Raw genomic sequence first — 86,788 nt, forward strand, 5'->3', positions numbered from 1 at the left:
CGCGAGAGATGCATCGCCTGGTCGAGGTCGGTGGAGGTGGGCGGGTCGATGGTGAAGAGAGGGATGTCCGTGGCGTCGTACGACGGAAGGCGCGGGGACTTCGCGGCGTGCTCCGCCTCGACGAGGACCTGGAGGGGGAAGGCGCCCGGCACGTCGAGTTCCGTGCGCAGCGCGCGCAGGGCCGCCCGCAGGGGAGCCTCGGCGGCGCCCGTGACATGGAGGTGGCGGCGGGGCATGGGTCGAGCGTAGGGCGGGGCGGGCGGCGTGGCATGTCGGGCGGCGCCCCGGCGTCACCCGGCGTCATCCCGGCCTCGCCCCGGCGTTTCGGAAGCCCGCCTTCCCACCCGTACGCTGTCGCGGAGCCCCGAACCCCCGATTCCCCCCGAGAGCAAGGAGTGACCGTGCTCGTCCTGTTGCCGCCGTCCGAAGGCAAGGCCCCCTCCTCGGGCGGGGCTCCGCTGAAGCTGGAGGGGTTGTCGCTGCCGGCGCTCACGGGGGCGCGGGAGGCGGTGATCGGGGAGTTGGTGGAGCTGTGCGCCGGGGACGAGGACAAGGCGCGTGAGGTGCTCGGGCTGAGCGAGGGGCTGCGCGGCGAGGTCGCCAAGAACGCCGAGCTGCTGGCGGCGGGCACCCGTCCGGCCGGGCAGGTCTACACGGGCGTGCTGTACGACGCGCTCGACCTCGCCGGGCTGGAGACCGCCGCCAAGCAGCGCGCGGCGCGTCAGCTGCTGGTCTTCTCGGGGCTGTGGGGCGCGGTCCGGGTGACGGACCGTATCCCCTCCTACCGTTGCTCGATGGGCGTCAGGCTGCCCGGCATCGGCGCGCTCGGCACGCACTGGCGTACGCCGATGGCGTCGGCGCTTCCCGAGGCCGCCGGGGACGGGCTGGTCCTCGACCTGCGGTCCTCCGCGTACACGGCCGCGTGGAAGCCGAAGGGCGAGGTGGCCGGGCGGACCGCGACCGTACGGGTGCTGCACGCGCCCACCCGGAAGGTCGTCAGCCACTTCAACAAGGCGACCAAGGGCCGCATCGTACGGAGCCTGCTGTCGGCCGGGATCGCGCCCACGGGCCCGGCGGAGCTGGTGGAGGCGCTGCGGGACCTCGGGTATGTGGTGGAGGTGGAGCCTCCGGCCGGGACCGGGGTCGGCGCCCGGACCGGGGCCGGGAAGGCGTGGGCGCTGGATGTGCTGGTGGACGAGGTGCACTGAGCCTCGCCCTCTTCACCTTCCGTCGCGTTGCAGCATGCGCAACGCTCGTTGTGCATGCTGTTTCGCCCGGGCAGGATGACGCCATGCCCTCATCCCTGCCCGCGTCCTCACGCGACTCCGTCCTCGACCTCGCGCCCGTCCTGCCCGTGGTCGTCGTCGACGACCCCGCCGACGCCGTCCCGCTCGCGCGGGCGCTGGTCGCGGGTGGGCTGCCGGCGATCGAGGTGACGCTGCGGACGCCGGGCGCGCTGGACGCCGTACGGGCGATCGCGGCGGAGGTACCGGACGCGGTGGTCGGGGTGGGGACCGTCATCACCCCGGCGCAGGTCGCGGAGGCCGTCGCGGCGGGTGGGCGTTTCCTGGTCAGTCCGGGCTGGACGGACGTACTGCTGGAGGCGATGCGGGCGTCCGGGGTGCCGTTCCTGCCGGGGGTGTCGACGGCCTCGGAGGTCGTGGCGCTGCTCGAACGCGGGGTGCGGGAGATGAAGTTCTTCCCGGCGGAGGCGGCGGGCGGGACGGCGTATCTGAAGTCGCTCGCCGGGCCGTTGCCGCAGGCGCGCTTCTGCCCGACCGGCGGGGTCGGGCCGGGCAACGCGCCGGAGTATCTGGCCCTGCCCAACGTCGGCTGTGTGGGCGGTACTTGGATGCTGCCGGCCGATGCGCTCGCAGCGCGGGACTGGGGGCGGATCGAGGGGCTGGCACGGGCGGCGGCGGGGCTGCGGGAGCCCCGTTCAGCGCAGGTGTGAGGTGTCGTTGAGGAGGCGGAGGGTCGCGTTGCCGTCCGCGTAGTAGGCCAGGGCCGACAGGGAGGCCGCCGAGACTTCCATGCGGAACAGGGATTCCGCGGGTGCGCCGAGGGCCAGGCGTACGAGGGTCTTGATCGGTGTGACGTGGGTGACGAGCAGGACCGTGCGGCCCCGGTGTGCGGCGACCAGTTCGTCCCGGGTGGCGGCGACGCGGTGGGCCACGGCCTCGAAGCTCTCGCCGCCGCCGGTGGGTTCGGCGTCCGGGGAGGACAGCCAGGCGTTCATGTCGTCCGGGTGGCGCTCCCGCACCTCGCCGAAGCTCAGCCCCTCCCACGCGCCGAAGTCCGTCTCCCGCAGCCCGTCCTCGACGGCCACCTTCAGGCCCAGCCGGGCCGCGACGATCCCGGCCGTCTCCCGGCAGCGGGCCAGCGGCGACGACACGACCTCCTGGATCGTGCCGCGGGCCGCGAGCGCGGCGGCGACCCGTTCCGCCTGGTACCGGCCGACGTCGGAGAGGGACGGATCCGAGCCCCCGCTCCCCGAGAACCGCTTCTGGGGGGTGAGGGGGGTCTCGCCGTGGCGCAGCAGTACGAAGGTGGCGGGGGTGCCGAGGTCGGGGGCGGCGGAGGCGACGTTCGCCGCGGCACGGAGGTCGGCGGCGGCCTTGGCACCGGGGATCGGGGCGCGGCGGCCAGGGGACGAGGGGGCTGCGGTGTCCGCCGGAGGCGGTGCCTCCGCTCCCGAACCGCTATCGATCCCGGTCCCGTTCCCCCTGCGGGCTCCGGCTGCGGACAGCGCCGCGCGGGCCTTGGCCGCGCCTGCCGTCGCGTCGCCCGGGGGGCCCGACGGCTCGGGCGCGGCGGCGGACCGGGCCGCGCGGGTGTCCAGGTCCGCCGTGGACGCGGCGGGTGACCACCGCTCGCCCCGCTTGCCCGCGTCCATCGCCTCGTTGGCGAGGCGGTCGGCGTGCTTGTTCTGGTCGCGCGGCATCCACTCGTACGTCACACGGCCGGGCGGGAAGACCCGCGCGGCCTCGGCGGCCAGCGGCTTCATGTCGGGATGCTTGATCTTCCAGCGGCCCGACATCTGCTCGACGACGAGCTTGGAGTCCATCCGGACCCGGACGGAGGCCGCGGGGTCCAGCTCGTACGCCGCCTTCAGACCCGCGATGAGGCCGCGGTACTCGGCGACGTTGTTCGTGGCGACCCCGAGGTACTCGGCGGCCTCCACCAGCGTCTCGCCCGTCACCGCGTCGAGGACGACCGAGCCGTAGCCCGCGGGCCCCGGGTTGCCCCGGGAACCGCCGTCCGCCTCGACGATGAACTCCCGCATGCCGAAAGACCCTTGCCGCTCCTAGAGGCCCGACTCGGACGTACGCACGAGGATCCGGCCGCAGTTCTCGCAGCGGACGACCGTGTCGGGCGTGGCCTTGCGGACGTCGTTGAAGTCGGTGATCGACAGCTCCTGGCGGCAGCCCTGGCAGGTGCGCTGGTACAGCTTGGCCGCGCCGATGCCGCCCTGCTGGTCGCGCAGCTTGTCGTAGAGCTTGAGGAGGTCCGCGGGGACGGAGGCCGCGATGACCTCGCGCTCCTTGGTCACCGTCGCCACCTCGCCGTCGATCTCCTCGAACGCGGCCTCCCGGCGGGCGGTCGCGTCGTCGACCTTCCCCTGCACGGCGCCGACCCGCTCGGTCAGCTCGGCGACCCGCTCCTGGACGGACTCCCGGCGCTCCATGACCTCCAGGACGATGTCCTCCAGGTCGCCCTGCCGCTTGGCGAGGGAGGCGATCTCGCGCTGGAGGTTCTCCAGGTCCTTCGGGGAGCTGACCGCGCCCGAGTCCAGGCGCTGCTGGTCACGGACGGCGCGCTGGCGCACCTGGTCCACGTCCTGCTCGGCCTTGGTCTGCTCGCGGGCGGTGTCGCTCTCCTCGGTCTGCGCGGCCACGAGCAGGTCGCGCAGCTGGGTGTGGTCCTTCGTCAGCGACTCGATCTCGGCGTGCTCGGGCAGCGACCTCCGCCTGTGCGCGAGCTGCTGCAGGCGGACGTCCAGGCCCTGGACGTCGAGGAGGCGGATCTGGTCGGCGGGCGCGGCGTTCAGTTGGGGGCTCCCAGGGGGTCAGAAACGGTGGCGGACGCCGCGTGGGCGGTCCAGGGGTCGGTGACCGTCTTGGAGACGTGGACGCGAAGGTCCCAGCCCTCCCGGTCGGAGATCTCGTCGAGCTGGGCTGCGGCCAGCTCGCACCAGGGCCATTCGGTGGCCCAGTGCGCCGCGTCGAGCAGCGCGAGAGGTGTGTGGGTGCCTTCCGCGGCCCGGGCCACGGCCTCGGAGGCGGGGTGGTGGCGCAGGTCGGCGGTGAGGAAGGCGTCGACACCGGCCGCGCGTACGTCGTCGAAGAGGCTGTCGCCGGAGCCGCCGCTGACGGCGACCGTGCGGACGACCGCGTCGGGATCGCCGGCGACCCGGATGCCCTGCGCGGTGGCGGGCAGTCGCTCGGCGGCGCGCGCGGCCAGGTCGCGCACGGTCAGCGGGTGGTCCAGCTCGCAGACCCGGCCGAGACCGCGCCGCCCGGTGGGGTCGGCGGGGTCCGGGACGAGGGGGCGTACGACCCTCAGGTCCAGCGCGCCGGCGAGGGCGTCGCTGACGCCCGGGTCGGCGGTGTCGGCGTTGGTGTGGGCGACGTGCAGCGCGATGTCGTTCTTGATGAGGGTGTGCACGACGCGGCCCTTGAAGGTGGAGGCCGCCACCGTCGTCGTCCCGCGCAGATAGAGCGGGTGGTGGGTGACCAGCAGGTCGGCGCCCAGCTTCACCGCTTCCTCGACGATCTCCTGGACCGGGTCGACGGCGAACAGGACCCGCGCGACCTCCTGGTCCGGGTCGCCGCAGACCGTGCCGACCGCGTCCCACCCCTCGGCCCTCTCGGGCGGCCAGAGGGCGTCGAGCGCGGCGATGACTTCAGACAGACGGGGCACGCACAAAGGCTACCTGCACCGCTCCCGTCCCAGACCGGCCGCGGGTCACTTGACCAGCCGCCCCTCTGCCAGCACATCCGTCGCCGTTCCCTCAGGCGAATCAGGTGACGAGCACCCTTATGTGTGAAGGGGGTCCAGGTTGTCCCACGTCTGTGCGTACGAAAACTAGCTTCGTCGCCGGAGGTGATCGAACGATGACGGCCTGTACACCACCCTCACCCATGACGGGCCACGGGCACGAGACGGGACGGGAGGACACGGGACAGGAGAACGACGAGGACAGCGGCGGGAGCGGGCGGCTCGCGCCGCCCGGCTGTGTGATCACCGCCGACGGGACGTACGCGGCGCGCCTCGCGCTCGACGGCGAGTCCTGGTTCCCCGAGCGCTGGACCCTGGACGGCCCCGAGCCGTACGCCGTCCCCCTGCCGGGCAACCAGCCGGAGGAACCCGGCACCGAAGTGCTCCCCATGACCGACGGCCGGGTGCTGATCCACCGGCTGGCCGCCGAGCGGCATCTGTTCTCCCTCCTCTATCCCACCGGGCCCGGCACCGGCGAACTCCCGCTCGGCGCGGTCGAATGCGCCGACCCGGCGGCCGAGTTGCGGCTGCTGCCGCCCGCGCCGTGCGGGGAGCGGGCGTACGCCCTCGCCCTGGGCCGGAGCGCCACGACGGTGTGGCTGGTGGTGGGCGGAACGTTCGGCCCGGAGATGGTGGCGCAGGTGCCGGGACGGTGTTCGGGCGGCGTCTGGCTGGACGGTACGGGCCGGCTGCTCGCCCTGGACCAGGAATGGGGCGGCCGGACCAAGTCGGTGGTGGTCGATCTGGAGCAGGGCGGCGCGGTCTCGCCGCTGCTGCAGATCGCGGACGACAGCAACGACCGGGTGCTGCTCTCCGACCCCGACAGCGGACTGCTCCTGATCCGCTCGGACGCGCCCTCCCCCGGCCACGACCGGCTCGGCTGGGGTGTGTTGGGCAGTACGCTCCCCGTCCGCTTCCCGGAGTGTCTGCGGGTGCCGGACGGGCACCGGATCACCCCGTTCGCCATCCAGCCGGGCCAGATCCTGACCCCCGAGAGCTGTGCGGTCGCGCTGCGCGTGGACGGCCCCCGGGGCAGCTGGGTCGGTGTGTGGCGCCCGGCGGCCCGCCGCATCCTCCATCTGCCCGCTCCCGAGGGCTGGTTGGCGGGGGCCGGGCTGTGGAGCCGGGAGGGCGTGCTGCAACTGCCGTACACCACAGGGGTCGTGCGGTGCGGGGTGGCTCGGGTCGGGGTGCCCTGGGGAGAGACCTCGGCGGAATCCCCGGAGGAGGTCACGGAGGAGGTCACGGAGGAGAGCGCCGACGGGGCGGCTCCCGGCGGCGGAGTCTCCGACGGGAGCGGCTCCGGTACGGAACCGTCCGTACCCGCCGTCGCCCGGCCCGTGCCGTTGCAGCAGGCGCCGTTGGAGGGGCGCGTACCGGAGGAGGTGACCGTCGGGTGAAGCTGATGTGCGAGCTACGGGCGAAGTGGACGCGGCGCGGGCGACACGCACTCGGGCGGCTTCGGGGCGAGCGGGCCGGACCGTTAAAATCACCCGCCGGTAAGAAGATCATTCGACGGGGAACACTTCCAATGAGCGACGTGCACACCATCCAGCCGCCCACGGCCAGCCCCCAAGAGGCGGACGGCCACGGCAAACACCGGGGCCAGATCTCGGCCCACGAAGCCGAGAAGGCGACCCCTCGCGGGCGCCACCGCAAGCCGGCCGAACAGACGGAGCCGACGCCGTCCGCCTGAACGGCGGCACGAGTCCCTCCCGGTCGCCTCTGGAGAAACGTCAATTCGCCACTTCGTCGCTTCATCACTTCGGCGATGCGACACCGGAACCGACCACCACGGCATCCGGCCCCGCCCGTCATCGACGGGCGGGGCCGTTCCGTTTGACGACCCCGGGGACGAGTTCACCGGGGCGTACGGCCCCTTACGAGGCTTCGTCCGCCCCGTGCCGCAGGCCCAGCACCTCCGCCGCCGCGAACGTCTCGCCCTCCGGGCGGCCCGCGTAGTACGGCGTGAGCAGGCCGTCCAGTTCGTCGTGGGTGAACGCGTCCTGCTTGGTGTCGAACCTGGCCTGGACACGCGGACGTTCGACGACGGCGACCATGCCGCCGTGGACGACGAGGAGCTGTCCGTTCACCCGGGCGGCGGCGGGTGAGGCGAGATAGCCGACGAGGGGGGCGACATGCTCGGGGGCGAGGGGGTCGAGGCCGCCGGAGGCGGACTCGCCGAACACGTCCTCGGTCATCCGGGTCCGGGCCCGCGGGCAGATCACGTTCGCCGTGACGCCGTACTTGGCGAGCGCGAGCGCCGTGGAGGTCGTCAGCCCGACGATGCCGCCCTTCGCCGCCGCGTAGTTGGGCTGTCCGGCCGAGCCCGCGAGGAAGGCCTCCGACGAGGTGTTCACGATCCGCCCGTACACCGGACCGCCGCCGCCCGCCTTCGCCCGGTCGCGCCAGTAGGCGGAGGCGAACCGTGTCGTGTTGAAGTGCCCCTTCAGATGCACCCGGAGGACCGCGTCCCACTCCTCCTCCGACATCGAGAAGACCATGCGGTCGCGCAGGATTCCCGCGTTGTTGACGAGGATGTCCAGCTTCCCGAACTCCGCGATCGCCAACTCGACCAGTTCTCGCGCCTGTTGGTGATCCGACACATCGCCGGTGTGGACGACCGCGCGTCCGCCCGCAGCACGGATCGTGTCCGCCACCTCCTCGGCGGGCCCCGCCGACACCTCGCCGGAACCGTCCCGGCCCGGCCGTCCGTAGTCGTTCACCACGACGGCCGCGCCCAGCCGGGCCAGCTCCAGCGCCTCGGCCCGGCCGAGTCCGCGCCCCGCGCCGGTCACGATCGCGGACAGCCCTTCGAGCGGCAGCCCTTGCAACGACTGTCCTTGCAACGGCTGCCCTTGCAACGACTGTCCTTCGAGCGGCGATGTCATCCCCGAGCCCCTCTCTCGCGTGCCTTCGCCGTGGTCAGATCTCGATGCAGGTGCGCAGGGCCACCCCGGTCCGCATCTGGTCCAGTGCCTCGTTGATGTCGGCGAGGGGCACCCGGTGGGTGATCAGGCTCGCGAGGTCGATGCGGCCGGCCCGCCAGAGGGCGATGGCCCGCTCGTAGGAGCGCAGGACGTCGCCGCCGCCGTACATCGACGGCAGGATCCGCTTCTCGTCGAAGAACAGCTCGAACATGCTGAGTTGCAGGAAGTCGTCCAGCGCGCCCGCGCCGACCACGACGAGGGTGCCGCCGCGCCGGGTCGTCTCGTACGCGGTCCGGGCGGTGGCCGAGCGGCCGACGACCTCGAAGACGTAGTCGAAGCCCTCCCCGGCGGTGACGGACTGCTTGGCGTCGGCCAGCTCCTCCGGCGAGATCGCCCTGGTGGCACCGAACTTGAGGGCCGCCTCGCGTCGTGAGACCACCGGGTCGACGGCGACGATCTCGGCGGCGCCCTTGAGCCGGGCGCCCTGGATCGCCGAGATGCCGACGCCCCCGCAGCCGATGACGGCGACCGACGAACCGGCCTCCACATCGGCGGTGTTGAGGGCCGCGCCCAGCCCGGTGGTGACGCCGCAGCCGATGAGGGCGGCGATGTCGGAGGGCACGTCGTCCGGTATCGGCACGGCGCAGCCCGCGTCGACGACGACCTCCTCGGCGAACGTGCCGGTGCCCGCGAAGCCGAAGACGTCTCCGGCGGGCCGCTTGAAGTTGGGCGTGCCGGCGTTGAGGAAACCGGCGAGGCAGAGGTGCGTCTGACCGCGCTTGCAGGCGGGACAGGTGCCGCAGGCCGGGAGCCAGCAGACCACGACGCGGTCCCCCGCCTTCAAGTGGCTGACGCCTTCGCCGACTTCGACTATCTCGCCGGCGCCCTCGTGCCCGGGGACGAACGGTCCGGGCTGCGGCAGCACCCCGGCCATCGCCGACAGGTCGGAGTGGCACAGCCCCGTGGCCCGCACCCGGATCCTCACCCGGCCCGGTCCGAAGCCCACCGCCTCGACGTCGTCGAGCACGTCGAGCTTGTCCTGACCGATCTCGTGCAGTACGGCTGCGCGCATGGTGCGGCTCCCCTCAGAAGTACCTGACCTACGTCTGTACCGATGAGCTCAACTGATCCTCGGCAACCGACGGGCTCATCACCGACGGGTTGATCAACGGTGGGCCCATCACGGATGGACTCATTCGTGTTCGACGAGCGTGTCCGCCAGGACCGGCGCGTCGTCCCGCTCGACGGAGGACACCGTCACCCGTACCGCGTGGTCGTCCGGCCGCCACATCCGGATACGGAGGGTCTCGCCCGGGAAGACGACGCCCGCGAAGCGTGTCCCGTACGAGCGGACGCGGCCGACGTCGCCGCCGAGCACGGTGTCCACCACGGCCTTCAGGGTCGTCCCGTAGGTGCACAGCCCGTGCAGGATCGGGCGGTCGAACCCGGCGCGCCCCGCGAACTCCGGGTCGGCGTGCAACGGGTTCCAGTCGCCGGAGAGGCGGTAGAGCAGCGCCTGGTCCTCGCGGACGGCCCGCTCGACCTCCTTGTCGGGCGCGGTCGTCGGCGGTTCCTGTCGTACGGACGGCCCGCGCTCACCGCCCCAGCCGCCCTCGCCCCGGACGAAGATCTGCGCCTCGTTGACCCACAACGGGCCCTCGGTGTCGGCGACTTCGGTCCGCATCACCAGGACGGCCGCCTTGCCCTTGTCGTACACCGCCGCCACGCGCGAGGTCGCGGTCGCGCGCCCCTCGACGGGGATCGGGCGGTGCAGCTCGACGCGCTGGCCGCCGTGCAGGACCTTGGCCAGGTCGACGTCGACTCCGGGGGCGTTCAGGCCGCCGATGACGTCCGGCGAGCCGGCGCCGGCGACGGTCGCGAAGCTCGGCAGGACGTGCAGCCGGGACTCCAGCGTGTAGCGCAGCTCGCCGGGGTCGGTCGCGGGGATGCCGGCGCCGATGCCGAGGTGGTAGAGCAGCACGTCCTTACGGGTCCACGCGATCTCGGCGGAACGTGGCTCGGCCGCGAGCGCCTTGGCTGCGTCGATGGGCATGGGGCTCCTGTGTGCGGTGGGGGCGGAGGGCAGAGGGCGGGTGGTGGCCGACGGTGCGGTGACCGGCGGGCGGTGACCGGCTCGCGCTGAGGAACCTCGGTACGACCGTCCGCACCAGCGGCCGCACCGAGGTCGTCACGGCGGACCCGGAACCCGCCCACCTAGAACGCGTTCCAGTCCGGCGCCCCTCTGTATAGCCGAGCCACGTACACATGTGAAGACTCCTGACAGTACGTCAGATCTGTGCCGCTCCCTCCGCCCCGCCCATGACATTTGTCCTGCCGGACTCCGTACAAGCGCCCCTGCCGGGCCGCGCCGCGGCTTCGTACTGTCGAGGACATGAGACCGACGGATGCGGGCGGGACGGGCATGGCGGGGGCGGGCGCGGAGACGGAAGCCACAGGTGCCGGGGACCCGTGTGCCGGAGGCGGCGGGACCGCGGGCGCCGACTGTGGGAGCCCGCGCCGCGTGGGGGCGTGGTTCCCATGGCGGGCGATGCGCGGAGGCGGCGGGCGGAAGCCGGCGCCGGACGACGCCGGACCGCCTGCCACCGGACTCACCCTGCTGCCGTGGCTGCTCATGGGGATGGGCGCCTTCGCGAACCTCCTCCAGGGCCGCGCCCCGAACCCCTGGGTCGGCGGCCTCGGCATCCTCACCTTCAACTCCCTCTACATCTACGTCGTCATCCGCGCCTTCGTGAAGGAGAAGCGCGAGTCCCGCTCCACCCGCCTCGCGCTCATCCTGCTCGGCCTGGTCGCCTGCGGCCTCGCCCTCTCCTACGGCGGCAGCTGGCTGAACTTCTTCCCGCTGCTCGGTCTGGCCGTGGGCGCCGTCACCCGAGGCCCACGGCTCGGCCGGACCGGGCTGGCGGTGACCGTGCTCGCGGGCGGGGTCTCGGCGTTCCGCGAGGGATGGGCCGCGGTCAACGTGGCGTACGGCACCTTCATCTCCGTCGTCGTGACGGCGGCGATCCTCTCCCTGGCGGACGCGGTGCGCGAACTGCGCGCCGCCCGCGAGGAGCTGGCGCATCGCGCGGTGGAGGAGGAACGTCTGCGTTTCTCCCGCGATCTGCACGATCTTCTCGGGCACACGCTGTCGGTGATCGTGGTGAAGTCGGAGGCGGCCCGTCGTCTCGCCCCGCACGACCCGGACGCGACGCTCGCCCAGATCGCGGACATCGAGACGGTCGGCCGCCAGGCCCTCACGGAGATCCGCGAGGCCGTCACCGGATACCGCGAGGGCAGCCTCACGAGCGAACTGGACCGTGCCCGCTCCGTCCTGTCCGCCACGGGCACGGCCCTGACCGTACGGCGCTCCGGGCCGCCCCCGACCGCCCGGACCGAGGCCCTGCTCGCCTGGGTCGTCCGCGAGGCGGTCACCAACGTCGTACGGCACAGCCACGCCACCCGCTGTGAGATCGTCCTCACCACCACTCCGGCCCACACCCGCCTCACCCTCACCGACAACGGCCCCCGCGCCACTCCCCCACCGCCCACCTCCACCCCCCATGGCCTGCGGGGCCTCACCGAACGCCTCACCACAGCCGGCGGCACCCTCCAGGCCGGCCCCGGCCCCGACTGCGGCTTCTCGGTGAGCGCGGAACTGCCGACACCACCGCCGGGGGCGACCGAGAAGCGAGCGCCGGACACGGTCGCGCTGCCACGGCCGTGAGTGGGCCGGAGGTTGACCGGGCCCGGACTCGGGGCCCGGCCAAGGATCCGACCAGGGACCCCGGGCAGCACCCGAGGCGGCAACCCCAGCCCCCTCCCCCATCCCCACCCCGCCCGTGTCGCTCCAAATCGGTCTCTTCCGCCTAATCTTGGGCCGTGAACCAGATGCCCCGGGAGCACCGGCCCGCCAAGTCCATCAGGGTGTTGCTTGCCGAGGACCAGGGGATGATGCGGGGCGCGCTGGCGTTACTGCTGGGGATGGAGGCCGACATCCAGGTCGTGGCGCAGGTCGGGACGGGGGACGCGATCGTGGACGCGGCGCTGATCCATCGGCCGGATGTCGCGCTGCTGGACATCGAACTGCCCGGGATGAGCGGTCTGGACGCCGCCGCCGAGCTGCGCGACCAGGCGCCCGACTGCCGTGTGCTGATCCTCACCACCTTCGGCCGGCCCGGATATCTCCGCCGGGCCATGGACGCCGGCGCCGCCGGGTTCCTGGTCAAGGACGGGCCCGTCGAGGAGCTGGCCCGGGCCATCCGGCGGGTGCTCACCGGCGAGACCGTCGTCGATCCGGCTCTCGCCACGGCCGCGCTGAGCGCCGGGCCCAACCCGCTCACCGACCGCGAACGCGACACCCTCAACGCCTCCGCCGACGGCGCCACCGTCGCCGACATCGCCGCCCGCCTCCGGCTCTCCGAGTCCACCGTCCGCAACTACCTCTCCTCCGCCATCGGCAAGACCGGCACCCGCAACCGCATGGAAGCCCTGCGGGAGGCCCGGCAGCAGGGGTGGCTCTGACCGTCGCGCCCCCGTCACCCCGTCACCCCGTCACCTGCGCCGACTTGTACCCCACCCCCTCCGGTGCCAGCGCCACGAACCAGCTCGCCATGGCGCCCTTCGGCTGGACGATGCGGGGGTTGCGCAGGTCCGCGTACCAGCCGTCGCCCCTGTCGCGCCTGGCGTCGACGAAGGTGTCGTCGGACCAGGTGACACGTACCGTCCGGGCGGTGGGGGCTACCTGGCCGATGACAAGGCGCTCGGGGGCGTCGTCCTGGTCCCGGTCACCGGTGCGGAGGGGCATCGAGTAGGCCTCCAGATCCGTACCCGCCGACGCGTCCGCCTCGCCGTCGATCAGCGCGTCCGTCCGCTCCCCGCCGACGGTCAGATGCACGAAGTGCCAGCTCTTGCCCACCAGGTCGGCCGCGCCGTCCAGCCCCGTCGGCGCGTCCCCGAAGAGGGCCATCGCGGCAAACTGCTCCTCGGCCTCCGCCTTGTCCCTCGGTGCGTCCCAGACGTCGATCGCCACCCGCCAGACCGCGCCCCGGTCCTTGCCCTCGGCCAGCGTGGTCCGCCAGGGCTCGCCGATCCGCCGGGCCTCGGGCGACGCCGGACTCGTCGCCGCAGGCTGCACACGCCCCCCGCCGCCCCCGTCCGACGCCCCGGCCAGCGCCAGCGTGCCCGTGGTGCCCGCGATCACCACGGCCGCAGCGGCGGCGACGGCCCAGCGGCGGGCCCTGCGACGCCGCCCGCCCCGTACGACCGCCTGGTAGGGGGCTATGCCGACCTCGACGTCGTCGGCCGCGTCGGCCAGCAGGAGGGCGATGTCTCTCTCCAAGGCGGTGCGGTGGGTGAGGTCGTGCGTGAGGCCGTCGTGGATGAGGCCGTCGCGCGTGCCGTCACCGTGCGTGCCGCCGCCTCGTGTGCCGCCGTCGTGTGTGCCGCCGTCGTGCTTCATCCGCTGATCCGCCTTCCCGTCCTGGCCGTCCGAGCCACCCGCACCGTCCATGCCGTCCACGCCGTCCACACCGCCCACGCCGTCCATGCCGTCCACGCCACTGATGTCACCCATGTCGCCCGCCGCACCGCTCATGGCGTTCTCGTCCGTCACTTCCGGCCCCCTGTCACCATCTCGGCCAGTCCCGGTATGGCGCGGAGCTTCGCGATGCCCTTGGCCGCGTTGCTCTTCACCGTGCCCACCGAGCAGCCCATCGCCTCGGCCGTCGCGCTCTCGCTCAGGTCCTCCCAGTACCGCAGGACCACGGCTTCGCGCTGGCGCGGCGGGAGCTGGGACAGGGCCGTCAGCAGGGCGCCGCGGTCGTCGGCCTGGGCGATGTGGTCGCCCGTGTCCGGCAGCTCGGGCACGAGGTCCGAGTCGCTCCGGGGCGCCAGGAACTCCTTGAGGCGTCTGCGGTGCTTGCGGGCGTGGGCGTTGATCATCACTCGCCGGACGTAGGTGTCCGGGTCGTCCGTCGAGCCGACGCGGCGCCAGGCCACGTACACCTGCTCCAGCGTCGTCTGGACCAGGTCCTCCGCGGCGTGCTGCTCCCCCGTGAGCAGGAACGCCGTACGCATCAGCCGTGGCCAGCGGCCGACGAGGAAGCCTTGGAACTCCTCGTCCCGGACCTGCTTCCGATCCCCCATGAGCACCTCCTAGATGCTTCTTACAGTCCACGAGGGCCCGGATTCGTTGCCTCTCCCCGCGAGAAACCCGCGAGCGACCTCCGGTCCTGACGGCCTGTCACTTCCCCATGGGCAGGTCAAGCTTTCGTTAGTCACTCAAAACAACGGAATAGTTGCCCAGGCGCACGAGGTTCAGATGGCACATACCCTCACCCCGGCCAGGAGGCCCCGCTCCATGACACGACCGCACACACCGCCGACGCACGACAGGCCCACCGCGAACGCCTCCGGCGCGATCGTCCCGGTGCTGGCCTTCGCGGGAATCGTGGTCGCGGTGATGCAGACCCTGCTGGTCCCGGTGATCAAGGACCTGCCGCAGCTGCTCGGCACCTCGCCCAGCAACGCGACCTGGGTCCTGACCTCCACCCTCCTCTCCGGTGCCGTGGCCACCCCGATCATGGGCCGCCTCGGCGACCTCTTCGGCAAGCGCCGCATGCTGCTCGCCAGCCTGTCCGTGATGGTGGTCGGCGCGCTGATCAGCGGTTTCACCAGCGCGCTCGTACCGATGATCGTCGGCCGTACCCTCCAGGGCTTCGCCATGGGCGCGATCCCGCTGGGCATCGGCCTGATGCGCGACGAACTGCCCCGTGAGCGCCTCGCCTCCGCCATGGCCCTGATGAGCTCGTCCATAGGCGTCGGCGGCGGACTCGCGCTGCCGCTCGCCGCCGCGGTCGCCCAGAACACCGACTGGCACGTCCTCTTCTTCGGCGCCGCCGGTCTCGGCGTCCTCTCCATCGTGCTGACCCTCGTCGCCGTACCGGAGACGAAGACCCGCGCGGAGGGCACCTTCGACTACCTCGGCGCGCTCGGCCTCTCCGCCGGACTCGTCCTCTTCCTGCTGCCGATCACCAAGGGCAGCGACTGGGGCTGGACCTCCACGACCACGCTCGGCCTGTTCGGCGCGTCCGCCGCGGTACTGCTGCTCTGGGGCGTCCTGGAGCTGCGCATCGCCGCGCCGCTGGTGGACCTGCGCACCACCGCCCGCCGCGAGGTCCTGCTCACCAACCTCGCCTCGATCATGGTCGGCGTCTCCTTCTACGTCGTCTCCCTCGTCCTGCCGCAGCTGCTCCAGCTGCCCTCCTCCACCGGTTACGGCCTCGGGCAGTCGATGGTCGTCGCGGGGCTGTGCGTGGCTCCGCTCGGTCTGACGATGATGTTCACCGCGCCGCTCTACGCCCGGATCTCCGCCAAGTACGGCCCCAAGAGCACCCTCATCCTGGGCATGCTGATCATCGGGATCGGCTACGGCGCCGGGCTCGGACTGATGAGCGCGGCGTGGCAGACCGTGGTGGTGTCGGTGGTGCTGGGTGCGGGGATCGGGCTCGCCTACTCCTCGCTGCCGGCGCTGATCATCGGGGCCGTCGATCCGTCCGAGACGGGGGCGGCGAACGGGCTCAACACGCTCATGCGGTCGATCGGTACGTCCGTGTCCAGTGCGGTCATCGGGATGGTGCTGGCGAACACGGCGAACCATGTCGGGGGTGTGGCGGTGCCGACGATGCACGGTTTCCGGGTCTCTTTTGTCATCGCGACCGGGGCGGTTGCCGTCGGTCTTCTGCTGGCCGTGTTTCTTCCGGGGCGGCGGGTGGTTCCTACTCTTCGGGCCAGCGGTGAGGGGTTGGGGGGCGGGGATGTCGATGGGGTGTCCCGGGAGGAGCGGGCGGAGGCCGTCGTCCGCTGAGTTTTCTCGCCCCCGCCGCCCCTCCCCGTCCCATCCCCCAGGGGCTGCGCCCCTTCGGCCCCCTCTTTTCGCGCTCCGCGCGGGGTGGGTGGGGTAGCGGGGCGGGTGGGGTGATGGGGGTGAGTGGGTACGTGCCGGTTCGGTGGGGGCTGGTCGCGCAGTTCCCCGCGCCCCTTATGGGCCTACGGCCCCTTCGGGCCGAAAAAGCACGGGGCGCAGCCCCTGCTTTTCAGGGGCGCGGGGAACTGCGCGACCAGCCCCCACCGGGCCCGCACCCGGCATCCGACCGAGTCCCCGCCCTCTTCCGCCGATCACCGCATGGCAGCATGGGCCGCCCCCACCGACGTACGACCGACCACACGGAGGACCCATGTCCGCGGCACCGAGTCCCGAGCCGGAGATCCTGCGCGCGTTCGAGGCGGCCAAGGGGTTCATGCCGGTCGGGGAGGGGCTGGCGCTGTACGCCGCGGCGGTCGAGGCGGGGCGGCTGGGGCTGCCGTTGCTGGAGGTGGGGACGTACTGCGGGCGGTCGACGATCCTGCTGGCGGACGCCGCCCGGGAGGCGGGCGTCGTCGCGGTCACCGTCGACCATCACCGGGGCAGCGAGGAGCAGCAGCCGGGCTGGGAGTACCACGACACGTCCACCGTCGACCCCGAGGTGGGCCGGATGGACACGCTCCCCACCTTCCGCCGGACCCTCCACCAGGCGGGTCTGGAGGAGCACGTCGTCGCGGTCGTCGGCCGGTCGCCGCAGGTCGCCGCGGTCTGGGGCACCCCAGTCGGCCTGGTCTTCGTCGACGGCGGCCACACCGACGAGCACGCCACCGCCGACTACGAGGGCTGGGCCCCGCATGTCGCCCCGGACGGTCTCCTCGTCATCCACGACGTCTTCCCCGACCCCGAGGACGAGTTCACCGGGCAGGCCCCGTACCGCGTCTATCTGCGCGCCCTCGCCTCCGGCGCCTTCACCGAGGTCTCGGCGACGGACTCGCTGCGGGTGCTGCGGCGGACGGGGACCGGGATCTGAGCCACGGCCTCGTCAGCCCTGCCGTCCCCGTCAGCCCTGCCGTCCCCGTCAGCCCTGTCGTCCCCGTCGGCCCCGTCGTTCCGTCGGCCCTGTCTTCACCCGTGTGGGGTTCACGCCACCTCTATGCCGTGGTCCTGGACCAGTTCCTCCAGGCCGCCCCGGTATCCCTTGCCGCCGATGACGAAGTCCCAGTCGCCGTTGGAGCGGCGGCGGAAGGAGCCGAGGGTGAGGGCCGTTTCGCCGGTGCGGCCGTCGGAGACCTCCAGGCGGCCCTGTTCGGCGCGGGACGGGTCGAGGAGGCGGATACCGGCGTCGGTGAAGCCGGAGAGGTCGGCGTCGGGGTTCACGGCCGGGTCGATCGCGGCCACGAGCACGAGGCGGTCGGCCTCCGCCGGGAGGGCGTCGAAGGAGACCCGGATCGCGGCCTTGTCCGGGGTGGTCGGCGGGACGGCGCGGACCGTGCCGTCGGGGGTGTGCAGGTTGTTGTAGAACACGAAGTGGTCGTCGCTGAGGACCCGGTTGCCGTGGCAGACGAGGGCGCAGACGTCCAGGGCGACGCCACCGGTCCAGTACATGCCGAGCACGCTGTAGTCCTCCGGGGCCGCGGCAGGGGCCGTACCCGGTCCCGGTCCGTACGCGGCGTCCGCCGAGGTCCGCTGGGCGGGCATCACCACGGTGGCGTCGGGCGCGGGCATCACCAGCGTGGGGTCGGTCGGGGACGCGGAAGCGGGGGCCCGGTCCTCGCCCGTCCCCAGGCGTCCCCGGAGGCCGTGCCGGTGGAGGAGGTCGACCAGTTCGCGGCCCGAGATCAGTTCCAGCGGTTTGCCGTTGGCGAAGGTGTGGGAACCGGGGCCGAACTTGGACGTCGTCACGAGGACGCCCTTGTTGGCGCCCGCGTCCTGGACCGTGCCGTAGAGGTCGCGGACGGCGGTCGGCGGGACGGTGTTGCGGTAGCGCTTGACCTGGACGACGATCTTGCCGCCCCGGATGGGGGTCGGGTCCAGGGCGTCGACGTCGACCCCGCCGTCGCCGGAGCGCTCGGTGGTGACCGCCTGCATGCCCATGGCCCGGAAGAGTTCCGCGACCAGCGACTCGAAGGCCAGCGGGTCCATCGCCAGCAGGTCGGGCTCGTCCTCGCCGCCGTGGGTGACGACGCCGTTGCCGACGTCGCCGGGCCGGCGGCCGGGACGGACGGGGGTGCGCTGGTCCGGCCGGGCGGACAACTGCCCCCGCAGGCCGTCCGTCAGGCAGTCGACGGCGCTCACCTGCTCCAGGTGCAGGCCCGCGAAGACCGACCGGGGCACCTGGACGGTCACCAGGACGATCTGGGTGCGGCGGCCGGTCGCCGGGTCGTGGTCGTCCACGAACCCGTTCAGGACGACCGACTCCAGCGCGCCGAACTCGTCGGCGGCGAACAGGTCGTGGAGGACGAGAAGGGCGCACTGCGCGAGGACGTCGCGGTAGAGGGCCCGCCGCTGGGTGACCGGGCGCGGGCGCTCCTTGTCCTGGTCGACGCTCGGCATGTAGACGACGCTCTTCGCCTCGGGGACGACGTCGTACCTGGGCAGCTCCCAGTCCAGGACCAGTTGGCGGGCGGCCGAGTCGTAGGCGGCGGAGACACCTCGGGGGAAGCCGTCGGGCCAGGCGGGCGAGGCGTAGAGGGCGGCGGAGAAGTAGTCGACGGCGGCCTCCGGGTCGCCGTCGCGCAGCGCGGTCGCCATCCGGGCGAGCCCGGTGTTGTGCTGCCGGATCTCCGCCCGCTGCCCGTCGGCCCACTGCTCGTACTGCCGCCGGTACTGGGCGAGTTGGTGCTGTCGCTGGGCCTCGGCGGCCTGGGCCGCGTGCCAGTCGTGCTCGAAGCGGGCGCGGGCCTCGGCCTGCGCCTGGGCGCGCCGCTGCGCGGACCAACCCCCTTGCGCCTGGTAGTGGTTGGGGTCCGGCATGGGGACGGGGTGGGCGAGCGGCCCCGGCGAGAACGGCTCCAGGTCCTCGGGGCGGGTGAGGGACGCGGCCCGGAACGCCGGAGCGCGACAACCGGTGACCAGCAGTCCTTCCAGGGCGAGGACCTGGGCGTCCATCTCCTCGGTGCGCCGGCGTGCCTCCGCCTCACGCTGTTGCCGGTACGTCGCCTGCTGCTCCCGCTGGCTGCGCGCGACCTCCCGCTGGTACGCGCGCTGCTGTCGCTCGTACTCGCGCTGCTGCCGGGCCCGCTCCTCCGACTGACGCTGCTGCTGGCGTTGTGCCTCGGCCCAGATGCCGGCCAACCCGTTGGAGCGACGACTCATGCGCTACAGGCCCTCCCACCGGGACCGCGCCGACCGCACGGCGAAGTCCCGCCCCCACAACCAGACGTACACAACCAGAAGTAACCGAACGACTTTATCCCGCGACGGCGCGTACGCCTACCGCTGGTCAGCGGGTGATCGCTTCTGCCGAGGGGGCTTCGATCTCCGTCCGCGGGTCCGGTGGGGCTTCTCGCGCAGTTCCCCGCGCCCCTGAAAAGCAGGGGCTGCGCCCACCGCTTTTCAGGCCCCCGGCCCCACCGTCTCGCCCACCCCTGGCCCCGGCCCCGCCGTCTCGCCCGCCCGCACCCGACGATCGCCGCGCCCCCGCCCCGTAAGGTGGCAGGCGTGTCGTACGTAGGCCCGGACTTCGATCCGCCCCAGCCCCGCCGTTCCGCTCTTCGCCGTCCGGCGGTCGTGGCGGTGGCCGCGGTCGTGGTGGGGGCGGTGGCCGGGTGGGGGGTCTGGCAGGCCGTCGGGGACTCCGGCGGCGGGTCGGGCGGCGCGGCGGGGCCGCGGACCCGGTCGGCGAGCACTCCCCCGGCGACGGATGAGCCGACCCCCTCCGGCGACGCCACCGACAAGAGCGACGACGACGGGAACGGGAAGAAGCCGAGCCCTTCCGGCTCCGCGCCCGCCGCCACCGGCCCCCTCAAGGGCAAGGTCGTCGTGATCGACCCCGGTCACAACCCCGGCAACTTCAAGCACACCACCGAGATCAACCGCAAGGTGAACATCGGGACGAACGCGAAGGAGTGCGACACGACGGGGACGACCACCAACGACGGTTACCTGGAAGCCGAGTTCACGCTCGACGTCGCGCGGCGGATGCGGACGCTCCTCGAACAGGAGGGCGCCACGGTGAAGTTCACCCAGGACGACGACCGCGCCTGGGGTCCGTGCATCGACGAGCGGGCGCGGATCGGCAACGAGGCGAAGGCGGACGCGGTGGTGTCGATCCACGCGGACGGCTCCGGCGCCGGCAACCGCGGCTTCCACGTCATCCTGCCGGGCTCGGTGCACGAGGGCGCGGCCGACACCCGGCCCATCGTCGGCTCCTCCCGCGACCTCGGCGAGCGCGTCGCCGGCTACTTCGTCCGCGCCACCGGCAGCGCCCCCTCCAACTACGTCGGCGGCGGCACCGGCATCGTCACCCGCACCGACCTCGGCGGCCTCAACCTCTCCACCGTCCCCAAGGTGTTCATCGAGTGCGGCAACATGCGCGACGCCAAGGACGCGGCCCAGCTCACCAGCGGAGCCTGGCGCCAGAAAGCGGCCCGGGGAATCTCGGACGGCATCACGAGCTTCCTCGAAAATTGAACAACTCTCCCTTTGCGGAATGCGGGCGGCGGTCTCAATCTGTCAACAGTTCCCGCCGTGTTCATCGTGTGCGGCGGGATACGCGATATCCATGACGGGGCGCCGCTGACCAGCGGTACCCGGCGGAACAGGAAGCACGCGGGGGAACCTCTGAGGGAATCGTGAGTTTTCTGCGCGGGTAGCGGGCGGGTCGTGATCACCGAGGTGATCCCGGCGGACACCCCCATCGGTCGGGCGATATGGTCGTCCCTACGATGAGGGGCCACCCCCGCGCTTCCCACCACTGCCTGACGGCGCCATGGTGACGGCGACGCCTCCACCGATGACGAGACGACTGACGAAGGACCTGAAGTGAATATCCGCTCCCTCACCAGAGGCGACGGCGTCGTGATCGGAGCAGCGGTATTGCTGTTCATCGCGTCGTTCCTCGACACGTTCGACGGCTCCGGCGACGACATCCCCAATGCCTGGGACAACCTCGGCTTGGTGATGAGCGTGTACGTCGGCGGCATCATCGGTGCGGTGCTGATCGTCATCGCCCGAGCGCTGCCGCAGCCACCCAAGGTCGTCGGTCTCGACCTGGGCCAGCTCGGGGTGGCTCTGACGATCTTCGCCGCGTGGACCTCGTTCTGGTCGATCATCGACCCGTTCGGCGCGATGGAGGAGCTCTTCGGCACCTTCGGTGGCTCTGAGCCCGACTCCGGCGCCGGTCTCATCCTCGGTCTGATCGCGGCCCTGCTCCTGGCCGCCGCCGCCATCGCCACCCCCCTCGTCCCCGCTCTCAAGGCCGCCCTGGTCGGTCCCCCGCGTCCGGCCGCGCCGCAGCCGTACGGGGCGCAGCCGCCCGGTGGTTACGGGTACCCGGGCGCCGGTGCGCCGGGTCCGTTCGGTGCGGGTCAGCCGGGGCCGGGGCAGCCCGGGCCGGGGCAGCCGGGTCCGGGGGCGCCGTTCGGTGGTGCTCCGCAGCAGCAGGCGGCGGCGCCGCAGCCGCCGGCCGGGGACTTCTCGCCGTTCTGGTTCGCGGTGCCGGTGGCCCGTCCGCTGTTCGCGGAGGACGGTTCGCAGTCGACGATCGCCGAGCTGGCCCCGGGTACCTGGTACCTCGCGGTCGAGCAGCGCGGCCCCAACCTGGTCGCCCAGACGCAGGACGGCCGCCGTGGCGTGCTGCAGGACACCAGCGGCATCCAGCGCGGCTGATCCACCGCGCGCCGAAGGTCGTACGACGGCCCCTCGCCCTTCCGGGCGGGGGGCCGTTGTCGTACAGTCGCCTCCCGCCCGATTCAGCTGACGGTCCGTCAGGAGGCAGGCGTATGCGGCTCGGTCTGGCACTCGGTTACTGGGGGCGCGGCCCCTCGGCGGACCATGTCCCGCTCGCCCAGGAGGCGGAGCGGCTCGGCTACGACTCGGTGTGGACCGCCGAGTCCTGGGGCTCGGACGCCTTCACCGCGCTCACCTGGATCGCGGCGCGGACGTCGAGGATCAAGCTGGGTACGGCGGTTGCCCAGATGGCCGCCCGGTCCCCCACCACCACCGCGATGCACGCCCTCACCCTGGACCATCTCTCCGGCGGACGCGTCCTCCTCGGTCTCGGGCTCTCCGGGCCGCAGGTCGTCGAGGGCTGGTACGGGCGGCCGTTCCCTAAGTCGCCGCTGACCGCGACCCGGGAGTACGTCGACGTCGTACGCCAGGTCCTCAGGCGTGAGGGACCCGTCGAGCTGGCCGGGGACTTCCATCCGCTCCCGTACGACGGCCCGGACGGCACCGGCGTCGGCAAGGCGCTGAAGTCCATCACCCACCCCGTCCGCCCCGATCTGCCGATCCTGCTCGGCGCGGAGGGGCCGAAGAACATCGCGCAGACGGCCCGGATCGCGGACGGCTGGCTGCCGCTGTACTGGTCGCCCGAGCGGGCCGAGGTGTACGAGGCCTCGCTGACCGGGATGCCCGAGGGGTTCCTCGTGGCGCCGATGGCCCGGGCTAAGGTCTGCGACGACGTCGCCGAGGGGCTGCTGCCCGTGAAGGCCATGCTGGGCTTCTACATCGGCGGGATGGGGCACGCCAAGCGCAACTTCCACGCCGATCTCATGGCCCGCATGGGGTACGAGGAGGAGGCCCGGCACATCCAGCGGCTCTTCCTCGACGGGCGCCGCGAGGAGGCCGTGCTCGCCGTGCCGGACGCCTTCGCCGACGAGATCTCGCTGGTCGGGCCGCGTGAACGGATCGCGGAGCGGCTGGAGTCGTGGCGGAAGGGACCGGTGACCGACCTGCTGGTCCTGGCTCCCGATCCGCACACCCTGCGGGTGCTGGCGGACCTCAACTCCTAGGCGGACGCGCGGCGCGGAGCAGTGCGGACACGCGGGGCGAGGTTTCAGCGGGGGCCGACGGGCAACCCGTCAAGCATGTCTCGATATAGCGGCTCCAACCAGGCCGGCCGGGTCATCGCGATCGTCGCCGACATCATGGCGTTCATCCTCGGCCTGTGGATCCTGATGTACCTGCTGGACGCCAACAGCACGAACGACTTCGTGCAGTTCGTCCATGACGCGGCCCGCTGGCTCGCCGGCTGGTCGCACGACCTGTTCACCTTCGACGAACAGTGGGCTCGGGTGGTGGCCGGGTATGGCCTGGCGGCCGTCGTCTACCTGTTCGTGGGGCACGCCATCGCCAACCGGATGCAGCGGCATTGAGCGTGTGCGGGTCCGGTGGGGGCCGGCGGCCGACAACGCACCCGCACCCGCACCCCGCTCAACAGCACTCCGCGTCCAGCCCCCGCGGCAGGCGCTCCCCGCCGAACACCGCGCAGGTCGCCTCGTCGCCCCCGAGCGCGGCCACGGCCAGCAGCAGCGACCCCGCGGTCCAGGACGTCAGCTCCTCGGGCCAGACGGCGCGGTCCTCGAAGACGTAACCCGTCCAGTACAGGCCGGAGTCGGGGTCGCGGAGGTGCTGGATGGACTGGAGGATGTCCAGGGCACGGTCGGACTCGCCCATCGCCCAGAGGGCCAGGGCGAGTTCGGCGGACTCCCCGCCGGTCACCCACGGGTTGGGGACGACACAGCGGACTCCGAGGCCGGGCACGACGAAACGGTCCCAGCCCTCCTCCACACGGGACTTGGCCTCGCTGTCGGTGAGGGCGCCGCCGAGCACCGGGTAGTACCAGTCCATCGAGTAACGGTCCTTGTCGAGGAACCGCTCGGGGTGCCGGCGTATCGCGTGCCGCAGCGCGCCGAGGGCCAACTCCCAGTCCGGCTGCGGCTCTTCCCGCTGCTCGGCGATGGCGAGGGCGCAGCGCAGCGCGTGGTGGACGGAGGAACTCCCGGTCAGCAGGGCGTCGTTCACCGCCGTGCCGTCGTCCTCGCGCTTCCAGCCGATCTGGCCGCCGGGCTGCTGGAGCCGCAGGACGTACTCGATCGCCGCGTACACGGCGGGCCACATGCGGTCGAGGAAGGTGTCGTCGCCGGTGGCCAGGTAGTGGTGCCAGACCCCGACGGCGATGTACGCGACGAAGTTGGTCTCGCGGCCCCGGTCGCTGACGTCGTCGGCGTCCCCGTCGGCGTACGCGGCGTACCAGGAGCCGTCCTCGTTCTGGTGGCGGCGCAGCCACTCGTAGGCCCGTTCGGCGGCCTCGTGCTCACCGGCCGCGTCCAGGGCCATGGCCGCCTCGGTGTGGTCCCACGGGTCGAGGTGGTGCCCGCGGAACCAGGGGATGGCACCGTCCGCGCGCTGCACCCCGAGGACGCCCCGCACGGTGGCGGCGGCCTCCTCGGCGGTGAGGACCCCGGGCAGGACCAGGTGTTCTGTCCGGGGGGTCGTCACTTGGCGTCCGCCGAGGCAGCGGCGGCAGAAGCGGTGGTAGTGGTGGCGGCAGTGGCGACGGGCAGGTGCGGCTTGGTCGCGTAGGCCACGAAGCTCTTGCCGATCAGCGGGTTCAGCGCCTCCTCGGCGACCCGGGTGGCCAGCGGCTTCTTCATGATGTCCCAGACCAGCAGCTTGTGATACGCCCGCACCGGCAGCGCCTTGTCGTTGTCGACGCCGAACGCGCACTTCAGCCACCAGTACGGCGAGTGCAGGGCGTGCGCGTGATGGGTGCCGTACGGCTTCAGCCCGGCCTCGCGGATCTTGGCCAGGAGTTCGTCCGCCTTGTAGATGCGGATGTGGCCGCCCTCGACCTCGTGGTAGGCGTCGGAGAGCGCCCAGCAGACCTTCTCGGGGCCGTAGCGCGGGACGGTGACGGCGATACGGCCGCCGGGCTTCAGCACCCGGACCATCTCGGCGAGCACCCCCTTGTCGTCGGGGATGTGCTCCATCACCTCGGAGATGATGACGACGTCGAAGGACTCGTCGGGGAAGGGCAGCGCGAGGGCGTCGCCCTCCATGGCGGTGGCGGTGGCGCCCTCGGGGGCCTCGCCCGCCTCCTTCATCGCCGCGAACCACTTGGCGACCTCGCGGATCTCCTCGGCGTTCTGGTCGAGGGCCACGACCTGGGCGCCGCGCCGGTAGCACTCGAAGGCGTGTCGGCCCGCTCCACAGCCGAGATCCAGGACACGGTCCCCCGGGGCGAGCGGGAACCGGGAGAAATCGACGGTCAGCACGTGGCCCTGCTTTCGAGATGGTTGCTGGTGGAGGCCGTAGAGGTGGGTGTGGTGGTGCCGGCGCGGGCGACGGCCTCGCGGTAGTGGGCGACCGTGCCCTCGGCGGCGCGGGCCCAGGTGAACCGCTGGAGCACCCGCTCGCGTCCCGCGCGGCCGAGCCGCCGCCGCAGTTCGGGGTCGCCGAGGAGCCGGCCGAGCGCGGCGGCCAGGGCTCCCGCGTCGCCCGGGGGCACCGCGAGGCAGGTCTCGCCGTCGGGTCCGGCGACCTCCGGGACGGCTCCGCCGGTGGTGGCGACCAGCGGCGTACCGGTGGCCATGGCCTCGGCGGCGGGCAGCGAGAACCCCTCGTACAGCGAGGGCACACAGGCGGCCTCGGCCGAGCGGACCAGGTCGACCAGTTCGGCGTCGGAGATGCCCTTGACGAACTCGACGGCGCCTTCGAGGCCGTACCGCTCGATCGCCTGGGCGACCGGGCCCTCGGCGGGCCGCTTGCCGACGACGACGAGGTGGGCGGCGGTGTGCTCGGCGCGCACCTTGGCGAGCGCCTCGACGAGGTGGACGAGTCCCTTGAGGGGGACGTCCGCGCTGGAGGTGGTGACGATCCGGCCCGGTACGCGGGGCACGGCCGGATCCGGCGAGAAGAGGTCGGTGTCGGCGCCTATGTGCACGACGTGCATCCGGTCGTCGCGTACGCCGAGGTGGTCGACGATCTCCTGGCGGGAGGTGCCGGAGACGGTGAGCACGGACGGCAGCCGGCGCGCGACGCGCTTCTGCATCCGGGTGAAGGCGTACCAGCGGCGCACGGACATCCGCCGCTGCCACCCCTCGGCCGCGTCCAGCTCCAACTGCCGGTCGACGGTGATGGGGTGGTGGATGGTGGTGACGAGGGGGGCGCCCACATCGCCCAACAGGCCGTAGCCGAGTGTCTGGTTGTCGTGGACGACGTCGAACTCGCCGCGCCGGGCGCGCAGATGGCGGCGGGCGCGCAGCGAGAAGGTCAGCGGTTCGGGAAACCCGCCGGTCCACATCGTCGCCACTTCGAGGGCGTCGATCCAGTCGCGGTACTCGTCGCGCTTCGGGGTGCGGAAGGGGTCGGGCTGCCGGTAGAGGTCGAGGCTGGGCAGTTCGGTGAGGGATATCCGGCCCGGGCCGTCCTCGGGAACGGCGTCGTCGTCGAGGACGGGGTAGGGCTGGGAGCCGATCACCTCGACCCGGTGGCCGAGGCGGGCCAGCTCGCGCGAGAGGTGCCGTACGTAGACGCCCTGGCCCCCGCAGAACGGGTTCCCTTTATAGGTGAGGAGCGCGATGGTGAGCGGTCGCCCGCCGTCCGCGGCGAGGTCACGTCGGGACCCCGCCTGACTGGCCTCAGCGGTCACTCCTGGCCCCCTTCTCACTGCGATTTCCCGTGAGATTACGACGAGACGGTAATCTAGAACAAGTTTCAGAGTTGATCGTTCAAGAGGCTCTGAATCTACCGGCTGGTAGAACCGCTGTGAGAGGCGGATCGGGTGATTCACGCCACGGCAGACGCCACGGCGGACGCCCTGGCATGCTATTTGATCGCATACCCTCACCGACCGTCACGACTGCACGGAACGAGACCCATGCCTGCGGAAGCCAAGGTGGAGACCAAGCTGGAGGCCAAGGTGGAGGCCAAGCCCGAGGCCGGCACCGCGCGGCCGGAGTCCCCGCCCCTCACGGAGCGGCAGGAGGCCCGCCGGCGCCGCATCCTGCACACGAGTGCCCAGTTGGCCAGCCGCGGCGGTTTCGACGCCGTGCAGATGCGCGAGGTCGCCGAGTCCTCCCAGGTCGCCCTGGGGACGCTCTACCGCTACTTCCCCTCCAAGATCCATCTGCTGGTCGCCACCATGCAGGCCCAGCTGGAGCACATGCACGGCACGCTCCGCAAGAAGCCCCCGACCGGCGAGACGGCCGCCGAGCGCGTCGCCGAGACCCTGATGCGCGCCTTCCGCGCCCTGCAGCGCGAACCGCATCTCGCCGACGCCATGGTCCGCGCGCTCACCTTCGCCGACCGCAGCGTCAGCCCCGAGGTCGACCAGGTCTCCCACCAGACCACCGCGATCATCCTCGACGCGATGGGGCTGGAGAACCCGACCGCGGAGCAGCTCTCGGCGGTCCGCGTCATCGAACACACCTGGCACTCGGCCCTGATCACCTGGCTCTCCGGCCGCGCCTCGATCGCCCAGGTGAAGATCGACATCGAGACGGTCTGCCGCCTGATCGACCTGACGGCGCCGGAGCGCCCGAAGCGGTAGGGCAGCAGGGCTGTCGGGCAGGGGGCGCACGAAAAGACCTACGAGACGGGTTCCCTGCGCCGGGTACCGCTCGACCGGTGCAGGTGCCGAGGGTCACCGTCCGGCCCTGTCCTGCGACCTTCCGGCCTCTCAGCCCGACCGTCGACGTCGGCACCGGCGACACTCGTTCTCTCGCCGCTGTCGGCTACTCCGGTCGACTCCCTCACTCGTCTCGTAGGCTGATTTCCACGATAGAACGCCCATACGGGAACACAACCCCCAAACGGGATTTTTTACCCTCGGCCCGTCCTCAGCCCATGATCTCCAGGCCGCTCCAGCTCCGCCCGATCGCCTTCTCCGCCGCCCATCGGCCGAGGAGTGCGCGGGCCTCGCCCTCCGGGGCCGCCAGGCAGACGCGCTGGGCGCCGGTGGGAGGCGTGTGGGGCTCCTTGTGGAGGGTGCCCTCGCTGCAGCAGGCGCAGTGCAGGGTGACGCCGCTCGCGGGTTCCGCGCCGAAGTCGTGGTCGGCGAAGAGGGTGAGCAGGGCCTCCAGGTCGGCGGGGTCGCCGGCCGCGACCGTCACCTGGAGCGTGGGCAGGTCGGACGGTTCGAAGAGGAGGAGTTCGTCGAAGACGGGGTAGGCCGTGCCGTCGACGACACGTTCGCCGTTGGGCTGCCCGTCGTGCAGGACGATCTCGCCGTAGCGGCGGCCACCGGTCACGGGGACGTTCCGCACGCGTCCGCGCGTCGGGCAGAGCCGGTCGATCCACACCACCTCGCGGGCGCCGCCGGTGTCCAGACGCACGCAGGCCTGCCCGAAGCGGCCGTCGATCTCGCCCTCGCCGTCCGGGAGCGCGATGCCGAAGCCGGCCCACGCGTCGCGGGCGACGGCCCAGTCGCGGCGGATCGTGGCCGCGATCCCGAGGTTCCAGAACGCCGGGTCGCCCTCGCCGCGCGGAGCGCGGGCGGCGGCCTGGACGCCCAGTTCGTACGCCTTGTCCCAGTCGCGCAGGAACTTGTGGGCGAGCGCGGCGTCGTACCACCACGCCGCGCTCGCCTTCTCGTCCGGGAAGTGCGCGAGCACCCGCTCGTAGAGGCCGGCGGCGCGCTGCCACTCCTCGGCGTCCCAGGCCGCGTACGCCTGCTCGATCAGTTCCTCGGCCTCGGACTTCCGCACGTTCCCCGCCCCGACTTCCCGCTCGTTCCCGGTCGCCCATGTGCCGCCGGTGTGCCGCGCATGTGCCGACCGCAGAGCGTAGGCGCCTACTCCTCCGGCGGGAACACCGGCTCCCCGCTCCCCAGCAGGGCGATCGAGATCGCCTCCACCGGGCAGCCCTCCGCCGCCTTCAGGACGCGTTCGCCCGCGTCGGGGTCGGGGTCGACGGGGTGGGACTGCATGGCGGAGTCGAGGCGGAAGGAGTCCGGGGCGAGGTGGGTGCACTGGGCGGAGCCGATACAGAGGGCGCGGTCGACCTCCACGTGCCAGCGATCGCCCATGGCTACGCCTCCCCTGCCTCCCCGGCGGCGGCCGGGGGCTCGTATCCGGCCGGGAGGTGGATCATCTTGTGCTCCAGGTACTCGCCATAGCCCTCGGGGCCGAACTCGCGTCCCAGGCCGGAGTTCTTGTAGCCGCCGAAGGGGCCGAGCATGTCGAGGCTGAAGGTGTTGACGGAGTAGGTGCCGGTGCGGACCCGGCGGGCGACGTCGATGCCGCGTTCGTCGTCGGCGGTCCACACGCTGCCGCTGAGGCCGTAGTCGGAGTCGTCGGCGATGCGTACGGCCTCGTCCTCGTCGCCGTACGGGAGGAGGCAGATCACCGGGCCGAAGATCTCCTCGCGGGCGATGCGCATGGAGTTGTCGACGTCGCCGAAGAGGGTCGGTTCGACGTACCAGCCGCGTTCCAGACCGGCCGGACGGCCGCCGCCGGTGAGGATCTTGGCGCCCTCCTCCTGGCCGATGCGGATGTAGTCGAGGCTGCGGCGCTGCTGGCGGGCGGCGACCAGGGGGCCGAGTTCGGTGGCCGGGTCGAGGGGGTCGCCGATCTTCAGCGCGGAGGCGTAGGCCGCGAAGGCCTCGGCGAACTCGTCGTAGCGCGAGCGCGGGACGAGGATGCGGGTCTGGGCCACGCACGCCTGGCCGTTGATCATCCAGGCGAAGGGGGCGATGCCGGCCACGGCGGTCGCCGCGTCCGCGTCCGCGAGGATCACGGCGGCCGACTTGCCGCCCAACTCCAGGGTGACGCGGGTGAGATGGCGGGCGGCGACCTCCATGACGCGCTTGCCGGCGGCGACCGAGCCGGTGAAGGAGACCTTGTCGACGTCCGGGTGGCCGACCAGGTACTCGCTGACCTCACGGTCGGCGGGGAGGATCGACAGCACCCCCTCGGGCAGGCCCGCCTCGGCCGCTATCTCCGCCAACAGGTAGGCGTCCAGAGGGGTTTCGGGCGACACCTTCAGGATGGCCGGGCAGCCGGCGAGGAGGGCGGGAGCGAGTTTGGCGGCGGCGGTGAACTGCGGGACGTTCCAGGGGACGACCGCCGCGACCACCCCGACCGGCTCGCGCCGCACCAGGATCTTCCCGAGGACACCGTCCCGCCGCTCCTCGTACGTGAATCCGCGCGCCGTCGTGATCGCCGCGTCCCACACCATCATCGAGGCGAGCGCCTGCACCATCACGCTGGAGGTGACCGGGGTGCCGTTCTCGGAGCTGATGATCCTGGCGAACTCCTCGTACCGCAGGGCGAAGGCGTCCTTGATCCGGGCGACGACCTCGATCCGTTCGTCGAGGGTCATGCGCGGCCAGGGGCCGTGGTCGAAGGCGCGCCGGGCGGCGGCCACGGCCCGGTCGACGTCCTCGCGCGAGGCGTGCGGGACGCGGCCGATGACCTCCTCCGAGTGCGGCGAGACCACCTCGATGACGTCCGTGCCCAGGGGGTCGGTCAACTCCCCGCCGATGAACAGCTGTCCGTGTTCCACGAGTTCGGTCATGGCCGCTGCCTCCCGGAGCCACTTCTCTGACATACCGTCAGTTCTGAATAGGGAACTGATACCAGTTCCAGAGAAAGGAGTCCATGTCGTCGGCCGGTTCACGGGCGCGCCTCGCCCTCCCGTACGCCATCCCCGGTGGAACTCGTTCTAGTTATAGTGACTTCATGACACAGGTGACCGATCACGGCGGCGGCGTACGGTCCATCGAGGTCCCCATCCCGGACAACCCCCTCGGCCACACCCTCGTGTACGTCGTCGACACCGACCGCGGTCCGGTCCTCGTCGACACCGGCTGGGACGACCCGGCGTCCTGGGACAGGCTCGCGGCGGGTCTGACGGCGTGCGGTACGTCGGTCGCGGAGGTCCACGGGGTCGTGATCACCCACCACCACCCCGACCACCACGGTCTGTCGGGGGCGGTGCGGGAGGCGTCCGGGGCGTGGATCGCGATGCACGCGGCGGACACGGCGATCGTCCGGCGCACGCGGGGGACGGGACCCGACCGCTGGTACTCCTACATGACGGACAAGCTCACGGCGGCGGGCGCGCCCGAGGAACACCTCGCGCCGCTGCGGGCCCCGCGCCGTCCCCGCGCCACCCTGCCCGGGTTCTCCCCCGCGCTCCCCGACCGCGAGATCGTCCCCGGCGAACTCCTCGACCTCCCCGGCCGCCGCGTCCGCGCGATCTGGACGCCGGGGCACACACCTGGGCACGTCTGCCTCCACCTGGAGGAGGCGCACCCGGCCCGACTCGCGGGCCGTGGGCGGCTGTTCTCCGGTGACCATCTCCTCCCCGAGATCAGCCCGCACATCGGCCTCTACGAGGACCCGGACGACGACACGGTCACCGATCCCCTCGGCGACTATCTCGACTCCCTGGAACGCGTCGGGCGTCTCGGCGCGGCGGAGATCCTCCCCGCCCACCAGTACGCGTTCACCGCATCGGCCGCGCGCGTACGGGAGTTGCTGGCGCATCACGAGGCCCGCCTCACCGGTCTGCTCGCCCTCCTCGCCGCTCCCCTCACTCCCTGGCAGCTGGCCGAGCGCATGGAGTGGAACCGGCCCTGGTCCGACATCCCCTTCTCCTCCCGCAACATCGCCGTCTCCGAGGCGGAGGCGCATCTGCGGCGCCTGGTGAAGCTGGGGCGGGCGGAGGCGGTGGCGGGGAGTGATCCGGTGGTGTATGTGGCGGTGTGAGGGGTCAGTTGCGGCGGTGGAGTGCGCGGATCAACTCCTCTGCGGCCCCGATCAGTTCGACCTCGCGCGCGCTCATCGTCGGCATGGCCGCCCGGCGCCGCCCCGCCTCGGCGAGACCGGAGTCCGTCAGGGCGGACAGGCCGTCGGACTGGTGGGCGAGGAGGGAGGCGAGAGTGGCGTGGGCCAGGGACGCGCGGGAGTCGGCGGCGTCCACGGCCACTTGCGCGAGGATCATCGCGGAGATACCCCAGTCCAGACCGGGCGGCCCCTCCTCGGCGTTGCTCCAGTCGATGACCTGCGGGCCGCGGGGCGTGACGATGACGTTCTCGGGATGCAGGTCGAGGTGGAGCACGCGAGAGGCGGGCGCGTGGCCGCGGGGCGGGAGGGCGTGCAGGGCGTGCAGAAGGTGGGCCAGGACGGCGCCGGCCCGGGCCGGGTCGAGCAGGCCCTCGCCGAAGGCCTCCAGCATGGTCGGGCCCGACAGCCGCTCCAGCACCATCTCCGTGCGCGTCGCGGAGCGGACGCGCGGGACCGGGTACCCGTGCCCCCGTACGTACTCCATGACCTCGGCCTCGGCGACGGCGTCACCCCAGCCGTCCCGGTAGCGCCGCAGCACCCAGGCCCCGGCCGCGTCGAGGGGCGCGGCGGGCGCGGTTCGTCTGTCGGCTGCGTCACTGCGGGCGGGGGCGGCGGGAGCACCGGCTTCGGGGGCCGGGGGGAGGTCGTCACGGCCGTGCGGGACGGACTCCGTTTCCGTGGCGTGGAGTTCGTACACGTCGGCCGTGCGGCCCGAGCCGAGGAGTCTTCCCGTGCGCATGGCCCGAACCTATCCCGGCGCGCGGACGGCCCTCAGCCCTTTGCTACCGACAGGTAGAGTGACCGGGTCGTCATCACACCCGTACAGGGGGAAGCCGGTGCAAATCCGGCGCTGACCCGCAACCGTGAACCGGCCCCGCGAGGGGACGGTGAGCCGGACCGCCCGGTACGGATTCGTGACCGGCTCGCGTACTCCGGCGGCCCGCCGGGGTACGGCACCGTCGAGGAATACGGAGCCGAGCCGCCCGGCGCTCCGCCGTGCGCCCGGCTCCCCGTCAGGGAGAGGCAACCGCCGATCATGAATGTCCGCCGCAGCGCCGCGGTAGTCGCCGTACTCATCGTCGCAGCCGGGCTCGGGACGGGACTCGGGACCGGTTTCGCACCGGCCGCCCTCGCCGACGACGGCTCCCCCGCACCCTCCGCCTCGCCGTCGCAGGCGATACCCACGGGCCTGTACGGCTCCAACGACCCCACGTACGACGGCGTCTGGCGGCAGTCCCTCGCGCTGCTCGCCCTGGACACCGTGGGCGAGAAGCCCGGGGCCGGGGCCGTGGAGTGGCTGGTCGGGCAGCAGTGCGCGAGCGGGGCGTTCGCGGCGTACCGGGCGGACGCCACCGCGAAGTGCGACGCGAAGACGGCCCTCGACACCAACAGCACGGCCGCCGCGGTGCAGGCGCTCGCCGCGGTGGGCGGGCGGGGCGCCGAGGCCGGGCGGGCCGTGCGGTGGCTGAAGGAGAACCAGAACGACGACGGCGGCTGGGGCTACAGCGCCGGAGGCCCCAGCGACGCGAACTCGACGTCCGTCGTGATCGGCGCGCTGACCGCCGTCGGCGACGCACCCGAGAAGCAGGAGAAGTCCGGCGAGTCGCCCTACGACGCTCTCCGCGCCCTCGCCGTCCCCTGCGGCGGCGACAGTGAGAAGAACGGCGGGGGCTTCGCCTATCAGCCCGACAAGAAGGGCGGGCTCGCGGCGAACGCGGACGCCACGGCCGCCGCCGTGCTCGGCGTCCTGGGCGAGGGCTTCGTGGCCGAGGCGGGCGACGGGGAGGGTTCCGCCGGGAAGTGCGCCGCGGGCGACTCCCCGGCGGACCTGGCCCACAACGGTGCCGTCCACCTGGCCGGTGACCTCACCGCCGACGGCTATCTGAAGTCCTCCCTCGCGGGTGCGGAGGACCAGCCCGACCACGGCAACACCGCCGACGCGGTCGTCGCGCTCGCCGCCGCCGGGGACGAGGACGCGACCAGGAAGCCGCTCTCCTGGCTGGAGAAGAACCACGGGGTGTGGGCGGCCAAGGCCGGGCCCGCCGCGTACGCGCAGCTCCTCTTCGCCGTGCACGCCACCGGCGGCGACCCGCGCGACTTCGGCGGCACCGACCTCGTGGCCCAGCTCAAGGACACCGGTCCGGCGCGCGATGTGGACGACTACTCGTCCGTGCCCGTCGACGAGGAGGCGTACTACGACGGTGGGACCGACGACGGCACATGGTGGAAGATCGGGCTCGCGGGCGTCCTCGCCGCGATCGTCGCGGTCGTCGCCGGGTTCGTGCTGGCGAAGGCCCGCAGGAAGCGGCGGGAAGGGTGACCAGTCGGCAGAGCGGCGCCGTGTCGCGGTCGCGGTCGCGTGGCGTCGTGCTCCTGCTGAGCGGCGTCCTCCTCACGCTGGGGCTGGGCGGCGTGGGGCAGGGGCAGGCCCATGCCGCCGCGTACCGCTACTGGTCGTTCTGGGAGCGGAACGGTTCGGCCTGGGCGTACGCCACGCAGGGGCCGTCGACCGCGCGACCCGTCGACGGGGAGGTGCAGGGGTTCCGGTTCGCGGTCAGCCGGGACTCCGGGGACGCGGTACGGCCGCGCGGGGTCGCCGACTTCGCCGCGATCTGCGGGAACACGGGCGCGCGGGCCGGGCAGAAGCGGGTCGCGCTGGTCGTCGACTTCGGCACGGCGGCGGACGCACCGGCCGGGGAGACTCCTCCGGCGGCGCGTACGGCGTGCGCGCGCGTGCCGGACGACGCGACCTCGGCCGAGGCGCTGGCGGCGGTCGCGAAGCCGCTGCGGTACGACACGAGCGCGATGCTCTGCGCGATCGCCGGATATCCGAGGGCGGGGTGCGGGGAGGCGGTGGGTTCCGACGAACACGCCGACACCGACACCGACGGCACGGACGTCCCCGAAAGCCCTGCCACCTCTGCTGCCTCCGATGCCTCCGGCGCCTCCGGCGCCTCCGGCAAGGGCGACGGACCCGCCGTCGGGCTGTTCGTGGGTGTGGGAGTCGTCGCCGCGCTCGGGGCCGCCGCGGTGTGGCAGGCGCGGCGGCGCCGGGGGTAGGGGCCGATGCGGTGGTTCACAGGGCGCCCGGAGGCGGGGCCGGCCGGGGACGGGGCCCGCGGCCCGGCGGTTCGAGGCGTGCACCCCCTCGCCTGGTGGCTCTGGGCGCTCGGCCTGGGGACCGCCGCGTCGCGTACGACCAACCCCCTGCTCCTCGGTCTGCTCATCGCGGTCGCCGGGTTCGTCGTGGCGACGCACCGGACCGACGCGCCCTGGGCCCGGTCGTACGCCGCGTTCGTGAAACTGGGGCTGGTGGTGCTGGTCGTACGGCTGGGGTTCGCGGTGGTGCTGGGGTCGCCGATCCCGGGGACGCACACCCTGTTCACGCTGCCCGAAGTGCCGCTCCCCGACTGGTCGCAGGGCATCCGGCTCGGCGGCCGGGTCACGGCGGAGGGGTTCCTGTTCGCGCTGTACGACGGGCTGCGGCTGGCCGCCCTGCTGATCTGTGTCGGCGCCGCGAACGCCCTCGCGAACCCGGCGCGGCTGCTCAAGTCGCTCCCCGGCGCCCTGTACGAGGCGGGCGTCGCGGTGGTGGTGGCGATGACGTTCGCACCGCATCTGGTGGCGGACGTCCAGCGGTTGCGGGCGGCCCGGCGGCTGCGCGGGCGGCCGGACCGGGGCGTACGGGGGCTGCTGCAGGTCGGACTGCCCGTGCTGGAGGGCGCGTTGGAGCGTTCGGTCGCGCTCGCCGCCGCGATGGACTCGCGCGGCTACGGCCGTACCGCCGACGTCCCGGCACCCGTCCGCCGTACGACCGCCGCGCTCACCCTCGGCGGGCTGCTCGGCGTCTGCGCGGGCACGTACGGGGTGTTGACGGCCGAGGGCGGCACATACGGTCTGCCCGTGCTGCTCATCGGGCTGGCCGCCGCGCTCGCCGGCCTGCGGCTGGGCGGCCGGCGCTCACCGCGCACCCGGTACCGGCCGGATGTGTGGGGCGTGCGCGGGTGGCTGGTGGCCGGGTCCGGTGTCGCCGTCGCCGCCCTGCTGATCGCCGGCGCCGCGTACGACTCCGCCGCCCTGCACCCCGCCGTCGTCCCCCTCACCTCCCCGGACCTCCCCCTCCGCCCCGCCGCCGCGATCCTGCTGGGCCTCCTCCCCGCGTTCGCCGTACCGGCCCCGCGGAGACCGGCCCGGGACGCCCGGCCACCGAAGGCGACTCCGGACGCCGGCCCACCGAAAGCGGCTCCGGACGCCGCCCCGCCCACGAAGGAACACGCGTGATCCGCTTCGAGGATGTCTCCGTGACGTACGACGGGGCGGACCGACCCACCGTCCAGGGCGTGGACTTCGAGGTCCCGGAGGGTGAACTCGTGCTGCTCGTCGGGCCGTCGGGGGTCGGCAAGTCGACGGTGCTCGGCGCGGTGAGCGGACTCGTGCCGCACTTCACCGGCGGCACCCTGCGCGGCCGGGTCACGGTGGCGGGCCGGGACACCCGCACCCACAAGCCGCGTGAACTCGCCGATGTCGTGGGCACGGTGGGGCAGGACCCGCTGTCGCACTTCGTGACGGACACCGTCGAGGACGAACTCGCCTACGGGATGGAGTCGTTGGGGCTCGCCCCGGACGTCATGCGGCGCCGGGTGGAGGAGACGCTCGACCTGCTGGGCCTCGCGGACCTCCGTGACCGGCCGATCGCCACGCTCTCCGGCGGCCAGCAGCAGCGCGTCGCGATCGGGTCCGTCCTCACCCCGCACCCGGGCGTCCTCGTCCTCGACGAACCGACCTCCGCGCTGGACCCGGCCGCCGCCGAGGAGGTCCTGGCCGTGCTCCAGCGGCTCGTCCACGACCTCGGCACGACCGTCCTCATGGCGGAGCACCGCCTGGAACGCGTCGTCCAGTACGCCGACCGGGTCGCCCTGCTCCCGGCCCCGGGCGCCCCGCCCGTCCTGGGCACCCCGGCGGAGGTGATGGCCGTCTCACCGGTCTACCCACCGGTGGTGGACCTGGGCCGCCTGGCGGGCTGGTCCCCGCTGCCCCTGACCGTCCGGGACGCCCGCCGGCGCGCGGAACCACTCCGAGAGACCCTCGCCCTCAAGGGGCGCGGGGAACTGCGCGATCAACCACGACCCACCCACACCCCGCACACGACAGAGGCCCCCGAGCTCTCCCCGGCCTCACGCTCCCTCCTCCGGCGCCTCATGACCAGGCGCACCCCCCTTCGCGCTCCCGCGCTCCCCGCCGCCCCGGCGACGGTCACGGCCCTCGACGTCCACCGCGGCCGTGTCCACGCCCTCACCCGCGTCGACCTCACCGTCACCCCCGGCGAGACGATCGCCCTCATGGGCCGCAACGGCGCCGGCAAGTCCACGCTCCTCTCCGCGCTGGTCGGCCTGGTGGCACCGGCGGCCGGTTCGGTGCGGGTGGGCGGGCTGGTCCCCCACCGGACGGCGCCCGGTGACCTCGTACGCCGGGTGGGACTCGTACCGCAGGAGCCCCGTGACCTGCTGTACACGGACACGGTCGCGGCGGAGTGCGCGGCGGCGGACCGGGACGCGGGGGCCGAGGCGGGCACGTGCCGGGCGCTCGTGTCCGGGCTGCTGCCGGGGATCGGGGACGACACGCACCCCCGCGACCTGTCGGAGGGACAGCGCCTGGCGCTCGCGCTCGCGGTCGTCCTCACGGCCCGCCCGCCGCTGCTGCTCCTCGACGAGCCGACCCGGGGTCTGGACTACGCGGCGAAGTCTCGCCTGGTCGGGACGTTGCGCGGGCTCGCCGCCGAGGGCCACGCCATCGTCCTCGCCACCCACGACGTCGAACTGGCCGCCGAGCTGGCCGACCGTGTCCTGATCCTCGCCGACGGCGAGATCGTCGCCGACGGCCCCACCGCCGAGATCGTCGTCGGCTCCCCGTCCTTCGCCCCCCAGACCACCAAGATCCTCGCTCCCCAGAAGTGGCTGACCCCGGCCCAGGTACGCCACGCGCTGCGGGCGGCCGAGGGGGAAGGGCCCGGCGGGACCGGGGCAGGAGGCCGGCAGTCATGAGCCGTCCCGTCCCCCTCTCCCCGCGTACCGTCGCCGCCCTCCTCCTCGTCGGTCTCGTCGGCGGCGCGGCCTTCGCCTGGCCGTTCTTCGCGGACCCCGGGTCCCAGGTGACGGCGCACGCGCAGGACGCGCCGTGGCTGTTCGCGGGGCTGCTCGTGCTGCTGGTCGGGGTCGTCGGGGCGACGCTCTCGGAGGCCGGGCTCGGGGCGAAGGCGGTGGCGATGCTCGGGGTGCTCGCGGCGACCGGCGCGGCCCTGCGCCCCATCGGGGCGGGTACGGCCGGCATCGAGCCGATGTTCTTCCTGATGGTGCTCAGCGGCCGGGTCCTCGGCCCCGGCTTCGGCTTCACCCTCGGCGCGGTGACCATGTTCTCGTCCGCGCTGCTGACCGGGGGCGTGGGGCCGTGGATGCCGTTCCAGATGCTGTCGATGGGCTGGTTCGCGATGGGCGCCGGGCTGCTGCCGGGCGCCCGCCGCCTGCGCGGCCCTGCCGAACTCGCCCTGCTCGCCGTCTACGGCTTCGCCGCCGCCTTCGCCTACGGCACGGTCATGAACCTCTACGGCTGGCCCTTCATCGGCACCCTCGCCTCGAACATCGCCTTCGACCCGGCCGCCGACCCGGCCACCAACCTCGCCCGTTTCGTCGCGTACTGCCTGGCCACCTCCCTCGGCTGGGACCTGGGCCGCGCGGTCGTCACCGTCGTCCTGACCCTCACGCTCGGCACCCCGGTGCTGAAGGCCCTGCGCCGGGCCACCCGCAGGGCAGCCTTCGAGAGCGCGGTCACATTCACCCCGCCCACCCGGTGACCGACGGGCGAGCCACCCTCCACCGTGCGTCACCTGAACCGTGAACCACCCCATAGGGCCCACGTCACATACGACGCGGGTTCGTAGATCGAAGAGCGTGACATGCACACGCTCTTACCACCTCCGACCTGCACAATGAGAGCCAGGTCACAGCAGGGGCCTTCGGCGCGGATACGACTACAACTAGCAAAAGGGGTCATTGCGGACGGCCGCCCCGGCTGTTTCTCTGGATGAGTCGCAACGGCGCCGACGAGCCCCCGGGCCTCGGCGCCGACGTACGCCCCCACCGCACACCTCGTGGTGAAGGCATGCCCGCGACAGCAATGTCCCCGAAGAAAAGGTGCCCCGTGACCAAGTCCGTTCTCCGCCGCATCGCCTCCCCGAAGAAGGCCCTCGCCGGTGTCACCCTGGCCGCTGCCGCGACCGGTGCCCTGCTCGCCGCCGCGCCCGCCCAGGCCGCGTCGGAGGCCTCTCAGGCCCAGGCGGTCGCGAAGAAGATGATCTCGGACTCGGCCCAGTACAAGTGCTTCTCCCACATCGTCGACCACGAGAGCGACTGGAACGTCGACGCGACGAACGCGTCCTCCGGTGCCTACGGCCTGGTCCAGGCGCTCCCCGGTTCGAAGATGGCCTCCGCCGGTTCCGACTGGAAGACCAACGCCGCCACCCAGATCAAGTGGGGCGTGGACTACATGAAGGACCGCTACGGCAGCCCCTGTGGCGCGTGGAACTTCTGGCAGGCCAACAACTGGTACTGACCAGCACGGACCGAAGGCGGCGGCCCCCGATCCCCGGGGCCGCCGTCTTCGCCGTTCCAGGCTCCCCTCCCCTGCCCCCATGCCCCCGGCCCGGATGCGCCGGCCGTGGGCGGGGCGGAGAATGGGAGGAGTCCCAAGTCCCTCCCACGCCACGCGCATCGGGAGCCGTGATGGACCGAGCCGAACTCCTGGCGGTGTTCTACGGGGAGGGCCCCGTCCCCGTGTTGTGGGCGACCGACTGCCCCGTGCACTTCGACGTATGGCTGGCCTTCGCCGGACCGCCGACACCCGCACCGGCGGCGCCCCCGTCGTCGTACCGGCAGGATCTGATCCTCGCCGTCCGGGAGGAGTACGGCGTCGAGCGGGCGCTCGAACGGCTGCGGCGGCTGCGGCTGACCGAGGCGTGCCGGCCCGTGGCGGCCGGGAGTTTCGTGGTGGCGCAGATGACGCTGGAGGAACTGGTGACGGCGCTGCTGCCGTTGACCAATCTCGCGGGGGTGGTGCGGGTGTCGCACGAACTCGCCGTCGAGAGCGGGACGGAGGGCATCGAGAAGGCCCTCCAGGGGCACATCCGGGCCCCGGCGACCAGCGAGATCCACGACAACATGCAGCGCCGCCAGGAACGCGGGCGGCATCTGACCTGGTTCCTCAATCTGCTGCACCGGGTCATGGCGGACGCCGGCCCTGACCGCCGGGACGCGCGGGAGGTGACCGCCGCGCTCGTGCGGATGCTGGCCGACGCCGTGCCGGACGCGTCCCCGGTGCGCGGCGCCCACAGCCAGGTCGGGCAGGTCGTCGACCGGCGGCAGAAGTATCCGGTCGTCTCGGTGACGACGAACCGCCGGGCGTCCCGCGCGGTCGTACGGTCCCGGCGGACCATCAAGGCCGACGCCGCCGAGCAGGTGTTCTCGGTGGACACCGCCTCCATCGGCTGGGCCGTGGTCGACAGCGGCATCGACGCGCGGCACTCGGCGTTCCACGAGTGGGACACCACCGTCTCTCCGCCACGCAGACTGGAGTCGCGGATCGCCCGTTCCTTCGACTTCACCTGCGTACGGGCGAAGCTCCCCGACGACGCGCTGGTCAACGGGCTGGTGAACTGGTCGGCCGCCCTGCCGTCCGTCGAGAACGACCCGGCCCCCGGCCCGCCCGCGCCGGGACGGCCGGACCCGTATGTGCCGCCCGGCGACCAGCACGGTACGCACATCGCCGGGATCATCGGCGGATGGTGGCCGGAGCTGGAGTTCCGGGGCATCTGTCCGCGGATCCGGCTGTACGACTTCCGGGTGCTGAACGACGACGGCGAGGGCGACGAGTTCTCCATCGTCACCGCGCTCCAGGCGGTCCGGCACATCAACGAGCAGGCCGGGCGGTTCGTCATCGCCGGGGTCAACCTCAGTCTGTCGGTGCCGCACGACGTCGCCACCCACTCCACCGGGTGGACCCCGGTGTGCGTCGAGTGCGACCGGCTGACACGGTCGGGGGTGGTGGTCGTCACGGCGGCCGGGAACGCCGGGTTCAGCGGGGCCGTCCGCACCCTGGGCACCGGCTACCACGACATCAGCATCTCCGATCCCGGCAACGCGGAGTCGGTCATCACCGTCGGCTCCACCCACCGCAGCAATCCGCACCGCCACGGCGTCAGTCACTTCTCCAGCCGCGGCCCCACCGGCGACGGCCGGCCCAAGCCCGATCTGGTGGCGCCGGGCGAGGACATCGACGGTCCGATACCCGGCGAGGGCATCGCCGCCATGCACGGCACCAGCCAGGCGGCGGCCCATGTCAGCGGGGCGGCGGCCATGCTGCTGGCCCGCTACCGCGAGTTGCTCGGGCGCCCCGAGCGCGTGAAGGAGATCCTCTGCGCGACGGCGACCGACCTCGCCCGTGAACGCGACTTCCAGGGCCATGGGCTCGTCGATGTGCTGCGCGCCATGCAGTCCGTGTGACACGGCCCGTACGGCACGGTCCGTACGGCGGTTGTCCGTACGGCGATGGTCCGTACGACGGCCGGGCGACGGACCGGCCGGACGACGGACCCGCCGGGCGCTCGACCCGCCGGCCCGGTGAGGCAGGCGACCATGCTGACCTTCGATTTCCTCGACGCCCGCCACGGCGACTGCTTCCTGGTCCGCTGGGACGCGGAGGAACCCCGGGGCCGCCCGGCGCACGACGAGCGCGTCATGCTCGTCGACGGCGGGCCCGCCGGGGTCTACCGGGCCTCCCTGCAGGGCCGGTTGCACCGGCTCACCGGCGGGGACGACGGCTCGCCGCCGAACGGCACCCCGCCCCACCTCGACGTCGTCTGCCTCTCCCACGTCGACGACGACCACGCCGGCGGTCTCGTCCGGCTCTTCAAGGACATGCGGCGGGCCGAGCAGGACGGGGAGGACCCGCCGTACGACGTGGACGCCCTGTGGTTCAACTCCGTGGAGGAACTCGTCGAGCAGCGGGCCCCGGGGCTGAGCGCGTCCGTCCACCCGCTCCTGGAAGCCGCGGCTGCCTCCGACGCGGCGGTCACCGCCAGCTACAACCAGGGCCGGGACATCCGCGACGCGGCCGCCGCCCTGCGGCTGGACGGCAACTCCCCCTTCGCCGGCCCTCTCACCGAGGGTGCCGGGACGACCCTGCACGACCTGGACGTCACGGTCGTCGCACCGGACGAGGGCGCCCTCGCCGAGTTGGAGGAGAAGTGGCGCGAGGCGAGGCGGCGCCGTGACCCGGAGGTCATCTCGGCGGCGTACGCGGACAGTTCGGTGCAGAACCTGTCCAGCATCGTGCTGCTCCTGCGGCACGGGGACGGCACCGCGCTGCTCACCGGCGACGCCCGGGGCGACCACGTCCTCGCCGGACTGTCCGCCCTCGATCTGCTCGACGACGACGCCCCGCTCCACCTCGACCTGCTGAAGCTCCCGCACCACGGCAGCGACCGCAATGTGGAGCCCGGCTTCTTCGAGCGGGTCCGGGCCGACCACTACGTCATCTCGGCCGACGGCGTACGCCACCACCACCCGGGCGAGGACACCCTGCGCTGGCTGGTCGAGTCCCGAGCCCCCGAGGACGAGTACGTCGTCCATCTCACCAACCACATCCCCTTCGCCGAGGAGGCGCTGGCCGGACTGCGCGCGGACCGTGCCTTCGAGGTCGACGTCAGAGGACCCGCCGACCAGGCGCTCGTCATCACGATCGGAGACCGGCCATGACCAGGTCACGGCATGCGGAGGACACCTTCACCCGGCCCGGCCCGCCCGACGCGCGGGACGGCGCCCGGGACGACGCACGGGACGGCGTACGGCCGGACGCCCCGCTCTGGGCCGTGGACTCCCCCGCCCTCGGGACGGGCCTCACCACCCGCCCCTGCGGCGACCCCCTCCGCCCGGCCCACCCGCCGGCCGCCGACGGCACGCCGGTCGCCCTCGCCCTCTCCGGCGGCGGCTTCCGCGCCACACTCTCCGCGCTGGGCTTCGTCCGGCTGCTGGCCGACACCGGACTGCTCCCCCGGCTGCGCTACTCCTCCTCCGTGTCCGGCGGCTCGATCGCCAACGCCTGTCTCGCCACCGCCTGGCCGGCCCTGCGCGAGCGGGACTTCACCCCGGCGGCGGTGGACGACCTCGTGATCGCCCCCGTCGTCGACCGGGTCCGCGCCCACTCCCTCAAGCGGGCGCTCCTGCGGGACATCTGGCGCACCCTCGGCCCCACCACCCGCACCGACCTGCTGGCCCGCCGCCTCGACGACTGGTTCCTCGGGGGAACCGAACTGGAGGACCTGGACCCGCAGGTTCGCTGGATCGTCAACGCCGCCAACCTGACCACCGGCGTCCGCTTCACCTTCGAACGCGATGTGTACGGCGACTACTCGACCGGTCTCGCCCGCACCGCGGGTACCGGCCTGCGGCTCAGCCGCGCGGTCTCGGCGTCGGCGGCGGTGCCCGGCGCCTTCCCGCCCGTGGTCCTCGACAGCGCGCCCTTCCCCTGTGCCACCCACCGGCCCGCCCTCCTGGACGGCGGCACCTACGACAACACCGGTCTGGAGGCCCTGGACAGCGACAACTACCGCCATACGTTCCTGTGCGCCCTCAACGCCGGGGGCCTGCTCCGCCCCGGTCTGTACGGCCGTGTCCCGGTGATCCGCGATCTGGCGCGGGCCAACTCCCTCCTCTACCGCCAGAGCACCGCGCTGCGCACCCGGGCCACGATCGAACGCTTCCGGCGCGGCGCGGCCCTCGGTCCGGTCGGTGAACTCCCGCCCGGCGCCCGCCGGGGCATCCTGGTGCAGCTCTCCACCGAGTTCCCGCTCGCGGACCCGCCGCTGGCCCGCTGGCGGGCGACCTTCCCCGAACACCGCACCCACGACGGCCGTGATCTGGCCCTGGTCCCCACCGTCTTCGACCGCCTCGCCCCGTCCCTCTGCCGCGCCCTCGTCCACCGGGGCTGGTGGCTCGGTGGCGCCGGCCTGGCCGCCTACCACCCTCAGCTCCTCCCCCCGGACCTGGCGGGCATGGTCCCACCGGACATCTGACCGGCACCGGTCGCCGTCGGCGACCGGTGGGGAACGGCTCGCCGGGCAGGGGGAGCCCGGCCGGGTCGCCTACAGCCGCTGGATGATCGTCCCGGTCGCCAGCCCGCCGCCCGCGCACATCGTCACCAGGGCGAACTCCTTGTCGGTGCGCTCCAGTTCGTGCAGGGCGGAGGTGATGAGCCGGGCTCCCGTCGCGCCCACCGGGTGGCCGAGGGCGATGGCGCCGCCGTTGACGTTGACCTTCGTCAGGTCCTGGTCGAAGACCTGCGCCCAGCTGAGCACCACGGACGCGAAGGCCTCGTTGATCTCGACCAGGTCGATGTCGCGCAGCGACATCCCGGCCTTGCCCAGCACCGCCTTGGTGGCGTCGATCGGCCCGTCGAGGTGGAAGTGCGGGTCGGAACCGACCAGCGCCTGGGCGACGATCCGCGCGCGTGGCCGCAGCTTCAGCGCCCGCGCCATCCGCTTGGACGCCCACATGATCGCCGCCGCGCCGTCGCTGATCTGGGAGGAGTTGCCCGCCGTGTGGACGGCCGTCGGCATGATCGGCTTCAGCCGGGCCAGCGCCTCCATGGAGGTGTCGCGCAGCCCCTCGTCGTGGTCGACGAGCCGCCACATGCCCTGCCCGGCACCCTGTTCCGCCTCGGTGGTCGGCACCTGGACGGCGAAGGTCTCCTTCTTGAACCGCTCCTCGGCCCACGCGGCGGCGGCCCGCTCCTGCGAGAGCAGCCCCAGCGCGTCCACGTTCTCCCGGGTGAGGCCCCGGTGCCGGGCGATCCGCTCCGCCGCCTCGAACTGGTTGGGCAGATCGACGTTCCACTCCTCCGGGAACGGCTTGCCCGGCCCGTGCTTGGAGCCCGACCCGAGCGGCACCCGGGACATGGCCTCGACTCCGCAGCTGATGCCGACGTCGATGACCCCGGCGGCGACCATGTTGGCCACCATGTGCGAGGCCTGCTGCGAGGAGCCGCACTGGCAGTCCACGGTCGTGGCGGCCGTCTCGTACGGCAGGCCCATGGTCAGCCAGGCCGTGCGCGCGGGGTTCATGGACTGCTCGCCGGCGTGGGTCACCGTGCCGCCGACGATCTGCTCGACGCAGTCGGCGGGGATGCCGGTACGGCCGAGGAGTTCACGGTAGGTCTCGCCCAGGAGGTAGGCGGGGTGCAGATTGGCGAGCGCGCCGCCGCGCCTGCCGATGGGGGTGCGTACGGCTTCGACGATCACGGGTTCCGCGGCCATGGGAATCCTCTCAACGGTGACCCGCGCGGCGCGGGGCGTCCCGGCCCGACCCGCCACGCAGAACTAGTACGCGTTCTAGTTCTCTTCAGCAGTCTGCTGAGCCCGCCTCCGGGACCGCAAGGGGCGTGCGGCAATTGAAAAGCCGACCGAAAGCCCCGTACCCCTTGCTTGTTCTAGAACCCGTTACTACGGTCACCGCAATTCTCTCCATCTGATGCTCCGTCAGGAGTCGCCGATGCCCTGTCCAGCGCTGCCCGACGGGTTCGACTTCACCGACCCGGACCTGCTGCACCACCGTGTCCCCCTCCCGGAGTTCGCCGCACTGCGCCGTACGGAACCGGTCCACTGGATCCCGCAGGCACCCGGCATCGCGGGCTTCGCGGACGAGGGCTACTGGGCCGTCACCCGGCACGCGGACGTCAAGTACGTGTCCACGCACCCCGAGTTGTTCTCCTCCACCGTCAACACCGCGATCATCCGCTTCAACGAGCACATCGAGCGCGACGCGATCGACGCACAGCGGCTGATCCTGCTGAACATGGACCCACCGGAGCACACCCGGGTCCGGCAGATCGTGCAGCGGGTGTTCACCCCGAGGGCGATCCGCGCGCTGGAGGACAACCTGCGCCACCGCGCCCTGACCATCGCGCGCCAGGCCGTCGCCCACCCCGGCCCCTTCGACTTCGTCACCGAGGTCGCCTGCGAACTGCCCCTGCAGGCCATCGCCGAGCTGATCGGCATCCCGCAGGACGACCGTATCCGGATCTTCGAGTGGTCGAACCGGATGATCTCGTACGACGACCCGGAGTACGCGATCACCGAGGAGGTCGGCCAGCAGTCGGCGATGGAGCTGATCGCCTACGCCATGAACATGGCCGCCGACCGCAAGCAGTGCCCGGCGAAGGACATCGTCACCACGCTGGTCGCCGCCGAGGACGAGGGCAACCTCACCTCCGACGAGTTCGGCTTCTTCGTGCTGATGCTGGCGGTCGCCGGCAACGAGACGACCCGCAACGCCATCACCCACGGGATGCACGCCTTCCTCACCCACCCCGACCAGTGGGACCTCTACAAGCGGGAGCGCCCGGCGACCGCCGCCGAGGAGATCGTGCGCTGGGCCGCCCCGGTCAACTCCTTCCAGCGCACCGCCACCCAGGACGTGGAGCTCGGCGGCAAGCTCATCCGGAAGGGCGACCGCGTCGGCATCTTCTACGCCTCCGCCAACCACGACCCGGACGTCTTCGAGAACCCCGACTCCTTCGACATCACCCGCGACCCCAACCCCCACCTCGGCTTCGGCGGCGGAGGCCCGCACTTCTGCCTCGGCAAGTCCCTGGCGGTCCTGGAGATCGACCTGATCTTCAACGCGATCGCCGACGCGATGCCGGGGCTGCGGCTGGCCGGTGAGCCGAGCCGGTTGCGCTCCGCCTGGATCAACGGGGTGAAGCACCTTCAGGTGACCACCGGCTGAGCCACCCACCACCCCGTACTCGGGCCGACGGCCTCCCGGCGCCGTCGGCCCGTTCCGTCGCGGGCGGGAGCCGCACCCCTACGCCCCGCCCCTGCCTCCGTCGTCCCCGTCCGCTCCCGCGCCGTGGCGCCGGGCGGCCGTCGCGAGTCCGTCCGCCGTCGGTGGCCGCTCGCGCGGCTCCCCGCGCTCCTGGCGGGGCGCGGTGGTGCGCGGCCCGGTCAGGAGGTACGTCAGACCGAAGCCCGCGCCCACGACCGCCGCGCCCCCCACCGCGTCCAGGACCCAGTGGTTGCCGGTCGCGACGATCGCCAGGACCGTGAAGAAGGGGTGGAGCAGGCCGAGGACCTTCATCCACACCCGGGGGGCGACGATCGCGATGGTGAGGCCGCACCACAGGGACCAGCCGAAGTGGAGGGAGGGCATCGCCGCGTACTGGTTGGTGAGTTCGGTGAGCTTGCCGTAGTCCGGCCGGGAGAAGTCCTGGACGCCGTTGACGGTGTCGACGATGCCGAGGCCGGGCATCAGGCGCGGCGGCGCCAGCGGGTAGAGGAAGAAGCCGACGAGCGCGAGGAGCGTGGTGAGGCCGATGGCCGTGCGGGCCCAGCGGTAGTCGGCGGGGCGGCGCCAGTAGAGCAGGCCGAGGACGGTCAGCGGGACCACGAAGTGGAACGAGGTGTAGTAGAAGTCGAAGAAGCTCCGCAGCCAGCCGATCCCGACGACCGTGTGGTTGACCCAGTGCTCGATGTCGAGGAACAGGGCCTTCTCGACGGCGAGGATCTGCCCGGCGTGCTCCTCGGCGGCGGCCCGGCTGCCGGTGGCCTCCAGCCGGGTGCGCTGGTAGACGGCGTACGTGACCCGGATCAGCAGCAGTTCGAGGAGCAGGTTCGGACGGGTCGTCACCCGGCGCAGCAGCGGGGCCCAGCTGAAGCGGGTCTCCGCCTTCGGGGCGTACGCGGTGGGGATCGGCGCCCGGTAGTACTCCGAGGTGCGGGAGAGGAACGGCACGACGAGCGCGGCGGCGAGCGCGGCCAGCAGGACGACGTTGTCACGCACCGGGTGCAGGAGGCCCGCGTTCGGCACCATCATCTTCGCGGGCAGCGTCATCACCAGGACGACGGCGACCGGCCAGACGTACCGCGACGAGGCCTTCGTACCGACCCGGCCGACGACCGCGAGCAGCACCCACAGCAGCTGGTGCTTCCAGGAGGTGGGCGAGACGGCGACCGCCACACAGCCGGTGAGCGCGACGGCGAGCAGCAGCTGTCCGTCGCGGGCGTAGCGGATGGCCCGCCGCATGCCGAGGACGGCGACGGCGGCGGCCAGCGTGAAGAAGACGGCGATCTCCAGCGGGCCTTCGAGGCCGAGCCGGAGCAGCGCGCCGTGCAGCGACTGGTTGGCGAGATCGTCCGCCCGTCCGCCGAGACCGACGCCGGCGAGGTGGTGCACCCAGTAGGTGTACGAGTCGTGCGGCATCGCGGCCCAGGCCAGTGCGGTGGCCCCGGCGAAGGTGGTCCCGGTGCTCGCGGCGGCCCGCCTGCGCCCGGTGAACCACAGCAGCGGCACGAACAGCAGCACGGTCGGCTGGAAGGCCGCGGCGAGCCCGATGCAGGCCCCGCTGAGGCGCTCCCCCCGGACCGCGAAGCAGCCCGCGAGGACGAGCAGGACGGGGATGATGCTGGTCTGGCCCAGGTACAGCGTGTTGCGCACGGGCAGCGACAGCATCAGCAGGGTGACGGCGACCGGGGCCGCGAGAAGGGCCGTACGGCGTGTCACCGGCTGGGGCAGGGCGCGGGCGGCGACCAGGCCGAGGGCGACGACCAGCAGGAGGGTGCCGAAGGTCCAGCCCCAGCCCAGCGCCTGTTCGGCCGTCCGGGTGAGGGGCTTGAGGACGAGGCCGCCGAACGGGGTCCCGGTGAACTGTGTCGAGTCGTAGAGCGAGCCGTTCACGTGCAGGACTCCGCTGGGCCCGACCCAGGTCTCCAGATCCGTCAGCCGGTCGCCCCTGGGCGTGCCGAGCACGACCGCTATCTGCCGCACCGCCAGGATGCCGGCGAACAGCCACAGCAGGGCCCGGACGGTCCCCAGTCTCGCCGCCGTCGCTCCCCTGCCCACGGCGCCGCCCGGTCCGCTCTGCTCCGTCGCCACGCGCTGTCGTCCTCCCGCCCCGTCGACGTCCCCTACGAGAAGGCTCGCACCGTCCCGGTCGTGAGACGCGGGCAACCCCCTCTTCACCCGGGAGTCGCCGCTGTTTTGTCCGGATGACGATAGTGCGCGGACGGCCGCCCGCGCCCTCGACGGCACGACGGGGTCACAGATGCACATCACAGGTGCAGTTGTGACAGGCCACTGACAAACACCTGGAACCATGGCCGTCGGCACGTTTGCACGGCGGGAAGGCACGGGGGATGAGGGGTTCGGTACGGGGGCGCGTGCGCCCGGCGGATCGGGTGCGCGAAGGGCGCGGGGCGCGCGGACGACTGCTGGTGGTCGTCCTCGCTCTGCTGGGGCTTCAACTGGCCTCGTTCGTGGCACCGGCGTACGCCTGCGGCTGCGGCGCGATGGTCCCGGGCGACCAGCGGAGCATGTATGTGAACCGTGAGGCGTCCGTGGTGCGCTGGGACGGCCGCGAGGAACAGATCGTGATGAGCCTGACGGTCTCGGGGGACGCCCGTACGGCCGCCTGGATCATGCCGGTGCCGAACCGGGCGACGGTGCGGCTGGGCGACGCGGCCCTCTTCGACCGGCTCGCCGAGGAGACCGCGCCGGTGTACGAGAAGCGCGAGTACTACTGGCCGCGTTCGCACGACTGGCCGTTCGACATGTTCGAGAGCGACGGCATGGCGGGCGACGCGGCGCCCGGGGGCCCGCGGCCCCCGGTGGACGTCGTCGGCCGCGAGCGGCTCGGCCCGTTCGACGTGGCCCGGCTGACCGCCACCGATTCCGGCGCCCTCGGCGACTGGCTGGACGACAACGGCTTCGCGCTCCCGGACCGGCTGGACGCGGCGCTGGAGCCGTACGTCCGGCTGAAGTGGGAGTACGTGGCGATCCGGCTGGCCCCGGCCCCGGACACGGAGGAGGCCGAGGGCACGGGGGCGACCGAGGGCACGGGGGCGACCGAGGGCACGGGGAGCGCCGGCGGCGCCGGCGACGTACCGCTCTCCGGCACCCTGGACCCCCTCCACCTCACCTTCGCCAGCGACGAGCTCGTCTATCCGATGCGGCTGTCCCGGCTGGCCACCACTCCGCAGGCCCTCGGCCTGTACGTCCTCGCCGAGCACCGGATGGAGCCGGCTTCCGCGATCGGCGGGGACGAGCCGGAGGTGACGTTCGCCGGACGGCTCGGCGCACCCGGCGGCGCGCTCGGCGAACTCACCGCGGGCGGCACGGACTTCCTGACCGCCGTCGAGCAGAGCTTCCCGCAGCCGGAACGGATCTCCGGCGATCACACGCTGCGGCGGGCCGCGGCCGACGACCCCTATCGAAAGGTCATCCACGTGGACGAGATGCAGACCCTGTGGGGCATGCCCGAGTGGCTGGTGTGGTTCGGCATCGGCATGGCCGCGCTGGTGATCAAGGCGGTGGCCGTCGCGATCGTGCTCATGCGCAACGCGAAGCGGCAACTGCCGCCCGTGCCCCCGCCGGGCGCGGCCTTCATGCCGCCGGGGGCGTACCCGCCGGGAGCACCATGGGGACCGGGAGCGCCGGGGGCGCCGGGGACTCCGGGAGCACAGGTGACTCCGGAAGCCCTGGCAGCGCCGTCGCCCCCGGTGGACCCGAAGTCCGGTCCGCAGGACCGCGACACATCCGGGAACCGCTGACAGAGGCCCCGCCCCGCGCCTATATTCATTAGCACACCTACTTAGCTGCTCTAATGAACAAGGCGCGGGAGGCACATCCACATGAGCGAGTCGCGGACCTGGGACGACGTCGACGCCTACTTCACCACCCAGCTCGCCCCGAACGACGAGGCCCTGGAGGCGGCACTGCGGGAGAACGCGGCGGCCGGGCTCCCGGCCATCGACGTCGCCGCCAACCAGGGCAAGTTCCTGCAGCTCCTCGCCCAGATCCAGGGCGCCCGCCGCATCCTGGAGGTCGGCACCCTGGGCGGCTACAGCACCATCTGGCTGGCCCGGGCGCTGCCCGCCGACGGCCGGCTGATCTCCCTGGAGTACAGCGCCCGGCACGCGGAGGTCGCCCGCCGCAACCTCGCGCACGCCGGGCTCGACGGCCTCGTGGAGGTACGCGTCGGCCCGGCCCTGGAGTCGCTGCCCAAGCTGGCCGACGAGAACCCCGAGCCCTTCGACCTGGTCTTCGTCGACGCGGACAAGGCCAACAACCCGCACTACGTGGAGTGGGCCCTGCGGCTCACCCGGGCCGGCAGCGTCCTCGTCGTCGACAACGTCGTCCGCGGCGGCCGGGTCGCCGACGCCGGCACCACCGAGCCCGACGTCGTCGGCACCCGAACGGCCCTCGAACTCATCGCCTCCCACCCGAAGTTGAGCGGCACGGCGATCCAGACGGTGGGCACCAAGGGGTACGACGGCTTCGCCCTGGCCCGGGTCCTGGACTGACCGCGCCGCCCGCCGACGCGGCTCCCGTCAGGCCTCGTGGTAGAAGCCCACGTTGACGCTGCGGGGGCTCGTGCGGTCGTAGATGACCAGTTCACCGGAGCCGCCGTGCGGGAGCTTCGCGGTGCCGCCGTACGGCAGCGGTGAGGGCTGGTGGCCCAGCAGGGTCAGCCGCACCTCGGAGGAGGGGTCGGCGTGCGAGCCGCGCAGCCAGGTGACCTGCCAGCTCCCGTCCGGGGCGCACAGGAACTCCAGGTGCACCCGGGAGACGAAGAGCCAGTCGTCGGGTGTCGCGAGCCGGCACACCGCCCGATCGCGGCCCACCCGGAGCACGCCGCCCGGCTCGCTGGGCGCGTCGGCCATCTGCATGCCGGCCGTCGCCCCGGCGTCCGCCTCGGAGACCGAGGCCATGGTGAGTTCGAGCACGTACCGCTCCTAACGGGTCAAACTCCAATTGTCGCTGCGCACGGCACGTTTGGCACGCCGCCGCCGCATGATAAATCGCCGGATCGTCCTGTTGTGCGGGCTCCGGCACAATGGACCCATGACCGAGCGAAAGCCCCCCGGTGTCAGCTTCGAGTCCTTCGTCGACAAACAGATCCGCGACGCGGAGGCGCGCGGCGACTTCAAGACCCTCCCCGGCGTCGGCCGCCCACTGGAGGGCGACGACTCCACCTACGACGAACTCTGGTGGATCAAACGGAAGATGGCCCGCGAAGGCCTCTCCGTCCTACCCCCCGCCCTGGCCCTGCGCAAGGAGGCGGAGGACGCCCTCACCACCGCCGCCGACGCCCCGTCCGAACACGCGGTCCGCAAGATCATCACCGAAATCAACACCAAGATCCGCACCATGATGTACCGCCCCCCACCGGGCCCACCGCTCGGCCTCAAGCCGTACGACGTCGAAGAGATCGTACGGCGGTGGCGGGAGGGGCGGGAGGGACCGGAGCGTCAGGAGGGCTGACCGACGACGGCCTCGCACAGGCGCCGCACCGCCCGTCCACGCGGCAGACGACACAGGAGACCGCGCCCCGGGGTACGACCCGGGGCGCGGTCTCGTCCAGAAGTGTCGAGCGCGGTGTCAGAGCCGCAGCAGGCGTTCCGTCAGCTCGCGGTAGTCGCGCAGGGCGAGGCGGAGCTGTTCGGTGTCGGTGGGGGTGGCGCGGTCGTCGTCGGTGGGGTGCCAGGCGGCGCGGAGGGTGCGGCGGCGGCGGGCCAGTACGTCGGTGAGGTGGGCGGTGGCCTCTTCGAGGACGTGGTCGGCCTCCTCGACCGCCGACCGGGGCTCGTCGACGAAGCCGCCGACCGCGTGGTGCAGCCGTGCCGTCAGCTTGTCGGACTCGTCGTGGGACAGGAGCGACGATCCGGATCCGGAGGGGGCGCCGCCCCTCCCGGGGGCCTTCACATGGTCCTCCCGGGCCACCGGGCCGGGGCCCGTGTCGGTTCCGGGTGCCCTCGTGCGGGCGCCGGGGACCGCGGTCCGGTCCCCCGTGCGGGCCGCCCTGGCGTCCTCGCCGGGCACCACCGCGGCATGGGTGCCCGTGGCGCCCGCGGCGGTCGTGGTGTCCGGTGGTGTCGCGCCGCCCTCGGCCTTCCTCCCGTCCCGCCGCGCGTCGGCCTCCCGCGGCTCACGCGGACCGTGTCCGCGGATGCCCTCGCCCCTCGTCATGTCGTCGGTCATCCCCCTCAACTCCCTTTCGCGTGGCGCCTGGTGAGCGCCCATGGCAGATGGGACCGGTGGCGGCCGTCGGCGGCCGTACCGTCACGGTGGGCCGGGACCTCGCGCCCGGCGGTGCCGTCGCGGTCCGCCCGCGCGTCCCGGCGGTCCGCGGTCACCAGGTCCTCGAACAGGGCGCGGGCCTCGACCATGGCCTCGCGCATCTCCTCGGTACCGGCACCGGGGACGGTGCCGTTGCCGTTGCCCGCGCCGCCCCGGCCGTCGTCGCCGGTGGTGTGTGCCGCGAGGTGCACCCGGCGGTAGCCGTGCACATGGTGGGCGTGGTGGACGGAGAGCGCCTCCAACTGGGTCTCGTACCGGCCGTCGTCCGGGAAGCCGCGTGCTCCGGCCACCTCGGCGAGCAGCCGGTCCGCCTCGGCGACCGCCTCACGGGGCGAGTCGACGAAGCGTTCCTGGGCGGCGGCCCAGCGGGACTCGTACCGTTCGCGCTCCGCGCTCGGCAGGGGCCGCTTCTCCAGCGAGCCGTGCCGCTTCACCCGCTCCGCGAGTTCCCGGGCGGCGGCCCGCTCGTCGCCGTCATGGCGGGTCACGGTCCGGTCGTACTCGGGTCCGAAGCGCCGCTTCAGCGAGCCGCCGCCGGCCGCGCCGCCACGGGCGCGCTGGGTCAGGACGGCCGCGACAACGACCACGGCCGCCACGATCACGATCAAAGCGATGATCAAGCCTGTGGACATGAATGCCTTCCAGAGTCCTCGGCCCGGGGCGCCTCACCCCCTCGGCCGTTTGGCACCGGGTTGCCCGAACCCGTTCGTTCAAACGGCAAGCGCGTGGGGCGAGGACGAAGAGAGACGAAGAGAACGGGAAGGAGAGCGGGAAGGAGAGCGGCAAGGAGAGCGGCGGCGTAAATCGTTTGCGGGGCGCCCGCCCCCGCTCCCGACAATGACCGCCATGAACCACACCTGGTCCGTGGCCGCCGAGCCCCACGACTCCCCCGTCGCCGTCGCGCTCTGGCGGGCGTACTACACGGAGGTCAGCGACCGCTGGTATCTGCTGCACGAGGGGCGTGCCACGGACCCGGCCGAGCTGGAGCGGGAGGTCGCGGCGGACACCGGGGAGTATCTGGCGCCGCCCGGCGGGGTGTTGCTGGTGGCGCGGTACGGCGGCGAGCCGGTCGGTACGGCGGGGGTGCGGCTGCTGGACTCCGCGACGGCCGAGCTGAAGCGGGTGTTCCTGCTGGCGCGGGCGCGCGGCAGGGGCGGCGCCGGGCCCCTGGTGACGGCCGCCGAGGACGCGGCCCGCGCGCTCGGTGCCGAGCGGATCGTCCTCGACACCCGCGAGGACCTGGTCGAGGCCCGCGCCCTGTACGCCCGGCTCGGCTACGAGGAGAGCGCCCCGCACAACGACCACGCGTACGCGGACCACTGGTTCACGAAGAAGCTGACGTAGACGTGGGGGCGGTGGGCGGCTGGGTCGGCGGGGTCCGAGGGGTGTCGGAGGCCAGCGGGGTCGTCGGCAGGCGCCTGATCGCGCCCTCGGCGTGCGGGCGTTCCGCGTCCGAGCCGCACAGCTCGGCGTTGAGTTCCCCGACGAGGCGGACGAGGTCGGTGGGGCGGTCGGGGCCCCACCAGTCGCCGAGGAGTTCGGCGAGGGAGTCCTCGCGGGCCTGGGCGAGCCGGTCGGCGGCCCGGTGGCCGCTGTCGGTGAGGACGAGGTCGATACCGTCACGGCGGGCGAGGCCCCGCTCCTCGACCTGCCGGGTCGCGGCCATGATCACATCGAGCGGGACGGCGCTGCGCTCGGCGAGGACGGCGGGTTCGGCCCAGCCGTACCGCCGGATGCGCAGCAGCAGCCAGCTCGCGGCGGGCAGCAGGTCGTAGCCGGCCCGCGCGGTGATCTTCCGGTAGATCTCGCGGCGGCCCTCCCGGGACCCGAGCACCGACAGCGCCCGGCACACCTCGTCGTACGACGACCGCTCGACCGGGTTGCTGGCGAGTGTCTCGGTGGCGTCGGGCGCCGTCACGGAGGCCCGCAGCCGGTCCTCGCGCAGGAACCAGGCGAGGACGAAGCCGAGGAGGGCGACCGGGGCCGCGTAGACGAAGACGTCGGTGATGGAGGAGGCGTACGCGTCGAGGACGGAGGGGCGCAGCGCGGCCGGGAGTTCGGCGATCTCCCGCGGGTCGGACTTCAGTCCCTCCACGGTGACGCCGGACGGGAGCCGGGTCCCGTCGAGGGCGTCGGTGAGCTTGTCGCCGAGGTGCCCGGCGAAGACCGTGCCGAAGACGGCCACGCCGAACGAGGCGCCGATGGACCGGAAGAAGGTCGCGCCGGAGGTGGCGACGCCGAGATCCTCGTAGGAGACGGCGTTCTGCACGACGAGGACGAGGACCTGCATGACGAGGCCGAGCCCGGTTCCGAAGACGAAGAGGTAGGCGCTCATCTCGCCGTCGCCGCTGTCCGCGTCGAGCTGGTGCAGGAGCAGCAGGCCCAGCGTGGTGACGCCGGTACCGGCGAGGGGGAACACCTTCCAGCGGCCGGTACGGCTGACGATCTGCCCGGAGACCGTCGAGGCGAGCAGCAGCCCGAACACCATCGGCAGCATGTGCACACCGGACATGGTCGGTGAGACACCGTGCACGACCTGGAGGAACGTCGGCAGATAGGTCATCGCGCCGAACATCGCGAAGCCGACGACGAAGCTGATCACGGCGGAGAGGGTGAAGGTGCGGACCCGGAACAGCTTGAGGGGCAGCACGGGTTCGGCGGCCCGCCGCTCGACGGCCACGAAGACGGCGACGAGCAGCGCGGCCAGCACGCAGAGGCCGATGATCTGCGGTGAGTTCCAGTCCCAGGTGGTGCCGCCGAGGGAGGCGACCAGCACCAGACAGGTGGCCACGGAGGCGATGAGGAAGGTGCCGAGGTAGTCGATGACATGCCGTTCGGCCTTGCGCGGGATGTGCAGCACGGCGGCGATGACGAGCAACGCGACCGCGCCGACGGGCAGGTTGACGTAGAACACCCAGCGCCAGCTCAGATGCTCGGTGAACAGCCCGCCGAGCAGCGGCCCGAGCACGCTCGTCGCTCCGAAGACCGCGCCGAACAGTCCCTGGTAGCGCCCGCGTTCGCGCGGTGGCACGAGATCGCCGACGATCGCCATCGACAGCACCATCAACCCGCCGCCGCCGAGCCCCTGCAGGGCCCGGAACGCGATCAGCTGGGGCATGTCCTGCGCCGCGCCGCACAGCGCCGACCCGATGAGAAAAATCACGATCGCCGTCTGGAACAGCCGCTTCCGGCCGTACTGGTCGCCGAGTTTCCCCCACAGCGGGGTCGCCGCCGTGGCGGCCAGCATGTACGCCGTGACGACCCACGACAGGTGCTCCAGTCCGCCGAGATCGCTCACGATCGTCGGCAGCGCCGTCGACACGATCGTCTGGTCGAGCGCCGCCAGCAGCATCCCGAGGAGCAGGGCCCCGATGGAGACCAGCACCCCGCCGGGCACCCCCTCCGGAGTGGGAACGCCATGGCCACGGGCCCCGGGCGGGGGTGTACGGCCGACGGCGGCAGCGGCGCCGCCGGCGGTGTTCGCGGGCTCGTCGCCACCACCGCCGGCGGCACGGCCGGTGCGGTGCTCGGCGTCGTGGCCGGTGTCGTCGGTCATCGGACCTCCCGAGGGCCGGGGGCCTCGTACGGCGCCCTCGGTCTCCTCTTCCTCTCCCTGTTGCCCGTCCTCTTCCTCCATGTCCATCCCATCGTGGTCGGTGTGACCGGTTATGGCCTGTCGAACCATTGCCGAGGCGTTCCGGAACCCTGGATTCCCGGGGCGCCTGGGAGATTCTGTGGGGACCGTTTGCTTAAACTCTGGAGTCTTCGCGGGGAGGAACGACACGTGAGTGAACCGACCAGTCACATATGCCCGGAATGCTCCACACCCAGGGCCTCGGACGGCACGCCGTCCTGCGTGTGCGGCCGCCGCGCGTCCGAGGCCCTTCTCGAAGCGCGTACGGCCGAGGCGGCGGCCGCGGAGGACTTCGACCCCCTCCGGATACGCCCGTACGTGGAGCTGGGCCACGAGAACCAGGGACGCCCCGGCGGCCCGCCGCACCCCACGGCCCCCGGCGGCGACACACCGGGCCCCGACCAGGCCTCGACGATCGCCCTGCCGGTGACCACGGCGGCGCCCGGGACAGCGGCCACGACGGCTCTGACGCCCCTGACGCCCCCGACGACCGCGCTCCCGACGACGGCCGCGACCGGGCCGGACCCGGCGAGCGGGCGGACGTTCGGCCGAAGGGGCGGGAGGCCCGGGTGGGCCCGGGACCCCGGCGGCAGCGGGTCACGGTCGGCGGGGCGGGCCGCGTCGACGGCCACCGCCCGCCGGCGGCGCCGCCGTGCGGGACTCGTCATCGCCCTCGCCGGGACCGCCGCCACCGCGGTGATGGCCGCCGCCGGATTCGCGAGCGGACTGTTCTCGTACAACGCCCCGGAGCGGGACCGGGCGCTCCCGGACGATCTGCGGGCGAGCGTGCCGGACACCTCGCCCGACGGGGCGGCTTCGCCGGTGGAACCGTCCGCGAAGGGCGGCGGCGAGGCACCCGCACCGGTGCCGCCGGACGGCGGTGCCGCGTCGCCGAGCCCCTCGCGGACCGCGTCCTCCTCCCCTTCGCCCACGGAGCCGTCCGGATCGCCCTCGGCTTCCGCCTCGGCGAGCCCGTCGCCGAGCGCGCCGAGCGCCTCCGCCTCCACCGGCTCGTCGGCGGCCGGCGCGGACGAGTCGAACAACAGCCGGCTGGTGGTCCCCAAGACCCTCCGCCTCGGCGACGACGACCCCGAGGTCACCGAACTCCAGCTCCGGCTGCGCCAGTTGGGCTTCTACGACGGCGACATCGACCAGAACTTCGACAGCCGGGTCGAACAGGCCGTCCTCGACTACCAGGACGACCGCGGCATCACCAAGGGCATGGACGAGCCGGGCGTCTACGGCCTGATCACCCGGGAGCGCCTGGAGTCCGAGACGAAGGAGCCGTGAGCGACGGGGCCGATCGCCGCGGAGGGGGATCGGCCGGCGCGGACGGGGGTCGGCCGGCGCCCCTTCGTCCCGGGTGATGCAGGATGAGGCCATGAGCATCGTCAAGATCAACGTCCTCACGGTCCCTGTCGAGCAGCGCGAGGTACTGGAGAAGCGGTTCGCCTCGCGTGCCGGGGTGGTCGAGAACTCCGACGGGTTCGAGTGGTTCGAGCTGCTGCGCCCCGTCGAGGGCACCGACGACTATCTCGTCTACACCCGCTGGCGCGACGAGGCCGCCTTCCAGGCGTGGATGGAGGGCCCCATGAAGCAGGCCCACCAGGGCGGCGGCGAACGCCCCAAGCCGGCCGCCACCGACTCGACCGTCTGGTCCTTCGAGGTCCTCCAGCAGACGGGCCCGAAGACCGGGGCCTGACGCCCCGCTCTCCCCGCCCCACCGCCCCCGCCGCCCAGCGGGGGCGGACTCATGTCCGGGCGCCCCTCCCTCACATGAGTACCCACCTTTTTGTGGGTACTTGGCGGGCGGACGGCACCGGGAGACCCTTGTGGTGAGGGAGCGGCCGACGTGCCGCACGACACCTACCAGGGACGGAAGACGAGGATGAGGACAAGGACGAGGACGGCGATGCCGCTGATGTGACGCATGTGACGCATATGGCGCATCTTCAGGAGACCGGGCGGGTGAGGCGGTTGCCGTCGGTCTCGGTGAGCGTCTCCAGCCGCCGATGCCCCCAGTCCGACAACGGCCCCAGCGCCTCGGAGAGTTCGCGGCCGAACGGGGTCAGGGAGTACACGGTCTTCAGCGGCAGCACATCGTGCACCTCCCGGTGCACGAGCCCGTCGGTCTCCATCTCGCGGAGCGCCTGGGTCAGCACCTTCTCGGTGAGTCCCGGCAGCAGCCGGCGCAGCTCACCCGGGCGGTGCGGACCGGACTCCAGCAGCCACAGCAGCGACGTCTTCCATTTCCCCTCGATCACGGCGATCGCCGCGGTCACCCCGCACACGTTCGGGTCCTGGGCACGTCCGCGCCTCATCCCCGCTCCCCCTTCACCCCGTTCGCCGTCGTCACGAATCGACGGACGGACCAGTCAACTTCCCACAGGAGTCACCGAGTCATGCCCGTACACACCGCACAGCCCAAGGCCCCCACCGTCACCGTACTCGGCCTGGGCCCGATGGGCCGGGCCCTGGCCGGCGCCTTTCTGGACGCCGGTCTGCGCACCACCGTCTGGAACCGTACGCCGGGCCGCGACGGGGAGCTGGCCGCGCGCGGCGCGGTCGGCGCCGGGTCGGCCGAGGAGGCGGTGGCCGCGAGCGCGCTGACCGTCGTCTGCGTGGTCAACTACGACGCCTCGGACGCGGTGTTGCGCACTCCGGCGGTCGCCGGGGCGCTCAAGGGCCGCACGGTGGTCAATCTGACCGCCGACACCCCGGACCGCGCCCGCTCCACCGCCGCCTGGGCGGCCGAGCACGGCGTGGAGTACCTGGACGGGGCGATCATGACGCCGACCCCGACCATCGGCACCCCGGACGGCGTCTTCCTCTACAGCGGCCCGGCGGACCTGTACCGCGCCCACCGGCCCGTACTGGACGCGCTGAACGGCGCCCACACCCATCTCGGCGAGGAGATCGGCCGGGCGGCGACGTACGACATCGCGCTGCTCGACCTCTTCTGGACCTCGATCGCCGGCTATACGCACGCGCTGGCGCTGGCCCGGGCGGAGGGGGTCGGCGCGGTGGAGCTGACACCGTTCGCCCAGGGGATCGCCGCGATCCTTCCCGCGCTCTTCGAGGAGGGTGCGAAGGAGGTGGACAGCGGCCGCCACTCCGGCGAGGGCAACCCGCTCACCTCGGCCCTGTCGACCATGACCCACGTCGTCCAGGTCTCCGAGTCCCACGGCATCGACGCGAGCGTCATGCGCTCCGCCGAGGGCTTCGTCCGCCGCGCCATCGCACAGGGCCACGGCTCCGACGGCTTCACCCGGCTGACGGAGGTGCTCGGCCGCCGGTGAGGGGCCGCCGGGGTTCCGGGGGAACCAGGGGCACCAGGGGCACCAGGGGCACTGGGTGAGCCCCGGGGGAGGCGGCACCGTCCCGCCGGTCGCGACGGCGGCCGTCTCCCCGTCACCGGCCCCCGTCACGCCCCGACGTACAGCCGAATCGCCCCGCCCTCGCCCACCTCCACGCGTACCGACGTCAGGTCGGGCACCACCACGTCCGGCGCGTACGCCCCCGCGCGCTCCCCGATGCCCACGACCCGCATCCCCGCCGCGTGCCCGGCCGCGATGCCCGCCTCGGAGTCCTCGAAGACGACGCAGTCCTCGGGGGCCACGCCCAGTTCCGCGGCGGCCTTGAGGAAGCCCTCGGGGTCCGGCTTGCTCGCGCCGACCGACTCGGCGGTGACGCGCAGCTCGGGCAGGGTCAGCCCGGCGGCGGCCATCCGTGCCGTGGACAGGGCGACGTCCGCCGAGGTCACGAGGGCGTGCGGCACAGCGCCGGTGACGAGGGACGCGAGGAACTCGGGAGCGCCGGGTATCGGCACGACGCCGTCCACGTCGGCGGTCTCCTCGGCCAGCATCCGCGCGTTGTCCGCGAGGTTCTCCGCCATGGGCCGCTCGGGCAGCAGGACGGCCATCGTGGCGTAGCCCTGGCGGCCGTGCACCACCTTCATGACCTCGGCGCCGTCCAGTCCCTGCCGCTCGGCCCAGCGCCGCCAGACGCGCTCCACGGCGGCGTCCGAGTTGACGAGGGTGCCGTCCATGTCCAGCAGGAGGGCGCGGGCGGTCAGAACGGTGGTGGCCGTCATCGGCAGCTCCAAGGCGCGAAACGAGGGCCGCGGACGGTCGCACCCGGTGAGGCGGCTGGCGGCCCGGAGGGACAAGGCGGCCCCGCCCACCGGTCAGGGAGTGCGGGCGGGAGCCACTTTGTTTCCCTACGGTACAAAACAATGCGGGGCCCCGCCACCCCCTCACCCGTCCCGCTCACTCATCCCGCCACGGCCTCCCACAGACTCCACACACCGAGCCCCGTCATCAGTACGGCGGCGATCCGGGTGATCAGCCCCAACGGCACCCGCTTCATCAGCGCCTTTCCGCCGACGATGCCGAGGCCCGCCACGGTCCACAGGGCGAGAACCGCACCCAGTCCGACGGAGAGCGGATCGTCGTACCGGGCCGCGAGGTTCGCGGTCATGATCTGCGTCAGGTCCCCGAACTCGGCGACCAGGATGAGCATGAAGCCCGCCCCCGAGACCTTCCAGAAGCTCTGGTCCTCGGGCCGCCGGATCTCTTCCTCGCCCTCGTCCTTCTTCATGAGCAGCACCGCCGCGCCGCCCAGGAACAGCACGCCCGTCAGCGCGTGCACGATCTGCTGCGGCAGGAGGGTGAGGACGCTGCCCGCGGCCACGGCGAGCGTGACATGGACGGCGAAGGCGGCGGCGACGCCGGCGAAGACGTACGAGGCGCGGTAGCGGGTGCCGAGGACGAGGCCGGCGAGGGCGGTCTTGTCGGGGAGTTCGGCGAGAAAGACGACGCCGAAGACGAGCGCCGTGACACTGATGCTGATCAAGGTTCCTCAATCGGTCGGGCCGCCCCACCGAGAGAAATCATCCGCTGACGCGACACCTCGGCACGGCAGCACACGATGCGTCCGCGCCGGACGGCACGGACGTGCACTGCTTTGCCGAAGGTCTCGCTGGCGCGACCCCGGTCCACGGGGCCCGCCTCCGGGCGCCGGCTCAGACGAGCTGAGCAGTATGTCGACGGTCCGGCGAAGAGCTACTCCCCTTCTGCGGGGTCCATGGTACGCGCCGGTGAGGGCTGGTCGCGCAGTTCCCCCGCGCCCCGGAAAGAGGCCTGCGGCCCTTTCGGGCCTGAAAAGCACGGGGCGCAGCCCCGGCTTTTCAGGGGCGCGGGGAACTGCGCGAGAAGCCCCACGCACCCGCAGACGACACGCGCCCCCGCGCACCCGCGCGCCCCCATCACAGCCATACCTCTTGCCGTGTCATGAACACGTCACTAACTTCTCACCAGACGCACACCCGCCGGTAACGCCGCGACGCGACCCTTCAATCGCCCGCTCCCCAAAACCCCCGGCCCCACAAGGAGTTCCCATGCGCAGGTTCTACGCGCGTCGACGAGTCAGCATACTCGCGGCGCTCAGCGGATTGATAGCCTCCGCCGCGCTCTTCAACGCTCCGACCGCCTCCGCCGCGCTGCCCACCCCCGTCAGCGCGTCCACCGCCCGCTCCTACCTCGCCACCCTCACCGTCGCGGCCGAGGACCGCACCGGGTACGACCGGGACCTGTTCAACCACTGGATCACGATCAGCGGCACCTGCAACACCCGCGAGACGGTCCTCAAGCGCGACGGTACGAACGTCGTCACCAGCTCCGCCTGCGCCGCCACCAGCGGCAGCTGGTACTCCCCGTACGACGGCGCCACCTGGACCGCCGCCTCCGACCTGGACATCGACCACCTGGTGCCGCTGGCCGAGGCCTGGGACTCCGGCGCCGACTCCTGGAGCAGCGCCACCCGCCAGGCGTTCGCCAACGACCTGACCCGCCCGCAGCTCATCGCCGTCACGGACAACGTGAACCAGGCCAAGAGCGACCAGGACCCCGCCGAGTGGATGCCGTCGGTGACGTCCTACCGCTGCACCTACGTCCGCGCCTGGGTCCAGGTGAAGTACTACTACGACCTCGCGGTCGACTCCGCCGAGAAGAGCGCCCTCACCAGCTACCTCGCGAACTGCTGACACCCCCGAGAGAAAGTGGTCCGGAACCTCCCCGTTCCCTCCGCCGTTCCGTACCGTACGGGGCGACGGAGGAGGGTGAGCACGATCGCCGTCCCGACACCGGCTGAAGCGCCCCGGAGGCGAAGCCGACCAGAAAGGGGTGGGTGATCGCTCATGGCGGGTCTGCGCCTTGGACCACTGCTGAGATATGTGGACGGCTCGTCCGCGACCGTGTGGGTCGAGGCGAGCCGTCCGTGCGTCGCCGAGGTCCGCTGCGCCGGCGGCGGACGGGGCGAGGCCAGGACCTTCCAGATCGCCGGCCACCACTACGCGCTCGTCCCGGTGACGGGCCTCGCCCCGGGCACGGCCTCGGCGTACGAGGTCCTCCTCGACGGCACCCCCGTGTGGCCCCCGCCGGACTCCCCCTTCCCGCCCTCCGAGATCCGCACCCCGGTCGAGGGCGACGCCGTCCGGGTCTCCTTCGGCTCCTGCCGCTGGGCCGCGCCGCCCGGCGGCGAACCCGACCCGGTGGGCCCGGACGCCCTCGACACCCTGGCGGCCCGGCTCGCCGCCGAACCGGGGACCGAGCGGCCCGACGTGCTCCTCCTCCTCGGCGACCAGATCTACGCGGACGAGACCTCCGGGGCCACCCGCCAGTGGCTCGCCGCCCGCCGGGACCTGACGGACCCGCCCGGGGACCAGGTCGCGGACTACGAGGAGTACACCCACCTCTACTACGAGTCCTGGCTCGACCCGGAGATCCGCTGGCTGCTCTCCACCGTCCCCAGCTGCATGATCTTCGACGACCACGACGTCATCGACGACTGGAACACCAGCGAGGCCTGGCTGGAGGGCATGCGGGCCACCGCCTGGTGGCGCGAGCGCATCCTGAGCGGACTGATGTCGTACTGGGTCCACCAGCACCTCGGCAACCTCTCCCCCGCCGAACTGGCCGCCGACCCGGTCCACACCGCCGTACGCGCCACCCCGGACGGTACGGACGCGCTGCGCGCCCACGCCTGCCGCGCCGACCGGGACCCGGCCTCGGTCAGCTGGAGCTACCGACGGGACTTCGGACGGGTACGGGTCCTGATGCTCGACACCCGGGCCGCGCGCGTCCTCGCCGAGGGCGACCGCTCGATGCTCGACCCCGGCGAGGCGCGGTGGCTGCGCGACCAGGCCCTGGACGCGCCCGGCTCGTACGACCATCTGCTCATCGGCACCTCCCTGCCCTGGCTGCTGCCGCATCTCGTGCACGACGCCGAGTCCTGGAGCGCCGCCCTGTGCCGGGGCGAGCGCGGGGACCGCTGGGCGCGGTTCGGGGAGAAGCTGCGCCAGGGCGCCGATCTGGAGCACTGGGCGGCGTTCCCCGCCTCCTTCGAGTCGCTGACCCGGCTCGTCGCCGAGGCGGGCTCGGGCGGCGACGCCCCGGCGACCGTCCTCGTGCTCTCCGGCGACGTGCACCACGCGTACATCGCCGAACCGTCCTGGCCGGAACGCGGCCCGGACGCCCGCGTGCTCCAGCTCACCTGCTCCCCCGTGCACAACTCCATCCCGCTCTCGATAAGGCTCGGCTTCCGCTTCGGCTGGAGCGGCACGGGGCGGGCGCTCGGCCGGTGGTTCGGACGGCACGGGCGGGGCGAGCGGCCGTCGATCGACTGGCGCAGGACGGGCGGCCCCTGGTTCGGCAACCACCTCATGACGCTGACGCTGCACGGCCGTTCGGCGCGGCTGCGGCTCGACCGCGCGCGGGCCAGGCGGGGCGGCAAGGCCCGCCTGGAGACACGCTCGGAGTCGACGCTCACCCCCTGAGCCCGCCCCCTGAGGCCATCCTTGAACCCATTGCGCACGGTTGTCACCCCTTGGCGCCCCTTGTTACCCCTGTTGTCCGAGTTGCTCGTGAGGCATCCCACACCTGGAGCGTCCGAAGGGGCTCAAGGCTCCGTTCCCGTGACGCACGGCGGCATGATGAGGCGGACCGTCCGCTTCCCGGCGGGCGGTCCGCCGCACCGCGCCCCACGATGCGCCCCACACGCACGGGAGTTACCCCCTTGTCGGATTTTCCAGGTTTCCCAGGGATCAGTGACATCGGCAGTGACATCGGCATCGCGCTCGTCGGCGCCGGCCCCCGCGGCACCAGTGTCCTGGAACGCCTCTGCGCCTCCGCCCCCGAACTGCTCGCCCCCGGCACCCGGTTGACCGTCCATGTCGTCGACCCCGCACCGCCGGGCCCCGGCCAGGTCTGGCGCACCGCGCAGTCCCCCCACCTGCTGATGAACACGGTGGCCTCCCAGGTCACCCTCTTCACCGACGACAGCGTGGACTGCTCGGGCCCGACACGACCGGGCCCGAGTCTGTACGAGTGGGCGGCCCTGCAGCCGGAAGAGCCGGGCGGAACACCGGAGTTGGGGCCCGACGACTATCCGACCCGGGCCCGGTACGGCCGCTATCTGGAGTGGGTCTTCGCCGAGGTGGTGCGCGGCGCGCCGCCCGGGATCCGGGTCGAGGTGCACGGCACCCGCGCGGTCCGCCTGGACGAAGCCCCCGACGGCGGCCAGCGGCTCACGCTCGCCACCGGGCGCGTCCTGACCGGCCTGGCCGCCGTGGTCCTCACCCAGGGCCATCTCCCCACCCTCCCGGACCGGGCCGAACGCGACCTCACCGCGTACGCCGCCCGGCACGGCCTGCGCCACGTCCCGCCCGCCAACCCGGCCGACCTCGACCTCTCCCCCGTCGCCCCCGGCGAACCCGTCCTGCTGCGCGGCCTGGGCCTCAACTTCTTCGACCACATGGCCCTGCTGACGACCGGCCGGGGCGGACGCTTCGTACACGACCGCGACGCCGGGACGGGAACACCCGGCGCCCTGCGCTACGAGCCCTCCGGCCGCGAGCCCCGCCTCTACGCCGGCTCCCGGCGCGGTGTCCCGTACCAGGCACGCGGCGACAACGCCAAGGGGCCGTACGGCCGTCACACCCCGCTCGTGCTCACCCCGGAGGTCATCGCCGCCTTCCGTAAACGCGCGGACTCCGGCGAGGCACCCGACTTCCTGGCGGAGATATGGCCGTTGGTCGCGAAGGAGGTCGAAACGGTCTACTACGAGGGCGTGCTGGCGGGCTCGGCACGCCGTGGCGGCTCCCGGGCCCCGTTCCGTGACCGCTTCCTCGCCGCCCCTCACCGGTCGCCCCGGGAAAGCGCCGTTCTCGACGAGTTCGGAGTCGCCCAGGCGGAGCGGTGGTCCTGGGACCGGGTGTCGCGGCCGTACGCGGGGCGGGAGTTCACGGACACGGCGGACTGGCGGGGGTGGCTGCTGGGGTATCTGCGGGAGGACGCGGCGCAGGCGGCGCTCGGGAACGTCGAGGGGCCGGCGAAGTCCGCGCTGGACGTGCTGCGGGACCTGCGCAACGAGCTGCGGCTGATCGTGGACCACGGCGGGCTGGCGGGGTCGTCGCGCCGGGAGCATCTGGACCGGTGGTACACACCGCTGAACGCGTTCCTGTCGATCGGCCCGCCCCGCAGCCGTATCGAGGAGATGGCCGCGCTGATCGAGGCGGGCGTACTGACCGTGCTCGGCCCGCGAGTCGAGGTGCGCCCGGCGGACGGGGCGTGGCTGGCGCGCTCACCCGACGTGCCGGGGTCGCAGACGCGGGTGACGACGGTGATCGAGGCGCGTCTCCCGGAGCCCGATCTGCGCCGCACGGCGGACGCGTTGCTCGCCGGGCTGCTGGCGGCGGGAGGGTGCCGTCCGCACCGGACGGACGGGTACGAGACGGGCGGACTGGACGTGACGCCTCGGCCGTATCACCTGATAGACCGTCAAGGTGCCGCGCATGCAAGGCGGTTCGCGTTCGGGGTTCCCACGGAGGGCGTGCACTGGGTGACGGCGGCGGGTGCGCGGCCAGGGGTGGATTCGGTCACGCTTTCCGACGCGGATGCGGTGGCGCGAGCGGTTCTACGTGCGACGACACCCGCGAACTCCCTTCAGGATCAAGCAAAGAGCTGGCCAAATGTTGAACTTGCAAGCATTGATTAGGCCTGCCTAACGTGTGACTCACCGGTAATAACCGTCCCCACCGGCCCCACAAGGGCCGGGTCACTACCGAAGGAGTCCCCCACTATGACCGGACGCCTCAACAGCGCCCAGCCATACGCCCTCGGACTGTTCCGCATCGTCATCGGCCTGCTCTTCACCTGCCACGGCGCCAAGACCCTCTTCGGTGTCCTCGGCGGCGCGGACGGACAGGGCGGCACCGTCTCCGCCGGCGACTGGCCCGGCGGGTACGCGGCCGTCATCCAACTCGTCGGCGGCGCCCTCGTCATGCTGGGCCTCGGCACCCGCGCGGCGGCGTTCATCGCCTCGGGCTCGATGGCCTACGCGTACTTCAAGGTCCACCAGCCGCAGGCCCTGTGGCCGGTGGAGAACAGCGGTGAGGGCGCGGCCCTCTTCTGCTGGGCCATGTTCCTGCTGATCTTCACCGGTTCCGGCGCGCTCGGCCTGGACCAGTTCCTCGCCAGGCGCCAGTCCGCGTCCGCCGGCAGCACCGCCGCGAGCAAGTCCCCCGTGGCGGCCTGACCCACGCCGGGACCGGCCGGCCCGGCCTCTCCCGCCGCCGCCCTCTCCTGCCACCCCTCCCGCGGCCCCGATGAACACGGTGTGACGGACACATGAGCCCCTGTGAGCCGTCTGTCATACCCGGGGCGTACGCTGTTCGGCTGTCACGGGTCACCGTGCCGCCGGGGGAAAACAGGAGAGTGTTCGGTGCTTGAGAGTCTGGGCTGGCTGGCCGCCGGCCCATGGATCTACGCCGTCGTGGGCGTGTCCATCGTGCTGGACGTGTTCCTCCCGGTGCTCCCGAGCGGTGTCCTGGTCGTCGCCGTGGCGACCGCGGCGGCGGCCGAGACGGCGGCGGGTGTGGCCCGCGAGGTGCCCGACATCCTGGTGCTGATGCTCTCGGCGGCGACCGCGTCCGTCCTCGGTGACCTGGTGGCGTACCGGCTGGCCTGGCGGGGCAGCGCCCGGCTGGACCGCGCCATCGCCCGCTCGCGCCGGCTGACGACCGCGCAGGAACGTCTCGGCGCCGCGCTCGCCCGGGGCGGCGGCTTCCTGGTCGTCGTCGCCCGCTTCGCCCCCGCCGGCCGCTCCGTCGTCTCCCTCGGCGCCGGCGCGGCTCGCCATCGCGCCCGCGACTTCCTCCCCTGGTCCGCCGTCGCCGGTCTCGCCTGGGCCGCGTACAGCGTCGCCCTCGGCTACTTCGGCGCGCAGTGGCTCGGCCCCACGTGGCTCGCCACGGCGGTCTCGCTGGCCGCGCTCTTCGGCGCGGGCGCTGCGGCGGCGTACTTCATGCGCCCACCACGGTCCGGCTGCGCCGCCGCGCCGGGTGCGTCGTAGCTCTGCCGGGCGGGCGCCTCATAGCTCGGGGGTACGGGGTGCGTCGGCGGGTGCGGGTCCGGTGGGGGCTGTCGCGCAGTCCCCGCGCCCCTGAAAAGCCGGGGCTGCGCCCCTTGCTTTTCGCCCCGAAAGGGCCGCAGGCCACTTTCAGGGGCGCGGGGAACTGCGCGAGAAGCCCCACCGGGCCCGCACCCGACGACGCACCCGCCGCCGCACCCGACAAGCCAACGCACTCACCCCTATCCGGCCCGCCGCGAAGCGCCCCGTACCTCCAGATCGGCCAGCAGCTCGGCCGTCGCCTCGGCGACCGCGTCCACCGCCCGCTCGAAGACCTCACGATTGTGCTCGGCGGGCGCGCGGAAGCCGGAGACCTTGCGGACGTACTGGAGAGCGGCGGCCCGGATGTCGTCCTCGGTGGCCTCTTCCGGCAGGACGGGCGGGCGGAGCGTCTTGATACTGCGGCACATGACCCCAGTCTCGCGCGTCCGTCCCCAGGTCATCCAGTCCTCCAAGCGATCTCTTGGAGGACGGCAAGTTCACCCGAGGATTGACTCCTCCTTCCGCCCCTTGTGATCATCACGGGGCCGGCCCGACCCGGCCGGCGGAAACGAGGGGACCATGACGAACGAACGGCTCACGGTGGCGGTACTGGGCCCCGGCGGCGTGGGCGGCCTGCTCGCCGCCCTGCTCGCCCGCGCCGGAAACCGGGTGATCTGCCTGGCCGGCGAGGCCACGGCGGAGACCCTGGACAGGACCGGCATCCGGATCGGCAGCGCCCGCTTCGGCGAGTTCACCGCCCGCGTGGAGACCGCCACCGAACTCCGCGAACCGGTCGACGCGGCCCTGATCACGGTCAAGCACACGACCCTCGCCGCCTCCCTCGACCGGCTCCCGGCGGCGCACCTGACCCCCGACACCCTGGTCGTCCCGTTCCTGAACGGCGTCGAGCACCCGGCGGCCCTCCGCGCCCACTACGGCGGCGCCGTCCCCGTCGCCCCCGCCGCCATCCGCGTCGAGTCGACCCGTGTCGCCCCGGGCGTCATCGAACACGGCAGCCCCTTCGCGGAGGTCGACCTGACCGGCGACGACGTCCCGCCCGGCCGCCTCAACTCCCTTGCCGGGGCCCTGGAATGGTCCGGCGTGGGCACCCGGGTCCTGCCGGACGAGACGGCGGTGCTGTGGGCGAAGATGTCGTTCCTGGCCCCGTTCGCCCTGCTGACGACCCGGCACGGCGTGCCTCTCGGCGAGATCCGCACCCACCACCGCGACCGGCTGGCCGCCCTGGTCGAGGAGACGGCGGCGATCAGCACGGCCGCTGGCGCCCCCGTGGACCCGGCCGAGACCCTCCGCCGCTACGACGCCTTCCCGCCCGCCACCAAGTCCTCCATGCAGCGCGACGCCGAGAACGGCCGCCCCCTCGAACTGGACGCGATCGGCGGCGCGTTGCTCCGCGCGGCCGACCGCCACGGCGTACCGGCACCGGTGGCGACCGAGGTGGTCACGGAACTGCGGGCGGCGGGCCACTGAACGAACGCCCTGGGCCGGCGCCCTGGGCCGGGCCCGCGACCTCCGGGACCGCCCGTACCCCACCCCCCACCCGTACCGCGTGCCGGGCCACCGTGTCGGCGAAGGCGCGGGCCGGGGGTGACAGCGCCTCCCAGCGGCGTACGGCCCAGCCGACGGTGAGCGGAGGCAGATCGGGGACCGGGACGAAGCGCAGCCCGGGGCGGTCGGGGCCGGTCCAGCCCGGGAGGGCGGGGACGACGGCGTGGCCGACGCCGAGTTCGGCGAGCAGGATCGCGGTGTCCCAGTCGGCGACCCCGGCGCCGGAGGGGCTGGCGGTGACACCCAACGCGCGGTAGGCGGCGGTGAGATGGGCGTACGAGGTGGAGTTCTCCGGCAGCCCGATGAGCCGCATCCCGTCCAGTTCCCCGCCCTCCACCCGCTCCCGCCCGGCGAGTTCGTCGTCGGCGCGTACGGCGAGCACCCAGGGCAGCTCCGCCACGGCCCGCTGTTCGATGCCCCGGACGGCGGGCCCCAGGGTCAGCCAGGACAGGTCGAGGTCCCGGGACGGGTCGGCGAGCGCGTCGCGGCAGCCCGCGCTCGACCGTACGGTCTGGAACTCCAGGCCCACGTCCGGGTAGGAGCGCCGGAAGTCGACGATGCCCTGGGCCATGAAGTGGCGCACGGTCGTACCGCCGGTGGCGATCCGTACGACCCCGCCGTCGCCGCGCACCAGCTCGGCCAGCCGGCGCAGCGCGAGGTCGAGCCCGGTGATGCCGTCGGCCGCCGCCTCCTGGAGCACCCGCCCGGCCCGGGTGGGCACGACGCCCCGGGCCTGCCGCTCCACCAGGCCGACCCCGACCTCCCGCTCCAGCCGCCGTACGTGCTGGCTCACCGCCGACTGGGTGCAGCCCAGCTCCCGGGCCACCGCGCTGAGGCTCCCGGCCCGGCAGACGGCGACGAAGACACGGAGATCGTCAAGGGTCATGGAAGGGACCATATCCAAGGCCGGGCTTGGGTTTCGGGGCTCTCTCCAAGGGGTGGCTCCGCCCATCCGCCCGTTCGGATGAAGTCACTCCGGAAGTGACAGAAGGAACTCGCATCCCAAAATCGAACAGGCGTACCATTGCCGCGTGGCTGAGACCTATGACTTCCCCAGTGACCTCCTCGCCGGTCAGGAGGAGCTGCATCAGGTCCGGGCCGAGCTCCTGGCACTGCTGAAGCGGCTGCCCTGGTCGGTCGAGCCCCTGGACGGATTCAGTGACGACCACGGCTGGCGGAAGATCGAGCGCCCCGCCTCCCCGGGCTGGACGCCCGACGAACAGGCCGAGGTCGAGAAGCTCCGCGAGCGCGAGCGCGAACTGGCGGTCTTCGTGAGCTGCCACCGCTTCTGGGCGGAGGTCGCCACCGAGGAGAAGGTCGAGGCCCGCACCCACCTGAAGCACGTCCACGACTCCTGACCCCGGACGCACGAAGACCCCGGCCGTGACCGGCCGGGGTCTTCGTCACCTACGGGTGGGCATGGACGGTTTCGAACCGCCGACATCCTGCTTGTAAGGCAGGCGCTCTACCCCTGAGCTACACGCCCGAGTGCGCGTCGACAGCCTACATCGCGCGAGGGAGTGCCCCGCAAACCAGTAACCGGGGGTTATCCCCACCCTTGGTCCGGGAGCGGCCCGGATCCCCCTCAGGACGCGCGCTCCGTACGGTCGAAGGACACCGAAGGACAGCGCGGGACAGCCGGGAACCAGGCCCCAGGGGGAGATCGTCATGACACGCACGGCTCGGAGTACGGCACGCACGGCGCCTACGACCCGTAGGTCGCGTACGGGAGCGGTGGCCGTCGCCGGTCTCGCCGTCGCGCTCATGGCGTCCGTCGCCGCGTGCGGGGCCGACGCCGGGGAGGACCGGGATCCGGAGCACCGGAGCTTCGCGCTCGACGGCCGGACGCTGACGGTCGACTCGGACGACTCCACGCTGGAACTGGTCCCGGCGGACGTGGACGAGGTGAAGGTGACCCGGTGGTTCGAGGGGCGGGTCATGGTCGGCGGGAAGCCCCGGGTGACCTGGGAGATGAAGGACGACCGGCTGAAACTGCGGGTGAAGTGCTCCGGCGTGGTCGTCGACTGTGCGGCCAAGCACCGGATCGAGGTGCCGCGCGATGTCGCCGTCGCGGTGACCAGCGACGACGGCAGTGTGACCGCCAAGGGCTTCGCGGCGCCGCTGGAGGTGCGGTCGGCCGACGGCGCCGTGCGGGTCGCCGACTCCACCGGACCGCTGGAGGTGTACACCGACGACGGTTCCGTGCGGGCGCTCGGCATCGAGTCGCGGCGGGTGAAGGTGAACACGAAGGACGGGTCGGTCAGGCTCGAACTCGGCGTCGTACCGGATCTGGTGGAGTCCCGCAGCGACGACGGCTCGATCAGCATCGCGCTGCCGCGCGACACGTCGTACCGGGTGGAGACCGGCAGCGACGACGGTTCCGTGGAGGTGTCGGTGCCGCGTGACAAGGGCAGCTCCCATGTGGTGACCGCCCACACCCAGGACGGCTCGGTGAAGGTGCGGAACGTGGACTGAGGGCCGTGCGGGAAGCTCGAACCGATCGACCCGTGTTTTCGTCCTTGACCGGTGGGAGAATGGCACCGGTCAGGGCGGATGACAGCACGGGAGAGGGATGTGACGGCGACACCTGCACAGCCGGACACGCCGAGTGCGCCGAGCGCACGACACACCCACAGCCGCGCACCACGACCAGCGCCCCACCCGACCGCGGGGCGTACGCCCCGGCCCCGGCGGGTGCGCCGCTCGCCCGCCCGGGACACCGTGGCCCTGCTCGCCCTCCCCCTCCTCGCCGCCCTCGTGCTGCCCGCCGCGTTCGCCGGAGGCGGCACGCGGCGGTGGTTCGGAGGGCGGGCCGAGGGGCAGCGGGCCGAGGCACAGGCGGCGAAGGACGCGGCGGCGGCCGCGTTCTACGAGCTGGACACCGCGCAGCGGGATCTGCGGATCTCGATAGAGACGATCACGGCGGTGGACGACACCCCGGACGCCCGGCGCGTGGCGACCGGCTTCGAGGCGCTGGGCCGGCGGATCGACGAGGTCAGCCACCAGTACATCAACGCCGTGGACGCCCATGACCTGGACCGGGACGACCTGGAGGCGTCCGTCGCCGCCCGGGCGCGCGCCGAGCTGACGGCCGCCAAGGACGAGCTGGGACGGGTCAAGCAGGAGCTGGACCGGTTCGCGCAGAGCCTCGGGCCGCTGCTCGACAAGGCCGAGACCCAGCTGGCCCGGCTGGTCCCGGCGGTGGAGCGCGCCCGGCAGGGCCTGCTGGCCGCCTCCAACGCCCTGGACGCCGTACGGGGTTCGGGGCTGACGGCCGACGATCTCGCCGCCCGGCTCGCGGCGCTCGCGCCGGAGCTGACCAAGCTGAACCAGGGCGCGGGGCAGCACGGCGTACCGGAGACGCTGGAGCGGGCCGACCGGGTCGTGCGCGAGGCGGAGGCGGTGCGGGCGGAGGCCGAGCGGCTGCCGGAGAAGGCCGCCGAGATCGACCACCGGCTGGTGTCGCTGCGCACCCGCGCGGAGGCGCTGGGCACCCGGGCGGAGCAGGTGCCGCAGGTACTGAGCGAGCTGCGGCGGCGGTTCGTGGCGTCCTGCTGGCAGGACCTGCAGCAGGTGCCGGAGCAGGCCGCGCGGGACGTGGAGCAGGCCCAGGCCAGGCTGCGCGAGGCGCGGACCGCGCGGGACGCCCAGCGCTGGCCGGACGCCACCGCGCTGCTGTCGACGGTCCGGGCGCTGCTGAACCACACCGACGAGGCGGTGTCGGCGGCCGGTGACCGGCTGCGGCGGCTGAACGCGGTGCAGAAGGACCCCCAGCAGGAGATCGACCGGACCCGGTTCGCGATCCGGGACGCCCAGCGGCTGGCCATGGCCGGCCGCTCCACGCCGGAGCCGCGCCACGCCCGCCCGCTGGACGACTCCGTGGGCCGGCTGGACCGCGCGATCGCCACGCTGGAGGGCCGTCACCCCGACTACTGGCACTTCCTGACCGAGACCGACGCCGTACGGCAGAACGTGGCCCGGGTCGTGGACCAGATCCGCAAGGAGCGCGGCGCGGGCGCGACCTGAGACGCGCCGGGGCGGGCCCCGGGCCGGGACCGGGAACGGGGCACTGGGTTGCCCGGCGGAGCCCCCCGGCGGATGCTGAAGGGGTACGCAGGCCTCCGCGCACACCCGATGGGAGGCGGACATGGCCACGCACGCCACGCACACGGTGCGTCCGGGCAAGGGCCGGCACGCGGGTTCCCGCCGGCGGATCAGGATCGACGAGCATCTGCCCGTCGATCATCGCCTCAGCAGGGTCTACCGGTTCGGAGCGGGCCTGATGGGTCTGTTCCTGGTCGTCTTCGGCATCCTGGGGCTCGTCGGCGACGTCGGCTGGTTCGACACCGGCGGCGACGAGGTCGTGGGGCTGAACACCAACGGCACGCTGAGCGTCCTGTCGATCGCGGTCGGGCTGCTGCTGCTCGTCGGGATGGTGATCGGCGGGAACTTCGCCTCCACGCTGAACATGACGCTGGGCGTCCTGTTCATCCTGAGCGGCTTCGCGAACATGGCGCTGCTGGACACCGACTCCAACTTCCTGGCGTTCCGCATCCAGAACGTCCTGTTCAGCTTTGTCGTCGGGATCCTGCTGATGACGTTCGGGATGTACGGCAGGGTCGGTACGGCGCTGCCGCACGACAACCCGTACTGGCGGGCCCGCCACCCGGAGGAGGCGGAGCGCGAGACGCGGCGCAAGGCCGTTGTGGGGATGGCGAAGCTGGAACGGGCCGACGCCCTCCCCGAGTCCGGGACGGACGACGGGAAGGGCGCCGGCTGAGGCACCGTGGGCGCTGGGCTCAGGTGCGGTACGCGAAGTAGTTCGCCGTCGGGTACGAGGCGATGATGCTCGCGACCGAACGGCGGTAGGTGTCCGCGTCGTGGTACGTCAGGTACGGCACACCGCTGGAGCTGCGGTAGGTCGTCATCATGGAGTGGTCCTTGTCGCCATCCTTGTTGAAGTCGACCTGCAGCACGTCGCCGACGTCCATCTGGTAGACGTTCGCCAGCGGGGTGGTGCGCTTGGCGGTCTGGGTGAACCAGGACCACTCGTTGACGCCGATCCAGGCGTCCGCGGTGCCGTTGGAGGCGTAGTACCAGGTGTCGTACTCCTCCGGCGTGACCTTGGAGATCTGCGTCCAGCCGCCCGCCAGGAGGCCCTGGCTGAGGTAGTTGGTGCAGTCGCCGCCGAGCGAGTTGTACTTGCGGTACGCCGGGTTGTAGTTCTTCCAGTACTTCTCGGTGTACGTGGCCATGGCCCCGTAGTTGTAGGCGCCACCGGTGAGCGTCTTCGGCTTGGGGGCCGGGTTGGGCGTGGTGGCCGCCTTGGGGGCCTGGTGGATGGCCATCGTCGAGCGGCTGGGCGCCGCGTCCGCCGAGGCGGTCACGGGCTCGTTGATGCGCGGGGCGCCGCCGTCGGTGGACCGCATCGCGGTGAGCTGCCAGGTGCCGTTCGCCTGGGCGGTGAACGTGAGCACGTGGTGCGCGTCGAAGCCCGTGGAGGCGGGCTCGTCGCCGCGTATCTTCTTGTACTTGAGGCTGGTGGTCTCGGTGACCTTGACCGTGGCCTTCTTGCCCTTGACCGACGCACTGTCGACGGTGACCTTGGTGTCCGCCGAGGTGTACGCCTCACCGAGTCCGGCCAGACGGGACTTGGTGCCCTTGAGGGCGGTCAGCTTGCCGTCCTCGGCCTTCTTCTGGCCCGCGGACAGCTGGACGCCGCCGGTGGGCTTGAGCGCCTTGCGGGCGGCCTTGCTGCCGAGCAGGACGGCGGTGCGGTCGGTGAGCACGTTGTCCGCGACCCGGCCGAAGGCGTCCTTGGTGGCCTTGGTGACCTTGGGCGTCGACGCGGCGGCGTGCGCGGCGGTGACGGGCAGCAGTGCGGTTGCCAGCACGGCGGCCGTGAGGGTCGAGCCTGCGAGGCTCAACGTCCTTGATCTCACTGGTTTTCTCCTTGACCCCGAGTTGGTCGTACCCGGGATCGAATCTTTACATGACCTCCTCAAGCGGAGAGAGGCCGGGGGGAATAACAAGTACGCAACATGGGTATCAACGGCGCTATTTCACGACGCTCGCCCAGTCGGACGGGGCCTGGGCGGGGTCGAGCCCGCGCAGGTTCGCCAGGGTCTGCGGGGACTGGACGTCCATCCAGTCGGCGAGTTCGTCGAAGGACACGCACTTCACGTCCTTCTTCACGCACACGGTCTTGATGACCTCGTCGACGGCGTTCATGTAGATGCCGCCGTTCCACTGCTCGAAGTGGTTGCCGATGAGCAGGGGCGCCCGGCTGCCGTAGTACACGCGGTTGAAGCCGGCCATGTAGGTGTCGATGGTCTCCTGCTGCCAGGTCGGGTACATGGCCGGATCGCCGTCGGTCTGCCCGTCGGTCTGGTTGTAGAGGAAGTTGAAGTCCATCGACAGGGCCTGGTACTCGTCGTTGTACGGGAGCATCTGGAGCGGGAAGTCCCAGATGCCGTTCTTCTTGGCGGGCCACACCTGGTAGGCGCCGGGCGAGCTGGCGTCGTAGCGGTAGCCGAAGTCCTTGACGGCCTTCAGCAGGTTCTCCTGGCCCTCCAGACAGGGGGCCCGGCCGCCCTTGACGGCGTCGACGGTGAAGGGCAGCGGATCGAGGTCGGTGTCACCGGTGTTGGTCTTCCAGTTGGCGAGGAAGTCGTTGAACTCCTTGATCTCCTGCTTCCACTCCGCGACGCTCCAGTCGCCGCCGCCCTTCTCCCCGCAGAAGTGGCCATTGAAGTGGGTGCCGATCTCGTTGCCCTCCTTCCAGGCCTCGCCCAGCTCCGCGAGCGTGGTGCGTATGTGCTCGTCGGTGGGGTAGCTGATCGCGGCGGCGCCCTTCTCGTGCTGCGGCGGGTCGTACAGGTCCCGCTTCTCCTTGGGCAGCAGATAGATGCCGGTGAGGAAGAACGTCATATGGGCGTCGTACTTCTTCGCCATCTCCCGGTAGTGGTCGAAGAGGTTGTCTTCACCGGCGAGCGCGCCGTCCCAGGAGAAGACGACGAACTGCGGCGGCTTCTGGCCCTTCTTGAGCGGTACGGCCTTCAACCGCCCCGTCTGCGGGCCGGTGTAGGAGGTCGAGCCGTCACCGATGACCTTGACCTTGCCGTCCCACTCGGGCTCCTTCTTCGTGGTCCCCCTGCCGCTGCCGCTGCCGGCCGACGACGCGGTCGGAGCCGTGTCGGCCGTGCGGTTCAGCACCAGATAGCCGCCGACCAGGGAGGCGACCACGAGGAGCGCCGCCAGGGTCAGGAACTGCGGTCGGGTGGTGCGGCGCTGCGGACGCGCCTTACGACGGCGGCCCTTGTGCGGCTTGCTGCCAGGGTTCATGTACGGCTCATTCTGCGAGGGTGGCGGGTGCGGGTGCTCATCGGTGGTCAGCCGATACTCATCGCACTGGACCAGATGTCGTAGGGGACGCCGGCCTTGGGTTCTCCGGCGATCCCGTCGAGCGGCAGCGGCTCAAGGCTCTTGGTGAGGTCGATGCGGTAGAGGACGACGGCGGTCGACACGTCCTCGGCCGTTCCGACGTACCAGGCTGCCTTGTCGTCCTGGGTGGTGCCGCCCTTGGCGGCCACCTCGTAGGAGGCGGCGCCGGGCGAGGTCGGGTGGTCGGCGCGGTAGGCGTCGGTGAGGGCCGAGGTGACCTCGGCGGCCACGTCGGCGCCGACCGCGCGCTGGGGCCTGGGGGTGTTCAGGGCGACCTTGGAGCCGTTGTGGGTCATCTTCCGCACGGAGTACGGCTCGGTGTGTCTGCCCGCGGCGGCGAAGGTGCTGTAGCCGCTGGCCATGCGGATCGCGCTGGGTGTGGCGCTGCCCCCGGAGAGCGCGGGCACCTGCGCCCCGAGGCTGGAGGAGAGCAGTCCGGCCGCTTCGGCGGTGTCGCGCACCTTGTCCAGGCCGGTGTCCATGCCGAGCTGCATGAAGGGGCTGTTCACCGATCCGGCGAGCGCGTCGTGCAGGGTGATCGGCCCCCAGGACTTCCCGTCGTCGTTGCGGGTGAGGACCCGGTCGCCGTCCCGGTCCCAGTACGGCCCCTCGGGGGTGGTCAGCACGACGCCGTTGTTCCCGTCGTAGATCGTCTGCGGGGTGACAGGTGTAGCCTCGCCGCCGCGCTCCTTGACGACACCGTGTTCCAGACCCGCCGCGTAGACGAACGGCAGGAAGGCCGAGCCGGACGGGACGGTGGTCGCGTTCGACTCGTTGTAGCCCTGTCTGCGATGGTCGGGTCCGCCGTAGACGGCGAGGATCCGCCCCTCCGCGTCGACCGAGGAGGCGCCGATGTGGGCGGTCCGCGCCTTCTTCGGGCTGTCCTCGCGCACGTCCTTGCGCGCCTTGGTCACGGCGTCGGTCAGCTCGTTCTGCCGGTCCTTGTCGAAGGTCGTGTAGATCTGGTAGCCGCCCCGGTCGAACTCCTGGGCCGTGAGGTTCGATGCCTTCTGCGCGTACTTCGAGGCCAGCTCCACCAGGTAGTCGGTCTGCTTGCCGGTGTCGTACTGGCTGGACTGTTCGATCGGGTCGGGGAACTTGGTGTACTTGGCGCGCTCGGCCTCGGACAGCTTCCCGATGTCGACCATCCGGTCCAGGATCCACTCCCAGCGCTCGACCGCCCGCTCGTGGTTGGCCTTGCTCAGGGTGGGGTCGTAGAGGCCCGCGCCCTTGAGGAGGGAGGCGAGGACCGCGGCCTCGCTGACGTTCAGCTCGCTGACGTCCTTGCCGTAGTACGCCTGGGCGGCCCGCTGGATGCCGTAGGTGCCGCGGCCGAACCAGCTGGTGTTGAGGTAGCCCTCCAGGATCTCGTCCTTGCTCATCTGGTTGTCGAGCTTGAGGGCGATCATCGCCTCGTCGAACTTGCGGCCGAGCGAGCGGTCCTGGGTCAGATAGACGTTCTTGACGTACTGCTGGGTGATCGTCGAGCCGCCCTGGGTGTCGCCCTCGCCCACGGTCCGCACCAGGGCGCGGGTGATGCCGCTGACGGAGATGCCGGGGTCGGAGTAGAAGCTCGCGTTCTCCGCCGCGAGGACCGCCCAGCGCACGTCCTCGGGGACGTCCTTCAGCGGCATCGCCTGGCGGCGCACCCAGCCGGTGCGGGCCATGGGGGTGCCGTCGGACCAGAAGTACACATTGTCCTGCTGGGTGGCGAAGGTGTTGAGGTCGGCCGGTATGTCCGTGGCGGCGTAGGCGACGGTCAGGAACATGCCGCTGAACCCCACGACCAGCCCCGTGGCCCCCAGCGACTGCCGCCAGGACGGCACCCAGCGCCGCCAGTCGGCACGGCCGGGGCGCGGGTACTCCGGGCGTATTCGCCGGGCGAACGGGGCGAAGGGGGCGAGCCGCGAGGCGGCGACGGCGGTGAATCTGGCCAGAACAGACGGCCTGGGCGCCTTGCGTCTGCCCCTCTTTCCCGGTTTCGCCGGTTCCTGCGGAAGGTCGAACGCGCCGGGCTCGGGCAGCCGCAGCTGCATGGTCTCGTCCGGCGGGGCGGGGGGAAGCTTCAGCTGCATCGTGAGGTCGGACTCCCGCACCTCCTCGCCGCGCCCCTGTGCCGGGGCACGCCGACGGCGCGCACGGCCCTCGCCCTCACCCTCGGAGCCGTTCATGTTCTCCGGGTCAGTCACGGCGGACCCCCGCATCGGGGCGGCACCGGCGATGCGCGGCAATCTTGTGGCCCCGCGCGGCAACCATCCGCCCGCGCACGGCGACTGTACGACCGGGAGACGTGACTCCCGATCGGCAAAGGACAGCGGTCATGACTGTCCCCCCTCCCCACTTGGCATCGCCCGTGTGGACGGTCACAGCCGCCACACCCGCGGCCGTGAGCCCCCTGTTCCCCCGGCCTTTCGGCCTCCACACAGCGACCACAAATTATCAGTCACTTTCACAACTGCTTCAGTCAGTAGCGTGAAAATTTGGCCAGTGTGATCGACCCCCCAAAATCAAGCACCCTTGCCCCCTCCCCGACGGCGGCTAGCCTGGGCCCATGCCTCGCTACGAATACCGCTGCCGGACCTGCGGCGACACCTTCGAACTGAGCCGCCCGATGGCAGAGTCGTCCGCCCCCGCGGACTGCCCCGAGGGCCACTCCGACACGGTCAAACTTCTGTCGACGGTCGCCGTCGGAGGATCGGCCGTCGCGTCCGCACCCGCGCCCCGGGCGGGCGGCGGCGGGGGTGGATGCTGCGGTGGCGGATGCTGCGGTTGATCAACACACTCCGAACAACGGCCACCGGCCCGCGATCGTTCACCGTCGCCTCAGGCTCCCTTCAGCTTCGCTCGCCTAGCGTGCACCCATGACAGCCATGCAAGCGGAGTCGATGAGCGGCGCACCCCTGTGGATCATCGGTCTGATGGATCTCCTGGGCGCGCCGGGCGCGGGCCTCGCCGTCGCGCTGGAGAACCTCTTCCCGCCGATCCCCAGCGAGGTCGTCCTCCCCCTCGCCGGCTTCGCCGCCAGCACCGGGCAGATCAGCCTCGTGGCCGCCCTGCTGTGGACCACCGCCGGCTCGGTCGTCGGCGCCCTCGCCCTCTACGGCGTCGGCGCCCTCCTCGGCCGCGACCGCACGGTCGCCATCGCCGCCAGGCTCCCCCTCGTCAAGGTCTCGGACATCGAGCGGACGGAGGCGTGGTTCCTCCGGCACGGCACCAAGGCGGTCTTCTTCGGCCGTATGATCCCCGTCTTCCGCAGCCTGATCTCGGTCCCGGCCGGCGTGGAACGCATGCCCCTCCCCGTCTTCGCCCTCCTCACCACCCTCGGCAGCGCCCTGTGGAACACGGCCTTCGTCCTGGCCGGCTACTTCCTGGGCGCCAACTGGACCGAGGTGACGGCGATCGCCTCGACGTACTCGAAGATCGTGCTGGCGGGAGCGGCCGTGGCGGTCCTGCTGTTCATCCTGGTCCGCTTCCTGAGAAGGGGAAGCACCTCAGGGGCGCGGGGAACTGCGCGACAAGCCACGACCGACCCGCAGCCCGCCGACCACAGCACCCCCACCCCCTGACCGGCACGGAAAAAGTCACCGCTCGCGCGCGGCCCGCAAGAACTCCCGAAGAATCCGCTCCCCGGCCAGCACCCCCCGCTCCGGCAGCGCACTCACCCCCGGCCCCACGAACCCCTCGTCCGCCAGCTCCCCGTGCCCCGGCCGCCAGGCCCGGTCCGCCGCCAGCAACAGATCGGCATCGAGCAGGGAGTCCCCCGCGGCCAGGGTCAGCTCCACCCCGGTCCGCCGCGCGACCTCCCGCATCGCCGCCGACTTCGTCAGCGGCTTCGGCACGGCGTAGATCTTGCGCCCCTGCAGGGACACCGTCCACCCGCGGTTCTCGGCCCACACCGCGAGGTCCTTCACCCATTCCTCGGGCAGCAGCTCACGCTCGACGACGAGATAGACGAACAGTTCCTCCGCGACCCGGTGCTTGCGCACCCACACGGGGTCCGCCGTGGCCTCCAGGTGCTCGCGCACCTCGGCGAGCGGCGCGCACTCCCGCGCGAGCAGGGCGAGGACCCGCTCGTGCCAGGCGGCGTCCGTGACCCCGTCGACCAGCAGATGCCCGCCGTTGGCACAGATCGCGTACGCCGGCTGCGGCCCCGGCAGATTGATCCGCTGGTACTGCTTGCGCGTCCGGGTGGTCGTCGGCACGAACACCGCCGCGTCCCCCAGCTCGGCCAGCAGCCGCGCCGCCGTCTCGGTCATGTACGACAGCGGTCTGCTCTCGTGCACCTCGACGGTGAGCAGTCGGGGCGCCCGCGCGTCCGGCATGGTCAGCGCGAGCGCGGCGGACGAGTAGATGAGCGTGCGGTCGAGATCGCTCGCGACGAGAACCCTGGGGCCCGGCATCAGACCGCCACCGCCCTGCCGTCGGCGCCGGTCGCGCCCCGCGTGTACTGCGGGTGGATCAACCCCACGCATGTGTAGGGCAGTTCGGCCACCTCTTCCACCGGTACCCCTCTCTGTTCGGCGAGCAGACGTACGTGGTCGAGGTCCGCGCCCGCCCCGGCCCGCGCGAGGATCTTCCACGGTACCCGGCGCAGCAGGACCCGAGTGGTCTCGCCCACACCGGGCTTGACCAGGTTCACGTCGTGGATGCCGTACTCCTCGCTGATCCGCTCGACGGCCGCCCAGCCCTCCCAGGTGGGGGCGCGGTCGGCGGCTAGCAGTTCCCCGGCGCGGGCGTCGACGGCGTCCACGACGTCCGCGAACCGCGCGGCGATGGCGTCCAGGAAGTCCACCGACACATCGACGTCGGCCAACTCCCGGTAGAACTTGGCCCCGTGGAAGTCGTCGGGCCCGACCAGGTCCGCGCGCAGCACGGTCCTCGAAATGAGTCCGGAGACGGTGGAGTTGAGGCAGGCGGACGGGATCAGGAAGTCCTCCCGTGTGCCGTACGTCCGCACGCAGGAACCCGGGTCGGCGAGGACGGCGATCTCCGGGTCGAAGCCGGTGACGCCGTCGGACTTCTCGAACTCCAGCAGGGCGGCGGCGAGTTCACGGGTGATGGCGCCCTTGCCGGTCCAGCCGTCGACGAACACGACGTCGGCGGGGTCGTGGTGGGCGGCCAGCCAGCGCAGCGCGTTGGCGTCGATGCCGCGCCCGCGCACGATCGAGACGGCGTAGTGCGGCACCTCGGTCCCGTGCCGGTACCGGGCCCACCGCCGCATCAGCACGCCCACGGGCGTCCCGGCCCGCGCCAGCGACACGAGCACGGGCCGCGCCGACCGCTCGGCGAGCACGGTCTCGGTGACGACCCCCACGGCCAGCGCGATCCGCTCGGCGGACGCCTCCAGCGCGCTGTGGAAGAGCGCCTGGTACCGCTCGCTGGGCTGGTACTCGACCGGCAGCGACTCCGCGTAGTGCGCCCCGCCGCTCTGGATGGCCTCCTCGCGCTCCTCGGTGGGCGCCTCCAGCGTCACGTCCGAGAGGTCCCGCAGCAGCCAGCCGACCTCGTCGGGCGCGTAGGAGGAGAAGTCGGGGCCGCGCAGGGGGTCGGGGAGCATGGAGGGCCTTTCGGTGACGGGTGGGGTCGGAGCGACCGGGGCGCGGACGCCGGACGGCGGCACGTACGACGGCACCACGGCGAGGAGTACGACGGGGGTGTGGGCGGCGAGCGTCGCGAGCAGGCCGTCGGCGGCGTGCAGCACGGGGGTGTCCGCGACCGAGTCGACGACGGCGACGACCGCGTCGAAGCCGCCGCCGGCCACGTTGTACGCGTACCGCTCCCCCGGCCCGTCCGCCGGATCGTCGTGGGCCGGGAAGACGATCCGGCTGCGTATCGCGTAGCCCGGGTCGTCGACGGCGAGCACGGGCGACCGCGTGGTGGTGGAGAACCGTATCTCCACGCCGTTCGCGACCGTCTTCTCCAGCTCCCGCGCGAGCGCCAGCGGCGCGTACATCAGTTCCTCGAAGCCGAGCACCAGCACCCGGCGGGCCCCCGTCGGCAGGGCCTCGGCGAGGCGCGCCGCCATGCCGGGCAGCGCGCTCTGCAGCCGCGCCCGATGCGCCGGGGTGAATCCGTGCCGGCCGCCGTCGGGCACCCCGTCGGGCCACCCCAGGCCGACGGTGGTGATCTGCGCGGCCCCGCCGCCCCCGGCGGGCCCCGCCGCGGCCGCCCCCTCGTACTCCGCGACCAGCGCCTGCCCCTTCTCCAGCACCCCGTCCGGCAGCCGCACGGTCCCCTTGGCCGCGGTCACGAGGTCCACCCGCGCCCCGATCTCCCGGGCGAACGCGTCCAGCCGCCCCTGATCGGCGGCCGACCGCATGTCGACCAGCGCGACGACGACGTACCGCTTCCGCGGGTAGCGCTCGTGCAGCGCGCGGATGGTGTTGAGGACCGTGTTCCCGGTGGAGAACTCGTCGTCGACGAGGACCAGCGGTCCCCGCCCGGCGAGCAGCGTGGGGTCCTCCGGCAGCAGCAGATGCGAGGTCGCGTGGGAGTGGGACTCCTCGAAACCGCCCGCCTGGTGGACGCCCTCGACCGGGCGCCGGGTGGAGTGCAGATAGGGCGCCTCGCCCACCCCGTCCGCGACGGCGTGCCCGAGCCCGGTGGCCGTCTCGGCGTATCCGAGGACGACCGCGGTCCGTGCCCCGGCCTCGCCCAGCAGTTCCCGCACCCGCCGCCCCAGCGCGAACCCGTGCCCGTGCACGACGGCCGGGGACTGCGGCACATGCTTGCCGAGGACGTTCGACACCAGCAGATGCGCCCGCTTGGGGTTGCGCCGCAGGGCGAGGCCCAACAGTCCGTCCAGCTCCGCGTCCCCGACCAGCTCGACCCCGAGCCGCTCCCGGACCCAGGCCCCGGACCAGACCCCGTCGGCCGTCCCGGTCGCCCCGGTCGCGTCGTTCGCTGCGTCAATCATCGATTCCTCAGTCGGTACGGCGAGTGGATGGTCAGTCGGGCAGGCCCGCGGCCAACAGGTCCACGAACCCGATGTCCTCGTTGGCGACACCGAACACCTCGGCGCGCTGCAGAACCCTTTCCGCCCAGGCGCGGTGGGGCTTGACCTCGTTCATCTTGTTGCGGGACGCGGAGCGCAGGACCCCGCCCCCGTTGCGGTCGGGCCGCAGGATGTCCTGGGCGTCGCCGAACTCCTCGTGGCTGACCACGGACAGCGCGTGGACCGGCAGGACGTGCGAGGGATGGATGCAGGTCTTGCCGAGCAGCCCGTTGGCGTGGTCGAGGGAGATCTCCCGGAGCAGCCCGTCCAGCGAGTGCTCGATCAGCGACTCGCGCAGTTCCACGGCCCGGTTCGCCAGGAAGGGGCTGGTGCGCAGCTGCGGCTTGAACATCCGCTCCTGGACCCGGAAGTACTCCCACACCGGCCCGGTCACGGTGAACCCGGTGCCGTCGGCGCGCCCGAGCACATTGACCACGTCGGCGATGACGGAGGCGACGATCTGGACGTCGTACGCGGTCATGTCGGGCGCCCGGCGCAGGGCGTAGGAGGAGCAGAAGTCGGTGACGCCGAGCCGCAGCGCGAGCACCCGGTCGCGGTACTTGTCGACGGTGTGGGCGATGCCCTGGAGCGCCTCTACGCGCGTCTCTCTGTACATCAGTTCGGGCGATTCCAGCACCGGCATCCCGAACAGCCGCCGTCCGCTCGCCCCCTCGGCGGCGGTGAGCGCCTCCAGGAAGGCGACCCCGCGCTCCTCGGTGAACTTCGGGAACACGAATCCGGACAGCAGCCGTACGGCGGGGCCGAACCGATGGACGAGGTCGGGTATCTGCTCGGGGAAGCGGACCCTGATGAACAGCAGCGGAAGCTCGGTGTCCGTCCGCCCGGCGAGGTCGGTGAACTGCCGGACGAGGTTCTCCTCGGCGTCCACGACCTCCGCGTCGTCGATGGAGTCCTCCAGGCACAGCACCATGGAGACCACACCGCGCCCGGCCTGCTTGACGATGTCGTCGGCCAGCCGCTCGCGGGTGGCCGGGCTGTAGAGCGTGGCGCCCAGCGCGGCGGAGAGCACCCGGGTCGGGGAGTCGGCGTCGAAGACGCCCGGCTCCCGGTAGAAGAGACGGCGCCGCTCCTCAGGGGCGATGTGCCCGAAATGACGCATGTGATTCCCCCGTGGCTGCTGGGCGTCCGGTCACGATCGTGGCCGGTAATAGTACGTACAAATGTGTGACATCAGTTCCCGCCGAGCGTGAAGTTCTGGTAACCCGGCCATGACGGGCGTCGGACGGTTTCCCCAGCGATTCGGCGCCCCCGCGTTGTCGTGATCAGGACCGAGAGGGCAGGATGACCGCATGACGCACGCGATGCTGAAGGGGTCGAACGTCCCGATCGAAGCCACGGCGGTCCGCGCCGTGCTGCGCTGGTCGCCCGGGCAGGGCGTTCCGGTGGTCGACGCCTCGGCGCTGCTCCTCGGCCCCGACGGACGCGTACGGTCCGACGAGGACTTCGTCTTCTACAACCAGCCGCGCCACCCCTCCGGCAAGGTGTGGCGGCTCGGCCAGAAGCGGGTGGCCGACGGCCTCACGGACACGATCCAGACCGACCTGACAGGTGTCGAGTCCGCCGTCAGCCAGATTCTCCTCGTGGCCTCGGCCGAGGGCGTCTCCTTCGACCACGTACCGTCCCTGCGCATCCTGCTGTACGACGCCACGGTCGGCGACGCCGAGCCGCTGGCGTACTTCGACGTCAAGCCCGAGACCGGCGAGGAGACCGCCCTCATCTGCGGTGAGCTGTACCGCCGGGGCGGCGGCTGGAAGTTCCGCGCCCTGGGCGAGGGGTACGCCAACGGCCTGCAGGGTCTCGCCACGAACTTCGGCATCCTGGTCGACGAGTCCGCGGCAGCGGCAGCGGCAGCGGCCGACCAGACGGCCACGCCCCGGACACCGGCGGCCCCGGAGATCTCGGCCCCCCTGCCCCCCGAGCGGCCCCCGACGGGCGTCCCGTCCCAGCCGGCGTACGGCTACCCCCCGGCGGCCCCGCCCCAGCAGCCCACCCAGCCCGCCTACGGCTATCCGCACCCCCAGCCGACCCCGGCCACCACCAACGGCCCGGCCTACGGCTACCCGCAGCCCACGGCGGCGGCCCTGGACCCCGACTTCCGGCTGCCCCCGCAGGGCCCGCAGTTCATCGGCCGCTGAGGAGCGCCCCGTAAGGGGCGCGGGGAACCGCGCGACCGGCCCGCACGGACCCGCGTCAGCGATCCGCCTTCGTCTTGTATCCACGCCCCCACTGCAGCCCCCACCCGTACAACCGGTCGAGTTCGGCCTGGAAGCCGTAGACGAACTTCACCTCCCGGCGGACGGTGATCTCGCCCTTGACGTTCTCGATCATCACCACCGCGCACGACCGCGCCTGCGGATGCCTCTCGTCCAGGCCTATCTCGATCCGCGGCCCGTTGCTCGGGTACAGGGTCACGATCGCGTGGGTACGGTCGAAGGCGGGCGTCTGGTCGTAGATGTAGACGAACACCAGCATCCGCCGGAAGGCGTCCCGGTGGTCCAGGTTGATGTACATCGTCTCGCCGGACCCCGACCCGAACCGGTCGTCCCCGCTGAGCCGCATGTACGGCGGTTCGTTGATGTCCCCGAGGAAGCCGCCCAGCGGCTGTACGACCCCCTTCGTCCCGTCGGCCAGCTCGTACAGACAGCCGAGGTCGAGGTCGACGTTGACCATGCTCTGGCTGTGCGCCTGTACCTCCTCCGGCCGGAGCGCCTTGAAGGGGTGGCGCAGCACGCTCTGCCGCTTGGGCCCGCCGATGTCGGAGGTCCGCATCCGCCAGGAGAGGTTGACGCGCAGATGGCCCGCCGCCGCGTTCTGCTTGGACAGGGACACCTTCTGGTGCCGCTTGGTCAGCTCGATCGCGTTGGTCGCCGCGTTGCCCGCGTCGAACTCCGAGGCCCGCCCGCGCCAGAGGTTGTCCAGGAAACTCATGCCCGCCCCACACCCGCCGTGTCGTCACGTCAACCACCAGCGGGGCGGC

The 86,788-nt window shown here is 72.5% G+C and carries 79 protein-coding genes, 1 tRNA gene and 1 riboswitch (1 of these 81 running past the window's edge); of the genes, 44 read left to right on the forward strand and 36 right to left on the reverse strand.

Features of this window, described 5'->3' with window-relative positions:
- Positions 1-236, reverse strand: the 5' portion of a protein-coding gene (locus J8M51_RS17220; protein WP_267299258.1) for an RNB domain-containing ribonuclease. It extends 1,345 nt beyond the left edge of the window; only the first 236 of its 1,581 coding nucleotides appear in the window; it begins with the start codon at positions 234-236; its stop codon lies beyond the left edge, outside the window.
- A gap of 165 nt (positions 237-401) precedes the next feature.
- On the opposite strand from J8M51_RS17220, the gene yaaA reads away from it, so the two are divergent.
- Both yaaA and eda read left to right on the forward strand, forming a co-directional pair.
- The gene (gene yaaA / locus J8M51_RS17225; RefSeq protein WP_267299259.1) at positions 402-1,208 is read left to right on the forward strand and encodes a peroxide stress protein YaaA; all 807 of its coding nucleotides are present in this window, start codon (positions 402-404) and stop codon (positions 1,206-1,208) included.
- A gap of 83 nt (positions 1,209-1,291) precedes the next feature.
- Positions 1,292-1,954 (forward strand): bifunctional 4-hydroxy-2-oxoglutarate aldolase/2-dehydro-3-deoxy-phosphogluconate aldolase, encoded by a 663-nt coding sequence (eda, locus tag J8M51_RS17230; protein ID WP_086764805.1) that lies wholly within the window; start codon positions 1,292-1,294, stop codon positions 1,952-1,954.
- Here eda and J8M51_RS17235 read toward each other — a convergent pair.
- From J8M51_RS17235 to J8M51_RS17245, 3 genes are read right to left on the reverse strand one after another with little or no spacing between them, the layout of a single operon-like run.
- The gene (locus tag J8M51_RS17235) at positions 1,940-3,286 is read right to left on the reverse strand and encodes a bifunctional RNase H/acid phosphatase (protein WP_267299260.1); all 1,347 of its coding nucleotides are present in this window, start codon (positions 3,284-3,286) and stop codon (positions 1,940-1,942) included. The genes eda and J8M51_RS17235 overlap by 15 nt on opposite strands.
- Positions 3,287-3,307: 21 nt before the next feature.
- Positions 3,308-4,051, reverse strand: a complete 744-nt coding sequence (locus tag J8M51_RS17240; protein WP_216590983.1) for a zinc ribbon domain-containing protein — start codon at positions 4,049-4,051, stop codon at positions 3,308-3,310.
- Positions 4,048-4,923, reverse strand: a complete 876-nt coding sequence (locus J8M51_RS17245) for a Nif3-like dinuclear metal center hexameric protein (RefSeq protein ID WP_086756820.1) — start codon at positions 4,921-4,923, stop codon at positions 4,048-4,050. The genes J8M51_RS17240 and J8M51_RS17245 overlap by 4 nt, the downstream gene beginning before the upstream one ends.
- Positions 4,924-5,117: 194 nt before the next feature.
- Here J8M51_RS17245 and J8M51_RS17250 point away from each other — a divergent pair, with 194 nt between their 5' ends.
- Both J8M51_RS17250 and J8M51_RS17255 read left to right on the forward strand, forming a co-directional pair.
- Positions 5,118-6,401: a hypothetical protein gene (locus J8M51_RS17250; RefSeq protein WP_179203156.1), complete on the forward strand. Its 1,284-nt coding sequence runs from the start codon at positions 5,118-5,120 to the stop codon at positions 6,399-6,401.
- 131 nt (positions 6,402-6,532) lie between these two features.
- Complete coding sequence (locus tag J8M51_RS17255; protein WP_086756822.1) at positions 6,533-6,697, forward strand: hypothetical protein; 165 nt, start codon at positions 6,533-6,535, stop codon at positions 6,695-6,697.
- 184 nt (positions 6,698-6,881) lie between these two features.
- Here J8M51_RS17255 and J8M51_RS17260 read toward each other — a convergent pair whose 3' ends face one another.
- The 3 genes from J8M51_RS17260 to J8M51_RS17270 all read right to left on the reverse strand — a co-directional run bounded on the left by J8M51_RS17260 (position 6,882) and on the right by J8M51_RS17270 (position 9,984).
- The gene (locus J8M51_RS17260; protein WP_256964995.1) at positions 6,882-7,892 is read right to left on the reverse strand and encodes a 3-oxoacyl-ACP reductase; all 1,011 of its coding nucleotides are present in this window, start codon (positions 7,890-7,892) and stop codon (positions 6,882-6,884) included.
- A 34-nt stretch (positions 7,893-7,926) separates the two neighbouring features.
- Entirely contained in the window at positions 7,927-9,003 is a 1,077-nt protein-coding gene (locus tag J8M51_RS17265; RefSeq protein ID WP_086756825.1) for a Zn-dependent alcohol dehydrogenase, read from the reverse strand.
- A 120-nt stretch (positions 9,004-9,123) separates the two neighbouring features.
- Positions 9,124-9,984: a MaoC/PaaZ C-terminal domain-containing protein gene (locus tag J8M51_RS17270; RefSeq protein WP_086756826.1), complete on the reverse strand. Its 861-nt coding sequence runs from the start codon at positions 9,982-9,984 to the stop codon at positions 9,124-9,126.
- Between the two features lie 495 nt (positions 9,985-10,479).
- Between J8M51_RS17270 and J8M51_RS17275 the strand changes: the two genes are divergently transcribed.
- Positions 10,480-11,655 (forward strand): ATP-binding protein, encoded by a 1,176-nt coding sequence (locus tag J8M51_RS17275; protein WP_267299262.1) that lies wholly within the window; start codon positions 10,480-10,482, stop codon positions 11,653-11,655.
- A gap of 164 nt (positions 11,656-11,819) precedes the next feature.
- Positions 11,820-12,452, forward strand: a complete 633-nt coding sequence (locus J8M51_RS17280) for a response regulator transcription factor (protein ID WP_216590982.1) — start codon at positions 11,820-11,822, stop codon at positions 12,450-12,452.
- 22 nt (positions 12,453-12,474) lie between these two features.
- On the opposite strand, the gene J8M51_RS17285 is transcribed toward J8M51_RS17280, so the two are convergent.
- Both J8M51_RS17285 and J8M51_RS17290 read right to left on the reverse strand, forming a co-directional pair.
- The gene (locus tag J8M51_RS17285) at positions 12,475-13,542 is read right to left on the reverse strand and encodes a hypothetical protein (RefSeq protein WP_317852979.1); all 1,068 of its coding nucleotides are present in this window, start codon (positions 13,540-13,542) and stop codon (positions 12,475-12,477) included.
- Positions 13,539-14,075, reverse strand: a complete 537-nt coding sequence (locus J8M51_RS17290; protein WP_086758384.1) for a SigE family RNA polymerase sigma factor — start codon at positions 14,073-14,075, stop codon at positions 13,539-13,541. Before J8M51_RS17290 ends, J8M51_RS17285 begins: the two co-directional genes overlap by 4 nt.
- A gap of 214 nt (positions 14,076-14,289) precedes the next feature.
- On the opposite strand from J8M51_RS17290, the gene J8M51_RS17295 reads away from it, so the two are divergent.
- On the forward strand, positions 14,290-15,795 hold the full coding sequence (locus J8M51_RS17295) for an MFS transporter (protein ID WP_267299263.1): 1,506 nt from the start codon (positions 14,290-14,292) through the stop codon (positions 15,793-15,795).
- Positions 15,796-16,165: 370 nt separating this feature from the next.
- Positions 16,166-16,822, forward strand: coding sequence for a class I SAM-dependent methyltransferase (locus J8M51_RS17300; protein ID WP_086758955.1), 657 nt, complete (start codon positions 16,166-16,168; stop codon positions 16,820-16,822).
- A 110-nt stretch (positions 16,823-16,932) separates the two neighbouring features.
- Here the strand turns inward: J8M51_RS17300 and J8M51_RS17305 are convergent, their stop codons facing one another.
- Entirely contained in the window at positions 16,933-19,107 is a 2,175-nt protein-coding gene (locus tag J8M51_RS17305; protein ID WP_179203254.1) for a restriction endonuclease, read from the reverse strand.
- A 345-nt stretch (positions 19,108-19,452) separates the two neighbouring features.
- Between J8M51_RS17305 and J8M51_RS17310 the strand changes: the two genes are divergently transcribed.
- The 4 genes from J8M51_RS17310 (at position 19,453) to J8M51_RS17325 (ending at position 23,108) form a co-directional block, all read left to right on the forward strand.
- Positions 19,453-20,424 carry an N-acetylmuramoyl-L-alanine amidase gene (locus J8M51_RS17310; protein ID WP_267299264.1) on the forward strand — a complete coding sequence of 324 codons (972 nt, stop codon included), beginning with the start codon at positions 19,453-19,455 and terminating at the stop codon, positions 20,422-20,424.
- 351 nt (positions 20,425-20,775) lie between these two features.
- The gene (locus J8M51_RS17315; protein WP_179202921.1) at positions 20,776-21,621 is read left to right on the forward strand and encodes a DUF5336 domain-containing protein; all 846 of its coding nucleotides are present in this window, start codon (positions 20,776-20,778) and stop codon (positions 21,619-21,621) included.
- Between the two features lie 113 nt (positions 21,622-21,734).
- A complete protein-coding gene (locus J8M51_RS17320) occupies positions 21,735-22,745 on the forward strand; it encodes an LLM class F420-dependent oxidoreductase (protein ID WP_086753264.1) in 1,011 nt (336 codons plus the stop codon).
- A 75-nt stretch (positions 22,746-22,820) separates the two neighbouring features.
- The gene (locus tag J8M51_RS17325) at positions 22,821-23,108 is read left to right on the forward strand and encodes a hypothetical protein (protein WP_086753266.1); all 288 of its coding nucleotides are present in this window, start codon (positions 22,821-22,823) and stop codon (positions 23,106-23,108) included.
- Positions 23,109-23,166: 58 nt separating this feature from the next.
- Here the strand turns inward: J8M51_RS17325 and J8M51_RS17330 are convergent, their stop codons facing one another.
- Genes J8M51_RS17330 through J8M51_RS17340 form a run of 3 tightly spaced genes read right to left on the reverse strand, consistent with a single transcriptional unit; the run spans position 23,167 to position 26,386 of the window.
- Positions 23,167-24,234, reverse strand: coding sequence for a prenyltransferase/squalene oxidase repeat-containing protein (locus J8M51_RS17330; RefSeq protein WP_086753268.1), 1,068 nt, complete (start codon positions 24,232-24,234; stop codon positions 23,167-23,169).
- Positions 24,231-25,010: a class I SAM-dependent methyltransferase gene (locus J8M51_RS17335; RefSeq protein ID WP_086753270.1), complete on the reverse strand. Its 780-nt coding sequence runs from the start codon at positions 25,008-25,010 to the stop codon at positions 24,231-24,233. Before J8M51_RS17335 ends, J8M51_RS17330 begins: the two co-directional genes overlap by 4 nt.
- Positions 25,004-26,386: a glycosyltransferase family 4 protein gene (locus J8M51_RS17340; protein WP_086753272.1), complete on the reverse strand. Its 1,383-nt coding sequence runs from the start codon at positions 26,384-26,386 to the stop codon at positions 25,004-25,006. Before J8M51_RS17340 ends, J8M51_RS17335 begins: the two co-directional genes overlap by 7 nt.
- Positions 26,387-26,614: 228 nt before the next feature.
- Here J8M51_RS17340 and J8M51_RS17345 point away from each other — a divergent pair, with 228 nt between their 5' ends.
- On the forward strand, positions 26,615-27,286 hold the full coding sequence (locus J8M51_RS17345) for a TetR family transcriptional regulator (RefSeq protein ID WP_086753274.1): 672 nt from the start codon (positions 26,615-26,617) through the stop codon (positions 27,284-27,286).
- Positions 27,287-27,575: 289 nt separating this feature from the next.
- Here J8M51_RS17345 and J8M51_RS17350 read toward each other — a convergent pair whose 3' ends face one another.
- From J8M51_RS17350 to J8M51_RS17360, 3 genes are all read right to left on the reverse strand, one after another.
- A complete protein-coding gene (locus J8M51_RS17350) occupies positions 27,576-28,442 on the reverse strand; it encodes a tetratricopeptide repeat protein (protein ID WP_086753276.1) in 867 nt (288 codons plus the stop codon).
- An 86-nt stretch (positions 28,443-28,528) separates the two neighbouring features.
- Complete coding sequence (locus J8M51_RS17355) at positions 28,529-28,762, reverse strand: ferredoxin (protein WP_086753279.1); 234 nt, start codon at positions 28,760-28,762, stop codon at positions 28,529-28,531.
- Positions 28,763-28,764: 2 nt separating this feature from the next.
- Positions 28,765-30,252: an aldehyde dehydrogenase gene (locus J8M51_RS17360; RefSeq protein ID WP_086753281.1), complete on the reverse strand. Its 1,488-nt coding sequence runs from the start codon at positions 30,250-30,252 to the stop codon at positions 28,765-28,767.
- Positions 30,253-30,416: 164 nt separating this feature from the next.
- On the opposite strand from J8M51_RS17360, the gene J8M51_RS17365 reads away from it, so the two are divergent.
- Positions 30,417-31,448, forward strand: coding sequence for an MBL fold metallo-hydrolase (locus J8M51_RS17365; RefSeq protein WP_086753283.1), 1,032 nt, complete (start codon positions 30,417-30,419; stop codon positions 31,446-31,448).
- A gap of 4 nt (positions 31,449-31,452) precedes the next feature.
- Here the strand turns inward: J8M51_RS17365 and J8M51_RS17370 are convergent, their stop codons facing one another.
- On the reverse strand, positions 31,453-32,265 hold the full coding sequence (locus tag J8M51_RS17370; RefSeq protein ID WP_267299265.1) for a phosphotransferase: 813 nt from the start codon (positions 32,263-32,265) through the stop codon (positions 31,453-31,455).
- A gap of 47 nt (positions 32,266-32,312) precedes the next feature.
- Positions 32,313-32,445, forward strand: a riboswitch (cobalamin riboswitch).
- A gap of 117 nt (positions 32,446-32,562) precedes the next feature.
- Between J8M51_RS17370 and J8M51_RS17375 the strand changes: the two genes are divergently transcribed.
- The 9 genes from J8M51_RS17375 (at position 32,563) to J8M51_RS17415 (ending at position 43,647) form a co-directional block, all read left to right on the forward strand.
- Positions 32,563-33,846, forward strand: coding sequence for a prenyltransferase/squalene oxidase repeat-containing protein (locus J8M51_RS17375; protein WP_267299266.1), 1,284 nt, complete (start codon positions 32,563-32,565; stop codon positions 33,844-33,846).
- Positions 33,847-33,893: 47 nt separating this feature from the next.
- Positions 33,894-34,586 (forward strand): SCO2322 family protein, encoded by a 693-nt coding sequence (locus J8M51_RS17380; protein WP_256966374.1) that lies wholly within the window; start codon positions 33,894-33,896, stop codon positions 34,584-34,586.
- 78 nt (positions 34,587-34,664) lie between these two features.
- The gene (locus tag J8M51_RS17385; protein ID WP_267299267.1) at positions 34,665-35,807 is read left to right on the forward strand and encodes an energy-coupling factor transporter transmembrane component T; all 1,143 of its coding nucleotides are present in this window, start codon (positions 34,665-34,667) and stop codon (positions 35,805-35,807) included.
- Complete coding sequence (locus J8M51_RS17390) at positions 35,804-37,567, forward strand: ABC transporter ATP-binding protein (protein WP_086758869.1); 1,764 nt, start codon at positions 35,804-35,806, stop codon at positions 37,565-37,567. The genes J8M51_RS17385 and J8M51_RS17390 overlap by 4 nt, the downstream gene beginning before the upstream one ends.
- Complete coding sequence (locus J8M51_RS17395) at positions 37,564-38,373, forward strand: ECF transporter S component (RefSeq protein WP_086758870.1); 810 nt, start codon at positions 37,564-37,566, stop codon at positions 38,371-38,373. The genes J8M51_RS17390 and J8M51_RS17395 overlap by 4 nt, the downstream gene beginning before the upstream one ends.
- Positions 38,374-38,696: 323 nt before the next feature.
- Complete coding sequence (locus tag J8M51_RS17400) at positions 38,697-39,131, forward strand: aggregation-promoting factor C-terminal-like domain-containing protein (protein ID WP_455568177.1); 435 nt, start codon at positions 38,697-38,699, stop codon at positions 39,129-39,131.
- 170 nt (positions 39,132-39,301) lie between these two features.
- Positions 39,302-41,077 (forward strand): S8 family serine peptidase, encoded by a 1,776-nt coding sequence (locus tag J8M51_RS17405; protein WP_086758874.1) that lies wholly within the window; start codon positions 39,302-39,304, stop codon positions 41,075-41,077.
- 132 nt (positions 41,078-41,209) lie between these two features.
- Complete coding sequence (locus tag J8M51_RS17410) at positions 41,210-42,331, forward strand: ComEC/Rec2 family competence protein (protein WP_216591589.1); 1,122 nt, start codon at positions 41,210-41,212, stop codon at positions 42,329-42,331.
- The gene (locus tag J8M51_RS17415; protein WP_267299268.1) at positions 42,328-43,647 is read left to right on the forward strand and encodes a patatin-like phospholipase family protein; all 1,320 of its coding nucleotides are present in this window, start codon (positions 42,328-42,330) and stop codon (positions 43,645-43,647) included. The genes J8M51_RS17410 and J8M51_RS17415 overlap by 4 nt, the downstream gene beginning before the upstream one ends.
- A gap of 69 nt (positions 43,648-43,716) precedes the next feature.
- On the opposite strand, the gene J8M51_RS17420 is transcribed toward J8M51_RS17415, so the two are convergent.
- Positions 43,717-44,886, reverse strand: a complete 1,170-nt coding sequence (locus tag J8M51_RS17420) for a steroid 3-ketoacyl-CoA thiolase (RefSeq protein ID WP_086760786.1) — start codon at positions 44,884-44,886, stop codon at positions 43,717-43,719.
- Positions 44,887-45,121: 235 nt separating this feature from the next.
- Here J8M51_RS17420 and J8M51_RS17425 point away from each other — a divergent pair, with 235 nt between their 5' ends.
- The gene (locus J8M51_RS17425; protein WP_086760784.1) at positions 45,122-46,357 is read left to right on the forward strand and encodes a cytochrome P450; all 1,236 of its coding nucleotides are present in this window, start codon (positions 45,122-45,124) and stop codon (positions 46,355-46,357) included.
- Positions 46,358-46,435: 78 nt separating this feature from the next.
- On the opposite strand, the gene J8M51_RS17430 is transcribed toward J8M51_RS17425, so the two are convergent.
- Entirely contained in the window at positions 46,436-48,502 is a 2,067-nt protein-coding gene (locus J8M51_RS17430; protein WP_179203348.1) for a bifunctional glycosyltransferase 87/phosphatase PAP2 family protein, read from the reverse strand.
- Between the two features lie 260 nt (positions 48,503-48,762).
- Between J8M51_RS17430 and J8M51_RS17435 the strand changes: the two genes are divergently transcribed.
- Both J8M51_RS17435 and J8M51_RS17440 read left to right on the forward strand, forming a co-directional pair.
- The gene (locus J8M51_RS17435) at positions 48,763-50,175 is read left to right on the forward strand and encodes a DUF2330 domain-containing protein (protein WP_086760780.1); all 1,413 of its coding nucleotides are present in this window, start codon (positions 48,763-48,765) and stop codon (positions 50,173-50,175) included.
- An 81-nt stretch (positions 50,176-50,256) separates the two neighbouring features.
- A complete protein-coding gene (locus J8M51_RS17440) occupies positions 50,257-50,928 on the forward strand; it encodes an O-methyltransferase (RefSeq protein ID WP_086760778.1) in 672 nt (223 codons plus the stop codon).
- A gap of 27 nt (positions 50,929-50,955) precedes the next feature.
- Here the strand turns inward: J8M51_RS17440 and J8M51_RS17445 are convergent, their stop codons facing one another.
- On the reverse strand, positions 50,956-51,351 hold the full coding sequence (locus tag J8M51_RS17445; protein ID WP_086760776.1) for an FHA domain-containing protein: 396 nt from the start codon (positions 51,349-51,351) through the stop codon (positions 50,956-50,958).
- A gap of 118 nt (positions 51,352-51,469) precedes the next feature.
- On the opposite strand from J8M51_RS17445, the gene J8M51_RS17450 reads away from it, so the two are divergent.
- Entirely contained in the window at positions 51,470-51,889 is a 420-nt protein-coding gene (locus tag J8M51_RS17450) for a DnaJ family domain-containing protein (RefSeq protein ID WP_086760774.1), read from the forward strand.
- 117 nt (positions 51,890-52,006) lie between these two features.
- Here J8M51_RS17450 and J8M51_RS17455 read toward each other — a convergent pair whose 3' ends face one another.
- Positions 52,007-52,606, reverse strand: coding sequence for a hypothetical protein (locus J8M51_RS17455; RefSeq protein ID WP_086760773.1), 600 nt, complete (start codon positions 52,604-52,606; stop codon positions 52,007-52,009).
- 5 nt (positions 52,607-52,611) lie between these two features.
- The gene (locus J8M51_RS17460) at positions 52,612-53,337 is read right to left on the reverse strand and encodes a hypothetical protein (RefSeq protein WP_086760771.1); all 726 of its coding nucleotides are present in this window, start codon (positions 53,335-53,337) and stop codon (positions 52,612-52,614) included.
- A 214-nt stretch (positions 53,338-53,551) separates the two neighbouring features.
- Between J8M51_RS17460 and J8M51_RS17465 the strand changes: the two genes are divergently transcribed.
- The gene (locus tag J8M51_RS17465) at positions 53,552-54,049 is read left to right on the forward strand and encodes a GNAT family N-acetyltransferase (RefSeq protein WP_256965919.1); all 498 of its coding nucleotides are present in this window, start codon (positions 53,552-53,554) and stop codon (positions 54,047-54,049) included.
- Here J8M51_RS17465 and J8M51_RS17470 read toward each other — a convergent pair.
- Positions 54,030-56,261, reverse strand: coding sequence for an MDR family MFS transporter (locus tag J8M51_RS17470; RefSeq protein ID WP_267299269.1), 2,232 nt, complete (start codon positions 56,259-56,261; stop codon positions 54,030-54,032). The genes J8M51_RS17465 and J8M51_RS17470 overlap by 20 nt on opposite strands.
- 228 nt (positions 56,262-56,489) lie before the next feature.
- Between J8M51_RS17470 and J8M51_RS17475 the strand changes: the two genes are divergently transcribed.
- Both J8M51_RS17475 and J8M51_RS17480 read left to right on the forward strand, forming a co-directional pair.
- Complete coding sequence (locus J8M51_RS17475; protein ID WP_267299270.1) at positions 56,490-57,629, forward strand: peptidoglycan-binding domain-containing protein; 1,140 nt, start codon at positions 56,490-56,492, stop codon at positions 57,627-57,629.
- Positions 57,630-57,720: 91 nt separating this feature from the next.
- The gene (locus J8M51_RS17480; RefSeq protein ID WP_086764993.1) at positions 57,721-58,041 is read left to right on the forward strand and encodes an antibiotic biosynthesis monooxygenase family protein; all 321 of its coding nucleotides are present in this window, start codon (positions 57,721-57,723) and stop codon (positions 58,039-58,041) included.
- A 250-nt stretch (positions 58,042-58,291) separates the two neighbouring features.
- Here J8M51_RS17480 and J8M51_RS17485 read toward each other — a convergent pair whose 3' ends face one another.
- Complete coding sequence (locus tag J8M51_RS17485; protein ID WP_267299271.1) at positions 58,292-58,660, reverse strand: winged helix-turn-helix transcriptional regulator; 369 nt, start codon at positions 58,658-58,660, stop codon at positions 58,292-58,294.
- Positions 58,661-58,741: 81 nt separating this feature from the next.
- On the opposite strand from J8M51_RS17485, the gene J8M51_RS17490 reads away from it, so the two are divergent.
- Positions 58,742-59,638, forward strand: a complete 897-nt coding sequence (locus J8M51_RS17490; protein ID WP_086757076.1) for an NAD(P)-dependent oxidoreductase — start codon at positions 58,742-58,744, stop codon at positions 59,636-59,638.
- 125 nt (positions 59,639-59,763) lie between these two features.
- Here the strand turns inward: J8M51_RS17490 and J8M51_RS17495 are convergent, their stop codons facing one another.
- Both J8M51_RS17495 and J8M51_RS17500 read right to left on the reverse strand, forming a co-directional pair.
- The gene (locus tag J8M51_RS17495; RefSeq protein WP_086757074.1) at positions 59,764-60,432 is read right to left on the reverse strand and encodes an HAD-IA family hydrolase; all 669 of its coding nucleotides are present in this window, start codon (positions 60,430-60,432) and stop codon (positions 59,764-59,766) included.
- Positions 60,433-60,611: 179 nt separating this feature from the next.
- On the reverse strand, positions 60,612-61,193 hold the full coding sequence (locus J8M51_RS17500; RefSeq protein ID WP_086757072.1) for a TMEM165/GDT1 family protein: 582 nt from the start codon (positions 61,191-61,193) through the stop codon (positions 60,612-60,614).
- A 544-nt stretch (positions 61,194-61,737) separates the two neighbouring features.
- On the opposite strand from J8M51_RS17500, the gene J8M51_RS17505 reads away from it, so the two are divergent.
- The 5 genes from J8M51_RS17505 (at position 61,738) to J8M51_RS17525 (ending at position 67,748) form a co-directional block, all read left to right on the forward strand.
- Positions 61,738-62,382 (forward strand): HNH endonuclease family protein, encoded by a 645-nt coding sequence (locus tag J8M51_RS17505; protein WP_086757070.1) that lies wholly within the window; start codon positions 61,738-61,740, stop codon positions 62,380-62,382.
- 153 nt (positions 62,383-62,535) lie between these two features.
- Complete coding sequence (locus tag J8M51_RS17510) at positions 62,536-64,173, forward strand: alkaline phosphatase D family protein (RefSeq protein ID WP_086757068.1); 1,638 nt, start codon at positions 62,536-62,538, stop codon at positions 64,171-64,173.
- A 239-nt stretch (positions 64,174-64,412) separates the two neighbouring features.
- Positions 64,413-66,392, forward strand: a complete 1,980-nt coding sequence (locus J8M51_RS17515) for an FAD/NAD(P)-binding protein (RefSeq protein WP_086757065.1) — start codon at positions 64,413-64,415, stop codon at positions 66,390-66,392.
- A gap of 84 nt (positions 66,393-66,476) precedes the next feature.
- Complete coding sequence (locus J8M51_RS17520; RefSeq protein ID WP_086757063.1) at positions 66,477-66,932, forward strand: DoxX family protein; 456 nt, start codon at positions 66,477-66,479, stop codon at positions 66,930-66,932.
- A 186-nt stretch (positions 66,933-67,118) separates the two neighbouring features.
- Positions 67,119-67,748: a DedA family protein gene (locus tag J8M51_RS17525; RefSeq protein ID WP_086757061.1), complete on the forward strand. Its 630-nt coding sequence runs from the start codon at positions 67,119-67,121 to the stop codon at positions 67,746-67,748.
- A gap of 239 nt (positions 67,749-67,987) precedes the next feature.
- Here the strand turns inward: J8M51_RS17525 and J8M51_RS17530 are convergent, their stop codons facing one another.
- Complete coding sequence (locus tag J8M51_RS17530) at positions 67,988-68,215, reverse strand: DUF2277 domain-containing protein (protein ID WP_086758208.1); 228 nt, start codon at positions 68,213-68,215, stop codon at positions 67,988-67,990.
- A gap of 151 nt (positions 68,216-68,366) precedes the next feature.
- Between J8M51_RS17530 and J8M51_RS17535 the strand changes: the two genes are divergently transcribed.
- Positions 68,367-69,275, forward strand: a complete 909-nt coding sequence (locus tag J8M51_RS17535; protein WP_086758210.1) for a ketopantoate reductase family protein — start codon at positions 68,367-68,369, stop codon at positions 69,273-69,275.
- Here the strand turns inward: J8M51_RS17535 and J8M51_RS17540 are convergent.
- Positions 69,247-70,239, reverse strand: a complete 993-nt coding sequence (locus tag J8M51_RS17540; protein ID WP_086758212.1) for a LysR family transcriptional regulator — start codon at positions 70,237-70,239, stop codon at positions 69,247-69,249. The genes J8M51_RS17535 and J8M51_RS17540 overlap by 29 nt on opposite strands.
- 145 nt (positions 70,240-70,384) lie before the next feature.
- On the opposite strand from J8M51_RS17540, the gene J8M51_RS17545 reads away from it, so the two are divergent.
- Positions 70,385-70,711: a hypothetical protein gene (locus tag J8M51_RS17545; protein ID WP_086758214.1), complete on the forward strand. Its 327-nt coding sequence runs from the start codon at positions 70,385-70,387 to the stop codon at positions 70,709-70,711.
- A gap of 56 nt (positions 70,712-70,767) precedes the next feature.
- On the opposite strand, the gene J8M51_RS17550 is transcribed toward J8M51_RS17545, so the two are convergent.
- Positions 70,768-70,839 (reverse strand) — tRNA-Val (locus tag J8M51_RS17550).
- A 182-nt stretch (positions 70,840-71,021) separates the two neighbouring features.
- Between J8M51_RS17550 and J8M51_RS17555 the strand changes: the two genes are divergently transcribed.
- The 3 genes from J8M51_RS17555 to J8M51_RS17565 all read left to right on the forward strand — a co-directional run bounded on the left by J8M51_RS17555 (position 71,022) and on the right by J8M51_RS17565 (position 74,133).
- A complete protein-coding gene (locus J8M51_RS17555; RefSeq protein WP_086758216.1) occupies positions 71,022-71,828 on the forward strand; it encodes a DUF4097 family beta strand repeat-containing protein in 807 nt (268 codons plus the stop codon).
- 99 nt (positions 71,829-71,927) lie between these two features.
- On the forward strand, positions 71,928-73,379 hold the full coding sequence (locus J8M51_RS17560; protein ID WP_086758218.1) for a hypothetical protein: 1,452 nt from the start codon (positions 71,928-71,930) through the stop codon (positions 73,377-73,379).
- A gap of 121 nt (positions 73,380-73,500) precedes the next feature.
- A complete protein-coding gene (locus J8M51_RS17565; RefSeq protein ID WP_086758220.1) occupies positions 73,501-74,133 on the forward strand; it encodes a DUF4383 domain-containing protein in 633 nt (210 codons plus the stop codon).
- 19 nt (positions 74,134-74,152) lie between these two features.
- Here J8M51_RS17565 and J8M51_RS17570 read toward each other — a convergent pair whose 3' ends face one another.
- From J8M51_RS17570 to J8M51_RS17580, 3 genes are all read right to left on the reverse strand, one after another.
- Positions 74,153-75,295, reverse strand: a complete 1,143-nt coding sequence (locus J8M51_RS17570; RefSeq protein ID WP_086758222.1) for an amidase domain-containing protein — start codon at positions 75,293-75,295, stop codon at positions 74,153-74,155.
- Positions 75,296-75,410: 115 nt separating this feature from the next.
- Positions 75,411-76,697: a polysaccharide deacetylase family protein gene (locus J8M51_RS17575; protein WP_086758224.1), complete on the reverse strand. Its 1,287-nt coding sequence runs from the start codon at positions 76,695-76,697 to the stop codon at positions 75,411-75,413.
- A gap of 47 nt (positions 76,698-76,744) precedes the next feature.
- On the reverse strand, positions 76,745-78,871 hold the full coding sequence (locus J8M51_RS17580) for a transglycosylase domain-containing protein (RefSeq protein WP_086758228.1): 2,127 nt from the start codon (positions 78,869-78,871) through the stop codon (positions 76,745-76,747).
- 476 nt (positions 78,872-79,347) lie between these two features.
- Between J8M51_RS17580 and J8M51_RS17585 the strand changes: the two genes are divergently transcribed.
- Positions 79,348-79,569 carry an FmdB family zinc ribbon protein gene (locus J8M51_RS17585; RefSeq protein ID WP_086758226.1) on the forward strand — a complete coding sequence of 74 codons (222 nt, stop codon included), beginning with the start codon at positions 79,348-79,350 and terminating at the stop codon, positions 79,567-79,569.
- 97 nt (positions 79,570-79,666) lie between these two features.
- The gene (locus J8M51_RS17590; protein WP_398856336.1) at positions 79,667-80,362 is read left to right on the forward strand and encodes a DedA family protein; all 696 of its coding nucleotides are present in this window, start codon (positions 79,667-79,669) and stop codon (positions 80,360-80,362) included.
- 15 nt (positions 80,363-80,377) lie between these two features.
- Here J8M51_RS17590 and J8M51_RS17595 read toward each other — a convergent pair whose 3' ends face one another.
- From J8M51_RS17595 to J8M51_RS17605, 3 genes are read right to left on the reverse strand one after another with little or no spacing between them, the layout of a single operon-like run.
- A complete protein-coding gene (locus tag J8M51_RS17595; RefSeq protein ID WP_267299273.1) occupies positions 80,378-81,196 on the reverse strand; it encodes an HAD family hydrolase in 819 nt (272 codons plus the stop codon).
- Complete coding sequence (locus J8M51_RS17600) at positions 81,196-83,712, reverse strand: phosphoribosyltransferase (RefSeq protein ID WP_267299274.1); 2,517 nt, start codon at positions 83,710-83,712, stop codon at positions 81,196-81,198. Before J8M51_RS17600 ends, J8M51_RS17595 begins: the two co-directional genes overlap by 1 nt.
- Positions 83,713-83,743: 31 nt before the next feature.
- A complete protein-coding gene (locus tag J8M51_RS17605; protein ID WP_086763224.1) occupies positions 83,744-84,910 on the reverse strand; it encodes an HpcH/HpaI aldolase/citrate lyase family protein in 1,167 nt (388 codons plus the stop codon).
- A 190-nt stretch (positions 84,911-85,100) separates the two neighbouring features.
- Here J8M51_RS17605 and J8M51_RS17610 point away from each other — a divergent pair, with 190 nt between their 5' ends.
- The gene (locus J8M51_RS17610; RefSeq protein WP_267299275.1) at positions 85,101-85,946 is read left to right on the forward strand and encodes a TerD family protein; all 846 of its coding nucleotides are present in this window, start codon (positions 85,101-85,103) and stop codon (positions 85,944-85,946) included.
- Between the two features lie 55 nt (positions 85,947-86,001).
- On the opposite strand, the gene J8M51_RS17615 is transcribed toward J8M51_RS17610, so the two are convergent.
- On the reverse strand, positions 86,002-86,739 hold the full coding sequence (locus J8M51_RS17615; RefSeq protein WP_086753649.1) for a TerD family protein: 738 nt from the start codon (positions 86,737-86,739) through the stop codon (positions 86,002-86,004).
- Positions 86,740-86,788 lie beyond the last annotated feature (49 nt).

Source organism: Streptomyces griseiscabiei, assembly GCF_020010925.1.
GTDB classification, from domain to species: domain Bacteria; phylum Actinomycetota; class Actinomycetes; order Streptomycetales; family Streptomycetaceae; genus Streptomyces; species Streptomyces griseiscabiei.

Coding starts and splice junctions, on each gene's coding strand:
- eda (WP_086764805.1), top strand. CDS start 1,292: ATGCCCTCATCCCTGCCCGCGTCCTCACGCGACTCCGTCCTCGACCTC.
- J8M51_RS17235 (WP_267299260.1), bottom strand. CDS start 3,286: ATGCGGGAGTTCATCGTCGAGGCGGACGGCGGTTCCCGGGGCAACCCG.
- J8M51_RS17250 (WP_179203156.1), top strand. CDS start 5,118: ATGACGGCCTGTACACCACCCTCACCCATGACGGGCCACGGGCACGAG.
- J8M51_RS17255 (WP_086756822.1), top strand. CDS start 6,533: ATGAGCGACGTGCACACCATCCAGCCGCCCACGGCCAGCCCCCAAGAG.
- J8M51_RS17260 (WP_256964995.1), bottom strand. CDS start 7,892: ATGACATCGCCGCTCGAAGGACAGTCGTTGCAAGGGCAGCCGTTGCAA.
- J8M51_RS17265 (WP_086756825.1), bottom strand. CDS start 9,003: ATGCGCGCAGCCGTACTGCACGAGATCGGTCAGGACAAGCTCGACGTG.
- J8M51_RS17270 (WP_086756826.1), bottom strand. CDS start 9,984: ATGCCCATCGACGCAGCCAAGGCGCTCGCGGCCGAGCCACGTTCCGCC.
- J8M51_RS17275 (WP_267299262.1), top strand. CDS start 10,480: ATGCGCGGAGGCGGCGGGCGGAAGCCGGCGCCGGACGACGCCGGACCG.
- J8M51_RS17280 (WP_216590982.1), top strand. CDS start 11,820: ATGCCCCGGGAGCACCGGCCCGCCAAGTCCATCAGGGTGTTGCTTGCC.
- J8M51_RS17290 (WP_086758384.1), bottom strand. CDS start 14,075: ATGGGGGATCGGAAGCAGGTCCGGGACGAGGAGTTCCAAGGCTTCCTC.
- J8M51_RS17295 (WP_267299263.1), top strand. CDS start 14,290: ATGACACGACCGCACACACCGCCGACGCACGACAGGCCCACCGCGAAC.
- J8M51_RS17300 (WP_086758955.1), top strand. CDS start 16,166: ATGTCCGCGGCACCGAGTCCCGAGCCGGAGATCCTGCGCGCGTTCGAG.
- J8M51_RS17305 (WP_179203254.1), bottom strand. CDS start 19,107: ATGAGTCGTCGCTCCAACGGGTTGGCCGGCATCTGGGCCGAGGCACAA.
- J8M51_RS17320 (WP_086753264.1), top strand. CDS start 21,735: ATGCGGCTCGGTCTGGCACTCGGTTACTGGGGGCGCGGCCCCTCGGCG.
- J8M51_RS17325 (WP_086753266.1), top strand. CDS start 22,821: ATGTCTCGATATAGCGGCTCCAACCAGGCCGGCCGGGTCATCGCGATC.
- J8M51_RS17345 (WP_086753274.1), top strand. CDS start 26,615: ATGCCTGCGGAAGCCAAGGTGGAGACCAAGCTGGAGGCCAAGGTGGAG.
- J8M51_RS17355 (WP_086753279.1), bottom strand. CDS start 28,762: ATGGGCGATCGCTGGCACGTGGAGGTCGACCGCGCCCTCTGTATCGGC.
- J8M51_RS17360 (WP_086753281.1), bottom strand. CDS start 30,252: ATGACCGAACTCGTGGAACACGGACAGCTGTTCATCGGCGGGGAGTTG.
- J8M51_RS17365 (WP_086753283.1), top strand. CDS start 30,417: ATGACACAGGTGACCGATCACGGCGGCGGCGTACGGTCCATCGAGGTC.
- J8M51_RS17370 (WP_267299265.1), bottom strand. CDS start 32,265: ATGCGCACGGGAAGACTCCTCGGCTCGGGCCGCACGGCCGACGTGTAC.
- J8M51_RS17375 (WP_267299266.1), top strand. CDS start 32,563: ATGAATGTCCGCCGCAGCGCCGCGGTAGTCGCCGTACTCATCGTCGCA.
- J8M51_RS17395 (WP_086758870.1), top strand. CDS start 37,564: ATGAGCCGTCCCGTCCCCCTCTCCCCGCGTACCGTCGCCGCCCTCCTC.
- J8M51_RS17400 (WP_455568177.1), top strand. CDS start 38,697: ATGTCCCCGAAGAAAAGGTGCCCCGTGACCAAGTCCGTTCTCCGCCGC.
- J8M51_RS17405 (WP_086758874.1), top strand. CDS start 39,302: ATGGACCGAGCCGAACTCCTGGCGGTGTTCTACGGGGAGGGCCCCGTC.
- J8M51_RS17410 (WP_216591589.1), top strand. CDS start 41,210: ATGCTGACCTTCGATTTCCTCGACGCCCGCCACGGCGACTGCTTCCTG.
- J8M51_RS17415 (WP_267299268.1), top strand. CDS start 42,328: ATGACCAGGTCACGGCATGCGGAGGACACCTTCACCCGGCCCGGCCCG.
- J8M51_RS17420 (WP_086760786.1), bottom strand. CDS start 44,886: ATGGCCGCGGAACCCGTGATCGTCGAAGCCGTACGCACCCCCATCGGC.
- J8M51_RS17425 (WP_086760784.1), top strand. CDS start 45,122: ATGCCCTGTCCAGCGCTGCCCGACGGGTTCGACTTCACCGACCCGGAC.
- J8M51_RS17435 (WP_086760780.1), top strand. CDS start 48,763: ATGAGGGGTTCGGTACGGGGGCGCGTGCGCCCGGCGGATCGGGTGCGC.
- J8M51_RS17440 (WP_086760778.1), top strand. CDS start 50,257: ATGAGCGAGTCGCGGACCTGGGACGACGTCGACGCCTACTTCACCACC.
- J8M51_RS17450 (WP_086760774.1), top strand. CDS start 51,470: ATGACCGAGCGAAAGCCCCCCGGTGTCAGCTTCGAGTCCTTCGTCGAC.
- J8M51_RS17455 (WP_086760773.1), bottom strand. CDS start 52,606: ATGACCGACGACATGACGAGGGGCGAGGGCATCCGCGGACACGGTCCG.
- J8M51_RS17460 (WP_086760771.1), bottom strand. CDS start 53,337: ATGTCCACAGGCTTGATCATCGCTTTGATCGTGATCGTGGCGGCCGTG.
- J8M51_RS17465 (WP_256965919.1), top strand. CDS start 53,552: ATGAACCACACCTGGTCCGTGGCCGCCGAGCCCCACGACTCCCCCGTC.
- J8M51_RS17470 (WP_267299269.1), bottom strand. CDS start 56,261: ATGACCGACGACACCGGCCACGACGCCGAGCACCGCACCGGCCGTGCC.
- J8M51_RS17480 (WP_086764993.1), top strand. CDS start 57,721: ATGAGCATCGTCAAGATCAACGTCCTCACGGTCCCTGTCGAGCAGCGC.
- J8M51_RS17485 (WP_267299271.1), bottom strand. CDS start 58,660: ATGAGGCGCGGACGTGCCCAGGACCCGAACGTGTGCGGGGTGACCGCG.
- J8M51_RS17490 (WP_086757076.1), top strand. CDS start 58,742: ATGCCCGTACACACCGCACAGCCCAAGGCCCCCACCGTCACCGTACTC.
- J8M51_RS17495 (WP_086757074.1), bottom strand. CDS start 60,432: ATGACGGCCACCACCGTTCTGACCGCCCGCGCCCTCCTGCTGGACATG.
- J8M51_RS17505 (WP_086757070.1), top strand. CDS start 61,738: ATGCGCAGGTTCTACGCGCGTCGACGAGTCAGCATACTCGCGGCGCTC.
- J8M51_RS17510 (WP_086757068.1), top strand. CDS start 62,536: ATGGCGGGTCTGCGCCTTGGACCACTGCTGAGATATGTGGACGGCTCG.
- J8M51_RS17520 (WP_086757063.1), top strand. CDS start 66,477: ATGACCGGACGCCTCAACAGCGCCCAGCCATACGCCCTCGGACTGTTC.
- J8M51_RS17530 (WP_086758208.1), bottom strand. CDS start 68,215: ATGTGCCGCAGTATCAAGACGCTCCGCCCGCCCGTCCTGCCGGAAGAG.
- J8M51_RS17535 (WP_086758210.1), top strand. CDS start 68,367: ATGACGAACGAACGGCTCACGGTGGCGGTACTGGGCCCCGGCGGCGTG.
- J8M51_RS17540 (WP_086758212.1), bottom strand. CDS start 70,239: ATGACCCTTGACGATCTCCGTGTCTTCGTCGCCGTCTGCCGGGCCGGG.
- J8M51_RS17555 (WP_086758216.1), top strand. CDS start 71,022: ATGACACGCACGGCTCGGAGTACGGCACGCACGGCGCCTACGACCCGT.
- J8M51_RS17565 (WP_086758220.1), top strand. CDS start 73,501: ATGGCCACGCACGCCACGCACACGGTGCGTCCGGGCAAGGGCCGGCAC.
- J8M51_RS17575 (WP_086758224.1), bottom strand. CDS start 76,697: ATGAACCCTGGCAGCAAGCCGCACAAGGGCCGCCGTCGTAAGGCGCGT.
- J8M51_RS17580 (WP_086758228.1), bottom strand. CDS start 78,871: ATGCAGCTGAAGCTTCCCCCCGCCCCGCCGGACGAGACCATGCAGCTG.
- J8M51_RS17585 (WP_086758226.1), top strand. CDS start 79,348: ATGCCTCGCTACGAATACCGCTGCCGGACCTGCGGCGACACCTTCGAA.
- J8M51_RS17590 (WP_398856336.1), top strand. CDS start 79,667: ATGCAAGCGGAGTCGATGAGCGGCGCACCCCTGTGGATCATCGGTCTG.
- J8M51_RS17595 (WP_267299273.1), bottom strand. CDS start 81,196: ATGCCGGGCCCCAGGGTTCTCGTCGCGAGCGATCTCGACCGCACGCTC.
- J8M51_RS17600 (WP_267299274.1), bottom strand. CDS start 83,712: ATGATTGACGCAGCGAACGACGCGACCGGGGCGACCGGGACGGCCGAC.
- J8M51_RS17605 (WP_086763224.1), bottom strand. CDS start 84,910: ATGCGTCATTTCGGGCACATCGCCCCTGAGGAGCGGCGCCGTCTCTTC.
- J8M51_RS17610 (WP_267299275.1), top strand. CDS start 85,101: ATGACGCACGCGATGCTGAAGGGGTCGAACGTCCCGATCGAAGCCACG.
- J8M51_RS17615 (WP_086753649.1), bottom strand. CDS start 86,739: ATGAGTTTCCTGGACAACCTCTGGCGCGGGCGGGCCTCGGAGTTCGAC.